General features: G+C 65.3%; 98 protein-coding genes, 1 tRNA gene, 1 other RNA gene and 1 pseudogene (2 of these 101 cut by a window edge). 44 read left to right on the forward strand and 57 right to left on the reverse strand.

Annotated elements, in window-relative coordinates:
• Positions 1-505: the 3' portion of an AraC family transcriptional regulator gene (locus GGR62_RS00535; protein ID WP_184405853.1), read on the forward strand. The gene continues 269 nt to the left of window position 1, outside the view; the window shows 505 of its 774 coding nt (coding positions 270-774); the start codon falls outside the window, past its left edge; the stop codon is at positions 503-505.
• Here the strand turns inward: GGR62_RS00535 and GGR62_RS00540 are convergent.
• From GGR62_RS00540 to GGR62_RS00550, 3 genes are all read right to left on the reverse strand, one after another.
• Positions 469-1071, reverse strand: a complete 603-nt coding sequence (locus GGR62_RS00540) for a LysE family translocator (protein ID WP_184405854.1) — start codon at positions 1069-1071, stop codon at positions 469-471. The two genes, GGR62_RS00535 and GGR62_RS00540, sit on opposite strands and share 37 nt — an antisense overlap.
• A 225-nt stretch (positions 1072-1296) precedes the next feature.
• Entirely contained in the window at positions 1297-2073 is a 777-nt protein-coding gene (locus tag GGR62_RS00545) for a queuosine precursor transporter (protein ID WP_184405856.1), read from the reverse strand.
• Between the two features lie 4 nt (positions 2074-2077).
• Positions 2078-2752: a DUF502 domain-containing protein gene (locus GGR62_RS00550; RefSeq protein WP_184405858.1), complete on the reverse strand. Its 675-nt coding sequence runs from the start codon at positions 2750-2752 to the stop codon at positions 2078-2080.
• Positions 2753-3041: 289 nt separating this feature from the next.
• Between GGR62_RS00550 and GGR62_RS00555 the strand changes: the two genes are divergently transcribed.
• Positions 3042-4415, forward strand: coding sequence for a hypothetical protein (locus tag GGR62_RS00555; RefSeq protein WP_184405860.1), 1374 nt, complete (start codon positions 3042-3044; stop codon positions 4413-4415).
• A 189-nt stretch (positions 4416-4604) separates the two neighbouring features.
• Here GGR62_RS00555 and GGR62_RS00560 read toward each other — a convergent pair whose 3' ends face one another.
• Positions 4605-6158 (reverse strand): alginate export family protein, encoded by a 1554-nt coding sequence (locus GGR62_RS00560; protein ID WP_184405862.1) that lies wholly within the window; start codon positions 6156-6158, stop codon positions 4605-4607.
• Between the two features lie 323 nt (positions 6159-6481).
• On the opposite strand from GGR62_RS00560, the gene GGR62_RS00565 reads away from it, so the two are divergent.
• Together GGR62_RS00565 and GGR62_RS00570 are read left to right on the forward strand one after the other, a co-directional pair.
• Positions 6482-6844 carry a PadR family transcriptional regulator gene (locus GGR62_RS00565; RefSeq protein ID WP_184405864.1) on the forward strand — a complete coding sequence of 121 codons (363 nt, stop codon included), beginning with the start codon at positions 6482-6484 and terminating at the stop codon, positions 6842-6844.
• Positions 6841-7752: a sensor domain-containing protein gene (locus GGR62_RS00570; protein WP_184405866.1), complete on the forward strand. Its 912-nt coding sequence runs from the start codon at positions 6841-6843 to the stop codon at positions 7750-7752. Before GGR62_RS00565 ends, GGR62_RS00570 begins: the two co-directional genes overlap by 4 nt.
• A 542-nt stretch (positions 7753-8294) precedes the next feature.
• Here the strand turns inward: GGR62_RS00570 and GGR62_RS00575 are convergent.
• From GGR62_RS00575 to GGR62_RS00585, 3 genes are all read right to left on the reverse strand, one after another.
• A complete protein-coding gene (locus GGR62_RS00575) occupies positions 8295-9602 on the reverse strand; it encodes a polyhydroxyalkanoate depolymerase (RefSeq protein ID WP_184405868.1) in 1308 nt (435 codons plus the stop codon).
• A 254-nt stretch (positions 9603-9856) separates the two neighbouring features.
• Positions 9857-10573 (reverse strand): hypothetical protein, encoded by a 717-nt coding sequence (locus GGR62_RS00580; protein WP_184405871.1) that lies wholly within the window; start codon positions 10571-10573, stop codon positions 9857-9859.
• Positions 10574-11006: 433 nt separating this feature from the next.
• On the reverse strand, positions 11007-11609 hold the full coding sequence (locus GGR62_RS00585) for a class I SAM-dependent methyltransferase (protein WP_184405874.1): 603 nt from the start codon (positions 11607-11609) through the stop codon (positions 11007-11009).
• 73 nt (positions 11610-11682) lie between these two features.
• Between GGR62_RS00585 and GGR62_RS00590 the strand changes: the two genes are divergently transcribed.
• Positions 11683-12129, forward strand: a complete 447-nt coding sequence (locus GGR62_RS00590) for a CopD family protein (protein ID WP_184405876.1) — start codon at positions 11683-11685, stop codon at positions 12127-12129.
• Positions 12130-12356: 227 nt separating this feature from the next.
• Here GGR62_RS00590 and GGR62_RS00595 read toward each other — a convergent pair.
• The 25 genes and pseudogenes from GGR62_RS00595 to GGR62_RS00715 all read right to left on the reverse strand — a co-directional run.
• Positions 12357-12809, reverse strand: a pseudogene (locus GGR62_RS00595) (hypothetical protein); the annotation flags it as partial.
• Positions 12810-12899: 90 nt separating this feature from the next.
• A complete protein-coding gene (locus GGR62_RS00600) occupies positions 12900-13655 on the reverse strand; it encodes a tetratricopeptide repeat protein (protein ID WP_184405882.1) in 756 nt (251 codons plus the stop codon).
• Positions 13656-13740: 85 nt separating this feature from the next.
• On the reverse strand, positions 13741-14700 hold the full coding sequence (locus GGR62_RS00605) for an acetyl-CoA carboxylase carboxyltransferase subunit alpha (protein ID WP_184405885.1): 960 nt from the start codon (positions 14698-14700) through the stop codon (positions 13741-13743).
• Between the two features lie 159 nt (positions 14701-14859).
• A complete protein-coding gene (dnaE, locus tag GGR62_RS00610; protein ID WP_184405888.1) occupies positions 14860-18453 on the reverse strand; it encodes a DNA polymerase III subunit alpha in 3594 nt (1197 codons plus the stop codon).
• A 286-nt stretch (positions 18454-18739) separates the two neighbouring features.
• Entirely contained in the window at positions 18740-19465 is a 726-nt protein-coding gene (locus tag GGR62_RS00615) for a ribonuclease HII (protein WP_184405891.1), read from the reverse strand.
• Positions 19462-20781, reverse strand: a complete 1320-nt coding sequence (gene lpxB / locus GGR62_RS00620) for a lipid-A-disaccharide synthase (protein ID WP_184405894.1) — start codon at positions 20779-20781, stop codon at positions 19462-19464. The genes GGR62_RS00615 and lpxB overlap by 4 nt, the downstream gene beginning before the upstream one ends.
• Positions 20778-21569, reverse strand: a complete 792-nt coding sequence (gene lpxA, locus GGR62_RS00625; RefSeq protein WP_184405896.1) for an acyl-ACP--UDP-N-acetylglucosamine O-acyltransferase — start codon at positions 21567-21569, stop codon at positions 20778-20780. Before lpxA ends, lpxB begins: the two co-directional genes overlap by 4 nt.
• Before the next feature lie 25 nt (positions 21570-21594).
• Positions 21595-22053 (reverse strand): 3-hydroxyacyl-ACP dehydratase FabZ, encoded by a 459-nt coding sequence (gene fabZ / locus GGR62_RS00630; RefSeq protein WP_184405899.1) that lies wholly within the window; start codon positions 22051-22053, stop codon positions 21595-21597.
• Positions 22050-23063 carry a UDP-3-O-(3-hydroxymyristoyl)glucosamine N-acyltransferase gene (gene lpxD, locus GGR62_RS00635; protein WP_184405902.1) on the reverse strand — a complete coding sequence of 338 codons (1014 nt, stop codon included), beginning with the start codon at positions 23061-23063 and terminating at the stop codon, positions 22050-22052. The genes fabZ and lpxD overlap by 4 nt, the downstream gene beginning before the upstream one ends.
• Before the next feature lie 397 nt (positions 23064-23460).
• On the reverse strand, positions 23461-25827 hold the full coding sequence (gene bamA / locus GGR62_RS00640) for an outer membrane protein assembly factor BamA (RefSeq protein WP_184405905.1): 2367 nt from the start codon (positions 25825-25827) through the stop codon (positions 23461-23463).
• Positions 25828-25910: 83 nt separating this feature from the next.
• Positions 25911-27257 carry an RIP metalloprotease RseP gene (rseP, locus tag GGR62_RS00645; protein WP_184405907.1) on the reverse strand — a complete coding sequence of 449 codons (1347 nt, stop codon included), beginning with the start codon at positions 27255-27257 and terminating at the stop codon, positions 25911-25913.
• Positions 27258-27283: 26 nt separating this feature from the next.
• Positions 27284-28474: a 1-deoxy-D-xylulose-5-phosphate reductoisomerase gene (locus GGR62_RS00650; RefSeq protein ID WP_184405910.1), complete on the reverse strand. Its 1191-nt coding sequence runs from the start codon at positions 28472-28474 to the stop codon at positions 27284-27286.
• Positions 28475-28476: 2 nt separating this feature from the next.
• Positions 28477-29304 carry a phosphatidate cytidylyltransferase gene (locus GGR62_RS00655; RefSeq protein ID WP_184405912.1) on the reverse strand — a complete coding sequence of 276 codons (828 nt, stop codon included), beginning with the start codon at positions 29302-29304 and terminating at the stop codon, positions 28477-28479.
• Positions 29301-30062 (reverse strand): polyprenyl diphosphate synthase, encoded by a 762-nt coding sequence (gene uppS / locus GGR62_RS00660; protein WP_184405914.1) that lies wholly within the window; start codon positions 30060-30062, stop codon positions 29301-29303. Before uppS ends, GGR62_RS00655 begins: the two co-directional genes overlap by 4 nt.
• Positions 30063-30079: 17 nt before the next feature.
• Positions 30080-30637: a ribosome recycling factor gene (gene frr / locus GGR62_RS00665; protein ID WP_184405915.1), complete on the reverse strand. Its 558-nt coding sequence runs from the start codon at positions 30635-30637 to the stop codon at positions 30080-30082.
• 193 nt (positions 30638-30830) lie between these two features.
• Positions 30831-31553, reverse strand: coding sequence for a UMP kinase (gene pyrH, locus GGR62_RS00670; RefSeq protein ID WP_184405917.1), 723 nt, complete (start codon positions 31551-31553; stop codon positions 30831-30833).
• A gap of 104 nt (positions 31554-31657) precedes the next feature.
• A complete protein-coding gene (locus GGR62_RS00675) occupies positions 31658-33181 on the reverse strand; it encodes a GGDEF domain-containing protein (RefSeq protein WP_184405919.1) in 1524 nt (507 codons plus the stop codon).
• Positions 33182-33343: 162 nt separating this feature from the next.
• Positions 33344-34222, reverse strand: a complete 879-nt coding sequence (gene tsf / locus GGR62_RS00680) for a translation elongation factor Ts (RefSeq protein ID WP_184405920.1) — start codon at positions 34220-34222, stop codon at positions 33344-33346.
• A gap of 164 nt (positions 34223-34386) precedes the next feature.
• Positions 34387-35202 carry a 30S ribosomal protein S2 gene (rpsB, locus tag GGR62_RS00685; protein ID WP_184405922.1) on the reverse strand — a complete coding sequence of 272 codons (816 nt, stop codon included), beginning with the start codon at positions 35200-35202 and terminating at the stop codon, positions 34387-34389.
• Between the two features lie 427 nt (positions 35203-35629).
• The gene (locus GGR62_RS00690) at positions 35630-36337 is read right to left on the reverse strand and encodes a fimbria/pilus periplasmic chaperone (RefSeq protein WP_184405924.1); all 708 of its coding nucleotides are present in this window, start codon (positions 36335-36337) and stop codon (positions 35630-35632) included.
• A gap of 2 nt (positions 36338-36339) precedes the next feature.
• Positions 36340-36660 (reverse strand): hypothetical protein, encoded by a 321-nt coding sequence (locus GGR62_RS00695; protein WP_184405926.1) that lies wholly within the window; start codon positions 36658-36660, stop codon positions 36340-36342.
• 48 nt (positions 36661-36708) lie between these two features.
• Positions 36709-37743 carry a spore coat U domain-containing protein gene (locus GGR62_RS00700; RefSeq protein WP_184405928.1) on the reverse strand — a complete coding sequence of 345 codons (1035 nt, stop codon included), beginning with the start codon at positions 37741-37743 and terminating at the stop codon, positions 36709-36711.
• Positions 37740-40091, reverse strand: coding sequence for a fimbria/pilus outer membrane usher protein (locus GGR62_RS00705; RefSeq protein ID WP_184405931.1), 2352 nt, complete (start codon positions 40089-40091; stop codon positions 37740-37742). Before GGR62_RS00705 ends, GGR62_RS00700 begins: the two co-directional genes overlap by 4 nt.
• A gap of 16 nt (positions 40092-40107) precedes the next feature.
• Positions 40108-40875 carry a molecular chaperone gene (locus GGR62_RS00710; RefSeq protein WP_184405933.1) on the reverse strand — a complete coding sequence of 256 codons (768 nt, stop codon included), beginning with the start codon at positions 40873-40875 and terminating at the stop codon, positions 40108-40110.
• Positions 40876-40883: 8 nt separating this feature from the next.
• Positions 40884-41435 (reverse strand): spore coat U domain-containing protein, encoded by a 552-nt coding sequence (locus tag GGR62_RS00715; RefSeq protein ID WP_184405935.1) that lies wholly within the window; start codon positions 41433-41435, stop codon positions 40884-40886.
• 268 nt (positions 41436-41703) lie between these two features.
• On the opposite strand from GGR62_RS00715, the gene map reads away from it, so the two are divergent.
• The 8 genes from map (at position 41704) to asnB (GGR62_RS00755) (ending at position 50992) form a co-directional block, all read left to right on the forward strand.
• Entirely contained in the window at positions 41704-42480 is a 777-nt protein-coding gene (gene map / locus GGR62_RS00720) for a type I methionyl aminopeptidase (RefSeq protein WP_184405937.1), read from the forward strand.
• Positions 42477-45086 (forward strand): [protein-PII] uridylyltransferase, encoded by a 2610-nt coding sequence (locus GGR62_RS00725; RefSeq protein WP_184405938.1) that lies wholly within the window; start codon positions 42477-42479, stop codon positions 45084-45086. The genes map and GGR62_RS00725 overlap by 4 nt, the downstream gene beginning before the upstream one ends.
• Positions 45087-45103: 17 nt before the next feature.
• Positions 45104-46255 carry a 2,3,4,5-tetrahydropyridine-2,6-dicarboxylate N-succinyltransferase gene (gene dapD / locus GGR62_RS00730; RefSeq protein ID WP_184405941.1) on the forward strand — a complete coding sequence of 384 codons (1152 nt, stop codon included), beginning with the start codon at positions 45104-45106 and terminating at the stop codon, positions 46253-46255.
• Complete coding sequence (locus tag GGR62_RS00735) at positions 46252-46722, forward strand: hypothetical protein (protein ID WP_184405943.1); 471 nt, start codon at positions 46252-46254, stop codon at positions 46720-46722. Before dapD ends, GGR62_RS00735 begins: the two co-directional genes overlap by 4 nt.
• A 1-nt stretch (position 46723) precedes the next feature.
• Positions 46724-47080, forward strand: coding sequence for an arsenate reductase (locus GGR62_RS00740; protein ID WP_184405946.1), 357 nt, complete (start codon positions 46724-46726; stop codon positions 47078-47080).
• Positions 47077-47535, forward strand: coding sequence for a GNAT family N-acetyltransferase (locus GGR62_RS00745; protein ID WP_184405948.1), 459 nt, complete (start codon positions 47077-47079; stop codon positions 47533-47535). Before GGR62_RS00740 ends, GGR62_RS00745 begins: the two co-directional genes overlap by 4 nt.
• Positions 47536-47581: 46 nt before the next feature.
• Positions 47582-48709, forward strand: a complete 1128-nt coding sequence (dapE, locus tag GGR62_RS00750; RefSeq protein ID WP_184405951.1) for a succinyl-diaminopimelate desuccinylase — start codon at positions 47582-47584, stop codon at positions 48707-48709.
• 588 nt (positions 48710-49297) lie between these two features.
• A complete protein-coding gene (gene asnB / locus GGR62_RS00755) occupies positions 49298-50992 on the forward strand; it encodes an asparagine synthase B (RefSeq protein WP_184405954.1) in 1695 nt (564 codons plus the stop codon).
• A gap of 66 nt (positions 50993-51058) precedes the next feature.
• On the opposite strand, the gene hpaM is transcribed toward asnB (GGR62_RS00755), so the two are convergent.
• The 3 genes from hpaM to GGR62_RS00770 all read right to left on the reverse strand — a co-directional run bounded on the left by hpaM (position 51059) and on the right by GGR62_RS00770 (position 57405).
• Complete coding sequence (hpaM, locus tag GGR62_RS00760) at positions 51059-52114, reverse strand: type III secretion-associated outer membrane-bound protein HpaM (protein ID WP_184405956.1); 1056 nt, start codon at positions 52112-52114, stop codon at positions 51059-51061.
• A gap of 344 nt (positions 52115-52458) precedes the next feature.
• Complete coding sequence (locus GGR62_RS00765) at positions 52459-54597, reverse strand: TonB-dependent siderophore receptor (protein WP_184405958.1); 2139 nt, start codon at positions 54595-54597, stop codon at positions 52459-52461.
• Positions 54598-55008: 411 nt separating this feature from the next.
• Positions 55009-57405, reverse strand: a complete 2397-nt coding sequence (locus tag GGR62_RS00770) for a penicillin acylase family protein (RefSeq protein ID WP_184405961.1) — start codon at positions 57403-57405, stop codon at positions 55009-55011.
• Positions 57406-57552: 147 nt separating this feature from the next.
• Here GGR62_RS00770 and bfr point away from each other — a divergent pair, with 147 nt between their 5' ends.
• Positions 57553-58038 carry a bacterioferritin gene (gene bfr / locus GGR62_RS00775; protein WP_221228970.1) on the forward strand — a complete coding sequence of 162 codons (486 nt, stop codon included), beginning with the start codon at positions 57553-57555 and terminating at the stop codon, positions 58036-58038.
• 227 nt (positions 58039-58265) lie between these two features.
• Here bfr and GGR62_RS00780 read toward each other — a convergent pair whose 3' ends face one another.
• The 4 genes from GGR62_RS00780 to GGR62_RS00795 form a co-directional block, all read right to left on the reverse strand.
• Positions 58266-58922, reverse strand: coding sequence for a thiopurine S-methyltransferase (locus GGR62_RS00780; RefSeq protein WP_184405966.1), 657 nt, complete (start codon positions 58920-58922; stop codon positions 58266-58268).
• A 258-nt stretch (positions 58923-59180) separates the two neighbouring features.
• Complete coding sequence (locus GGR62_RS00785) at positions 59181-59420, reverse strand: hypothetical protein (RefSeq protein ID WP_184405969.1); 240 nt, start codon at positions 59418-59420, stop codon at positions 59181-59183.
• A 349-nt stretch (positions 59421-59769) separates the two neighbouring features.
• Entirely contained in the window at positions 59770-62013 is a 2244-nt protein-coding gene (gene parC, locus GGR62_RS00790) for a DNA topoisomerase IV subunit A (RefSeq protein WP_184405971.1), read from the reverse strand.
• A gap of 60 nt (positions 62014-62073) precedes the next feature.
• Complete coding sequence (locus tag GGR62_RS00795; RefSeq protein ID WP_184405973.1) at positions 62074-62925, reverse strand: helix-turn-helix transcriptional regulator; 852 nt, start codon at positions 62923-62925, stop codon at positions 62074-62076.
• Between the two features lie 123 nt (positions 62926-63048).
• Between GGR62_RS00795 and GGR62_RS00800 the strand changes: the two genes are divergently transcribed.
• From GGR62_RS00800 to GGR62_RS00820, 5 genes are all read left to right on the forward strand, one after another.
• Positions 63049-63489 carry a MarR family transcriptional regulator gene (locus tag GGR62_RS00800; RefSeq protein ID WP_184405974.1) on the forward strand — a complete coding sequence of 147 codons (441 nt, stop codon included), beginning with the start codon at positions 63049-63051 and terminating at the stop codon, positions 63487-63489.
• Positions 63486-64991, forward strand: a complete 1506-nt coding sequence (locus tag GGR62_RS00805; protein ID WP_184405976.1) for an AdeC/AdeK/OprM family multidrug efflux complex outer membrane factor — start codon at positions 63486-63488, stop codon at positions 64989-64991. The genes GGR62_RS00800 and GGR62_RS00805 overlap by 4 nt, the downstream gene beginning before the upstream one ends.
• A 10-nt stretch (positions 64992-65001) precedes the next feature.
• Entirely contained in the window at positions 65002-66195 is a 1194-nt protein-coding gene (locus GGR62_RS00810) for an efflux RND transporter periplasmic adaptor subunit (protein ID WP_184405978.1), read from the forward strand.
• A 6-nt stretch (positions 66196-66201) separates the two neighbouring features.
• The gene (locus GGR62_RS00815) at positions 66202-67782 is read left to right on the forward strand and encodes a DHA2 family efflux MFS transporter permease subunit (protein ID WP_184405980.1); all 1581 of its coding nucleotides are present in this window, start codon (positions 66202-66204) and stop codon (positions 67780-67782) included.
• Positions 67783-68447: 665 nt separating this feature from the next.
• Entirely contained in the window at positions 68448-69812 is a 1365-nt protein-coding gene (locus GGR62_RS00820) for a serine hydrolase domain-containing protein (protein WP_260305269.1), read from the forward strand.
• 22 nt (positions 69813-69834) lie between these two features.
• Here the strand turns inward: GGR62_RS00820 and GGR62_RS00825 are convergent, their stop codons facing one another.
• The 4 genes from GGR62_RS00825 to GGR62_RS00840 form a co-directional block, all read right to left on the reverse strand.
• Positions 69835-70707, reverse strand: a complete 873-nt coding sequence (locus GGR62_RS00825) for a DUF2884 family protein (protein WP_184405984.1) — start codon at positions 70705-70707, stop codon at positions 69835-69837.
• 201 nt (positions 70708-70908) lie between these two features.
• A tRNA-Leu gene (locus GGR62_RS00830) sits at positions 70909-70995 on the reverse strand.
• 142 nt (positions 70996-71137) lie between these two features.
• Complete coding sequence (locus tag GGR62_RS00835; protein WP_184405987.1) at positions 71138-73375, reverse strand: glycoside hydrolase family 3 protein; 2238 nt, start codon at positions 73373-73375, stop codon at positions 71138-71140.
• Positions 73376-73498: 123 nt separating this feature from the next.
• Entirely contained in the window at positions 73499-75268 is a 1770-nt protein-coding gene (locus tag GGR62_RS00840; protein ID WP_184405989.1) for a M14 family metallopeptidase, read from the reverse strand.
• Between the two features lie 292 nt (positions 75269-75560).
• Between GGR62_RS00840 and GGR62_RS00845 the strand changes: the two genes are divergently transcribed.
• Together GGR62_RS00845 and GGR62_RS00850 are read left to right on the forward strand one after the other, a co-directional pair.
• Entirely contained in the window at positions 75561-77126 is a 1566-nt protein-coding gene (locus GGR62_RS00845) for an oligopeptide:H+ symporter (protein WP_184405992.1), read from the forward strand.
• Positions 77127-77133: 7 nt separating this feature from the next.
• Positions 77134-77742, forward strand: coding sequence for a rhomboid family intramembrane serine protease (locus tag GGR62_RS00850; RefSeq protein WP_184405995.1), 609 nt, complete (start codon positions 77134-77136; stop codon positions 77740-77742).
• 126 nt (positions 77743-77868) lie between these two features.
• Here the strand turns inward: GGR62_RS00850 and GGR62_RS00855 are convergent, their stop codons facing one another.
• A complete protein-coding gene (locus GGR62_RS00855; RefSeq protein ID WP_184405997.1) occupies positions 77869-78069 on the reverse strand; it encodes a hypothetical protein in 201 nt (66 codons plus the stop codon).
• A gap of 212 nt (positions 78070-78281) precedes the next feature.
• Here GGR62_RS00855 and GGR62_RS00860 point away from each other — a divergent pair, with 212 nt between their 5' ends.
• The 3 genes from GGR62_RS00860 (at position 78282) to GGR62_RS00870 (ending at position 80020) form a co-directional block, all read left to right on the forward strand.
• The gene (locus GGR62_RS00860) at positions 78282-78566 is read left to right on the forward strand and encodes a GNAT family N-acetyltransferase (protein ID WP_184405999.1); all 285 of its coding nucleotides are present in this window, start codon (positions 78282-78284) and stop codon (positions 78564-78566) included.
• Between the two features lie 38 nt (positions 78567-78604).
• Entirely contained in the window at positions 78605-79450 is an 846-nt protein-coding gene (locus GGR62_RS00865) for a DUF3298 and DUF4163 domain-containing protein (RefSeq protein WP_184406001.1), read from the forward strand.
• 66 nt (positions 79451-79516) lie between these two features.
• The gene (locus tag GGR62_RS00870; protein ID WP_184406003.1) at positions 79517-80020 is read left to right on the forward strand and encodes a MarR family transcriptional regulator; all 504 of its coding nucleotides are present in this window, start codon (positions 79517-79519) and stop codon (positions 80018-80020) included.
• A 93-nt stretch (positions 80021-80113) separates the two neighbouring features.
• Here the strand turns inward: GGR62_RS00870 and GGR62_RS00875 are convergent, their stop codons facing one another.
• Entirely contained in the window at positions 80114-80866 is a 753-nt protein-coding gene (locus GGR62_RS00875) for a hypothetical protein (protein ID WP_326520224.1), read from the reverse strand.
• A complete protein-coding gene (locus GGR62_RS00880; RefSeq protein ID WP_184406312.1) occupies positions 80863-81363 on the reverse strand; it encodes an RNA polymerase sigma factor in 501 nt (166 codons plus the stop codon). Before GGR62_RS00880 ends, GGR62_RS00875 begins: the two co-directional genes overlap by 4 nt.
• Before the next feature lie 119 nt (positions 81364-81482).
• On the opposite strand from GGR62_RS00880, the gene GGR62_RS00885 reads away from it, so the two are divergent.
• Positions 81483-82775 carry a S8 family serine peptidase gene (locus GGR62_RS00885; protein ID WP_221228971.1) on the forward strand — a complete coding sequence of 431 codons (1293 nt, stop codon included), beginning with the start codon at positions 81483-81485 and terminating at the stop codon, positions 82773-82775.
• Positions 82776-82878: 103 nt separating this feature from the next.
• Positions 82879-83592, forward strand: coding sequence for a hypothetical protein (locus GGR62_RS00890; protein WP_184406007.1), 714 nt, complete (start codon positions 82879-82881; stop codon positions 83590-83592).
• Positions 83593-83790: 198 nt separating this feature from the next.
• On the opposite strand, the gene GGR62_RS00895 is transcribed toward GGR62_RS00890, so the two are convergent.
• The gene (locus tag GGR62_RS00895; RefSeq protein ID WP_184406009.1) at positions 83791-85965 is read right to left on the reverse strand and encodes a M3 family metallopeptidase; all 2175 of its coding nucleotides are present in this window, start codon (positions 85963-85965) and stop codon (positions 83791-83793) included.
• 240 nt (positions 85966-86205) lie between these two features.
• Between GGR62_RS00895 and GGR62_RS00900 the strand changes: the two genes are divergently transcribed.
• Together GGR62_RS00900 and GGR62_RS00905 are read left to right on the forward strand one after the other, a co-directional pair.
• Positions 86206-86282, forward strand: a non-coding RNA gene (locus tag GGR62_RS00900) — sX9 sRNA.
• 277 nt (positions 86283-86559) lie between these two features.
• Positions 86560-87042 (forward strand): glutathione peroxidase, encoded by a 483-nt coding sequence (locus tag GGR62_RS00905; RefSeq protein ID WP_184406010.1) that lies wholly within the window; start codon positions 86560-86562, stop codon positions 87040-87042.
• Between the two features lie 140 nt (positions 87043-87182).
• Here the strand turns inward: GGR62_RS00905 and GGR62_RS00910 are convergent, their stop codons facing one another.
• Together GGR62_RS00910 and GGR62_RS00915 are read right to left on the reverse strand one after the other, a co-directional pair.
• The gene (locus GGR62_RS00910; RefSeq protein WP_184406012.1) at positions 87183-87962 is read right to left on the reverse strand and encodes a ferredoxin--NADP reductase; all 780 of its coding nucleotides are present in this window, start codon (positions 87960-87962) and stop codon (positions 87183-87185) included.
• A 214-nt stretch (positions 87963-88176) separates the two neighbouring features.
• Entirely contained in the window at positions 88177-90057 is a 1881-nt protein-coding gene (locus GGR62_RS00915; protein ID WP_184406014.1) for an ABC transporter ATP-binding protein, read from the reverse strand.
• 265 nt (positions 90058-90322) lie between these two features.
• On the opposite strand from GGR62_RS00915, the gene GGR62_RS00920 reads away from it, so the two are divergent.
• The 3 genes from GGR62_RS00920 to GGR62_RS00930 all read left to right on the forward strand — a co-directional run bounded on the left by GGR62_RS00920 (position 90323) and on the right by GGR62_RS00930 (position 93469).
• Positions 90323-91843, forward strand: coding sequence for a fumarate hydratase (locus GGR62_RS00920; protein WP_184406015.1), 1521 nt, complete (start codon positions 90323-90325; stop codon positions 91841-91843).
• 166 nt (positions 91844-92009) lie between these two features.
• Positions 92010-92645 carry a glutathione S-transferase family protein gene (locus GGR62_RS00925; protein ID WP_184406017.1) on the forward strand — a complete coding sequence of 212 codons (636 nt, stop codon included), beginning with the start codon at positions 92010-92012 and terminating at the stop codon, positions 92643-92645.
• 185 nt (positions 92646-92830) lie between these two features.
• Positions 92831-93469, forward strand: coding sequence for a carbonic anhydrase (locus GGR62_RS00930; protein WP_184406313.1), 639 nt, complete (start codon positions 92831-92833; stop codon positions 93467-93469).
• Between the two features lie 227 nt (positions 93470-93696).
• Here the strand turns inward: GGR62_RS00930 and GGR62_RS00935 are convergent, their stop codons facing one another.
• From GGR62_RS00935 to GGR62_RS00945, 3 genes are all read right to left on the reverse strand, one after another.
• The gene (locus GGR62_RS00935) at positions 93697-94806 is read right to left on the reverse strand and encodes a sterol desaturase family protein (RefSeq protein ID WP_184406018.1); all 1110 of its coding nucleotides are present in this window, start codon (positions 94804-94806) and stop codon (positions 93697-93699) included.
• Between the two features lie 380 nt (positions 94807-95186).
• A complete protein-coding gene (locus GGR62_RS00940; protein WP_184406020.1) occupies positions 95187-96320 on the reverse strand; it encodes a phospholipase A in 1134 nt (377 codons plus the stop codon).
• A 187-nt stretch (positions 96321-96507) separates the two neighbouring features.
• Complete coding sequence (locus tag GGR62_RS00945; RefSeq protein ID WP_184406022.1) at positions 96508-96993, reverse strand: DUF456 domain-containing protein; 486 nt, start codon at positions 96991-96993, stop codon at positions 96508-96510.
• Between the two features lie 227 nt (positions 96994-97220).
• Between GGR62_RS00945 and GGR62_RS00950 the strand changes: the two genes are divergently transcribed.
• The gene (locus tag GGR62_RS00950) at positions 97221-97436 is read left to right on the forward strand and encodes a cold-shock protein (RefSeq protein WP_003483561.1); all 216 of its coding nucleotides are present in this window, start codon (positions 97221-97223) and stop codon (positions 97434-97436) included.
• Positions 97437-97664: 228 nt separating this feature from the next.
• On the opposite strand, the gene GGR62_RS00955 is transcribed toward GGR62_RS00950, so the two are convergent.
• Both GGR62_RS00955 and GGR62_RS00960 read right to left on the reverse strand, forming a co-directional pair.
• Positions 97665-98147 carry a glycine zipper 2TM domain-containing protein gene (locus GGR62_RS00955; protein ID WP_184406024.1) on the reverse strand — a complete coding sequence of 161 codons (483 nt, stop codon included), beginning with the start codon at positions 98145-98147 and terminating at the stop codon, positions 97665-97667.
• Between the two features lie 165 nt (positions 98148-98312).
• A complete protein-coding gene (locus GGR62_RS00960) occupies positions 98313-98741 on the reverse strand; it encodes a hypothetical protein (RefSeq protein WP_184406026.1) in 429 nt (142 codons plus the stop codon).
• A 63-nt stretch (positions 98742-98804) separates the two neighbouring features.
• On the opposite strand from GGR62_RS00960, the gene GGR62_RS00965 reads away from it, so the two are divergent.
• Positions 98805-99635 (forward strand): tRNA threonylcarbamoyladenosine dehydratase, encoded by an 831-nt coding sequence (locus GGR62_RS00965; protein WP_184406028.1) that lies wholly within the window; start codon positions 98805-98807, stop codon positions 99633-99635.
• A gap of 42 nt (positions 99636-99677) precedes the next feature.
• Here the strand turns inward: GGR62_RS00965 and GGR62_RS00970 are convergent, their stop codons facing one another.
• Entirely contained in the window at positions 99678-100445 is a 768-nt protein-coding gene (locus GGR62_RS00970) for a TatD family hydrolase (RefSeq protein WP_184406030.1), read from the reverse strand.
• Entirely contained in the window at positions 100445-100660 is a 216-nt protein-coding gene (locus GGR62_RS00975) for a DUF6116 family protein (protein WP_184406032.1), read from the reverse strand. Before GGR62_RS00975 ends, GGR62_RS00970 begins: the two co-directional genes overlap by 1 nt.
• 145 nt (positions 100661-100805) lie before the next feature.
• On the opposite strand from GGR62_RS00975, the gene GGR62_RS00980 reads away from it, so the two are divergent.
• From GGR62_RS00980 to GGR62_RS01020, 9 genes are all read left to right on the forward strand, one after another.
• The gene (locus tag GGR62_RS00980) at positions 100806-101597 is read left to right on the forward strand and encodes a glycine zipper 2TM domain-containing protein (RefSeq protein ID WP_184406034.1); all 792 of its coding nucleotides are present in this window, start codon (positions 100806-100808) and stop codon (positions 101595-101597) included.
• 145 nt (positions 101598-101742) lie between these two features.
• Positions 101743-102918, forward strand: coding sequence for an acyl-CoA dehydrogenase family protein (locus tag GGR62_RS00985; RefSeq protein ID WP_184406036.1), 1176 nt, complete (start codon positions 101743-101745; stop codon positions 102916-102918).
• 85 nt (positions 102919-103003) lie between these two features.
• Entirely contained in the window at positions 103004-105547 is a 2544-nt protein-coding gene (locus tag GGR62_RS00990; protein WP_184406314.1) for a DUF3857 domain-containing transglutaminase family protein, read from the forward strand.
• Between the two features lie 145 nt (positions 105548-105692).
• The gene (locus GGR62_RS00995; RefSeq protein ID WP_184406038.1) at positions 105693-106337 is read left to right on the forward strand and encodes a glutathione S-transferase family protein; all 645 of its coding nucleotides are present in this window, start codon (positions 105693-105695) and stop codon (positions 106335-106337) included.
• A 31-nt stretch (positions 106338-106368) separates the two neighbouring features.
• Entirely contained in the window at positions 106369-108309 is a 1941-nt protein-coding gene (asnB, locus tag GGR62_RS01000; RefSeq protein ID WP_184406040.1) for an asparagine synthase (glutamine-hydrolyzing), read from the forward strand.
• A gap of 75 nt (positions 108310-108384) precedes the next feature.
• Complete coding sequence (locus GGR62_RS01005; RefSeq protein ID WP_184406041.1) at positions 108385-108939, forward strand: NADPH-dependent FMN reductase; 555 nt, start codon at positions 108385-108387, stop codon at positions 108937-108939.
• A gap of 222 nt (positions 108940-109161) precedes the next feature.
• Entirely contained in the window at positions 109162-110592 is a 1431-nt protein-coding gene (locus tag GGR62_RS01010; RefSeq protein WP_184406043.1) for a replicative DNA helicase, read from the forward strand.
• Positions 110593-110694: 102 nt separating this feature from the next.
• Positions 110695-112113: a deoxyribodipyrimidine photo-lyase gene (locus GGR62_RS01015; RefSeq protein ID WP_184406045.1), complete on the forward strand. Its 1419-nt coding sequence runs from the start codon at positions 110695-110697 to the stop codon at positions 112111-112113.
• A gap of 272 nt (positions 112114-112385) precedes the next feature.
• Positions 112386-113111, forward strand: a complete 726-nt coding sequence (locus tag GGR62_RS01020; RefSeq protein WP_184406047.1) for an OmpA family protein — start codon at positions 112386-112388, stop codon at positions 113109-113111.
• Between the two features lie 315 nt (positions 113112-113426).
• On the opposite strand, the gene GGR62_RS01025 is transcribed toward GGR62_RS01020, so the two are convergent.
• Positions 113427-114461, reverse strand: a complete 1035-nt coding sequence (locus GGR62_RS01025; RefSeq protein ID WP_184406049.1) for a LysR family transcriptional regulator — start codon at positions 114459-114461, stop codon at positions 113427-113429.
• 128 nt (positions 114462-114589) lie between these two features.
• Here GGR62_RS01025 and GGR62_RS01030 point away from each other — a divergent pair, with 128 nt between their 5' ends.
• Positions 114590-114817, forward strand: a complete 228-nt coding sequence (locus GGR62_RS01030; protein ID WP_184406051.1) for a hypothetical protein — start codon at positions 114590-114592, stop codon at positions 114815-114817.
• Positions 114814-115343, forward strand: the 5' portion of a protein-coding gene (locus tag GGR62_RS01035) for an SDR family oxidoreductase (RefSeq protein WP_184406053.1). 244 nt of this gene lie beyond the right edge of the window; only the first 530 of its 774 coding nucleotides appear in the window; the start codon lies at positions 114814-114816; its stop codon lies beyond the right edge, outside the window. The genes GGR62_RS01030 and GGR62_RS01035 overlap by 4 nt, the downstream gene beginning before the upstream one ends.

The following is a 115343-nucleotide window of genomic DNA, read 5'->3' on the forward strand; positions in this document are numbered from 1 at the left end:
CATGCTGGCAGCGCCGCTCTGCCGGTCACGGGACGCGTATGTCGCGTTCGACCGCATGCATGCGGTGCTGCTGGACGGTGATGCCGATGCACTCGCCCGCGAAAGCGCGCTGATCGCGTTCGTGGCCCGCCTGCATCTGCAGGTGGAGCCGGCGAGCCGTCCGGTTGCGATCGATACCGGGCCGATGCGGCAGCTGGCGGAGTATCTGCAGACCCATCACGCACGCGCGGTGTCGTTGCGCGAACTGTGCGAGGTGGCCGGCATGCCGGCGCCGCGTCTGATTCGCGGGTTCCGCCACGCGTATGGCCTGACCCCGCATGCCTACCTGCAGGATTGCCGTTTCCAGCGTGCGCGGGCGGCCCTGCGCCAGGGCGAGGGGATTGCCGAGGTCGCTTATGCGCACGGCTATGCCGACCAGGCGCATCTGCAACGCAGTTTCAAGCGGGCCTGGGCGGTGACACCGGGCCGCTATCGCAGTGCCGGCGGCCATTCCAGCAACAGATAGACCGCGCTGAGCACCAGCATGCCGGCCAGCAGCCTGTTCAATCGCCGCAGCTGGTGCGGCGTGTGGACGTGCCGCCGCAACACCGTGCCGGCCAGCAACCAGCACGCCAGCGAGGGGTAGCAGATGAGCGCATACACCGCGGCAAAGCCGGCCAGTTGCGTGGTCCCTTGTGTCGCGTACAGGGCCACGCCGGAGGTTGCCGCCAGCCAGGCCTTGGGGTTGAGCCACTGCATCGCCGCACCGGTCCAGAACGAGGTGCTCTGGCGCGGTTTGGCGGCGTCGATGACACCATCGTCGCGCACCAGGCGCCACGCCATGTAGAGCAGAAACGCCACCCCGGCCAGCTGCAATGCGCCCCCCAGCAGCGGCCAGCGCACCAGCACATGCTGCAGCCCGAGGCCGATCACCAGCAGCAGCGCAACGAAGCCGACGGTGGCCCCGATCACATGGGTATGCCCAGCACGCGCACCGGCTGTGGCACCGGTGCTCAGCGCGACCAGGTTGACCGGCCCGGGGGAAATCGAGCACACCAGGGCGAAGCTGGCCATTGCGACAACATGGTCCATTGCGCGGAGTCCGTAGCGGGGCGCAACAGCATGGCCAGCGGTCGCGCTGAGGGATTGAACAAAATTTCGATGGACGTCGGGGGCCGTCTCCGAGTGACCGGCCTAGCGAGTGAGCTGCGGTGGTGCATCGTGCGCAGGAGCGCAGCGGCCACGCTCGTGTGGCGAGATTGCCCGAGCGTCAGCCACCTCCGCCTGGCCATCGCAACGCCGGCCAGGCCACTGCGTTCAGTCGGCGGCCGCTTCCTCGCGCAACTGCTCGGCGCGTTCGGCCCCCAGGTAGGCGCTGATGGCGCGCCGGGCCAGATACAGCAGCGGGATCAAGGCGATCGCAAACCCCATCTTGTAGACGTAGTTGAGCGTGCTCACCGCCAGGAACTGGTCGGTGGACCAATGCTGCGGGCCAAGCACGAAGGCGATGTAGATCACCACGAAGCTGTCCACCAATTGCGACACCGCGGTAGAGCCGGTGGCGCGCAACCACACATGCTTTTCGCCGGTGACACGGCGGATGCGGTGGAACACCGACACGTCGATCAACTGGCCGAACAAAAACGCCACCAGCGAGCCGCCGATCGTCCACAGCCCCTGGCCGAACACTGCCGCAAACGCAGCCTGATAATCGGGCACGCCCTGGCTCTGCGCTGCGGTGACCCACCAGCCTGCGGGCGCCAATGCGATGGCGGCGAACGCGAACACGAAGCCATAGCCGATCAGCGCCACCGCCACCCACGAGATGAAACGCACCCCGCGGCTGCCGAAGAACTCGTTAATGGTGTCGGTCATGATGAACACCACCGGCCACAACAAGGTGCCGGCAGTGAAGCTGAGCGAGCCGGTCTGGCCGAACAGGTTCCAGTTCAGCGGCGCGATGCCGAGCGTGTCTTCCAGCGCAAAGATCTTGACGCCGATGAACTCGGCCAGCGCTGCGTTGACGCAAAAGAACGCGGCCAGCGCAATGAACAGGCGGACCGCACGATCGTCGAGGGTACGCACGTGTGTCATCGGCTCAGCGATCCGCAGTGCGGGTGAAGGGGACCGACTCCGGTGCCACTGCACCGCCGGAGATGATGAAGCTCATCGCCTGGTCCACGCTCCAGTCGGTGGGCGTGAGCAGTTCCACCGGCACGATCTCCAGATAGCCGGAGGTCGGGTTGGGCGTGGTCGGCACATACACTGCCGCCAGCTCGCGGCCGGTGCCCTGTTCCTTGATCACGCGCGTGACCAGGCCCACCGACTTCATGTCGCGGTGGGGGAAGTCGATCAGCACTACACGCTGGGTGCTGCCGGGCTGGGTCTGCAGGATGTCGAGCAACTTGCGCGCGCTGTCGTAGACCACGCTGGCCAGCGGGATGCGCCGCATGATCGCCTCGAACCAGCGCAGCAGGCGCTGGCCGATCACGCGCCGGCTCAGGATGCCGACGAACAGGATCGCACCGACGGTGGCGATCAGCGCGATGGTGTTCTGCACCCAGAGCGCCTTGATCCAGCCCAGATAATCGGGGAACGAGGCGGCGATGCGCTCGGACAACGGCACCACCCACGGGCTGCTGATACCCGAGAGTAGCGAGAACACGAACTTCACCACCACCCAGGTCAACCAGACCGGCAACAGGGTGAGCAAGCCGGTCAAGAAGACCCGTTGCAGGGAAGGGCGGGAATGCGGAGTGGGGGATTCGGACATGCGCGCATTGTAGGCACTCGGCCGCGTCCGGTGCAGGCCGCCGGCAAGCCATGTTCGCCTGAGGGATGGCAATTGCGTGTTGAGACGGCGCGGGCCTGCGTCGGTCGCGCTGAAAGTCGCTAACACCGGGCTGCACATCTGCCATGTGGGCGAGGCTGTCGCTCAAGATCGGCATCCGCCACTCGGCACCGCAGCGGCTGCATGCCGTCTCCGCCTACCTGGCAGCTGCTCGCTCCTTGGTGTTCGCCACCTTAAGATGAATCATCTCATCCATGGTAGGTCGTACGTGATGCTTGCCAAGTTCCTCAAAGCTGCGCTGCTGTGGGTAAGCGCCCTGATCGTGCTGCTGCTGATCGCATTCGCGATCTCGGCGCACTGGCCGATCCCGGCAGCGCAACGTCAGGCGCTGGCGCAATTACGGCAACCGCCGCCGCCATTGCGTGGCCCCAATCTGTTCGCTGCGCTATGGGCGCTGCCCTACGCGGTACCGCCTGCGCAGCAGCAGGTATTGCTGGCGCAGGACGTGCAGCGCGCCGGTCGCTCGCCGGCCGGGATGCCGTTGCCCGGCGCGGCTGCACGCTACCCGCGCCAACCGGCCTGGCCGGCGAAGGCGCCGGCGCTGTGCAATTGGTCCGATGCCAATTGCCTGGAGCAGGTGCGTGCGCAACCGCAGGCGTATGCCGACGCGCTGGCCACCCAGGCGGCGCTGTTGGCGCAGCTGCGCAGTTTGGGGGCATACGGCGATTACCGCAGTCCATTTCCACCCGGCGACGGCGCGGCACTCCCGGCGGTTGGGTTGTTGAAAGTCTCGATGACCGGTAATGCGCTGGACTTCGCGCAAGGGCGCAGCGACGCGGCCCTGTCGGGGGTTTGCACCGACGCGCAGGTCGCGCGCGTGCTCCTGCGCAGCGGCGACAACCTGATCATGCCCCTGATCGGTGTGGCGATGCTGCATGGCAGCGCGCAGGAGTTTGCCGCGATGCTGGCCGAACTGCCGGCCCAGCATCCGCTGCCAGCGCACTGCGCCGCTGCATTCGCACCGCTACCTGTGGACGATGTGCGTCTGTGCAACGCCATGCAAGGCGAGGCGCACATGGTGTTTGCGATGCTCCAGCAGAGCGTCGATGCGCAGCCTGCCGCCAGCCCGTCGTGGAGCGACGAGTTGTCTGTACGACTGTTTGACCTTGAACGCACCCAGGCGCTGATGGCGCCGGGATACGCGTGGGCCTGTGGCGAACCGTTACGCGCCTTGCTGGAGCGTGATCTGCCGGTACCGCAGACGCTGATTCCTGCGCCGGACACGGCATCGGTGGCATGCCTGGCCAATGCGGCGGGCTGCGTGCTTGCAAGCGTGGGGCCTGCCAGTGCTGCAACTGCCGCGATTCACCAGCGCAAGTTGCAGGATGTTGCGGCCGAACTGCGTGCAGTTTCGGCGGTGCTGTGGTTACGCGCCCATCCGTCCGCGCAACCGCTTGCGCAGCGCATTGCCGAGTTGCCGTCCGCGTTACGCGGTCAGTCGCGGCCGATCCAGCCCAGTGCCGATGGCCTGGGTCTGCAGTGGCAGCGCTACGCCAGAGGCGAGCAGATTGACGGAATGGCGCACCTGCCGCTGGCGGCCAGCCGCACTTCCGTCATGCCGGCAGCAGCATCGGTAGACCGCTAGCCAGTGCGTTGACGCTTACCGATCAGCGCATGCCGTTGCAAGAATGGCGTAGCTGATCGGACCGGCGGCCATCCATCTGCCGCCCACTGTGCGCAGGTGCGAGCGCTGGCGCGTTGCGCAAGGACTGCGATGATTGCGCCATGGCAATACGAGCATGTCGGTCAGGCCGACACGCTCGCATTGCGCTGATCAGAACCGGAAGTTCAACCACCCCATGACGAAGGTCGAATCACCGTAACCGACTTCCTTCAGTGCGGGGCCGGCCATCAGGTGCTCGGCGCGGAAGGTCACCGACCAGTTGGGGTCGATGTTCCACGTCGCGTTGATGCGCGGCATGGTGCCGATCCGGCGCTCGTCGGTGCTCTGGGTGCGTGCGTAGGCGCGTGCCTGGTTGTTGTAGATCGCATCGCTGGTGGTCTGCCGCCACAGGGTTTCCCATTCCAGGTTGACGGTGATTTTCGACGTCGGCGAGAAGGTGAGCGTGGGCGAGGCGGTGACCAGGTTGACCGGGCCGAAGAACGTCGCCCAGCTGAAGTAGATCGTGTTGCCGTAGAGGAAGTTGTTGTTGCGCAGCGTGCCGGTGCCGGACGTACCGCCGCCGCCGGAGGCGATTTCGCTGTGGAAGCCCACACGCGGTTTCCAGCCGCTGTCGCTCAGCGTCCAGGCGTTGGAGGTGCTGGCCATGTACGCGCGCAGATCGCGCCCGCCGTAGCTGCCGCGCTGTACGGTCACGAACGAATCGGTGCGCAGCTTGCCTACATTGCCCCACAAGCGCAGACCGTAGTAATTGCGGTTTTCTTCGGCGGTCTGGCGGCCCCACACCTGATTGTCGTTGCGGAACTGATAGAAGAACGGCTCCAGATACATCGGCTTGGCGGTTGGCAGGCGATACCCGCCAACCACGCCGCGGAAATGCCGCGAGCGGTCGATGCGATCGTCGCCCAGGCCTTCGGTGCCATCGAGATTGAAGTTGAAGTCGAACAGGTCCACGCGGGTCTTGTCGCCGATCGCCCAGGCGCGCACACCGTTGAAGGTTACGAAGATATCGGTGTTGTCGCGCAACGCCATCAGCGTGGTGGGTCCATCGACGAACACCTGACGGCCGACGCGCAGGCCAAGGTCGGCATCGGCAACGCGGCCTTTCACGTCGAAGAACACCTGCTGCAGGATCGCGTTGTTTTCCTGTGTGCCGGTTTTGTTGCCTTCGTTGCGACCATCCAGGCTGCCGTGCGCCAATTCCGTGTACAGCCGGAAGTGATCGCCAACATGGAAATCGGCGCCGAAGAACGCACGGAACAGATACTGCTGCTGCGAATGGCTGCCCGGAACCAGGCCCGGATTGGTGATGGTGTTGCTGCGCACGCGCAGCTCGTTGCTGAGCGAGACGTAGACATCGCCCTGCTCGTTGAACGGAATGTACTTGAGCGGATCGAACGGGCTTTTGCGCTTGGAGGGGTCTTTCAGATACGACCAGTCTTCGACCCAGCGCACCTGCCACATGTTGCCGCCCTGCTTGGCACCCCAGCCCTGCGCTTCGATCGGATAGCCCTTGGATGCTGCAGCGGCTGCCGGCGCGGCTGCTTTGGCCGGCGCTGGCTCGGTCTGTTCGGCATTGGCCGCCGCAGTCGGCGCCTGCGCAAATCCCAGTCCCGGCAGCGCCAACCCGATGGCAAGGCACAGGCGCCGGGTGGTGGCAAAGGAAATGTCAGTCATGGCCGGCTGTGCCAAGCGTGCAAATTGCATCGTGTCGCCCTATCGAAATTGAAGTCCGCTGAACCTGAGGTATCGGCTCAGCAGCCGATGACTGTAGTGGAGCGGTGCAGGAAAGGGAGTAACCCAATGGTTCTAAGCACATGAGCCGGGATTGGTGATTCGCAAGCAAAGGCTTGTCGATTGCGATGCCACTTCTTGCTTCTTCAGTTCGCTTAAGTCGATGCGCGGAACTTCCCGGACGGCGTGCCGTTGCCACTCTCCAATCCCGAATCGCCAATTCCGTCCATGACTACCGGCACATTCGCTATACCTAACTTCGCAATAGCATTGCCTTCGACCTAGCGGAGATGGCGATGACCGAGCCCGATGTCCACCTGCGGAAATTCCAGAAGGAGTTGAGTGCCGGGACGGTGTCGTTGGCATTGTTGGCGGTACTGGCGCAGGCCGATGCGCCGTTGTACGGCTACCTGATCGCCAAGCGGCTGGAGCGCCTGGATGGCGTGCTGAGCGGCAAGCAGAGCGCGCTGTATCCGGTGTTGCGCAATCTGGAGGCGGCGGGGCTGTTGCAGAGCCATGTCGAGCCGTCGGCGTCTGGTCCGCCACGGCGGTATTACCGCATCACGCAAACCGGGCGCGATTGCCTGCGCGAATGGACTGCCGCCTGGCGCGCCACCCGCGATTCCGTTGACTCAGTGCTGGAAGGGACCCACCTATGACGACCATTGCGCAAACGCATCCGCTGCCGACCACCATTCCCGATTACCTGGCCCAATTGCGACAGGCGCTGGCCGGCGCCGACCCGGCGATGATCCAGGACGCGCTTTACGACGCCGAGGAATATCTGCGCGCCGAACTGGCCGAACAGCGCGGCAAGAGCGAGGCCGAGGTCATCGCGGACGTGGCCGGCAGTTACGGTGCGCCGGATGAAGTGGCCGAGATCTACCGCGAAACCGAAGTGACGGTGACGCGCGCCTTGCGTCCGCCATTGCCCCCCAAGCGCAACTCGTGGCTGGGCAAGTTTTTTGGCGTTGCCGCCGATCCGCGGACTTACGGCGCGTTGTTCTACATGCTGCTGTCGCTGCTCACCGGCGTGTTCTATTTCACCTGGGTCGTCACCGGCGCCAGTTTGTCGGCCGGGTTGTTGATCCTGATCATCGGTGTGCCATTGCTGGTGCTGTTCTTCGGCTCGGTGCGGGTGTTGTCGCTGGTGGAAGGCCGTGTCGTGGAGGCACTGCTGGGAGTGCGCATGCCGCGTCGTCCTGCACATCCCGGGTTGCAGGAAGGCTGGCTGCAACGTATCGGCGCGATGTTCACCGATGCCCGCACCTGGAGCACGATGCTGTATTTCCTGCTGATGCTGCCACTGGGCATCCTCTATTTCTGTGTATTCACCACGTTGTTGTCGTTGTCGCTGGGCTTGGCTGCTTCTCCGCTGGCGCTGCTGTTCGACAACATGGCGGTGTTGACCTGGGACGGCGTGGACTTCACCAGCCCTTGGCTGACGCTGCCGTTGTTTGTCGTGGGCGTGCTGCTGCTGTTTGTCACGCTGCATCTGGCGCGCGCCTTCGGCAAACTGCACGGCATGTTCGCCAAGCATCTGCTGGTCAAGAGTGGCGAAGGTTGAGTGACAGGTGTCATTGCGGGATGTGCGGCACGCGGCTGCGATCGCTGCAGTGCCAGGTTGTTTGCAGTACAAACCTAAATGACGCTACGACGTGAAATCCAGGTTGTTTTGAAATGATTAGAGAGTGCGGATAGATCAGGTGTAGAGCGGCTGATCTGCTGCTTGGCTGCAGGGCCCTTGTCCGCCCACCGTCGCGGGACACGCCGCAAGTACGTCCTTGTAGGCGCTTACGCGGCATCCATGCCGCGTAAGGTCCCGCGACGGTGAGCGGACAAGGACCATCGAGATGGTTGGTGTGCATGTTTTCAAGAAAACAACCGATCAGCTCTCTGGTGCGGTGTCCTCGCCGCTTGCGGGACCGTGTGGCGGCATGGATGCCGCCACCGAGCCCCCAGGGACGGGTTCACGGCGTGTCCCGCGAGCGACGAGGGCAACGCGCCCTCGATCACGCGACCGCGCAGGGCTCTGTCCTGACTTGAGCCAAGAATCTGCCATAAAAAACCCCCCTTGATCGAGAGATCAAGGGGCGTTTTTTCGGCCGATCAAGCGCGTTTGCCGCGCTTGCGGATCGGGGTGACGGTGGCTGGATCGCGGCTGCCCACCGGGTCTGCATCGTAGCGGCCGATGAATTCGCGCACCTGCGGATACACCACCTCGCGCCAGCGACGGCCGCTGAAGATGCCGTAATGGCCTGCACCTTCCACCACCAGATGCCGACGATGCGCCGCATCGATACCGGTGCACAGATCGTGCACCGCTTCGGTCTGGCCGAGACCGGCGATGTCGTCCAGTTCGCCTTCGATACTGAGCAGCGCGGTATTGCGGATCGCCGATGGCTTGACCAGTTGCCCATCCACTTTCCACTTGCCCTGCGGCAGCAGGAAGTCCTGGAACACCACGCGAATGGTGTCCAGGTAATACTCGGCCGGCATGTCGAGCACGGCGTTGTATTCGTCGTAGAACTGCCGATGCGCCTGCGCATCCTGCAGGTCGCCCTTGACCAGATCGGTGTAGAAATCCCAGTGCGACATCACGTGCCGGTTGGGGTTCATCGACAGGAAACCGGCGTGCTGCAGGAAGCCCGGATACACCTGGCGGCCATGTCCTGGATACGGGAACGGCACGGTGTGGATCAGGTTGTTCTGGAACCACTCGATGCCGTTTTCGGTGGCCAGGTTGTTGACCTGGGTTGGGCTGCGGCGCGCATCGATCGGGCCACCCATCATCACCAGCGAGCGCGGCGTGGGCTCATCGTTGGACGCCATCAGCGACACCGCCGCCAACACCGGCACGGTGGGCTGGCACACGCTCACCACATGCAGGCGCTCGGCGCCGATATGGCGGATAAAGTCCTGGATATAGGTGATGTAGTCCTCGAGCCGGAACGCACCGGCTTCCAGCGGCACCATGCGCGCGTCCACCCAGTCGGTCACGTAGACCTTGTGGTTGCGCAGCAGGGTGCGCACGGTGTCGCGCAGCAGGGTGGCGTGGTGGCCGGACAACGGCGCCACCACCAGCACCGCCGGCTGCTGCTTCATCGTGCCGATCAGCTCGACATGGTCGCTGAAACGCTTGAAGCGCAGCAGGCGGCAGAACGGCTTGCTCAACACTTCGCGTTCGATGATCGGCAGCGAGTGGCCATCGACCTCGACATCGTCGAGCGCCCAGGCCGGCTTTTCGTATTCCTTGCCCAGACGGTGGAACAACTCGTTGCCAGCGGCCATGCGTTCAGCGCCCGGGAGCGAAGCCCACAGGCTGTCGGGGTCGGAGAACATCTTGGCGTTCGCCTGGGCCTGGTGCACCCAAGGGGCTAGCAGATTGCGGGTCAGCTCGTGCAATTGATAAAGCATTCCACCCATCCGTGCGGCTCATTGCTGCCACGCAGCATACCCCCTTTGGCGCATTTGCACCTTAATGGGGCTGCGCACGCTAGAGCCGGCATTGCTGTCAGAACGCGGCAGACGTTGAGGCGCGTGGGCTGGTCAGTCACGCTGTCTACGCCGCCCAGCGCCGTCGCCGGCACGATGCGGAGTCCGCAACCGCAACCGGTAATGGTCAACTGGGTCGGCTTGATGCGCAGGTCCGCTGCAAACTGCCGGTCGAATCAGCGCCCGGCCCGAATTCCATCAAGCACGTTGGACACCAGCATGTTGTGGCTGTCGACATCGTCGGCTTTCGATGTGATACGGATGAGCGCCAATGTCCTTCCCGAACCCGCCAACAGCATGGTCACGCGCATGGGGATATCGCTGAAGCTGGCGATTGCGTCCACTTGGCGCAAGCCCAATCCCTTGATGGTGATGGATTTTTCGCCTGCGCGTTGATAGTGCTGCCACGATGCTTGCTGCTGTTCGATGAAGCTTGCCATGACGCCGTCCAGGAACCTTGCATCGTTATCCTGAACGCGCACACCGTCGGGCATCGACGCCTCCTCGCTGGCGAGGACCATCTGTTGCCGCGCATTGGTGTAGGCGGTGCCGGTCACGCCCGCAGCCCCGTTCTCGGGTGGATCGGGCGGCAACGCCGTGCCGACGAAATCAGGCGGCAAGTCAAACCGGATTTTCCCATCCAGCAGCGAAGCATGTTCCTGCCGAGTCGATGTGCCCGGACTGTCGGCCACCGTTTGCACAGACGCACGCGCGCAAAGTTGCGATCCGGCAATGATGAGCGCCAGCGCCAGGGCGGCAGGCCTGAAGAAAGTGGAAGCCATGTCTGTGTGGGTCACTCGGGTCGGTTTAATCCATCGCGTCAGTCGTCGCGTCGATGCGTCAGCCGGATTCACATCGTCGTCGACGCCAGTGAACGAGGCGTCCGCCAGCATCAACGCGACGCGGCAGTTGCCGTATCGCCTGGCGTGCAGCCCCTATTTTGGACGCGTCATTGTAATCGGAGCATGCCATGTCGGTTATCCATCACGAGGTGTTGGCCTTGCTGCGAGCGGTGAGGCAAGTGGAGCGTGTTTCGTACGTGCGGGCTGGCGTCGACAAGCGTGTCGATGCGGTATACGCCTACCGTATGCGATCCATCTGCGCTTGGGAGCGGTCAGCGATGCACTGCGACATCGTCCCGACGCGCCGCAGGCCGCTTCGCACTCACGTCAAAGTAGATACACGCTGCAGACATCCCTGTCGATTGCGTATCGCCATCCCCCGCAAGTCGCAGTCATCGAGCAGGTGGATTCAGTCGCAGTGCCCCGAGTTCGGGTCGATGCGCCTGGTCAACCCCACCGCAGGCGACTGCGGGGAGCCGGCGTGCTAGCCGCGCTCCAATGCCGATGCATCTGCAGTCAACTGCGGCGATAGCCAGCAGTGCGATCCCAATGCGCCGAACCCCACACTGGCGAAGCGGCGGCGATACCAGCGTGCCGCCCGGGCCTGGAAACCGTCGTGATCGCCCTCGAAGGCGTCCTCTTCGGCAAACGTCTCCAGAAACGCCACGCCTGCGCACATGTCGGCCAATCCGGGCAGGCCCTGATTGAACTCGCGCGTGGGCACGTAATGCAGTACGTCCGAGCAGATCAGCAGATCCACCGGCGCGCACGGGCGCAACCAGGCGAAATCGCCGAAGCGGGCAGGGTGGATCTGCCGGCTGCGTCCGTAGCGCTGCACTGCATAGGCGCTGCTGTCGAAGCCCAGATAGCGCAGCTTGGGGCGCAGCGCCAGCAACGGGGCGCGCCACGCGGCCTCGCCGCAACCGATATCCAGCACGCTGTGGATCGGGCGTTCCAGGTAGTACTCGGCCTGGCTCACCGCCAGTGCGACCTTGCGTCGCAGGCGTGCAGGGTCGGCCAGCCCCGCCTGCCTGTACCAGCGGCTGAAATAGTGAGCGTCGTACTGTTTGTCGTCGGGTTGATGCATGGACGGATGTGCTTTCGCGCAAGCGGATGGGTGAAAATGCGGGTCATCCTACGCCAGCCAGCGAAGCCAGCACATGACCCTGTATCTGTGGATCAAGACTTTCCATCTGTTGTTCGTCATCGCCTGGATGGCGGCGGTGTTCTACCTGCCACGCATCCTGGTCAATATCGCCGAGGCCGGTAACGACAGCGCGGTGCGCGCACGCTTGGTGCTGATGGGGCGTCGCCTCTATAAGTTCGGCCACAGCATGCTGGGTCTGGCGCTGCTGTTGGGTGCGGTGCTGTGGCAGGGCTATCGGGTGATCCCCGATTTTCCGACGATGGTGGCCGGTGGCTGGCTGCACGCAAAACTCTTTGCGGTGGCGCTGATCCTGGCGCACTACATCGTGTCCGGGCGCTGGCTGAAGGGCGTGGATCAGGGGCGCGCCGTGCCCAGCGGCCGCGCGCTGCGACTGTTCAATGAAGTGCCGGTGGTGCTGCTGGTCGGTGTGATCTGGCTGGTGTTGGCCAAGCCGTTCTGAGGCAGTGCCTGGGCGGTGGATGCGCTTGCCGCAGGCGGCTGTGGTCGGTGCCGTGTTCGCGCAAGAGCGGCAGTGCTGTGGGGCGGACAGTCGTCCCGATTTCCTGCATTGGATCGCATGCGGCAACGCAGTGACGGCATGCATCGATGCGTCGCGTTCGACTTATGTGTCGAAGGATCAACAGCGAACGGTGACGCGATGGATCTTTGGAGAGGTCCTGCACGGCGTCATGCGTAGCTTGCCTTCTCATCGAGATGGAACTCGAGATACGTTTTCTGGTGTCCGACAAATCCCTTTTTCCCGTAGATCTCGTAAATCCTGCCGAAAACATACCAGGCGCGCTTTTTGTCTCCGAGCTGGAACATCGCTTCCCCCTCGGTCATCAACACAAGATGGTCCTCGTGATTCGGGTCCTCGTACATCGTTGCCATCACGTCGATCCATTTGGACGCGTTGTCCTTGTCGTTTAGATCGACATAGTCTTTTACAAAGCCAGCAGACAGGCTTTGCGGATAATAATCCCATGCGTTCTTGGGCTCGGGGATCAGCGCCCAGGCCTGCAATCCCAAGTCGAGCGATTCCGCCGCAGCGCCGCTGCGAAACGCCTGTGCGGACAAGTCCAGCAGGCGATCGATCTCGGCCTTCAGGCTTGTCTCGATCTCGGGCTTTCTGGGCATGCTGGTCCCCTTGGTTGCGTACCCGGTCCTGGCGACACAGGGTGTGCGCGCACGCTGTATGTTTCGCCGCTTGAGTATCGCCTCAGGCGGCGCTCATGCGCTGGCGTCCAACTCGCTCAGTCCTTTGCGTGCCATCTCGATCCAGGCGCGTTGCTCGCGCTGGTAATGCTTGGGCGAGGCGGCTGCGTGTCGCAGTACCTGTGCGAAGACGGTTTTGGCGTCCTGCGGGCGCGATGCGCGCAACAACAACTGCGCATAGCGCACGCGCGCTTCTTCGCCCGGATAGCCCTGTGCAAGCGTTTCGTATTCGTGCAACGCCTCGTCGATGCTGCCGCTGTCTTCGACTGCGCGCGCATACAGCAGGTGCCCGTCGTGCGAACGGAAATTCGGGTTCGCCGCGATCAGCGCGTCCAGGGTGTTGCGTGTGTCTGCTGCCTGACCCAGGCCGTATTGGGCCTTGGCCAGGCCCAGCATCAGGTCCGGGTCGTCCTGGTAGATGCCGCGCAGCGCACCCTGATATAGCTCGGCCGCACGCGCGTAATCGCCCTGTTCCAGCAGCGTCTGCGCGAGCCGGCGGCGGTTTTCCGGGGTGTCGGCCACATCCAGCTGACGCGAGGCATCGCGTTGTTCGCGCTGCGGGTCGATGCGTTGACGCACCTTGCGCAGCCCGCGGCGCGCCGTCGGGTCGTTGCGCAGGTCGGGGATCACTGCCACGCACACGTAGATCAGGACCGCCAGGAACGAAAACGCCAGCAGGATGAAGATCCAGTACAGCGGGCGGCCGCTGCGCACCACGTGCACACAGCAGGCGGCCTGCAATACCAGCGACAGGAGAAGTAGCGGGCTCATATCCGAAAAGATCCTTCCATGATGGCCAATCGTCTTGCTGGCTGGCGATGGTGCGCTGGGCACCATCGCCTCGGCACACCGCCGATCAGTTGCCTTCGTAGGCGCCGTAGCTGCGCAGGCGCTCGTAACGACGCTGCAGCAGGCCTTCGACCGGCAGCTTTTCGAGCGCTTCCAGCTCGTTGAGCAACACCGCCTTGAGGCGCTTGCCCATCTGCTCGGGATTGCGGTGCGCGCCGCCGGTGGGTTCGCGGATCACCTTGTCGACCAGGCCCAGGCCTTTCAGGCGCTTGGCGGTCAAGCCGAGCTGCTCGGCCGCGTCCTTGGCCTTGGCCGCGTCCTTCCACAGGATCGAGGCGCAACCTTCGGGCGAGATCACCGAATAGGTGCCATATTCCAGCATCAAGGTGCGGTCGCCCACGCCGATGGCCAATGCGCCACCGGAGCCACCTTCGCCGATCACGGTGCAGATCACCGGCACTTTCAACTCGGCCATTTCCAGCAGGTTGCGCGCGATGGCTTCGGACTGGCCGCGCTCCTCGGCGCCGATGCCCGGGTAGGCGCCCGGGGTATCGATAAAGGTCAGCAGCGGCAGCCGGAAACGCTCGGCCAGCTTCATCAGGCGCAGCGCCTTGCGGTAGCCCTCCGGGCGCGGCATGCCGAAGTTGCGCGCGACCTTGGTCTTGGTGTCCCGGCCCTTCTGGTGACCGATGATCACCACTGCGCGGCCATCGATGCGGCCCAGGCCGCCGACAATCGCCTTGTCGTCGGCATAGGCGCGGTCGCCGGCCAGTTCCTGGAATTCGTCACAGATGGTGCCGATGTAGTCCAGCGTGTACGGGCGCTGCGGGTGGCGCGCCAGCTGCGAGACCTGCCAGGCGGAGAGATCGCGGAAGATCTGCGCGGTGCGGACGCGCAACTTGTCGCGCAGCGCACGCACCTCGGTGTCCACGTTGACTGCAGGGCCGGTACTGGCCTTGCGCAGTTCCTGGATCTTGGCTTCCAGATCGGCGATGGGTTGCTCGAAGTCGAGGTAGTTAGGATTCATGCAATGGCGTCGTCAACGTAAGGCGGGGAGTGTAGCGGAATGCGTCCGATGAACCCGTACGGTGGGGTTGGGAGAGGAATCGGGAATGGAGAATCGGGAATCAGAGCAAGTTATCCGGCGGCCTCGCTTTTGCGATTCCCCATTCCCCATTCCCTATTCTCACGCCCACGGAGGGTTGTACTTGATCTTCACCGTCCGCACCGCCGGGTCGGCGCGGAGGCTGTCCATCAGATGCTGGTCGATGCGCACCGAGTGGCTGCCATTGAGGTCGAGCATACCGGCGACTCCGCCGGTCGGGGCGCGCAGCAGCAGGTCCAGGCGCAGGGGGGTCTTGCCGGGGCGGTGCTTGGCCAGCAGGGCGTCGATGCGCTTCCAGGCCTGCTTCTCGCGCAGGTCCAGGCGTAGCGACAGGCGTTGCGCGTGGTCTGCGCAGATCTGCTCGTAGTCCCAGCACTGGCGGATGCGCAGGCTGTAGCCGCCGTTGAATTCGTCCTCGCGCAGGCCGCCCTTGACGATGAGGATGCGGTCGCGGGTGAGCAGGTGGCCGAACTCGGCCATCGCATCGGAAAACGCGCTGCATTCGACCCGGCCACGGCCGTCTTCCAGTTGCACGAACACCTGGCTGTCGCCCTTGCGGCGCACGCCGATCACCTGGCCGGCCAGAATGGCGCTGACTTCCGGGCGCCAGGCGCGTTTTTCGCCATCGCCGCCGCCCCCACCGCCGCCGCCACGTTGTTGCGAGGCGAGGATTCTCTCCAGCGAGCTCAGGTCGCAGCCGACCAGCTCGCGCACTTCGTCGCGGTGCGGATCGAACGGGTGGCCGCTGAGGTAGAACCCCAGCGTTTCGCGCTCGCCGGTGAGCAATTGCCCCAGCGGCCATTCCTTGCTCTCGGGCAGGTCCAGGCGCAGCGCCGGCGCGCTGGTATCCGCACCGCCGAACAGCGAGTTCTGCCCGGAGGCGCGCTCGCGCGCCATCTGCTCGGTGGCCTTGACCACCTCCGGCAGCTGCAGCATCAGCGAGGCGCGGTTCTTGCCCAGCCCGTCCATCGCGCCGGCGTTGATCATCGCTTCCAGCGTGCGCCGATTGAGCTTCGCGGTGCCCACGCGCGTGCAGAAATCCAGCAGCGTGGTGTACGGGCCGCCGCGCTGTCGCTCTTCGACAATCGCTTCGCAGGCGCCCTGGCCGACGCCCTTGATCGCGCCCAGGCCGTACTGGATCGTGTCCGGGCTGGCGGCTTCGAACATGTAGGCCGATTCGTTGACGCGCGGCGGCTTGACGGTCAAGCCGAGGTTGCGCACCTCGTCGAGAAAGCCGACCACCTTCTCGGTGTTGTCCATGTCCGAGGACAGCGTGGCGGCCATGAACTCGGCCGGGTAATGCCGTTTCAGCCAGGCGGTCTGGTAGCTGACCAGCGCGTAGGCGGCCGCGTGCGACTTGTTGAAGCCGTAGCCTGCGAACTTCTCCATCAGGTCGAAGATTTCGTCGGCCTTGGCCGCACTCACCCCGCCCTTGGCCGCACCTTCGCGGAAGATTTCGCGGTGCTTGGCCATCTCGGCCGGCACCTTCTTGCCCATCGCACGACGCAACAGGTCGGCGCCGCCCAGCGAATAATCGCCGACGATCTGCGCCATCTGCATCACCTGCTCCTGATACACCATGATGCCGTAGGTGTCTTTCAGGATGACTTCGGTGCGCGGATCCGGGTAGACGATCTCCTGCTGGCCGTGCTTGCGCGCGTTGAAGTCCGGGATCAGGTCCATCGGGCCGGGGCGGTATAGCGACACCAGCGCGATCAGGTCTTCGAAACGGTCCGGGCGCGCGTCCTTGAGCAGGCGGCGCATGCCCGAGGATTCGAACTGGAACACCGCACCGGTATTGCCCGAGGCGAACACGCCCTTGTAGGTGGGCACGTCGTCGAGCGGCAGGGTGGTGATGTCGACCGGGTCGATGCCGGCGCGCGCATGGCGCACGTTGATCGCCTTGACCGCCCAATCGATGATGGTCAGCGTGCGCAGGCCGAGGAAGTCGAACTTCACCAGGCCCACCGCTTCGACGTCGTCCTTGTCGAACTGGGTGACCTGGTTCTTGCCGCGTCCGTCCTCGTCGTGTTCGGCGAACAGCGGGCAGAATTCGGAAAGCGGCTCGGGCGCGATCACCACGCCGCCGGCGTGCTTGCCGGCGTTGCGGGTGAGGTCTTCGAGCTGACGGGCCAGGTCCATCAGGTCGCGCACGTCGTCTTCGACCTGGTAGCGCTGGATCAGGTCCGGCGAGGCCATCTCCGAATCCTTGCCTTCGCCCATCGCATCCTTGAGCGTGATGCCCAGGATGTTGGGGATCAGCTTGGCCACGCTGTCGACCAGACCATAGGTGAAGCCGAGCACGCGCCCGGCGTCGCGCACCACCGCCTTGGCCGCCATGGTGCCGTAGGTGATGATCTGGCTGACCCGTTCGCGGCCGTACTTGCGCGCCACGTAGTCGATGACTTCGTCGCGGCGATCCATGCAGAAGTCGATGTCGAAGTCGGGCATCGACACGCGCTCTGGATTCAAGAAACGCTCGAACAGCAGGTTGTACGGCAGCGGGTCCAGATCGGTGATCTGCAGCGCCCAGGCCACCAGCGAACCGGCGCCGGAACCGCGGCCCGGACCGATCGGGATGCCCTGATTCTTGCCCCACTGGATGAAGTCGGCCACGATCAGGAAGTAGCCGGGGAAGCCCATCTTGATGATGGTGTCCAGCTCGAATTCGAGCCGGTCCACGTAGTCCTGGCGGGTCTTGCCGGGCGCGATCGGGCTCTTTTCCAGGCGCGCGGCCAGACCATCGCGCGCCTGGCTGCGGATCCAGCTGTCCAGCGTTTCGTCTTCCGGCACCGGGTAGGCGGGCAGGAAGTAGGTGCCCAGGCGCATCTCGACGTTGCAGCGCTGCGCCAGCGCCAGCGTGTTGTCGATCGCATCGGGCACGTCGGCGAACAATGCGGCCATTTCGTCGCCGGACTTCAGGTACTGCTGGTCGCTGTACTCGCGCGGGCGCTTGGGATCGTCCAGCACGCGGCCGGAGGAAATGCACACGCGTGCTTCGTGCGCATTGAAGTCGCTGGCGTACAGAAAGCGCACATCGTTGCTGGCCACTACCGGCAGGCCGCGCACACCGGCTGCATGCAGCGCGAACTGGTTGAAGCGTTCCTCGCCCTCACGGCCGGTGCGGGTGAGTTCCAGATGCAGGCCATCGCCGAACACGCGTTGCCAGTCGGCCAGTTGCTGCTCGGCCAGATCGGCACGGCCTTCGCCGAACAGGCGCCCGGCCAGGCTCTCGCGCCCGGCCAGGGCGAACAGGTTGGCGTGGCCGCTCTGCAGCCATTCGGGGTGGATCGCCACGCCGCCTTCGGGGCGGTGGCCTTCCATCCAGGCGCGGGTGAGCAGCCGAGACAAGCTCAGGTAGCCTTCGCGGTCGCGGCACAGCAGGGTCATGCGCCACGGCGTCATGTCCGGGGTGGCGATCATCACGTCGGCGCCGGCGATCGGCTTGATACCCACGCCTTCGGCGGCCTTGTAGAACTTGACCAGCGCGAACAGGTTGTTGAGGTCGGTGACCGCCAGCGCGGGCATGTCGAGCTCGACCGCCCGGCTCAGCAGGTTGGCCTGCTTGGCCTTTTTCGGGTCAGCCTGATCCGGTTTCTCGGGCACACGGATGGTGGAATCCGCCAGCGAGAACTCGGTGTGGACGTGCAGATGGACGAAGCGGGAAGTGGACATGCGAGACCGGAATAATGCGGGGTCAGGGTAGCGAGCGTGGCCGGGCCGAACAAGGCTTGACAGCTTCGGTGTGGCGCCGCGGCCAGCTGCCACGGGGGCTGGGCGGTGTGGCCGATTCAGGCGTTGGCTAGCTGCGTGGAGTGCAGCGGTGGCGATTGCGCGGATCGGGGCCGTGCGGGGCTTCGCGTGCGGGACTCGATGCTAGAAGCCATGGTCGCACTGGCCGCATGCGCGCGAATGGATGGATGACGCCACTACCAGGCCAGGTCGGCCTGGGGGCGGTCGGTCAGTCGGCCAGCAGCAGGCCATCGGCCGGGGCCACGCAGGGCGCGTCCCACCGCGACTGCGACCCGTCGATTCCCAACGCACGCCGCACCGGCGCAAAGCTGCGGCGATGCTGCGGGCAGGGCCCATGGGTGCGCAGCGCGGCCAGATGCACCGGTGTGGCGTAGCCCTTGTGCTGGTCGAAGCGGTATTCGGGATGCTGCGCGTGCAGCGCATGCATCAGGCGGTCGCGGGTGACCTTGGCCACGATCGAGGCGGCCATGATCGCGCGGTCGAGCGCATCGCCGCCGATCAGCGCCTCGGCCGGGCAGGGCAGCCCCTTGGGCACGCGGTTGCCGTCGATGCGCGCAAACCCGGCCACGTGCGCCACCCCTTCCACCGCACGCCGCATACCCAGCATGGTCGCCTGGTAGATATTGATGCGGTCGATTTCCTCGCTGTCGATCAACACCACCGACCAGGCCAATGCCCGCTCGACGATGCGCGCATACAACTGCTCGCGGCGCTCGGCAGTCAGTTGCTTGGAATCGTCCAGCCCGTTGATGCGCGGCTTGCTCGGGTCGAACACCACCGCAGCCACCGCCACCGGCCCGGCGAGCGGCCCGCGGCCGGCTTCGTCGACGCCGGCGATGAGACGGGAATCGGGAATGGGGATTGGGGAATCGTGGAAGAGCGCGTCCTGCGTCGTCGGCACGACAACGGCAGCAGGGGAGATGGAGCGCTTCATGGGCCAGCTCCTGCCGATTCCCCATTCCCCACTCCCAATTCCGGCTGCATCAGCAGCCCGGCCACCGCATCGGCCGCGCGCGCGGAGGCATCGCGGCGCAGCTCGGCGTGCAGGGCGAGATAACGCGGTTGCAGGGCGGCAACCTTGTCCGGGTGCGTGAACCAGTCCAGCAGCGCAGCGGACAGCCGTTCCGGGGTGCAGTCGTCCTGCATCAGCTCCGGGGCCAGGTCGTCGTTGGCCAGGATGTTGGGCAGCGCGTAGCGGTTGACCTTGAGCAGGCCCAGCGTCTTGACGATGCGGTAGGTCAGCGGCGCGACCTTGTAGCCGACCACCATCGGGCGCTTGACCAGCATCGCCTCCAGCGTGGCGGTGCCGGAGGCCAGCAGCACCACGTCGGCGGCCAGCATCGCGGTGCGCGCCTGGCCGTCGAGCAGGTGCGTGCGCGCCGCCGGGAGCGACGAGCGCGATAGCTGTTCGGTCAACACCGGTTTGCAACCCGGGTTGGCTGCCGGCACCAGCACCTGCAGGTCGGGCAATTGCTGGGACACCAGCCAGGCGGCCTGAAAAAATGTATCGCCCAGCCGGCTGATTTCGCCATGTCGGCTGCCGGGCAGCACCGCCAGTACGGTGCTGGCGGCAGGCAGGCCCAGCGCGGCGCGCGCAGCGTCGCGGTCGGCCTGGTAGGCGATGTCGTCGGCCATCGGGTGGCCGACGAAACGCGCGTCGATGCCATGCCTGGCGTAGATCGGCGGTTCCATCGGAAACAGGCACAGCACCAGATCGGCGCTGGCAGCGATCTTTTCCGCCCGTTTCTCGCGCCACGCCCACACCGAGGGGCTGACGTAATGCACGGTGCGCACGCCACGCTGCTTGAGCCAGCGCTCGACCGAAAGATTGAAATCGGGTGCGTCGATGCCGATGAACACGTCCGGCTTCCATGCCAGCACACGCTCCCGGAATGCACGGCGCAGCTTCAATAGCCGCGGCAGGTGCTGCAGCACTTCGGTCAGCCCCATCACCGCCAGCTCGCTGGCATCGAACCAGGTCTGGCAGCCCGCATCGCGCATCGCATCGCCGCCGATGCCGACGAACTCGGCAGCCGGGTAGCGACGACGCAATTCGTCGATCAACCCCGCGCCCAGGATGTCGCCGGAGGCTTCGCCGGCGATCAGGGCGATGCATGGAGCGCGCTCGCGCGTGCTGGGAATCGAGAGTCGGGAATCGGGAATGGGCAATGCTGCCGACGGGCCGGCGGCAGGCGCGCCATCGTGCCGGTCTGCAGCGATTCCCGATTCCCGATTCCCGATTCCCGTCATCGCAACAACGGCCTTTCCGCCGCGTCGATGAACGCGAGCAGCCCGCGCACGTCCTCGCTGCTCTTGGCCTGTTCGGCCAGCTGCGCCTTGGCGTCGGCCAGCGGCAGGCCGGCGACGTACAGCGTGCGGTAGGCGCGCTTGATCGCGGCGATGCGCTCGGCATCGAAGCCGCGACGCTTCAGACCTTCGCTGTTGATGCCACGCGGGCGGCCGAGCGATTCGCTGCCGACCATGGTGAATGGCGGCACGTCGCCGTTGGTCAGCGCGCCCATGCCCAGGAAGGCGTGCGCGCCGATCCGGCAGAACTGATGCGCGCCGGCGAAGCCGCTGATGATCACGTAGTCGCCCACGGTGACGTGGCCGGCCAGCGTGGTGTTGTTGGAGAACACGCAGTGGTTGCCGACATGGCAGTCGTGCGCCACGTGGGTGTAGGCCAGCATCCAGTTGTCGTCGCCGACCACGGTGATGCCGCCGCCGCCGCCGGTGCCGCGATTGATGGTGACGAATTCGCGGATCACGTTGCCGTCGCCGATCACCAGTTCGGTGCGCTCGCCGGCGTATTTCTTGTCCTGCGGTTCGCCGCCGATCGCGGCGTGGCCGATGAAGCGGTTGTTGCGGCCGATCCGGGTCGGGCCGTGGATCGAGCAATGCGGCCCGACCTCGGTGCCCGCCCCGATCTGCACATCGGGGCCGATCAGCGTAAACGCACCCACGCGCACATCCTCGGCCAGCGTGGCCGATGGATCGATGACGGCGGTGGGATGGATCAAAGGTGTCGAATCACGCATCGTGTCTCACTCCGGGAGCGGGTGGTTACCTGGCGCCAGCGCACATCACCTCGGCACTGGCCACCACTTCGCCATCCACCTTGGCCTCGCCATAGAAGCATCCCACGTTGCGGATCAGGCGCTTCATCTGCACCTCCATGATCAGCACATCGCCTGGGATCACCTGCTTGTTGAAGCGGGCATTGTCCACCTTGACCATGTAGAACAGCTGGGACAACGCATCGCGGCCCAGGCCGAGTTGGGTCATCACGCCACCGACCTGCGCCAGCGCTTCGATGATCAACACGCCCGGCATCACCGGACGGCTCGGGAAATGGCCCTGGAAGAACGGCTCGTTGATGCTGACGTTCTTCTGCGCCACGATCCACTTGGTTTCCAGATCGAGTTCCAGCACTCGGTCGACCAGCAAAAACGGGTAACGGTGCGGGAGCAGCGTCTGGATCTGGCTGACGTCGATCGGCAGCTCGTAAACGGGGTGACTCATGCGTTCTCCTTGCCCACAGCCAGGATGCGCCTTGCGAGCGCATCGAGTTGTTTGAAGCGCGCGGCATTCTTGCGCCACGTGCGATTGTCGGTGAGAGGGGTGCCGGACGAATACTCGCCTGGCTCATGGATGGAATTGCGCACCACCGACTTGCCGGTGATCACGACCTTGTCGCAGATCTCCAGGTGGCCGACCACGCCGACGTGGCCGCCGAGCAGACAGTAACGGCCGATCTTGGCGCTGCCGGCAATGCCGGTGCAGCCGGCGATCGCGCTATGCGCACCGATATGGCAGTTGTGCGCGATCTGCACCAGGTTATCCACGCGCACGTCTTCTTCCAGCACGGTGTCTTCCAGCGCGCCGCGGTCGATGCAGGTGTTTGCGCCAATCTCGCAATCGTCGCCGATCACCACACCGCCCAGCTGCGGCACCTTGATCCAGTGGCCGGCATCCATCGCCAGGCCGAAGCCGTCGGCGCCGATCACTGCGCCGGGATGAATCCGCACGCGCTTGCCCAGGCGCACGCGGGTGACCAGGGTGACGCGGGCAAGCAGTTCGCAGCCGTCATCCACCACGCAGTCTTCGCCGATGATGCTGCCGGTACCGATCACGCAGCCCTCGCCCACGCGGCTGCGCGCACCGATGCTGACAAACGGGCCGACATGCGCGGTTGGCGAGACCTGTGCGCTGGGGTCGATCACCGCAGAAGGGTGGATGCCCGGTGCGCGCACCGGCGCCACATCGAACAAGGCCGCGATCTTGGCGAACGCGGTGTAGGGATCCTTGGCGACCAGTGCAGTCCCGCGTGCGTCCGGCGCATCGTCTGCGCGCAAGACCACCACCGCTGCCTGGGTCTGGCTCAACTGTGCCCGATAACGCGGATTGGACAGAAAGCTGAGTTGTCCTGCGCCGGCATGCGCCAGGGTGGCGACGCCATCGACTTCGATGGCGCCATCGCCGACGACGGTCAACCCAAATTGTTCGGCAATCGCACTGGCGGTCAAGCGCATCAGGGTGAACCTCGTGTAAACAGTAAGTGGCTGGTTTTACAAGGAAACTTGGTCGAAAGGTGGCCCAGCAGGCAGGTGTATCTGTTGTCGGGCCGCAACCGTGCGGTCAACTGCAGGGACAAGCATATGAAACCTGGCCTCCCCCTGTTCGGTAACGGACTCCTGCGTGACGCGGTCGCCAGTGCATGGACCGGCGATGTCGCAGAACAGCGCGCCCGCGTTCAGGGCTTCTGGGACTAGCCGCTTCAGTGTGTGGACGCATCCGACTGCGGCGCCGTGGCCACCTGTCTGGGCGATGTCTGCAACACCTGCTTGCAAGTCCGGTCTCCAGACGCGGCGGTTTCAACAAACGATGGCGGCCCGAGTCATCGGGCCGCCATCGTCTTGCCTGCGTCTTTTAGAACTGGCCGCCGAAGGTGAACTGCAGACGCTCGATCTCGTCGTTGTCTTCCTTCTTCAGCGGGAACGCGTAGCTGATCGAAATGGGGCCGACCGGTGCGCGCCACAACAACGCCACGCCGGTGGAGGCGCGCAGTTCGTTGGTCTTGAAGTTGTCCACGCCGTTGAAGACGTTACCGAAGTCGACGAATGCCGACACGCGTGCCGACGGGCTGTCGAACAGCTTCGGGAAGTACATTTCCACCGAACCGACGGTCTTGAACGAGCCGCCCAATGGCTGGCCGCGCGAGTAATTTACCGTTCGCTCCGAGCGTGGACCCAGCGTGTTGTCTTCGAAGCCGCGCACCGAGTTGGTACCACCAGCGTAGAAGTTCTCGTAGAACGGCAGGCCGGTGGCGCTGATGGTACGGGTCGAGCCGTCCGGATTGGTCAACACACGCGTACTGTCATTGCCGTAACTGTCGCCGTAACCCAACTCGAAGCGTGTGTTCAACACGATCGCGGGGATGATCGGCCAGTAGTTGGAGATCTGGTAGTTGAGCTTGTAGTACTCGACCGTTGAGCCGGGCAGGGTAGCCTCCAGGCCGACGCGCTGGTACATGCCGCGGGTGGGCATGAAGAAGTCGTTGCGGGTGTCACGCGCCCAGCCCAGCTCGCTACGCCAGGCATGGAAGGTGCGCGTACCGACTGCATCGATGTAGTCGATGATCGCCTGCGGGGTCTGGTTCGGGAACGTATTGATCTGATTGCTGTCGATGCCGATCATCGCCGAAACAGTATCGTTTTCGGTGATCGGCACGCCAAACACCACCTGCGCCGAGCCGTTCTTGCTGTTGTACTGGGCGGTATTGAAGTCCGAGTAGTCCAAGGCACGCCAGGACAGGTTGTAACCCAGCGACACACCGTCGTCGGTAAAGAACGGGTTGGTGTAGGAGAACGCATAGCGCTGCTGATAGCTGCTGCGCGAGGCTTCCACCGCCACCCGGTTACCGCCGCCCAGGAAGTTGTTCTGCGACAGCTGCACCGAGGTGGTCACACCGAAGCTCTGCGAGTACCCCAGGCCGAACACGAAGCTGCCCGAGGTGGTCTCCTTGACGTTGTAGACCACGTCGACCTGGTCGTTGCTGCCGGGCACCTGCGGCGTTTCCACATCCACGCTCTCGAAGTAGCCCAGGCGCTGCAGACGGATCTTGGAACGGTCGATCGCGGCCTGCGAGTACCAGGTGTTCTCGAACTGGCGCATTTCGCGGCGCAGCACTTCGTCGGAGGTGCGGCTGTTGCCCTTGTACAGGATGCGGCGCACGGTCACGCGCGGGCCGGGCACCACCTGCAGATTGACCGCAACGGTGCGGTCCTCGCGGTTCGGGGTCGGGATCGGGTTGACCTTGGCGAACGCGTAGCCGACGTTGCTCAACGTATTGGTGATCGCATCGGAGGTGTATTCCAGCAGCGCACGCGAGAAGATGTCGCCGGCCTTGGGAATGACCAGGCGCTCGATGTCTGCCTGCGGCAGCACGGTGTCGCCGGTGACCTTGATCTCGGAAATCTTGTACTGCTCGCCTTCGGTGACGCCGGCGCTGACGAACATGTCGCGCTTGTCGGGGCTGATCGACACCTGGGTGGAGTCGATGCTGAAGTCCACGTAGCCGCGGTCCAGGTACCAGGAGTTGAGCTTCTCCAGGTCGCCGGACATCTTTTCCTTGGAGTACTGGTCGTCGCGGCGATACCACGAGGCCCAGTTGTGCTCCTTGGATTCCCAGTTCTCCAGGATGTCTTCGTTGGCGAACTTCTCGGTGCCGATCAGGTTGACGTGGCGGATCTTGGCCGCCTTGCCTTCCTTGATTGCGATGGCCACGTCCACGCGGTTGCGGTCCAGCGGGCTCACCGTCGGGGTGATCTCGACGTTGTACTTGCCGCGGTTGTTGTACTGACGGGTCAGCTCCTGGGTGACGCGGTCCAGGCTAAGGCGGTCGAAGGTGCCGCCCTCGGTCAGGCCGATGTCGCCCAGGCCCTTGAGCAGCTCTTCGGACTTGATGTCCTTGTTGCCGGTCACGGTGAGCTTGTTGATCGCCGGGCGCTCCTTGACCGTGATGACCAGGATGTTGCCCTGGCGGTCCAGCTGCACGTCCTCGAAGAAGCCAGTGCGGTATAGCGCACGGATCGAGTCGGCGACCTTGGCGTCGTCCACGGTGTCGCCGCGGTTCACCGGCAGATAGGTGAAGACGGTGCCGGAGGCAATGCGCTGCAGGCCGTCGACGCGGATGTCGCTGGCGACGAACGGCTCGGCGGCCAGGGCAACGGCTGGCAGGCTGAGGCCGGCAGCAAGAGCGAGGGCAAGCAGGCGGCGAGTGGGAAGACGCGTCATGTCACATCCGGTTGGAGTCGATTTCAGGTGTTGCTGGATGCCGACGTTTGACGACGACAACAGGCGGAAAGAGTGGAGCAGCTTCATCGTGGGACCAGGCCGAGGATGTCGTTGTAGAACGCCAGTCCCATCAGCCCGGCCAGGACCGCCAGACCGACATATTGACCGGCAATCATTGCCCGTTCGCTGATCGGGCTGCCCTTGACCAACTCGATAAGGTAATACAGCAGGTGCCCACCGTCCAAGATTGGAATGGGCATCAGGTTGATGATCGCCAGGCTGAGCGACACCAGGCCCAGAAAATACAGGAACCAGTCGAGCCCGCGTTCGGCCGAGGCGTTAGCGGCGCGGGCGATCGTGACCGGGCCGGAGATGTTCTTGACCGAGGCCTGGCCGGTCAGCATGCGTTTCATCATGCCCAGCGAGTCGGCGGTCATCCGGCCGGTTTCGCGGATCGCAGCGGGGACCGCCGCAAAGATGCCGTACTGCTGGCGGCTGTCATATTCCGGCGCTGGCGCGGCCGCCGGGCGCACGCCAAGCATCCATTGGCCCTGCGGCGACTTGCGTGGTGCGATTTCCAGCGCCAGCCGGTCTTCGCCGCGTGCCACCTCGATCATGCCCGGCCCGCCATGCGCGCCCAGCGCCTGCACCTGCGGAATGATGTCCTCGGCCGAGCGGATCGGCTGGCCATCGATGGCCACAATGCGGTCGCCGGGCTTGATCAGGCCATCGGCGACCGAGCCGGGCACCACCTTGTCGATCACCGGCGGCTGCAGCATGAACTGCCAGCCGATGCCGGCCAGCTTGGCCACGCGGCGCTCGTCGAAGCCAGCCGGCAGCTGCGACAGGCGCAGGGTGTGCTCGCTGTTGCCGGCGCCCTCGGATGCGGTCAGCACGCGGATGTCGCGCTTGTCCATGGCAGCGGCGGTGAGCTGCATGCTGGCATCGCTCCAGCTGACCACGCTGCGGTCGTCGATGCGCACGATGCGCTCGCCCGGCGTCAGCCCGGCGGCGGCGGCCAGGCCGTCGGCGCGGCCGATGGTGGCCGAATAATCCTGCTTGCCGACCACGAACATCGCCCACAGCATGGCCATGCACAGCAGCAGGTTGGCGATCGGGCCGGCAGCGACGATGGCGATGCGTTGCCACACCGTCTTGCGATTGAAGGCCTGGTCCTGCTCGGCCGGGTGGACATCGCCTTCGCGCTCGTCGAGCATCTTGACGTAGCCGCCGAGCGGAATCGCCGCGATCACGAACTCGGTGCCGTGGCGGTCGCGGCGCATCCACAACGGTTTGCCGAAGCCGATCGAGAAGCGCAGCACCTTGACGCCGCAGCGGCGCGCGACCCAGAAGTGCCCGAATTCGTGAAATGTCACCAACACGCCCAGGCTGACGATCATCCACCAGACCGAACCGATGAAATCACCCATGGATGCAACTCGGTTGCGTAAATCGATCAGGCATGAAGGCTGTGATGGGCGAGGGCGCGTTCGGTGATCTGCCGCGCTTGCGCGTCGGCAAAAAGCAGGGCGTCGAGGGTGTCGGCATTGTGCCGTGGAAGCGTTGTCAGTGTGTGTTCGACCAACGCGGAGATCGCTAGGAAACCCACTTGGCCCTGAAGAAACGCTGAAACAGCCACTTCGTTGGCCGCGTTCAGGATCGCCGGCGCAGTGCCGCCTGCGCGCAATGCCTCCCAGGCCAGGCGCAGACAGGGGAATGCGTCGGTGTCCGGCGCCTCGAAATCCAGCCGTCCCTGGGTCAGCAGGTCCAGCCCGGCGACGCCGGATTCGATCCGCTCCGGCCACGCCAGGCCAACCGCCAGCGTGGTGCGCATGTCCGGCAGGCCAAGCTGTGCCAGGGTGGAGCCGTCGACGAATTCGACCAGCGAGTGCACCAGGCTCTGCGGGTGCACCACGACATCGATCTGGGCGCCGGGCAGGCCGAACAGATGATGCGCTTCGATGACTTCCAGGCCCTTGTTCATCAAGGTTGCCGAATCCACCGAGATCTTCGGTCCCATCGACCACTTGGGATGGGCAACGGCTTGTGCGGGGGTCACTGCGCCGAGCGCAGCGCGATTCCAGCCACGAAACGGGCCGCCGGAGGCCGTCAGCACCACCCGCCGCACGCCGCGGCTGGCGTCGCAGGAGCGCAGGCACTGGAAGATGGCGCTGTGCTCGCTGTCGATCGGGATGATGTCCGCCCCGCCGGCTGCCGCGGTGCGGGTCAGCAGCTCGCCGGCCAGCACCAGCGATTCCTTGTTGGCCAGCAGCAGGCGCTTGCCGGCGCGGGCGGCGGCCAGGGTCGAGGGCAGGCCGGCTGCACCGACAATGGCGGCAACCACGGTGTCGCAGGCATCGCTGGCGGCCAGGGCGTCCAGCGCGGCGCTGCCGGCATGCGCCTGCGTGGCCAATCCTGCCGCGCGCAGGCCATCGCGCAGCGCCGGATACAGCGATTCGTCCGCGATCACCGCGTGCGCAGGGCGATGCGTGGCGCATAGCGCCAGCAGCTCGTCGACCTTGCTGCCAGCCGACAGCACGCTGGCGCGCAGCCGCTGCGGATGACGGGCGATCACATCCAGGGCCGATGCACCGATCGAGCCGGTGGCGCCGAACACGGCGACCTGACGGGGCGAGGAAGCAGCCATGCTCAGAATCCGAGAATTTCCTTGCCGAGTGCGAACACCGGCAGCGCGGCGAGCACGCCGTCGATCCGATCCAGGACGCCGCCGTGGCCGGGAATCACCGTGCCCGAGTCCTTGGCGCCGGCGTGGCGCTTGAGCAGGCTCTCGAACAGGTCGCCCAGCACCGAGGCCAGCACCGCCACCGCCGCGACCAGGATCAACTGCGGCACGTGCGCCAGCGTCAACCCGGCCAGCCAGCCGAACGCGCAGGCCACCGCGATACCGGCAACCATGCCGCCGAGCAGGCCTTCGATGGTCTTGTTGGGGCTGACCCGCGGCGCCAGCTTGTGCTTGCCGAACGCGCGGCCGGCGAAATAGGCACCCGAATCGGCCGCCCAGACCGTGGTCAGCGCGGTCAGTAGCCACAGGTTGCCCTTGTCCGGGCTGGCGTGCAGCAGCACCAGCGCGGCCCAGGCCGGCAGCACCGCCAGCGTGCCGGCGGCGAGCTTGAGTGCGCGTGCCTGGCCGTTGCCGTGATCGGCGCCGAAGGTGAAAAAGCGCAGCCACAGCAGCGCCAGCAACCACCACGCCACGCCCACCAATGCCGAAATCTGGAACAGCACCATGGAGCCGGCCGAGGCCCACACCATCAGCACCATCAGCAGCAGATTGAGCATCAGCAGCACGGTGCGCGGCAGGCTGTCGTCGATGCCGGAGAGCTTGAGCCACTCCCACAGGCCGGTCAGGAACAGGATCGCCGCCAGCGCCGCCAGCCATTGGGTCGGCAGCAGCACGATCGCGCAGATGGCGAGCGGCGCCATGATCAGCGCGGCAATCACGCGGGTCTTGGTCATGCGGAGGAGCTCTCCGTCGCCTTGTCGGCGATCTGGGCGCTGGTCAGGCCGAAGCGGCGTTCACGCCCGGCGTAGTCATCCAGCGCCTGCTGCAGCACGCCGGCATCGAACTCCGGCCACAGGGTTTCGGTGAACCATAGCTCGGTGTAGGCCAGCTGCCACAGCAGGAAATTGCTGATGCGGGTGTCGCCACCGGTGCGGATGAACAGGTCCGGCGCCGGCAGGTCGGCCAGGGCGACGCGGCTGGCCAGCAGCGCTTCGTCGATCTGCTGCGGTTGCAGGCGGCCGGCCGCCACTTCCTCGGCCAGCGCACGCGCGGCCAGCGCGATGTCCTGGCGGCCGCCGTAGCTGGCGGCAATGCTCAGCACCAGCCGCGAGTTGATGGCGGTGGCGCGTTCGGCAGCGGCCATGCGCTCGCGCAACGGCGCAGCAAAGCGGCTGCGATCGCCGATGAAGCGCACTTGCACGCCACGCCGCTGCAGCTCGCCGACCTCACGATCGAGCGCGTGCAGGAACAGCTTCATCAGCGCATCGACTTCCTCCTGCGGGCGCCCCCAGTTTTCACTGGAAAACGCAAACAGGGTCAGCGCCGACACGCCTTTTTCCAGGCAGAAATCGATGGTGCGATTGACCGCGCGCGCGCCGGCGCGATGGCCGATCATGCGCGGACGGCGCCGACGCTGCGCCCAACGCCCATTGCCATCCATGATGATGGCGATGTGGCGCGGGATCGCGTCGGTAGAAGGGACTGGATGCATGGCAGGGGATGCCACGATCAGACCGTCATCAGTTCCTGTTCCTTGCCCTTGACGACTTCATCCACGTCCTTGATCGCCTTGTCGGTGAGCTTCTGGATGTCGTCTTCGGCGCTGCGCGCTTCGTCCTCGGTGACCGCCTTGTCCTTGAGCAGATCCTTGACCTGCTGGTTGGCGTCGCGACGGATGTTGCGGATGGCCACCTTGCTGTCCTCGCCCTCGCCATGCACGGACTTGCTGAGCTCCTTGCGGCGCTCCTCGGTCAGCGGCGGCAGGTTCAGACGGATCACGGTGCCGACCACGGTCGGGGTCAGGCCCAGATCCGAGGCGTAGATCGCCTTCTCGACGTCCTTGATCATGCCCTTGTCGAACAGGCTGATGACCAGCGAGCGGCCTTCGGAGACGCTGATGCTGGCGACCTGGTTGAGGGGGGTGTCGGTGCCGTAGGCCTTGACCTTGATGCCGTCCAGCAGCGCCGGGGAGGCGCGCCCGGTGCGCACGGTGGTCAGGGAATGGCGCAGAGCATCGATGCTCTTGGTCATGCGCGTGAGCGCGTCTTGTTTGATCTGGTTGAGCATCGCCGGAATCCGTGTGGAGCTGAATCCGGGGATTATAGCCGGGACTGGGGTTTCGGGACTCGCCGGCCGGCAGGTGCCTGCGCAGCCGGTTCACCTGATGGCGCCGCGTCACGCCCGGCACCGCCATCGATCAGGCATCAGCGCAGTGCCTGGCACTGTGCTTTTGCGATTCCCGATTCCCGATTCCCGACGCTCAGCTCCGGCCCTGCACCAGGGTGCCGATCTGCTCGCCGTGCAGGATGCGCAACAGCACGCCCGGTTCGCTCATGCCGAAGATGCGCAGCGGCAGGTCGCTGTCGCGCGCCAGTGCGAACGCGGCCGTATCCATCACTTCCAGGCCCTGCATGATGACTTCGTCGTAGGTCAGGCTGTCGTAGCGCACCGCATCGGTGTGCTTCTTCGGGTCCTTGTCGTAGACGCCATCGACCTTGGTGGCCTTGAGCAACAGGTCGGCGCCGATCTCGATCGCGCGCAATGCCGCGCCCGAATCGGTGGTGAAGAACGGATTGCCGGTGCCGGCGGCGAAGATCGCGATGCGGCCTTTTTCCAGGTGACGGATCGCGCGACGGCGGATGAAGTCTTCGCACACGTCGTTGATCTTGATCGCGCTCATCACGCGCACCTTGGCGCCGAGCTTTTCCAGCGCGTCCTGCATCGCCAGCGCGTTGATCACCGTGGCCAGCATGCCCATATGGTCGCCGGTGACGCGGTCCATGCCGCTGGCGGCCAGACCGGCGCCGCGGAAGATGTTGCCGCCGCCGATGACCAGTGCAACCTGCGCGCCGGCCTGCTGCGCTTCGATCACTTCGTGGGCGAGACGATTGATGACCTTGGGATCGATGCCGTAATCCCCGTCTCCCATCAGCGCCTCCCCGGAAAGTTTGAGAAGAATGCGGCGATAGGAAAGTTCAGACATGGGAGACCTCGGGGGTGGGGGATCGGCAAACGCCGGCAATTCTAGCGGAAGCCTGTCACCGGGCGTGGTAAAAATTCCTTTGTGGCACCGTGGCGATGCCCTGCTCAGTGCGCGCGCGGGTTGGGCGGTGTCGGCACATCGGTCGCATCGTAGGCGGTGACGCGGTTGCGACCGCGATGCTTGGAACGATAGAGCGTGCTGTCGGCCGCCTGCAGCAGATGTTCGATGCTTTCGAACTGGCGGTCGCCACCGCCATGGGTGGCAAGCCCGGCCGAAAACGTGATGTGCAGTGGGCCGCCCTGCACCTGTGCCATCGGCGTGCGCACGGTCTCGGCCAGGATGCGTTCGATTACCATCAGCGCCGCGTCGGCGGTGGTGTTGGGCAGGATCACCAGAAACTCTTCGCCGCCGTAGCGTGCCACCAGGTCGCTGCTGCGCACCATGCGCTGCAGCGTCTGCGCGAAGTTGCGCAGCACCTCGTCGCCGATCAGGTGGCCATACGTATCGTTGACCTGCTTGAAGTCATCCAGGTCGATGAAGGCGATCGACAACGGCCAGCCCTGGCGCGATGCCAGCTCGAACTCGTGCTCGAGCGCAGTGCCGAGCTGATGCCGATTGAACACGCCGGTCAGCGCATCGCGGCTGGCCTGTTCGGCCAGATGGCGCATGCGGTTTTCCGATTCGTCGGCTTGCCGACGCGCTTCGGCAACCTCCTGTAGTTCGCGCAGGCTGCGCAGCATCGCCAGTTCGTGCGCCTGCTCGAAGATCATCTGGATGTGCTCGGGCTGCGGCACGCGGATGTCGAACAACGCTTCCAGTTCGGGCAACGATTCGGTGATGCGTTCGATCACCTTCTCGAAGCGTTCGGCATCCAGCTTCAGCACTTTCTGGGCCTGCTGCTGCGCCTGTTCGGTGGCGCTGACCGTACTGGCCGACAGCCAGATGTCGGCCAATTGCCCCGATAGCGCGACGCAGGCCATGAACGGCTCCAGGCTGGCCGGATCGTCTTCGCTCTGTGCAATGGCGTTTTGCAGATACGACGGCAACTGCCATTGATGCGCGAGCCAGGCGCCGACCTCGGCGTGGGTGGCGCCCAGATGCGTGCGCTCGGTGTCCAGCAGGGCAGCGTTGTCGAGCGCGCCTTCCAGCAGCGGTGCGTACACCTCGGGTGCGCCCTGCAGCAAGGCCAGCTTGCCGATGTCCTGCAGCAGCCCGGCCAGCATCAATTCTTCGGGCTTGCGAATGCCATAGGCCTGTCCCAGCACGCGGCTGGCCATGGCGCAAAGGCCGGCGCGGCGCCACACGCGCTCATGCAGCGGGTGCGCGGCGAAGGTGCTGCGCACGCCATGCACCATCGAAAATCCCAATGCCAGGCTCAAGGTCGCGTTGAGGCCGAGCATGCTCAACGCCTGGCCCAGGTTGTCGATGCAGCGGCGGCTGGCATAGAGCGGCGAGTTGGCCACCCGCAGCATGCGCGCGCTCAAGGCCATGTCCAGGGCGATGACCTTGGCCGTGGTGGTCATGTCCACGTCGACGTCTTGCGCCAGTTCGATGATGCGCAAGGCAACGCCGGGGGGAGACGGCAGGTTGCGGCAGTAGTGCAGGGCGGCCTGAAGGTCTGGTTGCATAAGTCGTCGCCGTCGGTTGTTGCAAGCATACAGCCGCGTTCGCCAAAGTGGCGCTGCGCGTGCGACCTGCGGTGTGCTTGCAGTGTGGGAAGCAAAACGCAAAAAAGCCGCGGCATGCCGCGGCTTTTTATCAGCGCTTGCGAAGTCCTCGCTTGCGACTGATCAGGCCAGACCGGCCTGCTTCATCACTTCGGCGGCGTAGTCTTCCACCACCTTTTCGATGCCTTCGCCAACGGCCAGACGCTGGAAGCCGATCACTTCGGCACCGGCAGCCTTGACGGCCTGCTCGACGGTCTGATCGGTGTTGAGCACGTACGGCTGGCCGTACAGCGTCACCTCGTTGATGATCTTGCTGATCTTGCCGCTGATGATCTTTTCCAGGATCTCGGCCGGCTTGGACTTGTCCTTTTCGGACATCTTGGCCAGTTCGATTTCCTTTTCCTTGGCAACGAACTCGGCCGGGACGTCGGATGCCTTGACGTGCGGCGGGTTCATCGCCGCGATGTGCATGGCGATGCCGCGCGCCAGCTCGATGTCGCCGCCCTTCAGCTCGACCAGCACGCCGATACGACCGCCGTGCACATAGGCCGCGACGTTGTTGGCGCTGTCGACACGCACCAGGCGACGCACCTGCAGGTTCTCGCCGACCTTGGCGATGACGGCTGCGCGGCGTTCTTCGATGGTCTCGCCGCTGTCGAGCTTGACGCTCTTGAGCGCTTCGGCGTCGGCGACGCCCGAGTTCAGCGCGGCGGTGGCCACGGTCTCGGTGAAGGCCAGGAAGTTCTCGTCCTTGGCGACGAAGTCGGTCTCGGAGTTGACTTCGACCAGCACGGCCTTGCCACCGGCCTGTGCGGTGGCGATGCGGCCTTCGGCGGCAACGCGGTCGGCTTTCTTGTCGGCCTTGGCCAGGCCCGACTTGCGCAGCCATTCGGCCGCGGCGTCGATGTCGCCTGCGTTTTCGACGAGTGCCTTCTTGCACTCCATCATGCCGGCGCCGGTGCGCTCGCGCAGTTCCTTGACCAGGGAAGCAGTGATTTCCATGGAATTACCTCATATGGACGAATGCGTGCGGCGGGGATGTTCCGCCAATGGGGAGACGGCGCAGCCGGCCGCCCCCGTAAATAGTCAGTGGCCTCGGCGACGGGGCGCGATGGACCCGTCGGGGCTGTGGCCGCACAGCATGGTGCGGCCACATTGCATGCCGATTACTCGGCAGCGGGGGTGGCAGCCGGAGCCTCAGCCTTCTTCTCGGCCTTCTTGGCCGGGGCGCGACGGCCCTTGCCTTCATCGGCGGACTCGGCCGAGAACTCTTCCTCACGCACCGATGCGGAGTTCGGCGCAGCAGCCTTGCCTTCCAGCACGGCGTCGGCAGCGGCACGTGCGTACAGCTGCACGGCGCGGATGGCGTCGTCGTTACCCGGGATGGCGTAGTCGACCAGGGCCGGATCGTAGTTGGTATCGACCACCGCGATCACCGGGATGCCGAGCTTCTTGGCTTCCTTGATGGCGATGTCTTCATGGCCGATATCGATCACGAAGATCGCGTCGGGCAGACGGTTCATTTCCTTGATGCCGCCCAGCGACGCATCCAGCTTTTCGCGCTCGCGACGCAGGCCCAGCACTTCGTGCTTGACCAGCTTTTCGAAGGTGCCATCGGTTTCGGCCGATTCCAGTTCCTTCAGGCGGGCGACCGACTGCTTGACGGTACGGAAGTTGGTCAGCGTGCCGCCCAGCCAGCGCTGGGTCATGAACGGCATGCCGCAACGTTCGGCTTCTTCCTTGATCGACTCGCGCGCGCTGCGCTTGGTGCCCAGGAAGAGGATGGTGCCGCGCTTCTGTGCGATCGAGGACAGGAAGTTCATCGCATCGTTGAAGAGCGGAACGGTCTTCTCGAGGTTGATGATGTGGATCTTGCCGCGCGCGCCGAAGATGTAAGGCGCCATCTTGGGGTGCCAGTAACGGCACTGGTGGCCGAAATGGACGCCGGCTTCCAGCATCTGACGCATGGTGACTTGGGGCATTGAAGTAACTCCGTAAGAGCGGAATCGCCGTGCGCGGCTTGTTGTCGAAAAGTCCGCACATGGATGTGCGGGCTGTTGCGAGGGACTCGCATCAAAACGCACAAGATTCCGGGGTTGGGCTTCCCTGTTGCCTCCGTGACGAACCCCTTGTGGGGGCACCCCGGCACGGATGGCGGCGACAGGTGTGAATTCGTCGATGACGTCCGACGTGGACGGCGCGATGCGCGAAAGACGCAAAACAGCCGACGGAGTATAGCCGGCGGGGCAGTCCGGTGCAATCGTTTCAATGCCGGCGTCCGCCAGGCCTTCAGGCCTGTGAATCGGGAATCGGGAGTCGGGAGTCGCAAGAGCTTGGCCGTCCTGACGCCCCGGACGCAGTCGGCGGCGCCGATGCGCCTGCCGATTTCCCACTCCCGATTCCCGATTCCTAGGGCTGCAGCGCCAGCGTGGTCTCGATATCGCTGTTGACGCGTGCCACGAAACGGCCCTGGCCGACGGTCAGGTTGGCCGGCAATGCCCACTGGCGGGTCTGGCCGGGCAGGACGTAGCCGGCCAGGTTGTCGCCAATGCTGCGGCGGGTGCCGCCGGCATCGATGTAGGCCAGGTCGGCCAGGCGTGCGTGGTGAGGTCCGGCGTTATGCACGTTCAAGACAAGACCGGCGCCATCGGCCGACAGGGTTGCCCGCAGGGCCGGGTGCGCATCGCCCGGCGCGCTGGGCAGGACGAACACCGGGGTGGAATACCGCAACAGTTCGGTGTCGCCTTCCGAGGCATGCTGGGTCACCACCAGCCGGTAGCTGTCTTCGGTCTGTTCCGGACTTGGGCCCAGACGGATCACTCGCAACAACTGCCGCCCTTGCGGCGGGATTTCGAAATGGGTGGGACTGACGGTGGCGCCTTTGGCGGGCTCAAGCAGTTCACGGTCGCCGTCCTGGCTCCAGCGGTAGAGCTTGGCTTCGGCGTGCCACGGCACTGTGGCCTGGTTGTACAGCCAGACGGCAGTCTGGTCGCTGTCGGCGGGAATATGCGCGGTGGTGGGGGCAATCGCGATTTCGGCAGCGGCGACGCTGCCATTCGGTGCCAGGCAGGCCATTGCGAGCGCGAGCCAGCAGCCAAGCAGGCGGGGCGTGGTCATGGTCAGAACGCAATGGTGGTCATGCGTGCCGCACTGGCGGGCGCTGGCCCGGCGAGTGCGCTGGCGTCCTGGCCGGTGCTGGTGGGGGCTTCGGTGGCGCGTGCGGGCTGGGCGATCGCCATCGGCGTGCCCCTGGAGCAGCTGGCGCGTGGCGGAGTGGTGCGCAGCTCGCACCCGCTGAGCAGGCGTAAGCCGATATGCAGGGTGGAATTCTCCGGGCCAAGGCTGGCAGCCGCGCTGGCCGCCGTCGCGGTGAGGACGAGCGCAACCAGGGTCAGACTTCTAAAGACGGTGACCAGTGTCATGGAGGCAATCGTTTGCATTGGAGACGTAACAAATAGCGACGTTCCCAAAGCGAACTTTATTAACTGTCAGTAAGTGATGGAGACGGTCACCGTGTCGTTGTAGGCCCCTGCGATGGGCAATTGCGCGCCTGCCGCGCGCCCGTAGACGGTGACCGTCTGGGTCGCGCCGTTGCCGGTGCCGGCGAGCGTGTCCACGCCGATCGTGGTGCCCCAGAGGTTGGCGCGACCGGCATCCCGGTAGAGTTGGTAGGCGACATAGTTGGCGCTGGAGGCGTGGCGCATGCGTCGGGTGCCGCCGCTGGCGTTGACGCCGTTGTCCAGGCCGATGTTCCAGGCGGTGCGGTTGGTGCAGGCCAGGCTGATGGTGGAGGTGCGGTCGATGGCGGTGTTGATGCTGCCGGCGATGCTGCCGAAATCCAGGTCGGTGGTGACATAGGTGTTGCAGCGTGCCGGCACGTTGGCCGAGGCGGTGAACGGGAACGCGTTGCTGGCGGTCTTGCTGCCGCTGCCACCGGCCGTACAACTGCCCGGCGCCGGTGGGACGCCGATGACGCTCTCGTTGTAGGAATAGCGCAGCACCGTGTCGGCCCCGCCGAACGTGCTGGTGTGGTTGCCGATCGACAGGATCTGATTGGTCGGAATGCGCCCGTACAGCGTGACGCTGGTGGTTTGCGAGCCGCCGGTGACCACCGGGACACCGTACGACAGCGTCAACAGAACCGGCGAGGGGGTGGTCGATGCGGTGGCGCCCCAGACCTGGGTGCGTGAGGCATCCCTGTAGATCTGGAAGTCCAGGCTGTCGCTGGTGGAGTTGCGCATGCGGCGCGGTGCATACAGGCCGCCGCTGGCGCTACCGGGCCCCAGGTCCAGGCACAGGCTCACCTGTGCGTAGCCCAGGACACTGAGCGCGGCGGTCGCACAGGAGACGCTGAGCGTTGCCACCGCATCGGTGGTGCCATTGGCGGCGACATTGCCGAACGCCAGCGCCGTGCCCAGGGTGGCCGTGCAGGTAGTGTCGGCCCGGGCCGCCTGGCTGGGTGCAAGCCACAGCGTGGCGATGGTCAGCGCCAGCAGCAGGCGCCAGGGTGCGTGCCTGGTCATGGCGTCTTCTGCTCACCCAGGCACGGCAGCGGACCGACGCGCGGAATCCCGCCGGGATTGGAGGGGTAGGCGAACTGCGCGGTGCAGCGCCCGTTCGGCGACTCGACCAGGATGCGGTTGTCGTGCTGCAGGTTGTCCAGATAGGTTTCGCCGTCGTAGCCGACCACCACGCGCTCGGCGTCGCCCTCGCGCTGCACCACGCTGCCGACCGGCAATGGCACGCCTTGCGCGTCGTGCAGCACGATGATCGCCGCGCGCACGCGGGTGATGCCGAAACGCACCGCCACCCCGGACTGCTGGCGCGGGGTGACGGCGGTATCGACGCGGTCCACGCGCAGATCTGCCGGCAGGTTCAAGGTGTCGATGGACAATTGATTGCGTTGCCACGATTGCAGCGGTGTCACCAGCAGCATGCCACGTGCGTCGGTGACGCCGATCAGGCGATTCTCCAGCCGTACCGGAATGCCGGCCTGGCCGTCGGTGGAGACCACCGCAAACGCATCCTGGATATCGCGCGCGGCAAAGCCGCGACCGTTCATCCACACCAGGCTGCCACTGGCGCTGGCATAGCCGAAGCTGTCGCCGTCCTGATTGGCCGCGCCGAGGTTGTAGCGGCCGATCCGATTCAACCAGCCCAGTTCGGCCAGCCCGCCGTTGGCATCGTCGCCGGCACGTCCCTGCACGCGCCAGCCGAGGCCGCCCAGGTCGCCGTCGCCGGGCAACGGCTGGCTGACGTCGGCGACGAATCCGGTGCGGTTGCCGTTGCGCTGCATCGATGCACTGGCCTGGCGCAACTCGCCGAAGGTGGTCGACAGCGACAGGTACAGGCTGCGATCGCTGCGGATGTCCAGATTTTGATTGCCGGACAGGTTGGCGGCCCAGTTGCGCCCGAAACTGCGCGACCAGAACAGGCTGGCGTAGCGCGAGGTGTCGCCCTGCGGATAACTCAGCCGCACGTAGCTGGTGCCCAGCGAGCCGATCGGATTGACGTTGACGCCGAATACCGCGCGGTCGCTGATGCGTGCCGGCAACGCGCCTTGCAGCGCACCCAGGTCGCGGTAGTCGCCGTGGGTGCGCTGGGTGCCTAGGTTGAAGTTGAAACGACGGTTGTTCCAGGCAAAGCCCAGCACATACTGGCCGCCGCGCAGCGCGTCCATCTGGCTATGCGCATAAGCGGCATTGACGACGCCGCCGCGCCCCAGCAGCCACACGCCGCCGGCGCCGGCATTGACCACGCCACCGCCGGCTTCGGCATGCGCTTCGATGGTGACGTCCTCGCGCAGTCCCTTGCGCAAGGTGGCGCTGGCCACGGTGCGCGATTCGTAAGAAAACGAACGCACGCCGTAGTCCTGGCGCAGATGGCCAATGCCGGCCGACCACTCGGAAATGCCGCGCGCCAGCAACTGCGGCGTGCCGTAGAACGCAAAATCCAGCCGACGCACCTGGCCGAAGGCATCGGTCACCACGATCTGCGCCTGGCCGGTGCCGCTGATGCCTGGTTGCGCGGCCAGTTGGAACGGGCCGGCCGGCACCTGGCCGCTGTACTGGCGCAATCCATCGACGTAGAGCTCCACGGTCGACGGCACCACCGCTTCGCCCAGGAAGCTAGGCGTTGGCGTCAACACGCGGTACGGCTGCAACGCGTAGTTGCGGCCGATTTGCACGCCGCCCAGGCGGATCGAGCGACTCCAGTCGACAAAGCCGCTATAGAAGTCGCCGACGGTGAGGCTGGTGGCGCTGTCGGGAAAATCCATCTGCCAGGCGCTGTCCAGGCGCACCGCTTCACTGCGCCAGCGCCCGTCCTGCGGGCGGTCGTAGGCCAGGAACACGGCGGTGGTGTCGACCATGCCGCGGCCGATGCCGAAGCCGCGCAATTCGGTGGCCAGCGATACGTTGCTGGAGCCGGTGTTGCGCGTTGCATAGAAGTCGTAATTGAGCAGCATGCCGGGCGAAGCGGTAGCGCTCGGCGGAGCGACCTGTTCGGCCTTCAGGACCGTGGTGGAGAGCGACAGTTGCGCCAACGGCACCTGCAGCGCCAGCCGCTGCAGCGCGGCGTCGTAACGCACTTCCACATCGGGCAGTCGGTCCAGGTCGAGCAGTTCGCCGGCAGTACGGTCGGCCAGCACGAAGCCCAGCTTGCGCAGCGTTTCGACCGAGCCACGCAGGTGACCGTCGATCAACTCGAACGGCGCCAGGCCGCGCTCGGCCTGATTCAGGGTGACGTCCAGATACAGCGTCTGCGGCAGGGCCGCAGCGCTTTGCTGCGCCTGATCCGGGAGCGTTGTCATGTCGGCCAGGTCGCCGGATGCGCCGTAGGCCAGGCTGGTGGCGGTCGCGAGCAGCGTCATCGCCAGCCGGCCCGCATCACGGCGCTGCTGGCGCTGCCAACAGGGTGCGTTCGTCCGCCTCACCATTGATCCTTGCGATGATGGTGCCGTGCCCGAACTGGGCCAGCGGTGCGCCGAGCGACCAGCGCATGGTCTGGCCGGCCAGCACATAGCCGACCAGGCCGCTCAATGCGGTTTTGGTCGCCCCATCGACCTGATGCCGCAGGTCGGCGACCTGGGCGTGCCCATCGCCGGTGTTGCTGATCTGGATCTGCGCATTGCCGTCGCTGCCGGCGATCACCTGGGTGCGCAAGATCGGCATGGGGTCGGTCTTGCCGGGCGGCAGCACGAAGATCGGCACCGAGTAGCGCAGCACGAACTGCATGCCCTTGCGGTCCGCATCGGCGCTGGGCAGTTCGTCGACGATGATGCGGTAACAGGCCTCCTGGCCGGTCGGCGCAGGCCCGGCGCGAATCACCCGGATGAGCTGGCGTTCGCCAGCGGCCAGGGTGCGCATCGGCGGGCTGATCAGCAGTTCCTGGGTCGGGTCGAGTTGGTCCTTGCCGTCGATCTGCGTCCAACGGTAGGCACGGGTCTGCACCTGCACCGGCGCACTGCCGCTGTTGCTCAGCCACAGCCCGTCGGCGGATTGCTGCGCGCTCAGCGTCAGCGAGGTCGGTGCCAGCTGCAGACTGGCGGCGTGCGCGGCCTGCAGCGACCACGCACTGGCCAGCGCCAGCAGCACGCTCAGTGCGGTCGGAGCCAGCCATGTCGGCAGGCGTGATGACAGCTGGTGCAGTGTCATGCGCGTGCTCAGTAGACGATCGTGGCGGTGATCGTGTCCTGGTAGGCACCGGTGGCGGGATTGTTGGCGGACGGGTTGGTCACACGGCCGTAGACCGGGTAGACCTGGTTGATGCCGGTCGCGGTGCGGCTCAGCGTATTGGTGCCGGTGGTGCTGCCCCAGACCGTGCTGCGTCCCAGGTCCTGGTACAGCTGGTAGGCAATGAAGTTGTTGGTGGTGACCAGCGCGTCGGTGTTCTTCATCCGGCGGGTGGTGACGTCGTTGGAGGTGCCGGCATTGCTGCCCGCGCTCAACGCGATGTTGTACGGGGTCAGCGCGGTGCACTGCGCGGTCACGCTGCCGTTGGCATCGGCATTGGCGGTCGAGGTCGAGAGCACCGAGCCGAAGTCGACGTCGGTGGCAGAGGCCGCGGTGATGGTGCAGGCCTTGGTGACGGCGATCTTGACATTGAATGTGGTGGTATCTGCCGCACTGGCAACGCCAATGGTCGACAGCAGGCCGAGGGACAGCAGGACAGGGCGGACAGTGCGCATGGACATTTCCTTGACCAGTCTGGTCATTTAAGTGCGACGGGACGTCGTGCTGAAGGCAATGCATCAGCCGTGCCATTAATTAACGCCGCTTTCACATGGCTCTAAAGGCTCCCGGCAAGGCTTTTTTTCAAAGTGCGACGTCCATTACTTGACGTCGTTCGCCATCGGATTGGCGGAATTTGCGCTGGTTCACAGAAATGTCTGGTTCCGTGTCAGATTGCTGTTCTCCTGTCCGCTTGCGCTGCGTCGCACCGCGGGCGTTCAGATTCAGCCCGAATCGGCGATAATTGCCGCCATGAGCGTCAATCTAAAAACCAAAGAAGAAATCGAACTGATGCGCGTCGCCGGCCGTCTGGCCGCCGAGGTGCTCGACATCGTGGCCCCGCACGTTCAACCGGGCGTGACCACAGCCGAGCTGGACCGCATCTGCCACGACCACATCGTCAACGTGCAGGGCACCATCCCGGCCAACGTCGGCTACCGCGGCTTTCCCAAGAGCGTGTGCACCTCGGTCAACAACGTGATCTGCCACGGCATTCCGAGCGCGGCCAAGGTGTTGAAGGAAGGCGATATCGTCAATATCGATGTCACCGTCATCAAGGACGGCTGGCACGGCGACACCAGCCGCATGTATTACGTCGGCACGCCGTCGGTGATGGCCAAGCGCCTGGTGGAAACCACCTATGAAGCGATGTGGCGCGGCATCCGTGCAGTCAAGCCGGGTGCGACGCTGGGCGATGTGGGCCATGCGATCCAAAAATTCGCCGAGGCCGAGCGCTTCAGCGTGGTGCGCGATTATTGTGGCCACGGCATCGGCAAGATCTACCACGACGAGCCGCAGGTGATGCATTACGGCCGTCCCGGTGAGGGCTTGGTGCTCAAGCCGGGCATGACCTTCACCATCGAGCCGATGATCAACGAAGGCACCTATCACCATAAGACACTGCCCGATGGGTGGACCGTGGTCACCAAGGACCGCAAGTTGTCCGCGCAGTGGGAACACATGGTCGCAGTGACCGAAGACGGCGTGGATGTGCTCACGTTGTCGGCCAACGCGCCCGCATCGGCATGACGGGCACGCCGGCGGACCGACCCGATCCGGGCGTCGCCGGCGACGCGGAGTGGGCTGCGCAAGCCCGTCCGCTGCTGGTGCATGCGGACATGCGGCTGTGCAAGCGCTTCGACCAGGGCGAGCCGATCGAGCGGCTGGTGGCGCTGCGCGCACGCGCGGTCGATCAATTGATGCGCAATGCGTGGACGCGCTGCATCCCGGCCGATGCGGCGTTGTCGTTGCATGCCGTGGGCGGCTATGGGCGCGGCGAATTGTTTCCGCGCTCGGATGTGGATGTGCTGGTGCTGGGCGAGAGCGCCGTGCAACAGCAGCATGAGCAGGCCCTGGCGCGGTTGTTCGCACTGCTGTGGGATGTCGGCCTGCCGATCAGCCACGCGGTGCGCTCGTCCGCCCAGTGCACGGTCGCCGCCATCGACCAGACGGTGCTGACCGCCTTGATCGAATCGCGCCCGCTGGTTGCCGCAAGTCGGGCGCGTGCCGCCCTGGCGGCGGCGATTTCGCCCCAACAGGTGTGGCCGCCGCGCGACTTCTTCCAGGCCAAGCGCGAAGAGTTGCTGGCGCGCCATCAGCGCTTCGGCGATACCGCCGACAACCTGGAGCCGGATATCAAGGACGGCCCCGGCGGCCTGCGCGACCTGCAGACATTGGGCTGGATGGCGCTGCGCGCGTTCGGCGTCAAGGATCTGGAGGCGCTGGTCGGGCTGGGCCATGTCGGTTTCGACGAGGCGGCGGCATTGCGGCGCGAGCGTGAGGAACTGGCGCGGCTGCGGTTTGGGTTGCATATCGTTGCCAATCGGCCGGAAGAGCGCCTGCGTTTCGATTACCAGAAGACCCTGGCCGAGCGACTGGGGTTTGCCGACGACCTGGAAAGCCTGGGCGTTGAAAAGATGATGCAGCGCTTCTACCGCAGCGCCGCGTTGATCCGCCGCATCAGCGATCGTCTGCTGCAACGCTTCGAAGAACAATTCGATGGCGAAGCGGTGCCCGAGCCATTGGGTGCCGGCTTCAGCCTGCGCCGTGGCTACCTGGCGGCCGATGCGGACGACTGGCCGGCCGGCGACGTCATGCGGGTGTTCGCCCTGTTCGCGCAATGGGCCGCGCACCGCGAGGTACGCGGACTGCATTCGTTGACCGCGCGCGCGCTGGCCGAGGTGCTGTGGGAATTGCCGGCCTACGACCGCGCCGATACGGTGGCACGCGAGCGGTTCATGGCGCTGCTGCGTGGCCCGCGTGCGGTGGAAACGCTCAACCGCATGGCGCGCCTGGGTGTGCTGGGACAGTGGATTCCTGCGTTCGCCAGCGTGTCCGGGCGCATGCAGTTCGACCTGTTTCATGTCTATACGGTGGATCAGCACACGCTGATGGTGCTGCGGAACATCGCGCTGTTTGCGGCCGGTCGTGCCGACGAACGTTTTTCGATCACCCACGAAGTCTGGCCGCGCTTGCGCAAGCCGGAATTGCTGCTGCTTGCGGGCCTGTTTCACGATATTGCGAAGGGGCGCGGCGGCGATCACTCGGAGCTGGGTGCGGTGGATGCGCGCGCGTTCTGCCAGGCGCATCGGCTCAGCGAAAACGATACCGCGCTGGTGGCCTGGCTGGTGGAACAGCATCTGCGCATGTCGGTGACCGCGCAGAAGCAGGACATTTCCGACCCGGAGGTGATTCATCGCTTCGCCACGCTGGTCGGTACGCGCGAACGGCTGGATTATCTGTATCTGCTGACCTGCGCCGACATTGCCGGCACCAGCCCCAAGTTGTGGAACGCATGGAAGGACCGGCTGCTGGCCGATCTGTACTTCGCTGCGCGCCGCGCGCTGCGCGAAGGCCTGGAGCATCCGGCGCCGCGCGAGGAACGCCTGCGCGAGGCGCGCGAATCGGCGCGCACGTTGATGCAGGAGCAGGGCTACGACGACGCCACCATCGATCGTCAGTTCGCCGGCATGCCGGACGAAAACTTCCTGCGCTTCCGTCCCGAGCAACTGGCGTGGCAGGCGGTGTCGCTGATCGAAGCGCGGATCGGCCAGACCATGGTCAAGGCGCGCCGTGCAGTGCCGGACAACGATGCGCTGGAGCTGTTCGTGTATTCGCCCGATCGCGATGGCCTGTTTGCGGCGATCGTGGCCACGCTGGATCGCAAGGGCTACGGCATCCATCGCGCACGCGTGCTGGATGCGCCGCACGATGCGATCTTCGACGTGTTCGAAGTGCTGCCGCAGGAAGACTATGCCGATGGCGATCCGCAGCGCCTGGCTGCAGCGCTGCGCCAGGTGCTGGCCGGCGACCTGCTGAAAGTGCGGCCGTCACGACGTGCCGTGCCGCGCCAGCTGCGACATTTCCGCTTTGCGCCGCGGGTGGAATTCAGCGAAAGCGCTGGCGGCCGCCGTACCCGCATCAGCCTGGTAGCGCCCGATCGGCCCGGTTTGCTGGCCGACGTGGCGTACGTACTGCGCATGCAGCACCTGCGCGTGCACGATGCGCGCATCGCCACCTTCGGCGAGCGAGCCGAAGATCAGTTCCAGATCACCGACGAGCATGATCGCCCGTTGCCCGAATCCGCCCGGCAGGCGCTGCGCGATGCGCTGTGCGCCTGCCTCGATCCCACCTAGTACGTTCGGAGACCCCCATGGCCACCAGCAAGAAGTCCACGCGCAAGCCCAGCGCGACCACCGTCAGCGCAGCGTCCAAGCGCGCGGCAGCGCCGGGCAGCAAGGCTGCCAAGGCACCTGTCGCCGCCAAGGCCAAGCCTGGCGCAACCGTTGGCAAGAAAATCGCCGCCAAGCAACCCGTTACCAAGCCCTCCGCTGCGCAGAAAGGCGCCGCTGCATCGCGCGTGGCCAAGCAGGCGACCCGCGTGGTCTCTGCGCCGGTCGCCAAGAAGGCCGCCGCTGCGAAGAAGCTGCCGCTTGCCGAACAGGCGGTGCGTAGCGCTGCCACGCAGGTGCGGAGCGACGAACTCAGGTTCGGGATCGAGAGCGCGTTCGAACGCCGCGCCACCTTGACCATCGACGAAATCGACGGCTCCACCCGCGCCATCGTCACCCGCGTCATCGACGGCCTGGAGAGCGGCGAATTCCGCGTTGCCGAGCCGGACGGACAGGGCGGCTGGACCGTCAACGAATGGTTGAAGAAGGCCGTGCTGCTGTACTTCCGTGTCAACGAGATGGCGGTGATCGACGCGCAGCCGGCGCCGTTCTGGGACAAGGTGGAGTCGCGTTTTGCCGGCTTCGGCGAGGCCGAGTTCCGCAAGGCCGGCGTGCGTGTGGTGCCGGGTGCGGTTGCGCGGCGTGGCAGCTATTTCGGCAAGGACGTGGTGCTGATGCCGAGCTTCACCAACATCGGTGCGTATGTGGGCGAAGGCAGCATGGTCGATACCTGGGCCACGGTCGGTTCGTGCGCGCAGATCGGCAAGCATTGCCATCTGTCCGGCGGCGCCGGCATCGGTGGCGTGCTCGAACCGCTGCAGGCCAGCCCGACCATCATCGAGGACCATTGCTTCATCGGTGCGCGTTCGGAAGTGGTCGAAGGCGTGGTGGTCGGCCACCACAGCGTGATCGGCATGGGCGTGTTCATCGGCCAGAGCACGCGTCTCTACAACCGTGCCACTGGCGAGATTTCCTACGGTTACGTGCCGCCGTACAGCGTGGTCGTCTCTGGCCAGCTGCCGTCCAAGGATGGCTCGCACTCGCTGTATTGCGCGGTGATCGTCAAGCAGGTGGATGCCAAGACGCGCAGCAAGACCAGCGTCAACGAGCTGCTGCGCGGTTTGGCCGATTGAGCACGCAGCCAGGCCCGCGCCACGGCATCCTGTCCAGGACTGCGTCGCGCTGGGTGCGGTGGGGCATCCCTGCATTTTGGCTGGGCTGGGGCGTGTTCTATACGGTCGGCATGCTGATCCGCGCCCCGGCTGTCACGGCCGGCGGGGCGTGGCATTGGATCGTACCGGCGCTGCTTGCGGCGATGGCCTTGCGCTGGCTGCGGCAACCGGCGCGTTGGGCGCAGGTGTACGACCTTGGCGATGCCTTGCTGATCGAACGTCAGGGACGGCAGCAGCGCATCGACCTGCGCGATCTGCGCGCGGTCGAGCCAGCCTGGCTGATTCCGCCGGTGCGTGTGGCACTGCGGATGCGGGTCGGCGCCGCGCCGGTGATTTTCCTGCCTGCCTGCGGGCAGTCGCCCGAACTGCTTGCCACCGACCTGATGGCGCGTGCCCAGGCGCGCCGCGCAACCACAGGAACTCCATGAGATGACCACGCTGTACGGACTCAAGAACTGCGATACCTGCAAGAAGGCGACCAAGTGGCTGGACCGCTTCGGCGTGGCCTACCGCTTCGTCGATTACCGCGAACACACACCCGAACCGCAGACGCTGCTGGCATGGGCGGAGCAGGCCGGCGGATTCGATGCGCTGATCAACAAGTCATCGACCACCTGGCGGCAGTTGCCGGACAACCGCAAGGCCGCAGCCAGCGCCGCCGAATGGAAGCTGCTGCTGCGCGAATATCCGCAGCTCATCCGTCGCCCGGTGGTGGTGACCGACGACGGTACGCTCAGCCAGGGCTTCTCCGACAACGGCTTCAAGCAGCGCTTCGGCGTGGAATGAAGATCCGCCCTTACCAGGCAAGCGACTGGGCGCGCATCTGCGCCATCCACGACGCTGCGCGGATGGAGGAACTGCAGGCGGCCGCGCTGCCGCATGCATTCCTGCCGCTGCAGGTCGCCGCGCAGCGCGAGGGATTGTTCGATTACCGTGTGCAGGTCGCCGAACGGGATGGGTATCTGGCCGGATTCGTTGCCGACGATGGCCAGGAACTGGCCTGGCTGTACGTGGACCCGGCATCGCGGCGGCGTGGCGTGGGCAAGGCGCTGGTGGCGGCAGTGCAAACCGCCAATCCCGGCGGCCTGTCGCTGGAGTTGCTGGAAGGCAACGCGGCGGCGCTGGCGTTCTACCTGACCTGCGGCTTCGTGGAAACCGGCATACAGGGCGGGCGGATGCCGGGCAACGAGTCCTTTGCGGTGCGCGTGCATGTGCTGCACTGGGCGGGAAACACCTGTTGAACCGAACATCGCCTGTTCCGTCCTTGCAATCGAAAGGTGCCATCGCATGTCCGACATTGTTGACCTCACCTGTGAACTGATCGCCCGTCCGTCAGTGACGCCGGACGATGCCGGTTGCCAGGAACTGATCGCGCAGCGGTTGGCGCGCGCCGGCTTTGCCATCGAGCGGCTGCGCTTTGGCCAGGTCGATAACCTGTGGGCCACGCATGGCAGCGGGGCGCCGGTGCTGGCGCTGCTCGGCCACACCGACGTGGTGCCGCCCGGGCCGCGCGAGGCCTGGGCCAGCGATCCGTTCGTGCCGCAGATCCGCGACGGCGTGCTGTACGGACGCGGCGCCGCCGACATGAAGAGCGGGGTGGCCGCCTTCGTGATCGCCGCCGAACAGTTCGTCGCCGCGTACCCGCAGCATCCCGGCACGCTGGCGGTGCTGCTGACGTCCGACGAGGAAGGCGATGCGCTGGATGGCGTGCGCAAGGTCGCCGAGACGTTTCGCGCGCGCGGCGAACGCATCGACTGGTGCATCACCGGCGAACCGTCCTCCAGCGAGCGGCTCGGCGATCTGCTGCGCGTGGGCCGTCGCGGCAGTCTGTCCGGCATGCTGACCGTGCAGGGTGTGCAGGGGCATGTGGCGTATCCGCACAAGGCGCGCAATCCGATCCATCTGGCTGCGCCTGCGCTGGCCGAGTTGGTGGCACGGCATTGGGACGACGGCTACGAGAGCTTCCCGCCCACCAGCCTGCAGATTTCAAATATCCATGCCGGTACCGGTGCCAACAACGTGATTCCCGGCGAGCTGCAGGTGGCCTTCAACCTGCGCTACAACCCGTGCTGGGACGCGCCGCAGCTGGAGGCGGAGATCGCCGCGCTGCTCGACCGCCACGGCCTGGGCTATTCGCTGCGCTGGCACCGCAGCGGCGAGCCGTTCTACACCCCGGAAGGGCGCTTGCGCAGCGTCGCGCGTGAGGTGCTGGCGCAGTTTGCCGGCGCGCCGCCGGAGGAAAGCACCGGCGGCGGCACCTCGGATGCGCGGTTCATCGCACCGCTGGGCGCGCAATGCATCGAAGTCGGCCCGGTCAACGCCAGCATCCATCAGGTCGATGAGCACGTGCGCGTGGCCGATCTGGACGCCTTGCCGGCGCTGTATCGCGCGCTGATCGAACGTCTGCTGGCCTGAGCTGCGAGATGGTCTGCGGCTATCAGCCCGCGGATCACGCAGGCTGATAGCCACGCGCATCGACGCGTGGCATGCCCGTCCTGTTCCAGGACGCGTGCGTTTCCACCGGGCGCTGCTGTCTTCCGATGGGGGGGGGCAGAGCGTCCGCGGCGCGCGGCCGCGCGCTACGCTTCAGTACGCAGATCCCGGCGCACTGCAGGGTCGGGCGCGCGATGCGTCCGCGACGTGGGTCAGCCCAGGACTCCCGAGCGTGGCTCGCGCAGCATCCATGCAATAGCCAGCGCACCGCGTGCCGGTTTGGATCGCTGGCTTGGTTGCCATCGCAACAGTTGCGTCGTCGCCGAAAGCGGGATACGGTCGAGCCATGTCATCGCTCCTGTCCAATGTCGTCAACAACAACCGCACTAATCTGCGCGCGAATAATCGTGCATGGCCGATGCGGGTCTGCGACTAGGCGAAGTCACCTCAACGCCCGGAAACCAGAAAACCCGCATCGGCCGATGCGGGTTTTTTTTATGGGTGTCATTCTCGTGTAGCACGCTATTCCACCGGCCTCCAACCCCCACTGCTTTATCCAGGAGTGTGTCCATGTGTTCCATCTTCGGTATTTTCGGCCTGCAACCCGGTGACGATCTGCAGGCATTACGCCGGCAGGCGCTGGAATGTTCGCAGCGGCAGCGTCATCGCGGTCCCGACTGGAGCGGTGTGTATGTCGATGCCGGAGCGATCCTGGTGCACGAGCGCCTGGCCATCGTCGACCCCGCCGGCGGCTCGCAACCGTTGCTGTCCGAAGATGGGCAACTCGCGCTCGCGGTCAATGGCGAAATCTACAACCACCGCGAACTCAAGCAGGAACTGGCGCAGCCATACGCCTTCCAGACCGGCTCCGATTGCGAGGTGATCAATGCGCTGTACCGCGAAGACGCACCGGAGGCGTACCTCAACCGCCTCAACGGCATCTTCGCTTTTGCGCTATGGGACAAGGCAGCCGGGCGGGTGATCATCGCGCGCGATCCGATCGGCGTGGTGCCGCTGTACTGGGGACATGATCGCGAAGGCCGCTTGCGCGTGGCATCGGAACTGAAATCGTTGGTCGACGATTGCGCCGATGCCGCGCAGTTCCCGCCCGGCCACTGGTACGACAGCGCCACCGGCGCGTTAAGCCGCTACTACAAGCGCGCGTGGCGCGACTACGCGGAAGTGGAAGGCGTGCAGGTGCAGCTGCAGGAGCTGCGCGAGGCATTCGAGCGTGCGGTGCATCGGCAGCTGATGACCGACGTGCCGTACGGCGTGTTGCTTTCGGGCGGCCTGGATTCGTCGCTGGTCGCCGCCGTGGCTGCGCGCTACGCACGCCATCGCATCGAGGAGAACGACACCACCGAAGCCTGGTGGCCGCGTCTGCATTCGTTCGCGATCGGTTTGCAAGGCTCGCCCGATCTAGCCGCCGCCGAGGTCGCCGCCGCAGCGTTGGGCACGGTGCACCACGGTTTCGAATACACCTTCGAAGAAGGGCTGGATGCGCTGCCCGAGGTCATTCGGCATATCGAGACCTATGACGTCACCACCATTCGCGCCTCCACGCCGATGTTTCTGCTGGCGCGGCGGATCAAGGCGATGGGCGTCAAAATGGTGCTGTCGGGCGAAGGCAGCGACGAGATCTTTGGTGGGTATCTGTACTTCCACAAGGCACCGAACGCACGCGAGTTCCATGAAGAGCTGGTGCGCAAACTCGACGCGCTCAACAACTACGATTGCCTGCGCGCCAACAAGTCGATGATGGCCTGGGGCGTGGAGCCGCGCGTGCCGTTCCTGGACCGCGAGTTCCTGGACGTGGCCATGCGCATGGATGCCAGCTTCAAGATGATCGACAAGACCAGCACCGGCGCCACGCGGATGGAAAAGGGCGTGTTGCGCGAAGCGTTCGCAGGGTATCTGCCCGAATCGATCCTGTGGCGGCAGAAGGAGCAGTTCAGCGATGGCGTGGGCTATGGCTGGATCGATGGACTCAAGGCGCATGCCGCCGCACATGTGAGCGACCGCGAGTTGGCTGCGGCCGACCGACGTTTTCCGGTCAATCCGCCGCAGACAAAGGAGGCGTATTTCTACCGCAGCCTGTTCGAGCAGTTTTTCCCGAGCCAGGCGGCGGCAGAAACCGTGCCCGGCGGTAAGTCGATTGCGTGCTCGTCGCCGACCGCGATTGCCTGGGATGCGAGTTTTGCCGCGATGGCCGATCCGTCGGGCCGTGCGATTGCCGGCGTGCACGAACAGGCACTGGCCTCGTAGCGCACGTTGCGGCGACAGCGGCCTGCATGCGTCCACGCGCTGCCGGCCGCTCTCTACATCCGTGGTTTATTGCTCGTGGCGAACGCAATAGCCGTAGCGCTGCGGCTCGATATCCACACCGGCCACATCGGACTGGTTGTTGCGCCACAGGTTCGGCTTGAAGTCGGCTGCGGTGCAGTTGGCCGCACGGTCCACACCGATCGTGTAGGTGAACGGCGTATTGGAGAAACGGTTGTTCTCGAACACGTTGTCCTGACTCATGCTGTTGTCCCAGCACAGGATTTCCGGCGTGCGATAGCGGATGGCACAGGCCAGGAACACGCCGGCCACCTTGTTGCCATCGAACTGGTTGTTGCTGAAGCGGTTGCGCCGCGCATCGGACAGATAGATGCCCTGGCTGCCGTTGCGCTCGAAGCGGTTGTTGCGGATTTCGCTGTCTTCCAGATGCTCGGTGGTCAAGCCTGCGGCCACATTGTCGTGGATGTAGTTGTTGACCATCGTGACCTTGGCGGTGCGGTTGAACGACACCCCGTCCCAGATCGCACCGGATACATCGTTGTTTTCGATGGTGATCTCGCGCGTGTCGTATTCGCTCAGCAGGCAGGCACTGCGGCACTTGTTGACCTGCAGGCCGGCCAGACGGATGCCCTGGCCGGAACGCACGACCACGGCGCTATTGCTCAGGTACGGGCGCTCTGGCATGAATTCCTTGTCGCCGGTGCTGGCGACGATCTGCATGTCTTCGATGCTGACATTGCGAATCACGCCGGTCGGCTGCTGGTTTTCGTAGTCGCCGACCACCAGCGCCGGCTGCTGCACGCCATCGGCCATGCGCAACACGGTGCTCGGACCCTTGCCGCGCAGCGTGAGGTTGCCGCGATGGATCGAGACCAGGCCGTTGAGCGGAAATTCGCCTTTTTCCAGGCACAACACCGCAGGCGTGTCGCTTTGCGGGAGCTTGTCGATGGCTTTTTGCAGATCCTGGCCGGGGCGCAGCTTTGCGGTACAGCTGGCAACGGGTGCGTCGGGCGGGCCGGATTTGGTCGGCGGCGCGGCCGAGCAGGCGGTCGCAGCAAAGAGCAGTGGCAATACGGCGGAAACGGAGCGGGCAAGCTGAGGCATGCGGATTCCGGTCAGTGAGGGGAGGAGGGCGATCGTGCGGAGAGACTCTCCAGATCGCGACGGCCTCTAGTGTGTCCCACCGGACGTTAAGTTCTAGCTGATTTCAGCCCATCCGGTTCGGCGCAGGTTCATTACGCCGCCATGGATGACGCTGCAAACGTGCGCCGTCGAGTAGTCGGCGTGGCGCCGCGCGGACAACAAATCAGAACGCGCTGCGCACTCCACTAGCGCTCTTGCGGTAGATGCCACAGCGCGTACCGACGTCGGCCGTACGGTGGTGCGCGCCGCAGGAGTGCGTGCAGTCCAGGCAGCGGCATGTCTGCGTGCGCCGAGGCTGTCCGCAGTCAGAAGCTATAGGCCAACTGCGCGTAGATACGCCGCGGTTCGCCCGGAAAATGCCCGGCGCGTGTGTTGAAACCGCTCACTGCATAGACCTTGTCGAACAGGTTCTTGACGTTGACCTGCAGCTTCCACGCATCCCATTGCGTTTGCCAGCTGATGTCGTAGATCGCATACGGCTTGACGCGTTGCCCCTCCAGGCTGACGCGCTCGCCCACATAATCGGCACCGAAGGCGATGGCCGACCGCCAGGCCGGCAGGTCGTAGCGTGTCCACAGGCCGAAGGTGTTGCGCGGTGCATTGGCGAAGCGGTCACCCGACGCATTGGTGATGCCGTCGGTACCTGCATCGAGCACGCGCGCGTCGTTGTAGGCGTAAGTCAGATTGAGCACCCACCGTTCGGTGAGGTCGGCCAGCAGGTCCACTTCCAGGCCTTCGCTGCGCACCAGGCCGAGTGCGGCGAGTTGATTGACGCCATCGACGATGCTGCCGTTGGCCTGCACGATATTGCTGCGTTCGATGCGGTACAGCGCGGTGTTGAGCGTCAGCCCGCCATCGTTGAGCGCCGTTTTCAGGCCCAGTTCCCACTGCGTGCTGCGTTCCGGGTCGAACGGTCCACCGACGCTACCGTCCTGCTTGGCCGCATCCTGCGGCAGGAAGCCGCTGGCGTAGCTTGCGTAGGCATTGATGCCATCGCGCAGCACGAAGGTGCTGCCCACACGCCAGCTGAGATCGTTGCCGGTGACGCGCGAGCCATCCAGCAGGTTGTCGTCCTTGAAGCCGTCCCAACGCATCCCGGCCATCGCGTACCAGCGCGGGGTCAGCGTGAGTTCGTCCTGCAGATAGGCGCCATAGCGCTGACTGCGTGTGCTGGTGGCCCGCCAGGGCAGGCTGTCCAGACCGTAGTCGTAAAAACCGCTGCGCCCGTACACCGGGTTGAACAGATCGATGCCCGGCACCGGGCCGCGCGTGCGTCCGGTATCGGCGGTATTGGCGGTCTGCGCACGGAAATCGGCATCCAGGCGGTAGTAGTCCGCGCCCATCAAGAGCTTGTGTTCGATCGCGCCGATGCTGGTGCGGAACACTGCGTTGACGTTGCTGGAGATCGCATCGTTGTCGCGGTATTGATTGCGCAGCTGCCGGGTCATCCACTCGGCGGTGCCGTCGCGATCGCGATCGATCAGGCCCATCGGCTCGTGATAGATCTGATGCTCGTCGTTCTTGAACCAGCGCAGCGCCATGTCCACGTCCCACGCGCTGGACGGTGCGAACCGGTACTGCGCAAACGCCACCTTGGCGCGCATGTCGAGGAAGTCGGTCGGCTCGTTGTGATTCCAGCGCCGGTCGGTGAGGAAGTTGCCGTCATCGTCCACCGGCACGCCGCGCAGGCGATTGCCGCCCAGGTTCTGGGTGATGTCGGTGTATTGCAGGGTGAGTTCGCCGGTCTGACCGATATCGAAGGCCACCGAGGCATCGCCGATCTGGCTCTGGCTATCGGTGTTCCAGCGGAAACCATCCTCACCATCGGCATAGGCACCGATGCGATAGCGAATGCGCCCATCGGCACGCGCCGGGCCGGTTGCTTCGAACGAGGCCGCGCCGAAGGATTGATTGCCCGCCTGCAGCTCCACCCGGCGCGCGGCCTGATGGCCGGGTTTGCGGGTGACGTAGTTGATGAGGCCACCCGGTTCGCCGCCACCGTACAACGCACCGGCCGGACCCTTGAGCACTTCCACGCGTTCGATATTGAACAGCTGCGGCACCGAGAAACCGGCATACGGATCGCCGCGCAGACCGTCGTACAGCACGTTTTCCTGGCGGAATCCGCGCAGGGTGACACCGGCGTAACTGAAGAAGCTGATGCCGCTGATGCTGCGATACAGATCGGTGATCTGGCGCGCGGCCTGGTCGTCGATCAACTCGCGCGGCAGCACCTGCACCGACTGCGGCACCAGCGCTAGCGGCGTGTCGGTGCGCGTGGCGACCGCTGCATCGTCGGATTTGTACAAGGTCTGCGCACGACCGACCACGTTGACGCCATCGAGCTCGGTGACTTCGGCATGGTCGTGGTGTTGCGCAAAGGCAGGATATGCGGGCAGCGCGAGTGCAGCGGCGAGGGCGGTGATGCGAAGCGTGGGATGCATTGTTGATAATGGGAATGGTTACCAATTGCATCTTAGCATGCTGTGCTCGCTTCATCGCATGGATGGCCAGGTGTGCGCGGTCTGGGTGCTTCTGTGCGCATGTGCGCAGTGGGAGAGGCATGTGCAGAAGGGCACAGCATCGCTTGTGCCTTCTCTCTCAGGGAGAAAGGTGCCCGAAGAGCGGATGCGGGTGCGGCAAGCCGCATTGCGTGGCGTGCCGCGCGCCGTTTGACGCGAACGACGCAACCGCGTTGCATGCATTCAGTGCATTGCGTCGCGTTGCTCCGTGCCCTCACCCCAACGTGCCCTCACCCCAACCCCTCTCCCGCATGCGGGAGAGGGGCTTATGGCGGTCGGCGGTTTCTTCTGGTCCAGATCTCTCTGCTGTAGCAGCGCGGGGAACGGCGCTGCCTACTTCGGCTGCAAATGCAGCGTATAGCGCGTGGCGGTCGGCAGGAACGGTGTCGGGCGGCCATGCACCCAATCGTCATGCCCGGCGCCCCAGAACGGCGACAACGGATGTCCGCTCTGGCCGCCCGGCATATGCACGATGCCGTCCTGTTCGTGGCCTGGCGACACCACCATGCGCTCGGAGGCGCCGAAGTCCGCGCCTTGCACCCGTGGCATGTCGCGATCGCCCGGTAGTTCGTCGGCAGGCATGCAGAGCCAGCGCTTGCCCAACACCGGCAATGCACGCGCAAGTGGATGGCAGATGGCGGCGGTGTTGCGTTCGCCCCAGGTACGCTCGCTCAGCGGGCCCTCTTTCGCCGTTAGATCGGTCTGCACGGTGCGTGCGGCCTCGATCAGCAGCTGATCCCAGCTTGGGTACGTCGGTGGCAGCAGATTGGCTGGACGTTGCTGCAGCAATGGCCAGACGATGCCTTCCAGCGGCGTGCGACGTGGTATCAGGAAACTGTCCCCCAGCGCGGCCTGGGCCGGCGCGCGCAAGCCTGCTGCCACGGCATCGATGGTCGCCCCACGAAAACTGCGCACGATCCGGTAGCTGGCAGAGCCAGTAGAGGCGTGCCCGTCCCATTGCCGCGTGGCGACTTCGATCTGCTGCAGCTTCGGGTCCTTGCTGTGTTCGACCACGCTGCGCAGCAACTGCCACCAGCGCGTGAGCAGCAGGGCGCGATCGTCGAGCTGGATGGCAAGCAGATCCAGCTCGTTGAAACGCTGCTTGGCGAACAGGTCGTCGCGGATCTGCTGCGCACGCGCGCCGAGGTCGTAGCCGGCGTTGCCGAGCGTGGCCAACTGCTGCGCATCGACGATGCGGCTATTGGCGGTCCACAGCCGGTGCGAGGGTGGGTCGATCAACGCAGGCGCGTCGTCGCTGCGCACCGACCACGGCACGCATCCGGTCGGCGCCGCTGCCGCCTCCGCAGGCGTGTGCGATGGCGCGTTCGGGCCCATTGACGACGATGCGAGTTCGGCGATGCCGCTCGGGCCGCACCCGGCATTGCGTGCCGGCCGCGCACCGATCAGACGCCAGGCGATGCGCCCGCTGCGATCGGCCAGCACCAGGTTCTGCACGGGAATGCCCGAGCGATCGGCCACTGCAAATGCTCCTTCCAGATCGGCTGCCGTGCTCATTTGCGCGAAATCCAGGCGGATCGCACCGGGAAGCTGCGCAGCCCAGCGCAGCGCCAGCAGGCTGCCATCGGCGTTTTCATGCACGATCGGCCCCCATGCGGCCTCGCGCACCTTCAACTGCACCGAGGGGGCACCGGACACGCGGATGGTTTCGACATGTGTGGTGAGCGCCTGCGGATGCCCCGGTGTGGCCGGCGGAATCCGCGCAAAGTCCGCTGTGTCGATATAGCTGTTGGTGAAGGCCCAGGCCACATGCCCGTTGCTGCCGACCACCACCGCCGGCAGGCCGGGCAGGGTGAAGCCGGTGACATCCACCTTGCCGCCAGGCGCGCTCGCGTCCGGGTAGCGCAAGCGCGCACGGAACCAGATGTTGGGCGCGCGCAAGCCCAGATGCATATCGTCGGCGACGATGGCGCGGCCGTCGCGGGTGAGACTGCCGTCCACGGCGAAGTTGTTGCTGCCGGGTGTCGGTTGCTCGGCTTGCGGTGCGACGGCCGGATGCGGCAAGCGGCGCAAATCCACTGCGGCAGCATCCGGCAGCGCGGCATCGCCCAGCGCCGGTCCGAACAACGGCGCGTCCCAGCTGGAGCCCTGGTGGTCGAGCAACGCCGCCAGCGCCGGCGGCACCACTGCGCGGATGCGTGCGCTGGCCAGTTCGGTCTGGTTGTCGTTGTCCTGCAGGTCGGTATACATCGCCATGCCGGTCAGGATGGAATCGTCCAGCGTCCAGGCGCGTGGTGTCTTCAACAGCAGAAGGTAGGGCCACGGACGCACCCGCAAGTCCGCCAGGCCGGCGTTCACGCCGTCGGTATAGGCCTGCAATGCGGCGCGCTGGCTGCCGGCGGCGATGTCGAGGCTGGCACGTACACGCGCCCTCAGCCGGTGCACGCGATTGCGTTTGTCCAGGTCCAGCGCGATGCGCCCGAACAGTTCGGACAACTCGCCGGCCGGCGCGCGGCGCATCAGGTCCATCTCGAAATAGCGCTCCTGCGCGTGCACGTAGCCGAGCGCGCGCATGGCATCGATCTGATTGCTCGCAGCGATGGTGACCACGCCACGCTGGTCGCGCTGCACGCTGACCGGTGCCGCGAGGCCTGACAGGGGGCTGTCGCCCTCCAGCTGCGGCAGGCTGCCGCGTATCAGCAGATACAGGGTCAACATGACCAGCAGGGTCACCACGATCACCGGCATCAGCCGTCCAAGCCATTTGCGCATTGTCGATTCCTTGAGTCCGCTCAAAAGTGTGGCCTGCGGTTATGACCGTGGCGGGTCCGGCCGCAAGCGCAACTGAAAGTGATTCCGATTAGATCATTGCCTTGCCGGTTAGGGCACCATGCGCGCATTGCGTCACTGGAGCACACCATGAAAGGCCACCCCGAAGTCGTCGATTACCTCAAGCAGCTGCTGCGCGGCGAATTGGCGGCGCGCGACCAGTATTTCCTGCACTCGCGCCGTTACGAGGATCAGGGACTGATGGCGCTGTACGAGCGCATCAACCACGAGATGGAAGAGGAGACCGAGCACGCAGACGCGTTGTTGCGGCGCATCCTGTTCCTGGAAGGCGACCCGGACATGCGTCCGACAGAGTTTGCGCCAGGCAAGACCGTGGTGGAGATGCTCGAACGCGATCTGGTCGTGGAATACGAAGTGCGCGCCAATCTCGCTGCCGGCATGAAACTGTGCGAAGAGCACGGCGACTACGTCAGCCGCGACATCCTGCTCAAGCAGCTGCAGGACACCGAAGAAGACCATGCCTGGTGGCTGGAGCAGCAATTGGGCCTGATCAAGCGGATCGGTCTGGAGCTGTACCAGACATCGAAGATCGACAAGGGCCCCGTGGCCGGTTGATTGGGGGATTGCTGGACCGGCGTGCGGTGCAAGGCCGCACGCTAGTGGTTGAGGCTGCAACGGGATGTGAGGCGTGGCCAGCGGGTTGCACTGGCTTGCTGAGATGTGCCGACCTTCGTGGTGACGCCATTCGCCCAATTGCTGTAGATCGCCGGCTCTATGCCGGCGTTTTTCATTGCGGCCTTGCCGACTCCGGAATTGGCGCTGCAGACCTTGTCTCGACGCTGTCAGCGGCGTTGCAGCCGATACACCGCGGTGGATAGTGCGGTGACGCCGTCGGCACGGAAGCGCGGTTCCTGATCCAGGATGTCGCGCTGTTCCAGCTGCTGCACCTGCCATTGCGCCTGAAACAGCGCCTGCACCTGGGCAGCATCCACCGCGAAAGGCGGGCCGGCCTTTTCGACTTGCGGATAGTCCAGCGTGATCAGCAACCCGCGACACATTGCAGGCAAGCGCGCGTAGGTGGTTTGCAGATACTGCTGGCGCAGGTCCGCCGGCAAGGCCACCAGCGCGGCGCGGTCGTAGACCGCCATGCACTCGGCCAGCACCTGCGCGTCCAGCGCGAAGGCGTCGCCGCAGATGATCTCGATCGGGCCGGCGATGAAATGTTCGCCCGCGCTGCTGGTGTGGCGCTGCGGTTGCAGGTTGGCGTCATCGAAGAACTGCGTCACCGCCAGCGGCGAGACCTCTACGCCTAGCACGCGATGGCCTTGCGCAGCCAGCCAATGCATATCCAGCGTCTTGCCGCAGAGCGGCACCAACACGCGTGCAGCGTGTGGCAACTGCAACGCGGGCCAGTGCTTCTGCAGCAGCGGCATCACCTCGTCCTGATGGAAGCCGGTCTGTCCGTCCTGCCAGCGTTGCAGCCAGAAATCTGTGTTCATGGTCTCGTCGTGTTGGTGCAACGCAGTGCGGCATCGCGCTTATGAAAAAATCGTGCCTGTGTGCGTAGCGCGGCGCGGCTGCTCAGTGCTGCAGGTGATGAAGTTCGTTTTTTCAGCCAAGCGCATCGATCAAATCGCCGGCTGGGTGGTTGCATGCCGGGAGGAGGGCGCACCGAACTCTGTCCGGCGCTTCCGCCGCGACGCTACAGCAATTGCTTCAATCAAGTCGCGCGCCACCGATGGATCTGACTGCGTGATTCAACTGGCTGGCAGACGCGCAATGAGCAGCAGTCCCTCTGCATCGGCAGAGGCCTGGTCGTAATGAACCAGGCCACAAAAATCCGTGTCGACCATGATGCCGTGGCCAAGATAGCTCCAGCTCTCGTGGCCCGGAAGATAATCGGCCGTGTCCATGCAGGCAACGACATTCCCGCGGTATTGCGCGTCGATCTCGATGAGATCACCGGCTTTTGATGCTTGGCCATCCGCGTACAGCATTGAACCTCCCAGCCAATGCGCCGCAACGCGGTGCGTTGGTGATTCATTGCAATGGAAGATCCCGTCCTCCTGCCTTCTGCCGCGCCTCGGTGAAACGCGGCGGCGACACTGGCGAACGCGCCGCCGCGCGCCGATTGGATGACAGACCGTTACTGCACTTCCAGTCCATCCACTTTCTGCCGCGCCTCGGTGAAACGCGGCGGCGACACTTGCAATCGCGCCGCCGCGCGGCGCTTGGATGACAGCCCGTTACTGCACTTCCAGTCCATCCACTTTCTGCCGCGCCTCGGTGAAACGCGGCGCCGACACTGGCGAACGCGCCGCCGCGCGCCGATTGGATGACAGATCGTTACTGCACTTCCAGTCCATCCACCTTCTGCCACCCTCTCGGCAACAACGCCCCGCGACTCGCACGCGTGCCCACATACGGGTCCAGATCCTTGAACGACAGGCTCATGGTGCGCGCGCCGCTGTGCACTAGCAGCGTGTTGCCGGGCGCCACCGCGACCACCGCCACCACGCGCTCGGTGCCGAGCTTGGCCTTGGGGATTTCGATGATCTTGTTGCCTTTGCCCTTGTCCAGCTCGGGCACGTCGGTGGCCGGCACCGCCAGCAGGTTGCCGGCGCTGGTGACGGCGACGATGCGGTCGGTCTGCGGGTTGCTCACCTGCGCGGGTGTGAGTACGTGCGAGCCGGCGGTCAGGTTGAGCATTGCCTTGCCGGCCTTGTTGCGGCCGGTGAGGTTTTCGAAGCGGGTGACGAAGCCATAGCCGTGCGAGGACGCCAGCACGAAGCGGGTGGCGTTGTCGGCGCTGGCCATGACCTGGAACGCGGCGCCCGAGCCCGGCGAGAAACGCCCGGTCAATGGTTCGCCATTGCCACGCGCCGAGGGCAGGGTATGCACGGCGGTCGAATAGGCGCGGCCTTCCGAATCCAGGAAGGCCACCTGATGCGTGCTGCGGCTACGCACCGCCGCCAGCAGGCTGTCACCATCGCGGTAGGCCATGCCGGCCGGATCGACCTCATGGCCCTTGGCCGCACGCACCCAGCCCTTTTCCGACATCACCACGGTCATCGGTTCGCTGGCGACCATCTCGGTCTCGTCGATCGCCTGCGCGGCGCCACGCTGCACCAGCGGCGAGCGACGCGCGTCGCCGAACTTCTTGGCGTCGGCGGTGAGCTCGTCCTTGATCAGCTTCTTCAGCTTGGTCTTGCTTTCCAGGATCGCCATCAACTGCGCGCGTTCCTTGGCCAGCGCTTCCTGCTCGCCGCGGATCTTCATTTCTTCCAGGCGCGCCAGCTGACGCAGCTTGGTTTCCAGGATGTATTCGGCCTGTTCCTCGCTGAGCGCGAAACGGGCGATCAACACCGGCTTGGGTTCGTCCTCGCTGCGGACGATGCGAATCACTTCGTCCAGATTGAGGAAGGCGATCAACAGGCCTTCCAACAGGTGCAGGCGACGCTCGACCTTCTGCAGGCGATGGTTGAGGCGGCGGGTGACGGTGTCGCTGCGGAAGGTCAGCCATTCGCTCAGCAACTGGCGCAGGTTCTTGACCTGCGGGCGGCCATCCAGGCCGATCACGTTGAGGTTGACGCGGTAGCTGCGCTCAAGATCGGTAGTGACGAACAAGTGGCCCATCAGCTGTTCGGCATCGACGCGGTTGGAGCGCGGCACCAGCACCACCCGCACCGGGCTGGTGTGGTCGGACTCGTCGCGGATGTCTTCCAGCCACGGCAGCTTCTTGGCGCGCATCTGCTGGGCGATCTGCTCGATCACCTTGGACGGCGACACCTGATAGGGCAGCGCGTCGATGACGATGTTGGCGTGTTCTTTCTTGTAGGTGGCACGCGCACGCACGCTGCCGTGGCCGGTCTCGTAGATGGCGCGCAGGTCGGCCACCGGGGTGATGATCTCGGCGGTGGTGGGGTAGTCCGGGCCCAGCACGTGCTCGCACAGTTCGGCGACCGTGGCATCGGGGTTGTCGAGCAGTCGCAGCAGCGCGCTGACGATCTCGTTGAGGTTGTGCGGCGGCACGTCGGTGGCCATGCCCACCGCGATGCCGGTGGTGCCGTTGAGCAGCAGGTGCGGCAGGCGCGCGGGCAACCAGGTCGGCTCTTCCAGGGTGCCGTCGAAGTTGGCGGCCCAGTCGGTGGTGCCCTGGCTGATCTCGCCCAGCAGCACTTCGGCGATCGGGGTCAGCTTGGATTCGGTGTAGCGCATCGCCGCGAACGACTTGGGGTCGTCGGTGGAGCCGAAGTTGCCCTGGCCCTCGATCAGCGGGTAACGGTACGAAAACGGCTGCGCCATCAGCACCAGCGCTTCGTAGCAGGCGCTGTCGCCGTGCGGATGGTACTTACCGATCACATCGCCCACGGTGCGCGCGGATTTCTTCGGCTTGGCGGCGGCGTTCAGGCCCAGCTCGCTCATCGCGAAGATGATGCGCCGCTGCACCGGCTTCAGGCCGTCACCCAGGAACGGCAGGGCGCGGTCGAGCACCACGTACATCGAATAGTCGAGATAGGCGCGTTCGGCGTACTCGCGCAGCGGCAGCTGTTCGAAGCCGTGGAAGGTGGGGCGGGTCAGATCGGTCATGTAAAGCCAGGTCCTACGAAAGAAGAGCCTGCGCCGTAGCGCGAGCTCGAAGAGCGCCGATTATCCTGATGCGGCGGGGGATGCCAAGCCGCGCGCGTGCGTGCCGGCCAGATACCGCGTCGGTGGAGCGCCGAAATGGCGGTGGAACACGCTGACGAAGGCGCTGGGGCTGCTGTATCCGAGCTGGTCGGCCACCTGTGCGACCGGCGTGCCCTGACTGAGGCGCCGCAGGCCTTCGGCCAGCCGCGCCTGTTGCCGCCACTGCGCGAAACTCAGCCCGGTTTCGTGGCGGAAATGCCGGCTCAGGCTGCGTGCCGACAACCCGCCCCAGTCGGCCCAGGCGTCCAGCGGGCGCGGGTCGGCAGGGGTGTCGAGCAGCTGCCGGGCGATGCGCAACAGCCGGCGGTCGGCCGGCATCGGCAGATGCAGGTGGTCGATCTGCGCCTGGCACAGTTCGTCCAGCAGCACTGCCGCCAGCCGTTGCCGGGCGGCATCCAGCGGCTGGTGCAGCGGCCAGCCGGCCGCGCGCATGATGACTTCGCGCGCCAACCCGGTCAGACGGATCACCCCGCCTTGCGTCGGCAGCGTGGTGCAGGCATCCGGCCTGACCACCACGCCCCAGCCGCGCATCGGCCCGGCCAACTCGACCGTGTGCTTCTGGCCGGGCGGCATCCAGCCGGCACACCCCGGCGGTAGCGACAGGGTGCCCTGTTCGGTATGCACGGTCAGTACGCCTTGCTCCACATACATCAGCTGGCCGCGCACGTGCGCATGCCAGTCGGTCTCCGGTGCCCATACCGCGCGCAGATCGGCCAGGAACGCGATCACTTCCGGGCCATCGGCCCATTCAAAGCTGGCGCGCACGCCTGGTGGCAGCGCGTCGATGGTGGTTGGCGGGTTTTCGATAGTCATTGGCGCAATTGTATTACCGGGCCAGCGCAACAGGCGCGTAAGGTGACGATCCTTGCTGGCGGTTTAATCCCTTCCGGGATATTTGCGTTGACAAATATATTTTTCGGAACAAAATGTGCCGCTATGGATGATCTCTCCGCCACCTCGCCGTCGTTTGGCCTGCTGTTGCGCCAGGTGCGCGATGCACTGATGCGCCAGCTCGATGCCGAGATGAAGGGCGAGCTGCCCGATTTCGGTTTCAGCCACTACGTCGGGCTGAAGATCCTGGCGGTGCGCTCGCCGTGCACGGCCAACGAACTGGCGCTGGCGCTGGACCAGACCCCGAGCGCGGTCACCCGCCTGCTCGACAAGCTAGAAGCGCTCGGCGCGGTGCGCCGCGAGCCGCATGCGCAGGATCGGCGCGCGCTGCAGATCGTGATGACCGAACAGGGCGTGGCGCTGTGGGAGCGGCTGAAGCTGCGCGGCGAGCGTGCGATCGAGCACGGTCTGCGCGATCTGGCCGTGCCCGAACGCGAGCAACTCACTTCTCTTCTTATCCGTGTCCGCGATGCACTCAACTCATGAACGCTGCTAGTTCCCCGATCCAGACGTCGCGCCCGCGCTTGCTGCGGCCGCTGGTCCTCACCGCGCTGACGTTGGCGCTGGCGGCCTGCGCCAGCAGCCATGGCCTGGCCCCGCAAGGCAGCGTGCTCGAACCTGGCGCACTACACGCCGAACGCACCCTGGCGCACGCCACCCTGAGCCCGGCCGCATGGCCGGCCAGCGATTGGTGGCGCGCCCTGGGCGACCCGCAACTGGACGCCCTGATTGCCGAAGGCCTGCAGCACAGCCCCAGCCTGGCGGCCGCCGACGCGCGCCTGCGCCAGGCCCAGGCGCGCACCGGCACCGCGCAGGCCGATCGTGGCCCGAGCCTGTCGGTGTCTGGCGGCTACACCGGTCTGCAACTGCCCGAATCGATGGTCGGCGACGAACTCGGCGGCAGCTACGGTGGCAGCGCGCAGGCGGCGCTGGATTTCCGTTACGGCATCGATCTGTGGGGCGGCAAGCGTACTGCGTGGGAAGCGGCTGTCGACCAGGCGCATGCGTCCGAAGTGGACGCGCAGGCGGCGCGCCTCAACCTGTCGGCCGCAATCGCCGAAGGCTACGCGCAGCTCGCCTACGCATGGAACCTGCACGATGTGGCCAACGATGAGTTGGCCCGCGCGCAGAAGACCCTGGAGCTGACCCGGCAGCGTCGCAGTGCCGGCATCGATAGCGAATTGCAGGTGCGCCAATCACAGGCGCGCGTGCCCGCCGCGCAGCAACAGGTGCAGTCCGCGCAACAGCAGATCGACCAAGCCCGTACCGCGCTGGCCGCCTTGGTCGGGCAGGGCCCGGATCGCGGGCTGGACATCGCCCGCCCGACATTGGCTGCAACGATCGCGCTGCAGTTGCCGAGCAACCTGCCGGCCGATCTGCTCGGCCGTCGCCCGGACGTGGTCGCCGCGCGCTGGCGTGTGGAGGCGGCCGACAAGGGCATCGCGGTCGCCAAGACCCGCTTCTATCCCAGTCTCAACCTCACCGCCCTGGGCGGGGTAATCAACCCGGACGTCGGCAAGCTGCTGGAAAGCGGTTCGGTGTTCGGGCTGGTGGCGCCAGCCTTGAGCCTGCCGATCTTCGATGGCGGCAAGCTGCGCGCCGGCCTGGCCGGCAGCGATGCGCAGTACGACCTGGCGGTGGCCGATTACAACCAGAAGGTGCTCGACGCGCTGCGTGAGGTGGCCGACCAGGTCACTGCGGTGCGTTCGCTGGAGCAGCGTGCGCGTGCGCAGAACGACGCCGTGCAGACCGTGACTGCGGCCTTCGATCTCGCGCAGCAACGCTACCGCGCCGGCATCGGCAGTTACCTGGAAGTGCTCAGCGTGCAGGAGCAATTGCTGGTCGCACGCGAGCGCATGGCCGGCCTGCAATCGCAACAACTTTTGGCCTCGGTGAGGTTGCAGCGTGCGCTGGGCGGCGGATTCACGCCCGAACCCGCACGCGATACCGCACGCACCGCGCCCACTTCCGCACAACCGCATTCCTGAGACAGCGACGATGAGCCAGACCACTGCAACTTCTCCCCAACCCGCGCCCGCTGCCCCGAGCAAGCGCCGCATGCTGCTGCGTCTCGTGGCCATTGTGGTGATCCTGGCGATCATCGGCATCGTGGCGTGGTACTTCCTGGTCGGCCGCTGGCACGAAGACACCGACGACGCTTACGTGCAGGGCAACCAGGTGCAGATCACCCCGATGGTGGGCGGCACGGTGGTCAGCATCGGCGCCGAAGACGGCATGCGCGTGGAGCGCGGCCAGTTGCTGGTGCAGCTGGACCCGGCCGATAGCGAGGTCGCGTTGCAGCAGGCACAAGCCAACCTCGCCAAGACCGTGCGTCAGGTGCGTGGTCTGTATCGCAGCGTCGAAGGCGCACAGGCCGAACTGTCGTCGCGCGAGGTGTCCTTGCGCAGCGCACGTGCCGATTTCGCACGGCGCAAGAATCTGGCTGCCAGCGGTGCGATTTCCAACGAAGAACTGGCGCATGCGCGCGAAGAGCTCGCCGCCGCCGAGGTCGCTGTGAGCGGTTCGCGCGAGAGCTTCGAGCGTAACCGTGCACTGGTCGACGACAGCGCGCTGGCCAATCAGCCGGACGTGCAGACTGCCGCGGCGCAGCTGCGCCAGGCCTATTTGAATCATGCGCGCACCGGCGTGGTTGCGCCGGTGTCGGGCTATGTCGCGCGGCGTTCGGCGCAGGTCGGCCAGCGCGTGCAGCCGGGTAGCGTGCTGATGGCGGTGGTACCGCTGGAGCAGGTGTGGGTGGAAGCCAACTTCAAGGAAACCCAGCTCAAGCACATGCGCCTGGGCCAGGAAGTGGAGCTGCATTCGGACCTGTACGGCAGTGGCGTCAGCTACACCGGTCGCATCCAAAGCCTTGGTCTGGGCACCGGCAGCGCCTTCTCGCTGTTGCCGGCGCAAAACGCCAGTGGCAACTGGATCAAGATCGTGCAGCGCGTGCCGGTACGGATTGCAGTGGATCCCAAACAGCTGGCCGGCAATCCGCTGCGCATCGGTTTGTCGATGAAGGTCGAGGTCAATCTGCATGACCAGCGGGGCACGGTGTTGCCGACCAAGTTCGCCAATGGCGCGGTGTTCTCCACCGATGTCTACGCGCAGCAGCTGAAGGCGGCCGACGCGGATATCCATCGCATCATCCAGGACAACCTGCCGTCGCAGCCTGCCGGCAAGGCGGGCTAAGCCACCATGTCTTCGCAAGCTCCCACCACCCCCGGCGGCCCCGCGGCACCGGCGCCCGCCGCCGGCTTCCGCCCGGCGAGCGTTGCGTTGTGCACGGCGGGCCTGGCGATGGCCTCGTTCATGCAGGTGCTGGACACCACCATCGCCAATGTCTCCCTGCCCACCATCGCCGGCAATCTTGGCGCCAGTTCGCAGCAGGCCACCTGGGTCATCACCTCGTTCGCAGTGAGCACGGCGATCGCCTTGCCGTTGACCGGTTGGCTGAGCCGTCGCTTCGGCGAAACCAAGTTGTTCGTGTGGTCGACGCTGGCCTTCACCATCGCCTCGCTGCTGTGCGGCCTGGCGCAGAGCATGGGCATGCTGGTGGTCTCGCGTGCGCTGCAGGGCTTCGTGGCCGGACCGATGTATCCGATCACCCAGAGTCTGCTGGTGTCGATCTACCCGCGCGAAAAACGCGGACAGGCGCTGGCCCTGCTGGCGATGATCACCGTGGTCGCGCCGATCGCCGGGCCGATCCTGGGTGGCTGGATCACCGACAACTACAGCTGGGAATGGATCTTTTTGATCAACGTGCCGCTGGGCATCATCGCCAGCAGCATCGTCGGTTCGCAATTGCGCCATCGCCCCGAGCAGATGGAAAAACCGCGCATGGACTACATCGGTCTGATCCTGCTGGTGGTCGGTGTGGGCGCGTTGCAGCTGGTGCTGGATCTGGGCAACGACGAGGACTGGTTCTCATCCGACAAGATCGTGGTGCTGGCCTGCGTCGCTGCGGTGGCGCTGGTGGTGTTCGTGATCTGGGAACTCACCGACAAGGACCCCATCGTCGATCTCAAGCTGTTCCGGCACCGCAATTTCCGCGCGGGCACGCTGGCGATGGTGGTGGCGTACGCGGCGTTTTTCAGCGTGAGTCTGCTGATCCCGCAATGGCTGCAACGCGATCTGGGCTATACCGCGATCTGGGCCGGTCTGGCCACCGCGCCGATCGGGATCCTGCCGGTGTTGATGACGCCGTTCGTCGGCAAGTACGCGCTGCGGTTCGACCTGCGCATGCTCGCCACCGTGGCCTTCATCTTCCTGTCGTTCACCAGCTTCCTGCGCTCCAACTTCAACCTGCAGGTGGACTTCAATCACGTGGCCACCGTGCAATTGGTGATGGGCGTGGGCGTGGCGCTGTTCTTCATGCCGGTGTTGCAGATCCTGCTGTCCGACCTGGATGGGCGCGAGATCGCGGCAGGCTCCGGCCTGGCCACGTTCCTGCGGACCCTGGGCGGCAGCTTTGCCGCATCGTTGACCACCTATCTGTGGGCCCGCCGCACCCAGGTGCACCACGCGCACATCACCGAGCACATCTCGGTGTACACGCCGGGCATGCAGGAGCAGGTCACCGCGATGGGGCAGGGCGACCTGCAGCGCGGCGCGGCATCGCTCAACAACATGATCAATCACCAGGCCTCGCAGATGGGCTTCAACGACATTTTCTACCTGCTCGGCTGGACCTTCCTGGCGATCATCTTCTTCCTGTGGCTGGCCAAGCCGCCGTTCGGCGCGGGTGCCGGTGGTGCAGCGGCGGGTGGTGGGCATTAGGCGCGGCTGACAAGGCGCTACGAGCGGCCAAGAAAACGACTTCGCGCCGGTCTACTGCAGAGCGGATGATCTGCGACTTGGCTGCGGGGCCCTTGCCCGCCCACCATCGCGGGACACGTCGCAAGTGCGTCCATCTAGGCTCTTACGCGGCATCCATGCCGCGTAAGGTCACGCGACGGTGGGCGGGCAAGGACCAGTCGAGATGGTCTGCGTGCGTAGCGCTTCTCAAAACAACCAGCAAACCGTTTGGAGCGGTGAGGGCACCGCGGCCTCGACCGACGCAGTATTTGACTTGGGGTTCTGACTGCATCCAACAAGAGGCAGCTGACAAGACCACTGCGCTCACCACCAGTCGGGTGCTCGCTACGGTTTGTGAGCCGATCTGACAATCGTGCTGCGCTTGTCAACACGCTCTAGACTGACGCTCTCCAAGTGGGAGCAGTTCAATGGCAATGATGCCTTCTACGCCCGAGTCGTCTCCGTCTTGCTGCCTCATGCCTGGGACACCGCAGGGAGACCGGTTTGCGCTGCATCGATGTGATGGACATTTGCACGATGTCCAGCGCCATCGTCCGTTGCGAGCGCCGGCTGCGGCAACGTGGTGTCTGCTGCAGGCCGCGCTTTTCCTTTCGCTGTGGTTGCCGTTGTTCGCATCGGCTGATGGATTGGCTGACGACGTGACGCAGCAGATGCAGCGCAATCGGCAGCGCTACGGCATCGTGGGGCAGGCGGTGTACGTTGCCCACAACGGCAAGCTGGTGTTTCGCGGCGCCGATGGGCTGGCCGATCTCGACAGCCGGCAGCCGGTGACGCCTGAGCGGATATTCCCTGCGTTTTCACTGAGCAAGCTGCTGGTGAGCACGTTGATCATGCAGTTGGTCGAGACCGGTCAGATCGATCTGGACCGACCCGCACGGGCTTACCTGCACGATCTGCCGCGGCGCTGGAGCAAGATCACGGTGCGGCAGCTCCTCAACCACAGCGCGGGGCTGCCCGAGTATTTCACCGAGGAACAGATGCGCGGCTCGCCGCAGGCGAACGCTTCGTTTCCGGAAAATCTGCATGCGGTTTTCGCCACGCTGGGCAATCAGCCACTGCTGTTTGCGCCGGGTAGCAGCACCCGCTACGTCAATACCAACTATCTGGTGCTTTCATACCTGCTGCAGGCCCATTACCGCAAGCCGTATCCGCAGGTCGTGGCCGAGCGAATCATCGATCCGTTGAAGTTATCTCATACCTTCCTCGGACGTTCCCGGCTGCCGGTCGATGGGAGCGTCAGCGCCTACCTCGGCAAGGACGGAAAGCTGCAAAAAGAGCCGGAGATCGCCTGGCCCGACTACGCCCTCGGGCATGCCGAGCTGTACACCAGCATCGATGATCTGGCGACGTTCGTGGAAGCGATGCGAAACGGCAAGTTAGTCGGCAAGGCAACGCTGCAACAGCTCTGGCAACCGCAGGTGCTGTCCAACGGGCAGCGCGGTTGGTTCGCCAGCGGTTGGGAGGTTGGCGCAAGTGACGCCTATCGGTACGTGGGCCATGATGGCGGCGCGCGGGTGAGGGTGCGGCTGCTGTTCGCCGACGCGCTGGATGGCGATAGCTACACCATCGTTTACCTGACCAATGGCAGCACGCGCGGTGTGTGGTCCAGGGTGCTGGTCGACAGCCTCATGGCGAGCATCGCGCCACGGAGGTTCCCCGCTGAAGCCGTGTCGGAGAAACTCATCGCCTTCGCGCTGCAGTCGCCTGTCGATAACGACACGCAGGCGATGGCCGATGCACTGCGCGCCGACAAGAGCGTGCCCATCGACCAACTCGAGGGGATAGTCAACACGACCGGCTATACCGTTCTGTCCAATCTCGGTGCAGATGCGGCCATTCGTGTGTTCGCACTGAATGTGCTGCTGTTTCCTGCGTCCAGGAATGCGTTGGACAGTCTTGCCGAGGCGTACGAGGCAAGCGGAGATCTCACCCGTTCGAGCGCCATCAGGCAGACCATCAAGACCATGCCCGCCACGCCCGGCAAACGCTGATCTGACCCGATTGCGCGCGACCTCATCTGTTTGATGCTGGTTGCACCTCGATTGCATCGCCCGGCGGTGCGTCGCCGTTGCCGGGCTTCGGTTCGGCATGCGCGCGGTCATTGTGGGGCGTGTCTTGCTCCAGCGGTGCGAGCAGTTGCAGCCGCTTGCCTTGGTAGCGGAACGCAAGCGCGTCCTGCAGCTGGCGCAGTGCTTCTACCTGGGGGCAAAGCTTGTTGGCGTTGGCCTCGATGGTGGATGCTTGGGCGTCGAGCCTTGCATCCAGTTGGCCGTCCATCTGTTGGGCGCGTTTGTCGATTCCCTCCGAGCGCCCGGTGACGATCTGCCAGAGCATGTGGCGCGCGATGCTGCCTTTGAAGTCTTCGGCGTGGCGTTCGACGTAGCGTTCGAAGTTGCCGTCGAACGCCTGTTGATCCCAGCGCCCATTGCCCAGGGTGCCATCGACATAGGCGCTTGCGCCTCTGCGCATCCGTTCGATCTTGCGGGCGTTGAACGCACTGCCTGTCAGCACCTCGATGACACCGCCGAGTGCGTCGTAGCTGAGGTCGATCACGTCATGCGCAATGCCGGCGACCTGCGGCATCAGGGCGCGGGTCCGCGTTTCCATCTCTCTCAGCCGTTGCGCATCGGCATCACTGATCTGCTGCAGCTTGTGGTCGATGCTCAGTTCGCCGCCGTGGAAGAACACTTCGCGCGGCCAGTCGCTGTCGCGGTAAAGCCAGATGCCGCCGCTGTCGGCGAGCACATTGAACGGCGTGCCGAGCGCGCATTGCTGCGACGACACGTGCGCGCGATGGTGAGCTGCATCGCGCGTGTCGGTCTGGTCTGCCCACGCATGCGGACTCAAAACGGCAAGCAGCAGGACAAGCCGGGGGAGGGGAGGCATTGGCTGGGGTTCCCGTCTCGGAGGCGTGGAGCATGGCCGCCACCGCCGCGACGGGTCGCGTGTCGAAAGTCACCGCATGCGCGCTGCTGCGGCGCTGTCCATCGGCAGCGTCACCCATGCCGACGCGCCGACATTCAGGTGCGCTGCCCAAACGCAAAAAACCCCGCCTGAGCGGGGTTTTTTGCGATCTACTGTGAGTCGTGGTGCCCAGGAGAGGACTCGAACCTCCACGAAGTTGCCCCCGCTAGCACCTGAAGCTAGTGCGTCTACCAATTCCGCCACCTGGGCGACTCAGGGGGCGAATTGTGCAAGTTGCGCACGACGCTGTCAACGCATCCCGCATACATTCTTCGTGGTGGCTGGTGCCTGCCGGCGACTTGAGAAGACGGCGTGGCGGACGCGTGCGATGCACGCCTGCCGCGACACCGGCTTACGGCAGCTGCACCGCCTGCAAGGTGACCTCCGCACTTTCCACCGGTTCGCTCGCCGAACGCGCCAGCTGCACGCGGTAGCTGCCGGCAGCAATCGTCCAGTGACGCGCCTTGGCATCGAAGTCGGCCAGCGTCTTCGGTTCGGCCACGACCTGCACGCTGCGCTTTTCGCCGGGCTTGAGCATGAGCTTCTGCCAGCCGATCAGGCGCAGCGGGGTGGCATGACCGTCGGGCAGGGTGACGTAGAGCTGCGGCACGGCGGCGCCTTCGCGCGGGCCGATATTTTCCACTTCGAAGTGCGCGGTGAGCTGGCTACCCTTGGCCTCCACGCGCAGCCCGCCCATGCGGAACTGCGTGTACGACAGGCCGTGGCCGAACGGATAACGCGGGGTCAACTTGCGTGCGGCGAACCATTTATAGCCAACGTTGGCACCTTCGATGGCGTAGTCGATGCTGTCTTCGCCCGGCTTGGCCGGCTTGAAGCCCAGGCCCGGAATCGAGGGGCGCGGCAGCTGCGATTCGTCCACCGGCCAGGTCACCGGCAGATGGCCGGAGGGATTCACTGCGCCGGTCAGCAGGTTGGCGATCGCCTGGCCGCCGCCGATGCCCGGATACCACGCCTGCAATACCGCCGGCACACGCTCGGCCCACGGCATGCGCACCGGGCCGTTGGTTTCCAGCACCACGGTGGTCCTGGGGTTGGCTTTTGCCACCGCCTCGATCAGTGCGTCCTGCTTGTCGGGCAATTGCATGTCCGGCAGATCCACCGATTCGGCCGCCCACTGGGTGGCGAACACGATCGCCACATCGGCAGCCTTGGCCGCGCGTGCGGCTGCATTGCGGTCCTTGCCGTCGACGTAATCGATCTGCACATTCGGCAATGCGGCGCGCAGTGCCTGCAGCGGCGAGGATGGATGGATGATCACCGGGCCAGGCCAGGTGGTCGGGGTGAGGCCGGGCACCGCGTTGCCGCCGTTGATGGTGTAGTCCACACGCGAGGAACCGCCGCCGGACATCACGCCCTTGTCGGCGTACCCACCGATCACCGCGATGCGGCGCACGTCCTTGGACAGCGGCAAGGTGGCCTGTTCGTTACGCAGCAGCACGCTGCCTTCTTCGGCGACATGTTGCGCGGCCAGCAGCCCGGCCTTCCCGTCGATCGGCTGGCGCTGGGTCGGATGATCGAACGCGCCATGCGCGAACAGGCTGCGCAGGATGCGCTTGGCCATATCGTCGAAGCGCGCACGTGGCACCACGCCGGCCGACACCGCCATGCGCAACGGCGCGTCGAAGTACACCGCTGCATCGAACACTTCGCCGGCCGATTGTTGATCCAGTCCGGCCAGCGCCGCCTTGGAGCCGCTGTGCACGCCGCCCCAATCGGACATCACGTAGCCGGGGTAGTTCCATTCCTGCTTGAGCACCCGGTTGAGCAGGTAATCGTGCTCGCAGCCGTAGATGCCGTTGATCTTGTTGTAGGAGCACATCACCGAGGCGGGGTCGCCGATCTTCAGCGCGATCTCGAATGCCAGCAGGTCCGATTCGTGCATCGCCTGCTCGCCGATCTGCGCGCTATGGAAGTTGCGCCGCGTTTCCATGTCGTTGAGCGCGAAGTGTTTCATCGTCGACAGCACATGCTCGCTCTGCACGCCACGAATCGATTCGCCGACCATGGTGCCGGCCAGCAGCGGGTCTTCGCCGGCATATTCGAAATTGCGCCCGTTGCGCGGGTCGCGCTGCAGGTTGACGCTGCCGGCCAGCAGCACGTTGAAGCCTTGCTGCCAGGATTCGCGGCCCATGGTCTTGCCGCCGTTGTAGGCCAGCTGCGGATTCCAGCTCGATGCGGTGGACGGGCCGGACGGCATCGCGGTGGCGTAGTCGCCCTTGCGGATGCCGCCGGGATTGGTCACGCCCACGCCAGCGTCGGCCAGCTGCTGCGCCGGGATGCCGAGCCGTGGAATGCCGGGGACATAACCGGCCGAGCCCAGCGCGCCTTCGGGCTTGGGAATCTTGTCGGTGCCCAGGCCGAAGTAGCTGCGCAGCATCTGGAATTTTTCGTCTTCGCTCATCTGCGCGAGCAGGCGGTCGGCACGCTGGTCCGCAGTCAAGGCGGTGTCCATCCACGGCTGCGCTGCAGCGGCGGGCTGTGCGCTGAGCGGGACCGTAAACGCGACGCTGACGCCGAGGACAATGGCGAGCGCGAGACGGCGTGGCCTGGGGGGTGTAAACGTTTTCATATCAAAGTGTGGCACGGGTGGTCCTTGTGGCGCGGTTGCAATCAGGGGAGGGCATCGCAGTGCCCGAGTAGGAAGGGCGCGCGTACGCGCCGAATCAGGAGGTTGCCGGAATCGGATGCGGCGTCAGAACTGCGTCTGCGCGGTGCGCAACACCGGATACAACCGATAGCGCTCATCCCAGGAAGAATGCTGGCGATAGAAGAATTCCAGCCGCGCCTTCGGGTCGGCCGCGAAAGCCGCATCGCTGGCCAGGCGCTGCTCGAACTGTGCCTTCACTGCCGGATCGCGTTCGAGCATGTCGCGCGCCACCTCCTCGGCCACGTAATCCTCCATGTATTCCTTGCGCTCGAATGCGGTGTTGAACAGGCCCCACTGCAGCAGCGAATCCGGCGCCTGCGGTTCCAGCATCGCCATCACCAGGCGCGATTTGGCCTGGGCGATCGGGACGAACAACGAGCCGGCCGGCACGTTGCGGATTTCGTCGCGCCATTGCCCGGTGATCTCCAGGTTTTGATGGCCTTCATTCGAGCGCGGTGCAAACGTTGCGGTGTCGGCGCGGAAACTCTGTACCGGGTGCTCGCCGCCAGTGGCGATGGTGTCGAAGGCGATGCCATGCAGCCGCAGTTTTTCCGCCACCAGGGCCGCTTGCGCGGCAGGTACCAGATAGCCGCCGCGTGGTGCCTGGACCACCACGTCGGGGGTGATCTGATCGCGTAACGGCACCTTCCAGATCTGCGGCCTGGTCTCGTCGTAGCGGGTCATCAACGCGCCGGAAATCGGCGAGGGCGTGCGCGTGTAGGCGTAACCACGGAAGGCGACGGTGCGTGCGGCTGGACCGGCGGCGAAGCTCAATGGCTCCATCTCGCCAGCCAACCGGGTCGCGCGTTGATCGGCCGCCAGCGCATCGGCGCGCCACGTGGCGCCGTTGCGCGCGGTCTGCTGCAGCACCGAGACGATCGCGTTGCGGGTGACGCGTACGCGCACCGGATAGGTCTTCCACGAATGGGTTTCCACCAGCATGCCGAAGCGGTTGCGCAGCAGGAAATAGCCATGCGAAAAACGCGGCGGCGACACGTCGTCGGCAAAGCCGGAGGTCGGGTCGTCTTCGTGCACGAACGATGGGTAATACGGCAGCGGCAGCGAGCCCTGTTTGGCGAGATCGGCAATCACCGCATCGCGCCAGCGCGTGCCGTCGCGTTGCAACGTGGCATCGCCGGCATGCACCGGCTCCACCTGCACCGACACGTCGTGTTCGAACTTGGCGCCGTCGGTGACGTGCAGGTCCACATACATCAGCGGATCCCACTGCTGCACCAGCCGCAGCATCGCCTGCATTTCGGGTGCGTCGGCCTTGAGGTAGTCGCGATTGAGATTGAGGTTCTGCGCGGTGGCGCGCCAGCCCATCTGTTCGGGGCCGCGTTGATTGGGACGGTTCCAGGCGCCGAAGCGCTCGTGGCCATCGACGTTGAACACCGGCACGAATACCCACACCAGTTTGTCGAGTACGCCCTTGCCGGCCTTGCCGTCCAGCAACTCGCGCAAGGCCAGGAAGCCCGCGTCCTTGCCGTCGATCTCGCCGGCATGGATGCCGCCTTGCACCAGCACCACCGGCAACTTGCGCTGCGCGGCACTGGCCGCATCCAGCGCGCCGCTGGTGGACACGACCAACGCCTTCATCGGCCGGCCTTCCGGGGTGGTGCCGAAGTCGATGCAGCGCACCGCCTGCGGGTAGCGCTGCGCGAAGGCATCGCACAGTGCGATGACTTCATCGTAGCGTCCGGTTTGCGCAAAGCCGCTGCGCTCGGCCTGGGTGGTCAGCGGTTCGGTGGCCAATGCGGCGGGGGCGGTGGTCAGCAGCAACAGGCCCAAGGCCAGGCGGGTGAAGCGGGGCATCCAGCGGTCCAGTGTTCCAGGAAAACGTTTGCAATGTAGCCGAGCCGGCGCAGCAGGCCAATCTGCACTGCGTCATCGCGTTCGAGCCAGCGCGCCGATGGAGCTGGCTCGAACGCGCTTCCAGCACAGGCAGGTCCAACGACGATGCAAACGACTATGCAAAGCGGACGGCTCCTGCGCTAGCGAGCGCAACAGCGTTGACGCACGCAACGGCGTGTCCAATGGTCGCGATGGCGGCCGGACGCTACCCCCCGGTACGATAGCGCGTGTTTTCTGCTCGACCGGACTGCCTTTGACCACCTCCACCTTGCCGGCTCCCGATGCCGGTGCGCGGTTGCCGCGCCAGATTCCTTTCATCATCGGCAATGAAGCCTGTGAGCGTTTCAGCTTCTACGGGATGCGCAACATCCTGGTGCAGTTCCTGATCACCTCGCTGCTGTTGAACGAGGTCAGCGGGCCCGGTCGTGAAACCGAAGCCAAGCACATCCTGCACAGCTTTATGATCGGGGTGTTCTTCTTCCCGCTGCTCGGCGGCTGGTTGGCCGATCGCGTCTTCGGTAAATACAACACCATTCTGTGGTTCAGCCTGGTGTACTGCGCCGGTCACGCATGCCTGGCGCTGTTCGAAGGCAGCCGTACTGGATTCTTCGTCGGGCTGGGATTGATCGCACTGGGGGCGGGCGGCATCAAGCCGCTGGTGGCCTCGTTCATGGGCGACCAGTTCGACCAGTCCAACAAGCACAGGGCCAAGGTGGTGTTCGACGCCTTCTACTGGATCATCAACTTCGGCTCCCTGTTCGCCTCGTTGCTGATTCCGCTGGCGCTGAAAAACTTCGGCCCGGCGTGGGCGTTCGGCATTCCCGGCATCCTGATGCTCGTGGCCACGCTGGTGTTCTGGCTGGGTCGCAAGCGCTATGTGCTGGTGCCGTTGCCGCCCAAGGATCCGCATGCCTTCGGCGCGGTGGTGCGCACGGCATTGCTGGCGCGTGCGCCGGGACAAGGCCGGCCCGGCCTGCTGCTGGCGGCGCTGTCGATGGTGCTGGCGCTGGGCTGTTTTGTGCTGGTCGAACAATTGGGCATCGTGGTCTGTCTGTGCCTGGCGTTGGTGCTGGTGCTGGGAGGCATCGGCGGCGGCACCTGGTGGCAGCTGGAACGCGCACGCGGTGCACATCCGGATGCTGCGGTCGAAGGCGTGCGTGCGTTGCTGCGGGTGCTGGTGATCTTCGCGCTGGTGACGCCGTTCTTTTCGCTGTTCGATCAGAAGGCCTCGACCTGGGTGCTGCAGGGACGCGAAATGACCATGCCGGCCTGGTTCACCGCCTCGCAGATGCAGGCGCTCAATCCGCTGCTGGTGATGCTGCTGATCCCGTTCAACAATCTGGTGCTGTACCCCTTGCTGCGGCGTGGCGGTTGGGAGCCGACCGCGCTGCGTCGCATGACCTGCGGCATCGCCTTCAGCGGCCTGGCCTGGATCGCGGTCGGTGCCATCCAGATCAGCATGGACGGCGGCGAGCCGATGCACATCGCCTGGCAGATCCTGCCCTATGCGCTGCTGACCTTCGGCGAGGTGCTGGTGTCGGCCACCGGGATCGAGTTCGCCTACAGCCAGGCGCCGCCCTCGATGAAGGGCGTGGTGATGAGCTTCTGGTATCTGACCACCACGGTGGGCAATCTGTGGGTGCTGCTGTCGAATGTGGCGGTGCGCAACGCGACGGTGACCTCCCACATCGCCGATACTGGACTCAGCGAAGCGGCATTCCTGATGTTCTTCTTCGCGGCCTTCGCGTTTCTGGCGGCATTAGCCTTCGGGCTATACGCACGCCGGTATCGCATGGTCGACAATTACCGTTCTGCCTGAGGTCCGCATGATTACCCTGATCCTGATCGCCATCACCGGCATCGTCTCGTGGATGGCCTTCAATAATCGCCAGCTGCACGACCGCCTGATCCTGTGGCCGCCTGCCCTGGACAAGCACAAGCAATACGACCGCCTGGTGACCTACGGCTTCATCCATGCCGATCTGGGTCATCTGGTCTTCAACATGATCACGCTGTTCTTCTTCGGGCGGTATATCGAACAGGTGATGGCGCGGCTGACCGGCAGCGTGCTGACCTATCCGCTGTTCTATCTGTTTGCGCTGGTGGTGTCGATCCTGCCCAGCTACCTGAAGAACCAGAAGAATCCCAATTACCTGAGCCTTGGCGCGTCCGGTGCGGTGTCGGCGGTGTTGTTCGCCTTCATCCTGCTGCAACCGTGGACCATCATCCTGGTGCTGTTCATTCCGGCACCGGCGATCATCTATGCGGTGTTCTACGTCGGTTACAGCATCTGGATGGACCGCCGTGGCGGCGACAACGTCAACCACAGCGCACATCTGGCCGGCGCTGCGTTCGGTGTGATGTTCATGCTGATCATGGAGCCACGCGTGTGGCAGGTGTTTCTGGAGCAGCTATCCAATCCGCGCTTCGGCTGAGCGTGACATGCGGGACAACGGCTCGGCCGCAGTCCGGGCCGGTCATTGGTGCTGGCAGGTTGTCTGCGGCAACCTGGTCAGGACCGCCAACGGGGTGACGGATCCTGGTGGACAAGGTGGGCTGGCTCAGGCCGCGCTGCGTTCCTGGTCGGCGTTGGCGGGACCGCCAGATGCGGCGCCATAGGCCTGCTGCAGGCGCCGGTAGACCGTGTCGTTGAGCTGCGCGAAGTCCTGGCTGTGGGTGTCGCCGTTGATGGCGAGCTGGAACAGGCCTTCCAGCAACGAACTGTCGCTGTCTGCGCTGTGCCCTGCCGAATCGTTGTGCATGCGATGACTCCTCGTAGGTAAGGCGAAGGCCTCGACGGCTACCGGAGACCGGTGCAGCAAGCGCCTTCGGGTCAGCTATCGGCGCTACGCAGGTGAACTTAAGGGCGTTCGACGCAGGCTGCGTTTCAGGTCACAGCATCGATTCACTTTCACGCAGGCGCGGCATGGCGCTGGTCACACTTGCTGTAATTCGCTGCCGTGTGCAGACGCCAATGGAGTCAGTGACAGTGCACGCAGAGCACGATTCGACGCAGCAGCGTTTCGCTGTCGAGAGCGATGGACACCATGCCGAACTGGCGTACCGTCTTGAAGGCCAGACCATGACCATCACCCATACGCAGGTGCCGGATGCGATCGGTGGACGCGGCATTGCCGGCGTGCTGGTGCAGGCCGCGTTGAACCATGCACGCGAGGCCGGCCTGAAGGTCGTGCCCGCTTGCAGTTACGCCGATGCGTATCTCCGTCGGCATCAAGAGTTTCAGGATCTGCTGGCCTGATCGCCAGCAGTGCTTATTCGATCAGGGGAGCAGTGGGAATGGGGCGGTTGTTTGGAGTAAACGCAGCGTGGGGCCTGTTGATGCTGGCCTTGCTGGCAGGGTGTAAGCAGCGCGAGCCCGCCACGGTGGAGCCGGCCGAGCCTGCAGCCGATGCAGCGGCCGCAACCGCGCCGCCCGCCGAACCGGTTCTCGTGCAGAGCGGTCCGCTGGAAGACGTCATCGAGCATGCGCCTGCCTACATGGTCGGCATCAGCTATCCGCGCGGGCTGGATGCGTATCCGGAACTAGCCGCCGCGATCCGCAGCTATGCGCAGGACGCGCGTACCGAATTGATGGAGGCGGTCTCCGGCCTCGGCAACGACAAGCCGGCCGCGCCGTACGAATTGTCGCTGGCATTCGAGACGGTATTGCAGACCGCTGACCTGATCGTGGTCGCCGCCGATGGCAGCCGCTATACCGGCGGTGCACACGGCGAGCCGCTGGTGGCGCGCTTCGTGTGGCTGGTCAAGCAGCGCAAGCAACTCACTGCGCAGGCGTTGATTCCCGACCCGGCCGGCTGGGAGAAGATCGGTCGCGCGGTGGCCGCACAACTGCACGACGCCGCCGCCCAACGGGTGGAGGCCGATCGCGTGCCGGTCGAACAGCAGGCCGAACAGGTTGCATCGGCCGATCGCATGATCGCCGAAGGCACAGCGGCGCAGAGCGACAACTTCTCGCAGTTCATTCCGTTATTGAACGCGGCCGGGCAGATCACGGCGTTGCGCTTCGTGTTTCCGCCGTATCAGGTCGGGCCGTACTCGGATGGCACGCAAACAGCCGATGTTGCCGCCGCCACGTTACTCCCGTGGGTCGCGCCGGAATATGTACATCTCTTCGCACGTTGAGATGTCGCCCCGCAGGCGATGTGATTGAATGGCCTGGGCATTCAATAGTGCAACCAAACGGGTGATATGAGCAGCTTCGATCCAACCGCAAATCGCGTGGACCATACCTGTGTGCGGTACCCGGCATTCCCACGGGAGCCGGCCGTGCTGGTGAGGTTGATCAAACATCTCTACAAGCGACTGCACACACACGGCTGCGCACGACTCAAGCCTTACGGGATAACCCCGCCGGAATACGAAATCCTGATGATGCTCTACGGCACGCCGGAGCAGGCGATCACGCCGACCGAGGTGGCGGAGGCTGCAAGCGAAAAGCCGGCCAATATCACCCGGCTTACCGATCAGCTGTGCGAGAAGGGACTGATCGCGCGCGGCAGCAGTCCCGATGATCGTCGCAAGATCGCATTGACCCTGCTGCCGGCGGGCCTGGCCCTGATCGAAAGCCTGTTGCCCGATGCCTGCACCTTGTTGAATGCAGAGACCGCCGCGCTAAGCGAGGTCGAACAGGTGCGTCTGGAAAAGCTGCTCAAGAAGCTGCTGGAGAGCGTGGACGCCGTCGCCGAAGGATGACCACGTCCGCCGCGAATGCGGATGCCGGGAGTCCGGTTCGCGGTTGCATCCGGGTTCGCTAGCGGGCAGCGCCGTCGCCGACAACGGGAGGTGTCAGCGCCAGTGCTGCGCGCGTGCGCCGCGTTCGTCGTCCGCGTCCAGGGCCTGGCCGTCGATGCGAGCGTCGATGGCAGTCAATACCGCTGCGGGCATCGCGCTGGAGGCCATGCGCAATTCGCCCTCGTCGCCTTGCTGCGGTAGCGGCGACACCAGTTCGACGCGCCAGCGCTCGCCCTGGCGGCAGGCCAGTCCAGCGCTGCTGCGTTTCAGCGAAAAGCTGCGGCAATAGCGGCCATCGCGCGCGCGAAAACTCAAGCCGATGCGGACGTCGCCTTGCCGGTCGCTGGAGAGCTGGCGGTCCAACGCCAGGGCGAGCGCGCCGCTGGCGTCGTGTCCTTGCTCGGCCAGCGCGGCCGATGGTGCGGGCTGCGGCGGCTGGCGTTGCCAGATCCAGATGCCGACCAGCAGCGCGGCGGCGATGGATGCCGGCACGGCCCAGCGCCGGATCGGCTGCCGCGATGCGGTCCGCGCAGGTGCGCGGATGGGCGCAACGGTGGCAGTGTCGGAGGATGTCTGCGGTGTGATCGGCGGGCGCCGCCGCGCCGCTTCCAGCAGGCGCACCGGTATGGGTTCGTCGAGCACCGGTGCGAAGCCGGCACGCAGTTGCGCATTCACGCGTTGCAGCGTGCGCACTGCGGCGGCTAGCTGCGGATCGGTTGCGAGCGCGGCCTCGATCCGCTCGACCTGCTCGGGCGTCAACGCGCCGTCCGCGTAGGCCTGCAGGGTGGCTTGGTCGATCTCGTTCACGTCTGTTCCTCCAATAACGCCTGCAGCGCCTCCCTGCCGCGCGCCAGGCGGCTGGTCAGCGTGCCGATCGGGATGTCCAGGACCGCTGCGGCGTCCCGGTACGACAATCCCTCGATCAACACCAATGCGATCGGCCAACGCTGCTCGTCGGGCAACCTGGCCATGGCCGCCTGTACCGCCATCCATTGCTGCTGGCGCTCCATTGGGCTGTCGCCGACCTGCTCGCCTTCTGCGGCACCGACGAACAGCTGCCGTCTGCGCCGCTGCGCGCGGACCTCATCGAGCCACGCGTGGCGGATGATGCCGAACAGCCAATACTGCAGTGGCGTCTCCGGTCGCCACTGCTCGGCATGACGCAAGGCGCGTTCGATCGCCATCTGCAGCAGGTCGTCGGCATCGGCCGGATGGCCGGCAATGGCCCGCGCGAAGCGCCGCAATCGCGGCAGCAGCGCGCAGATGCCATCGCCGACGGTTGCCACGGGATCGCGCTCTTTCATCAGCACTACGTTCGGCAAGGTGGTTTTCTTCCGTCCACGCGGCGAGGCGTTCACGGTGCGTCGTCGATACGCGATTAGTGTGGCATGGCGTGCGGCAAGCAACCACGGCAGGGTGGGCGATGGCGAAAGTAGCGTGGACGCGTTGGCTGTGGCTGGCGGCGTTGGTGGTCGGCCCGCCGGCGTCGGCGCAGCTGGCGTTGCCCTCTGCCGGTGGGCTGGTACAAGACGTGACGCAAGCCGTACCGGCGTTGCCGGCCACGCTGGATCGCTCCTTTCAGCAGGCGCAGGGCGATCTGCAGCGTTTGCGCAGGCAACGTCTGGACGCGCTGCTGCGCGCCCGTCCGCGCGAGTTGGATCGCGATGCCGACGGCGCCATCGTGGTGCGCGGCCAGATCGTGGCGCTGGCGCCGGGTCCGGCTGCCTTGCAGGCAGCGCAGACGGCCGGTTTCGTGGTCGGCGAGCAACGCGGCTTCGATGCGCTCGGCTTGCGCGTGGTGGTGTTGCACGCCCCGCCGGGTATGTCCACGCAACGGGCGATGCAGCGGCTGCGCCAGCTCGATCCGCAGGGCGAGTATGTCTACAACCATCTCTATAGCGAGTCAGCCACTCGCCTTCCGGCCGCTACGCCTGCGTCTCCAGCCCCGGCAGCGACCGATGCGGCGGCGGGGTTTCGCGTGGGGCTGATCGACAGCGGGGTCGATGCCGCGCATCCAGCGCTGGCCGGCGTGGACGTGCAGCGCTGGGGATGCGACGGACGCGCGCTTGCTCAGACCCACGGCACCGCGGTCGCATCCCTGTTGGCCGGACGCGCGGTGGCGCACGGCCCCATCGCGCGCACCTTGTATGCGGCCGATCTCTATTGCGGCACTCCCACCGATGGCGCAGCGGTCGAGCTGGTTGCTGCGTTGGCCTGGATGGCGCAGCAAGACGTTGCGGTGATCAATATCAGCCTGATCGGTGCACCCAACCGGCTGCTGGAACGCGCGGTGGCGGCGCTGGTCGCGCGCGGCCATCTGCTGGTGGCGGCCGTCGGTAACGATGGACCGGCGGCGCCGCCGCTGTATCCGGCGGCCTATCCAGGCGTGATCGGCGTGACGGCGCTCGACACGCGGCGACGCGTACTGCCCGAAGCCGGTCGCGGCACGCAGGTGGCCTTCGCCGCGATCGGCGAGGTCATTGCCGCCGCGCCGCAGGGGCAGTGGAAGCAGCAGCGTGGGACTTCGTTCGCCGCGCCGTTGGTGGCGCGAATCGCCGCGCAATCCCTGTCCAAGCCCGACCCGCAGGCCGCCGCAATGCTGCGTGCGCAGTTGCAGCGCCGCGCGCGCGACCTCGGCGCCAGCGGTGTGGACCCGGTGTACGGCAACGGCGTGCTGGGAGAGGATCTCCCGCTGCAACGCGCGCCGGGCGGGTGAATGTTGCCTGTCTGCGCACCCGGTGGTCGGGATGTGCGCTCGCGTCCGGTTCGTATAGGTGGGTGAGAGCCGCAGATTGCCTGTGGCAGAGCAGGAGAACGCGATGAACAGCAAGACCTTGATCCCCGGTGCAGTGGTTGCCGCGATGCTGGCACTGAGCCCTGGCTTGGCTGGCGCGCAGGTACTCGGCGGTGCGGGTGGCCTGGGTGGCACGGTGGGCGGCACGGTCGGTGGAGTCGGTGGTGCGACGCTAGGCGGCAACGCCGCCGGTGCCGGGACGCTGGATGCCGGCTCTGCGGTGGGCGGCGCGAAGAACGCAATCGATGCGCAGTCGCGGCATGTGCGTAGCGCAACGCAGCGCACGGCGGCACGCGGTGCCGCCGCTGCATCGGCGACGCAGGATGCCGCCGGTCATGCGGCCATGGGCGCGCAGACCCTTGCCGATACGACCGCTGCCAACGGTGTGTCGACCGCGCGCAATACCGCGCGTACGGCGCGTAACAGCGTCAACGGCGCTGCCGGTAGCGCTCAGACTGCGGCCCGTGCGACAGGCACGGCAGGCATGCAGACGGTCGGCGGGGCAGGTGCTGCCGGCAATGCCAGCACGCTGGAGACGCCTGCACTGAGTGGCGGCGGCACGGCTGACGGCAGTGCATCGCACCGTGTCGATGCCAACGTGAACCCGTCGTCGGCGCGGGTATCGGGTGGTGGCAGCGCCTCCGGGTCTGGCGCCGTGCAGGCGGGAAATGTGCAGGGCGGTACCAGCGGTTCGGCGGCGGCCGACGCCAATGCCAGTGCGTCGGGCCAGGTCCAGTAATCCAACCTGTGTCGGTGCGACGGATGTCGCGCCATTCATGGTGAGCGCAAGTCCAACGGCGCCCGGCGTGACCGGGCGCCGTTGCGTTGCAGGACGCCGCGACAATTCCTTCTCCCGCCTGCGGGAGAAGGGAGGCAACGCGGGCGGCCTTTCTTTGGCAAAAAGGTCGCGGCGCCGCCTACACCGGCAGCTTCACACTCAGCGGCGCGGGGTTTCCGCTGGTTCGCTCAGTCCGCGTTTTTCCAGCAGCGGTTCGATCTGCGGTGCATGACCAGCGAAGTTCTGGAACAGCTCCATCGCGTCCACGCTGCCGCCGCGCGAGAGCAGGGTCTTGCGGAAGCGGTCGCCGTTGGCGCGACTCAACCCGCCATGCTGCTTGAACCACTGCTGGGTGTTGGCGTCGAGCACCTCGGACCAGATGTAGGCGTAATAGCCAGCCGCGTAACCGCCCATGATGTGGCTGAAATACGGGGTCTTGTAGCGCGGCGGCACCGGCGCGTAGGCAATGCCGTCCTGCTGCAAGGCCTTGGCCTCGAAGGCCATCACCCCGGCTGCGTCGGGCACCTGGTTGGCGCTGAGCTGGTGCCAGTTCTGGTCGAGCATGGCCGCACCCAGATACTCGGTGGTGGCAAAGCCCTGGTTGAACTTGGACGCCGCAATCACCTTGTCCAGCAATGCCTGCGGCATCGGCGTGCCATTCTGATAATGCTTGGCGTAGTTCTTCAGGATGGACGGCTCGTCGGCCCACATTTCGTTGACCTGCGAGGGGAACTCGACGAAGTCGCGCGGCACGCTGGTGCCGGAGAAATACGGGTATTTGACGTCCGAGAACATGCCGTGCAGCGCATGGCCGAACTCATGGAACATGGTGGTCACTTCGTCCCAGGTCAGCAACGTGGGCTGGCCGGCCGGCGGCTTGGGAATATTGAGGTGATTGGCGACCACCGGCTTGAACCCGGTCAGCGCCGACTGCGACACGTAGGAGTTCATCCATGCGCCACCGCGCTTGGATTCGCGCGCGTACATGTCGGCGATGAAGATCGCCAGCTGCTTGCCGTCTGCATCGAACACGTCGTAGACGGTGATGTCGTCGCGGTAGGTGGGCAGGTCGGTGCGCTGCTTGAAGGTCAGGCCGTATTCCTGATTGGCCGCATGGAACACGCCGTTTTCCAGCACGTTCTTCAGTTCGAAGTACGGCTTGAGCTGCGACTCGTCGAAGTTGTACTTGGCCTGGCGCACCTTCTCGCTGTAGTAGGCCCAATCCCAGGCTTCGAGCTTGAAGGTGGGCTTGCGTGCGGCTTTTTGTTCCTTGTCGATCATCGCCTGCAGATCGGCGGCCTCGCGCTTGGCGTTGGCCACTGCGGCCGGGGCCAGTTTGCCCAGCATCGCGTTGACCGCTTCCGGGGTCTTGGCGGTCTGGTTTTCCAGCGAATACGCGGCGTAGGTCGGGAAGCCGAGCAGTTTGGCCTTGTCGGCGCGCAGCTTCATGATGCGCGCCACCAATGCGGTGTTGTCGTACTGGCCGCCGTGGCTGCCACGCGACACCGAGGCGTCGTAGATCTTCTTGCGCAGGTCGCGATTCTTCAGCTGGGTCAGCGGCGGCTGGCCGGTGGTGTTGAGCAGCGCGATCACGTATTTGCCGTCGAGCTTGCGCGCCTTGGCCGCTTCGGCGGCAGCGGCGATCTGCTCGTCTGACAGGCCATCCAGCTGCTTGACGTCATCGACGACAACGGCCGCAGCATTGACCTCCGCCAGCACGTTCTGGCTGAAGGTGGTGCCCAGGTTGGCCAGCTCGGCATTCATCGCCTTGAGCGTGGTCTTGTCGGCATCGGAGAGTTTGGCGCCGTCGCGGACGAAGTCGCTGTAGTACTTCTCGACCAGGCGCACACCTTGTGCGTCCAGCCCCAGCGTGCTGCGTTGGTCGTACAAGGTCTGGATGCGTGCAAACAGCTTGCCATTGAGCGAGATCGCATCGCGGTGCGCGGCAAACTTGGCCGAATAATCGGCCTGCAGTTTCTTGCGCGCGTCGTTGGTATCGGCACCGACCAGGTTGAAGAACACCGTGGTGGCGCGATCCAGCGTGGCGCCGCTCTTCTCCAGCGCGATGAGGGTGTTGTCGAAGCTCGGCTTGGCCTTCTGGTTGGCGATCTTTTCCACTTCCTTCAATTGCTCGGTCATGCCGGCGTCGAAGGCAGGTGCGAAATCGCTGTCGGTGATCTTGTCGAACTGTGGGTAATGCAGCGGCAGCGTGCTGTCGGCGAAGAACGGGTTGGCGTGTGCGGCAGCCTGCGTGGTGGCGGGTGCGGCGATGCTGTAGGACGGCATGGCAAGTCCCAGGGAAGCGGCCAGGGCAAAGGCGAGACGGGTGGTCAAGAGAGTTGCTCCAAAGTGCGAACCGCCGAGGCTAACCCAGCCGGCCGGGACAGGCGTGTGACAAAAGGCATGGCTGCGAGGTCATTGCGGCGCCATCAGGCGGACGCGACAAGTGCGGCTCGGTGGGTGAGGGCGACTCACAAGACAATCGCGTTGCCGTTGGCAGGCGCAGCCGTCGCTTGGAGCGGCTAAAAAAGCTGCACAGGTGACAGGCGGACGCTTCCGGTGCTCGCAATCGGCGTGTGCCACACGTCCATGCCGGTTTCGAGCGCGCCGTCCACGCGCACCTGAGGACTGCTCGCAACGTTGTGTTGGTCGCTCTTGGTGCGGCGCGTTCCAGGTCGTGCATTCGGCTTGCGCCGCGCTGTCCCATGCAGCTGACGACCGCGCACGACGTTGCGGGTGCCGTCCTGGTTTCCACGCGGCCATTTTCAGTCGAGTTCGTCGTTTTGTCTGCCCGACGCTGGCGGCCAGGCACGATGTCGGATCTGGCGACAGCCTGCCTTGCGTTCTTGCCGAAGGCGCTTTGCGATGGCGATACAGCAACGCGGTCGGCTGCGCTACGCTGCGGTCTTTGCACACGTCGAGGCTGCCATGGGGGATGTTTCCAGTTTTGAATTCACCGACCTGGAAGGTCGCACGCAGTCGATGCGCGATTACGCCGGCAAGGTGGTGCTGGTGGTCAATGTCGCGTCGAAATGCGGTTTTACGCCGCAGTACGCAGGCCTGCAGGCGCTGTGGCAACGCTATCGCGAGCGCGGGTTGGTGGTGATCGGTTTCCCGTGCGATCAGTTCGGTCATCAGGAGCCGGGCGATGCTGCGCAGATCCGCCAGTTCTGCTCGCTCGATTATTCGGTGGATTTTCCGCTGTCGGCAAAGATCGAGGTCAATGGCAGCGGCGCGCATCCCCTGTGGCAATGGCTCAAGCACGAACAGCGTGGCGTGCTGGGATTGCAGGCGATCAAGTGGAACTTCACCAAGTTCCTGATCGGCCGCGACGGCACGGTGCTGGAACGGTACGCGCCGACCACCAAGCCGGACGCCCTGGCTGCGGATATCGAGCGTGCGCTCGGCTGAGTGGCAGGCGTGCATGTCTCGCTAGCGGCATGCCCTCAACGCACAAGTAAGAGCACGGGTATGCCAGACGAGGCTCCAGGAATGAAGCCTCATGGCGCGCAAGCACACGCTACGACACCGAAGGTGTCGTGCGTACCGCATCACTTCTCGACGAACGCGCGCTCGAAGACGTAATGGCCCGGCGTGCCGATGCGCGGCGAGGTCTGGAAGCCGCGCGCATCCAGCAGGGTGCGCAGGTCGGCCAGCATCTGCGGGCTGCCGCAGATCATGAAACGGTCGTTGGCCGGATCCAGGGTCGGCAGGCCCAGCGTCTGCTGCATGCTGCCATCGGCCATCAGCTCGGTCAGGCGGCCCTGGTTGGCGAAGGCTTCGCGCGTGACCGCCGGGTAGTACAGCAACTTGTCGCGCAGGAGGTCGCCGAGGAATTCGTGCTGCGGCAGCTCGCGCTCGAAGTAGTCGCGGTAGGCCAGATCCTGCACGAAGCGCACGCCCTGGGTGAGGATCACCTTGTCGAAGCGCTCGTAGGTTTCCGGGTCCTTGATGATCGACAGCCACGGCGCCAGGCCGGTGCCGGTGCCCAGCAGGTACAGGTTGCGGCCCGGGTGCAGGTCGCTGATCAACAGCGTGCCGGTGGGCTTCTTGCCGACCAGCACCTTGTCGCCCGGTTTGATGTGCTGCAGCCGCGAGGTCAGCGGGCCGTCCGGCACCTTGATGCTGAAGAACTCCAGATGCTCTTCCCAGTTGGCGCTGGCGATCGAATACGCGCGCAGCAACGGCCGGGTTTCGGTTTCCAGCCCGATCATCACGAACTGGCCGTTTTCGAAGCGGAAACCGGCATCGCGGGTCGTGGTGAAGCTGAAGTAGGCATCGGTCCAATGACGGACCTCAAGCACCGTTTCGGCGCCGAAAGCGGAAGACATACCGGTAAGTGTCGTGGGAAAGAGTCCCCGCCAATTCTACCTCAAGCCGGTCAAATGAGATGAACTCTCATTTGGCTGCCGGGAATGGGGAATCGGGAATGGGTGCAGTTGCCGAATGATCCCGTACGCGCTCGGATCAGGGCGCTCAGTACCTATCAGACGTCGGGAACGCCGCTTCTAACGATTCCCGACTCCCCATTCCCGATTCCCCGCCTCATCGATACCCTGCCGCCTGCAGCTCGAACAGCTCCGCATAGCGCCCGCCCTGCGCCATCAATTCTGCATGGGTACCGTTGGCTTCGATGCGCCCATCGGCCAGCACCAGGATGCGGTCGGCCATGCGCACGCTGGAGAAACGATGCGAGATCAGCACGGCGGTGCGGTTGTCGGAGAGCTCCTTGAAGCGCTGGAATACCTCGAACTCGCTGCGCGCATCCAGTGCGGCGGTGGGTTCGTCCAGGATCATCAGCTGCGCATCGCGCATGTAGGCGCGTGCGATGGCGATCTTCTGCCATTGCCCGCCGGACAGGTCCACGCTGTTCTTGAAGCGGCGGCCGATCAGCTGGTCGTAGCCATCGGGCAGGCTGTCGATGAGCTCGCCGGCCATCGCGCGCTGCGCAGCGGCCTGGATGCGTGGCGCATCATCCATCGCATCGACCTGGCCGACGCCGATGTTCTCGCCCACGCTCAGGTGATAGCGCACGAAGTCCTGAAAGATCACCCCCAGGTTGGCGCGCAGGTCGTCCAGATCGTAATCGCGCAGGTCGTGGCCATCGAGCAGGATGCGGCCCTCGTCCGGGTCGTACAGCCGTGCCAGCAGCTTGACCAGGGTGGTCTTGCCGGCGCCGTTTTCGCCGACCAGCGCCAGCACTTCGCCGGCGCGCAGTTCGAAATCCAGATGCCGCACCGTCCACTGCTCGGCATCCGGGTAGCGGAAGCCCACGTCCTCGAACACGAAGCCCTGGCGGATCGGTCGCGGTACCGGTAGCGCATTCGGGCGCGAGCGGATTTCCGGCACGATGTTGAAGAACGAATACAGATCGTCCAGATACAGTGCCTGCCCGGCGACCTGCGAAAACCCGATCAACAGGCCTTCCAGCAGCTGGCGCAAGCGCAGGAAGCTACCGGCCAGAAAGGTCAGATCGCCGATGCTGAAATCGCCGCGCACGGTGCGCCAGGCGATATAGCCATAGGCCATGTAGTAGCCCAGGGTGCCCAGCGCAGCCAGCAGTGCGCCCCACAACGCACGCTTGCGCGCCAGTGCGCGATTGGCCTGGAAGAACTTGTCGGCCAGGCGGCGATAGCGCGCGATCAGGAAGCGGTGCAGGTTGAGGATCTTGACTTCTTTTGCGGTCTCGACGCTGGCGCCGACCTGGCGCAGGTAGTCGAGCTGGCGCCGCTCCGGCGTCCACTGGAAGTTGAGCGAATAGCCCAGCGCATTGAAATGCGCCTCGCCGATGAAGGCCGGGATCAGGGCGATCGCCAGCAGCAGGATCAACCACGGCGCATACACCACCAGGCCCACCGCCAGACTGACCACGGTGATGGCGTCCTGCACCTGGCCGAACAACTGGCTCATCAGGTTCATGCGGTTCATGGTCTGGCGCCGCGCGCGATCCAGCTTGTCCTGCCGGTCGGGATCCTCGAAATCCTCCAGATCCAGCTGCGCGGCGTGCTCCATCAGGCGCACGCTGGCGGCGTTGTTGAACAGTTCCGACAGCAGCGCATCGGCATAGCCGACCAGCCGGCCAAGCAGGTCCGAGCCGATTGCCAGCGCCAGTTCCAGTGCCAGCAATTCCAGCAACCGGTTCAAGCGGCCGCTGCCCAGTGCCTGCGCCAGCGAGTCGAAGGCCGGCGGTTGGCCGACCAGGTGGATGGCCTCGTCGATGATCAGCTTGCCGATGTACAGCGTCGCCACCGGCATCAACGCGCGCAGCACGCGCAGGCCGATGCTGCTGGCGCTCAACCAGCGGCTGGTCTGCCAGATCTGGCGCAGGAACGGCGGCAGGTTGCGCAAGGCATTCAGGCGCTCGCGCAGGGTGGGGCCGGTACGCGCGGCGGCGGGCGCAGTGGCGCCTGATCGGGAAGCTGACATGGGGTTAGTGTGCAGCGCCACGCGTGGGCATGGGGTGTTTGGAGGTGCATCGGTGCGCCCTGCGACATTTGCGCGCGGTCGCCGTGGCGCCGCTGACTGCACGCTTGCCAGGCAACGCGGTCGATGGCCTGCAGCGCGCCCGTGCCTCGTGCCGGCCCCGCGCGATCGGTTGCCCGATCAATCGCTTCGATTGACGCAACGCCCGGACACGCCTGAAGTTTCGACTAAAATGTCGGGATTGCCCCCGCCAGCCGTAGAGCCAGCCGTGACCTCGATCAAGCAGGAAGACCTCATCCAGTCCGTCGCCGATGCGCTGCAGTACATCAGCTACTACCACCCGGTCGACTACATCAAGAATCTGTCGGCCGCCTACGAGCGCGAAGAGTCGCCGGCCGCCAAGGACGCGATTGCACAGATCCTGATCAACTCGCGCATGTGCGCCGAGGGCCACCGCCCGATCTGCCAGGACACCGGCATCGTCACCGTGTTCCTCGAAATCGGCATGAACGTGCGTTGGGACGACGCGACCATGGGCGTGGAAGACATGGTCAACGAAGGCGTGCGTCGTGCCTACAACCATCCGAACAACAAGCTGCGCGCCAGCGTGCTGGCCGACCCGGCCGGCAAGCGCCATAACACCAAGGACAACACGCCGGCGGTGGTCAACACCAAGATCGTGCCGGGCGACCATCTTGACGTGATCGTCGCGGCCAAGGGTGGCGGTTCGGAAGCCAAGAGCAAGTTCGCGATGCTCAACCCGTCCGACTCCATCGTCGATTGGGTGCTCAAGACCGTGCCGACCATGGGCGCGGGCTGGTGCCCGCCGGGCATGCTCGGCATCGGCATCGGCGGCACTGCCGAAAAAGCCATGCTGCTGGCCAAGGAAGCGCTGATGGAGCCGATCGACATCGTCGACCTGCAGGCGCGCGGCGCCTCCAACCGGGCCGAGGAACTGCGCCTGGAGCTGTACGAAAAGGTCAACGCGCTAGGCATCGGCGCGCAGGGCCTGGGCGGCCTGACCACGGTGCTGGACATCAAGGTCAAGGACTATCCGACCCATGCCGCCAACCTGCCGGTGGCGCTGATTCCCAACTGCGCCGCCACCCGCCACGCGCATTTCACCCTGGACGGCAGCGGCCCGGTGATGCTGGACCCGCCGTCGCTGGAAGACTGGCCCAAGCTCACCTACAACCCGACCAACGCGCGCCGGGTGAATCTGGACACCATCACCCGCGAAGAAGTCGCCAGCTTCAAGCCGGGCGAAGTGGTGCTGCTCAACGGCAAGCTGCTGACCGGCCGCGATGCCGCGCACAAGCGCATGATCGACATGCTCAACAAGGGCGAAACCTTGCCGGTCGATTTCACCAACCGCTTCATCTACTACGTCGGACCGGTCGATCCGGTGCGCGACGAAGTGGTCGGCCCGGCCGGCCCGACCACTGCCACCCGCATGGACAAGTTCACCCGCCAGATGCTGGAACAGACCGGCCTGCTCGGCATGGTCGGCAAGTCCGAGCGCGGCGATGCGGCGATCGATGCGATCCGCGACAATAAGGCCGTCTATCTGATGGCCGTCGGCGGCTCGGCGTACCTGGTGTCCAAGGCGATCAAGGCCGCGCGCGTGCTGGCGTTCGAAGATCTGGGCATGGAGGCGATCTACGAATTCGAGGTCAAGGACATGCCGGTGACCGTGGCGGTGGATTCCACTGGCGAGTCGGTGCACAAGACCGGCCCGCGCGAATGGCAGTCGCGCATCGGCAAGATTCCGGTGGTGGTGGAAGCCTGATCCAACGCCATGTCGTCGCGAGAAAGCCGGTGCATCCTCCGGCTTTCTTTTTGTCGATGTGGCGTGCATTCCCGCCAGCCGTCTACGTGCCGAACATGGATGCAACGCTGCTGTTATCGCGCTGGAAGACCGCTGCCCCCCGGCACTCATTCGCACAGGACGTCTCATGTCGAACACGCTCTACCACACCCCCAGCACCGCAGCATTTGTCGTGCACTGGCTGCTGATCGAACTCGATATGCCGCACGTCCTGCACGCATTGGACTTCGAGCGCGCCGAGCAGAAATCGGCCGACTATCTGGCCCTCAATCCGGCCGGCGTGGTGCCGACGCTGGTGCTCGACGGACAGGTGCTGACCGAGGCGGCCGCGATCGTGTTGCACCTGGCTGACCTGCATCCGCAGGCCGGGCTGGCACCACCGCTCGGCGCGCCCGAGCGCGCCGCGTACTACAAGTGGATGTTCTTCTGCGCCAACACGCTGCAGCCGGCCTATCGCGCCTGGTTCTACCCGGGCGAGCCGGCGGGTGCCGAGCATGCCGATGCCGCGCAGGCGCAGGCACGCCACAAACTCGAAGCGGCCTGGAGCCAGGTCGATGCCCACCTGCAGGCCACTGGCCCGTACCTGCTGGGCCAGACCCTGTCGGCGGCCGACTTCATGCTCACCATGCTGATGCGCTGGTCGCGCAACATGCCGCGTCCGACCGATACCTGGCCGGCGCTGCAGGCGCATGCGCAGCGCATGAAGGCCCGGCCGGCGTTCCAGGAAACCTACCGCCGCGAAGGGCTGACGGACTGGACCTGAATTGTCCAGTGAGCGTGCGAGCAATGTTGAATCACTGCGCCGTGTAGCGATTTTCCGCGCCCGCTGCGGTGTACGATCGGCACACACTCAGAGCTCAGGGGGGCTCGTCCATGTCGCATTCCGCATCTCGTCGAAAACTGCTGCAATGCGCCTGCTGCGCGCCGATCGCGGCCGCTGCCGCGTCCCTGCCGTTGGCGGTACGCGCGGCACCGTCGAAGAAAACCGATTTGAATGCCGGCCAGGCATTGCAGGTTCTACGTGACGGCAATGCCGCGTTCGTCGAAAACCGCCCGAAGAAGGTGATTTCCGACAGCAGGCGCCGGTTGGAACTGGCGCTGGGTCAGACCCCGTTCGTGATCCTGGTGTCGTGCTCGGATTCGCGCGTGCCGCCGGAACTGCTGTTCGGTCGCGGCCTGGGTGAAATGTTCATCGTTCGCAATGCCGGCAACACCGTCGATACCACTGCGCTGGGGTCGATCGAATATGCGGTGAGTCAGCTCGGTGTTCCGCTGGTGGTGGTGATGGGCCACGAGAGTTGCGGCGCGGTGGCTGCAGCGGTATCGGTGGTGGAAAAGAACGCGTTTTACCCTGGCGCGATCGGCGCGATGATCGAGCCCATCGTGCCGGCGGTGCTGACCGCCAAGAGCCAGGGGGGCGAGGATCTGCTGGCCGCCTCGGTCAAGGCCAACGTCAAGCGCACCGTCGATCGTCTGCGTGCTGCCTCCGAACCTGCGCTGCTCGAACCGCTGCGCGCCGGCAATGTGCGCGTGGTCGGCGCGTATTACACGCTGAAAGACGGCAAAGTGGATTTCTTCGACGTCTGATTGGCGGATCGTTCGCCTCGGCGATGGCGCCGGCCAGTGCCTGCGCCATCGGCAAGATGCACATCGACGCCTTTGCCATGCGTCCATCTGCTGCGACGTGTTTCTAAACGCCGGTTAGTCCGTGGTTACTGCATGGTTGGTGCGCGTACGGATAAGGTGGCGCGCTCACTGTGCGCCAGTCGGCAGATCATGCTGCGTGCAATCGCTTCATCGCCACTGCGACGGAGTCAATCGACATAATCGTCGAAGGTCTTGCGCCGACGGAATGGCATCAGATGCTGGCGCATCAACCCCTTGGGCACCGTTTCCAGTTTCATCACGCCGTACTCCTGCGGCCAGGCGTCGCGATCCGGCGGCAGCTTGAACGTACCCATCAGCATGTCCACCAACGGAAGATGGATGGCGTAATTGACGTCGATATAGTCCTGCTGGCGCGCATGGTGCCAATGGTGATAACGCGGCAACACCAGGACATATTCCAGCCAGCCGAAACGCAGGCCGAGATTGGAATGCGCAAGCACTGCCTGCAGGCCGACCAGAATCACGTAGGCGTTGACTGCCGGTGTCGAGAAGCCAAGGATCAGCAGCGGCAACAACACCGCGCTACGGGTCAACACGATTTCCACGAAATGGATGCGCGACCCCGCCAGCCAATCCATTTCGCGGCTGGAATGGTGCACCGCGTGGAAGCGCCAGAGCCAGGGAATGTTGTGGTATGCCCGGTGCAGCGATGCCTGCGCCATGTCGGCGACGAACACGGCGATCAGGAACTGTGCCCACACCGGCATGGATTGGATTGCCGCTTTCAGCGATGGAAATGCGGCCAGTCCGGCGATGCTTCCGGTGGAGGCGGTGACCAGGATGAGGATGAACTGCACCAGCACATGGCTCATGAAAAAATAGCCGATATCGGTGCGCCAGCCCGGGCGCAACGGCGAAATGCGGCGCTTGCCCAGATAGCGTTCCAGCGGCACGAAGACCAGTGCCGAGAAAAACAGCGAGATGACAAACCAGTCCAGGCCGAGCGAGTAGGGCGTGCGGCCGATCGTATCCAACTGCACGTTGGTGCCGCCAAACAGGACCGCCAGCGTTGCGCTGCCCACGCCGACCAGGGCGATGCGCTTGTTGCGGTCGCGCAGGATGGCAAAGGTGCCCAGCAAAAACGCAGCGACCAATCCCACCAGAAGTAGATGACGGGCGAATTGCTCGTTGTAGGCTGCGCGGAATTCGCGGCTGGTCAACAGGTCGGGGAAGTGGAAGCACACCACGCCCAGGAGACTGAGCACGCCGAGCAGCGCGGAAGCGTAGGCGAAGAAGGAGCGATGCGGGCGGGCCATTGGACGTCCTGTCGGCGGGGATGGCCTGTTCGGCCGTGTACGGGAGGTGATGCCGTCATGCTCCCAGTCCGCGTGCCCGGCCGCAAGCGTTTTGCAACGAAACCGCCTGCGCCGGCTAACGTGGCCAGCAGGCCACCGGCCAACGCGACGACGCCACCCGCGCGACTGCCAGGCGTGTCATCGACGGCCTGGCGGGTGGCGACTTGCATGGCGAGTACGAGTCAGGCCGATGTCGCCGCTGCGTTGCATCGCGATTGGCGTGGTGCATGCCACAGCGGATTTCGGTCGCGCATGCAGGCGGGCAGCGCAATAGCCGGCGCAGCCCTTTCAGAGGCGGCGGCAACTGGCCGGCAAGCCGTCGGCCAGTGCACGACGAGCGCTTAGAACCACTCCAGCAACGAGACGCCCAGGCCGATATAGGTGGCCCTGTGGTTGTAGTCGATCAGGCTTTCGCCGTAGCCGTCGAACACCTGCACATGGCCGCGCAGCAGGTTGGTGATCGGGAAGCCGTAATCCAGCTGCAGCGAGCCGTGCGAGCGGTCGCCGCCGCGCAGCGAATGCCGCGCGATCAACGCCCACTCGTGGCCGTCCTTGTTGTAGACCAGGGTGGCGTCGCCGCGGCCCATGTAATCCTCGATATCGGGATTATTGTCGTCGACGCGGTCTTCCTTGATGCGGAACCACGGACGCAGCGTCAACGCCCAGTTCTCGCGATCCAGCCCGACATTGAGGATGACCCGGTTCCAGGACCGCGACAACGGATCTTCGCGGCCGTTGGACATGTGATTGATGCTGATGCCGCTCATGCGGCCCTTCCAGCCGAACAGGCTGTAGTTGTTGCGGAACACCAGCATCGCTTCCGGCTCGTAATTGGTCTCGCGGAACGGGCGCGAGGCATCGGCGTTGTAGGCCTGCCAGCGCGAACTCTGGGTGTAGCCCATCCAGATGTCGCCGTTGTCGCCGAACACATCCTCGACCACCTTGGTCTTGAAGCTGAGCTGGAACTTGAGCTCGGTGCTGTCCAGTTGTTGCGGCGTGGACACCGAGTTGGCCGGGTTCGGCGACTGCGGGGTGCGGTTGGAGTTGCTGGTCCAGAACGCCGGCAACAGATACACCGGCTTATAGCCGCGCAGCTGGAACGTGCCCAGCTTGGAATCCTTGGCCAGCTCCCAGCGGCGATCCAGCAGCGAGCCACGGCCGGCGTTGGCGACCGCCTCGGCCTTGGGTTGGTCCTGGCCATCGGCGCGGAAGAAATCGCCGACGCGGCTGCTCGTGCGCTTGTCCTGCGGCTGGGCGTCCTTCTGCTTGGCCATCTGCGCGGCGGCGTCGGCCTCGGCAGTCAGTTGCGGCGTATGGCCCAGTGCCTGGTCGTAGCAGGCAAGGCGCGCGGCATCGGAGGTGACCGAGGTGCAGGCTTGCGGCGATGCCGGGGTCGGTGCGATTTCCTGCGCATGCGCCAGCGGTGCGGCCGCCAGTGCAATCAACATCAAGGGGCGGGTACGGTGTCTGGACATGGGCAGTGTGGTCGATGGTGAAAGCGCCAGGCCGGCGCAGAGATGCGAAGCTTAACGGCCGCGTCTGCATGCGCAATGTGTACACGCCGGCATAACATCCGATCGGGGGATGGCCCCCAGCTGGACTGGTTGGCGAGCGTGTGCCGCCGCACCGATAGCGCGGCGCGATCCGGCCGCGGTCAGGGCGCTAGAAAAACCAGGCGATCGCAAACACGCCGAGCATGCACAGGCCCAGCGCCAGCTTGGTCGCGGTGCCGAGCATGATGCCCAGCCAGGTACCGATGCCGACCTTGGTCGCCTGGCCGGTTTTACGGGTCTGGTGGTACTCGCCGATCCATGCGCCGGCAAACGGGCCGACAAACAGGCCGATGGGCATAAAGAAGATGCCGACGATGGCGCCGATCACCGACCCCCACAACGCCAGCTTGCTGGCACCCACGCGCTGCGCCCCGTACAGGGTTGCCAGAAAATCGACCACGAACGACAGCGCGGTGATCACGCCCAGGACCACCAGCGGAATCCAGCCGACATGGTTGAAGCCATCGGCCCACGCGGCCACCAGCAAGCCCGCCAATACCAAGGGCAAGCCGGGCAAGGCCGGCAGCACGACGCCGGCCAGGCCAACCAGCACCAGCGCACCAGCCAGGACGTAATAGACAACGGTTGTATCCATGATGGTTCAGAAGTGTCCTGTTTCGGCCTTGACAAAATTCGAAAAGGCTGCTTGAAAATTGGTTTTTTGCGGGTTAAGTTGCTGCCGCTGCTGTTTGCAAAGGTCACCGCGAATCGTGGCCTGATGCGGTAGATCGCTCGATCCGCTACATCCTTGTACCTCGCTTCCTCCTTGCAATCACAGCGACCACCGCCAGTCCATCACAGTGTCGTAGGGAGTCAGTCGAGATGTCCAACATCGAGCGCGAGAATGGTGTCGTGAAGTGGTTCAACGATGCCAAGGGGTTTGGATTCATCAGTCGCGAAAACGGGGAGGACGTGTTCGTCCATTTCCGCGCGATCCAGATCCAGGGATTCAAAAGTCTCAAGGAAGGTCAGAAGGTCAGCTTCACCGTCGTGCAAGGCCAGAAAGGCCTGCAGGCCGATGCAGTCCAGGTGGTCTGAGCCGCGCAAACGCGGTATTGCGCCAGGCAGGCAGCAGAAAGGCCCGTTTCCGGGCCTTTCTGCTGTTTCACGCGACGAGCCGCATTGCCGACGGCATGTGGCCGGAGACTGCGGGCAGGTCAGACAGCACGGAAAACCGCACTGCACGACATGTGCATGCCAATCCCGGCACCGACAGCGCCTGCCTGGTGGCGAGCGATGTCGGTGCTGCTGCCTTGCGTGATTGGATCAGCGCAGCACGACCTTGCCATTGACCACGCGCACGTAGGCGTTTTCGCGCACGCCGGCCAGGTCGCGCTGGTTCACCACGATGACGCGGCCATCATCCATGCGCACCTGCACATCGAAGCTGTCGCTGGTGACGTTGTTCTGGATCGCGTTGCCTGCCAGCGCGCCGGCGGCCGCACCGGCCACCGCCGAGACGTTCTTGTTGCCCTTACTGCCGCCGGTTTCCTTGGAAATCTGGCGGCCGGCGACTGCGCCAACGATGCCGCCGAGCACCGCGCCGGTGCCGGTGGGCGCGCTACGGGTCGGGCCCACTTCATCGATGCGGGTGACGATGCCGCAATCCACGCAGCGTGGTGCCTGTTGCGGGCTGCCCTGGTCGTATCCACGGTCGCCGCGATAGCTGCCGTATTGGGGCTGCGAGGTGGCGCAGCCGACCAGGGTGACGGTGGCAGCCAGGCCGATGACGAGCAGTCGGGTTTTCATGGAGTCTCTCCGGGTGTTCAAAAAAGCGGTCGGGGCCGCGGCGACGTCATCCTGTAACGCGCTGGGTGAACGGCCTGCCAACTGGATCACTCCAGGCTTAACGAAAACCGCACGACATATTTACCGAGGCCATCTGCTGCCTTTCGCGCGCAGTGGGGCGAGCGGTCAACGAAATTCGCGATGACAGGCCTCACAGGCCTCGGAAATGCGGTTTTTTTCGCCTGCGGTCGCTGCGCAATCCGTCAGCGGCGTCTGCTGGGCCTGTTCCAGCACTGCGCGCAGCGCCTGGGCATGGGCGATGAAGCGGCGGTCCTCACCAATATTAGGAAAGGCCGGTTCCAATTCGTCGGCCAACAGGCGCAGCGACTGCAGTCGCGCCCGCTGCGTGGGCGGTTTGCAGGCGCTGCTGGTTGCCGGCTGCAGCGCGCGCAGCTGGTAGGCCATCACCTGCATCAGGCTATCGGGCACCGGGTCGCGTCTGGCCTGCAGCACGCGCGCCACCATGACGGTGGTCACCAGCCCGATCAACAGACCCAGCACCAGCATGAAGGCGTAGCGGGTCGCACGTGATTGCCTGGGAGGCGTGGCTGGCATAGATGCTGGTTCCGGAATGATGCGTCTTGGTGAACGCGCGGGTGGCGCGCGTAAAATAGGCCGATGAAAGCACAATGGCGTGAACGTTTTGCCGGGATCGACCGGCTGTATGGAGTCGGCACGGTGGAGCGGCTGTCGGTCTGCCGCGTGGCGGTGGTCGGGATGGGCGGTGTGGGCTCGTGGGTGGTCGAGGCGCTGGCGCGGACCGGCGTCGGGCATCTCCGCCTGATCGATGCCGACGACCTGTGCGTGTCCAACACCAATCGGCAATTGCCGGCGCTGGCGGGGCAGTACGGACGCAACAAGGCGCGCGCGATGGCCGAGCGCTGTGTGGCGATCAATCCGGAAATCGACGCCGACGCGGTGGAGTCGTTTCTCACTGCCGGCAATATCGAAAGCCTGCTCGGCGACGACTTCGACCTGGTCATCGATGCATGCGACAGTTTCCGGGTGAAAGTGGAAACCATCGCATGGTGCCGTCGGCGCAAGTTGCCGTTGTTGACCGTCGGCGCTGCCGGTGGCCGGACCGATCCCACCCTGGTGCGGGTGCGCGATGTTTCGCGCACCGAGCATGATGCGATGCTGGCGCTGATCCGCAAGAAGCTGCGCAGCGAGTTCAACTTCCCCAAGAATCCGCAGCGCTACTTCGGCGTGCCGGCGGTGTATTCGCTGGAGAACGTCAAATATCCGCAGGCCGACGGCAGTGTCTGCGGCATTCGCCCGCAACTGGATGCCGATGCCACGCTCAAGCTGGACTGCGGGGCAGGGCTGGGCGCTGCCACGCACATCACCGGCACGTTTGCGTTTGTCGCGGTGGGCAAGGCGCTGGAGATGCTGCTCAAGCCCAAGGCCGCCGTCGCCGGGCCGGCGGCCGAGGTTGCTGCGGCGTCGTAAGTCCTGTGCGTGACGTTGCCTGGTGCGACGCCGCGTAGTGAATCAGGCCGCCAGGCCAAATAACCGCTCCGCGTTGGCGCTGGTCTGCGCGGCGATGTCGGCAGCGGCCTGGTTGCGGAGGTGCGCGATGCAGTCCAGCACGGTGGTCAGGCGCACCGGCTCGTTGCGTTGCCCGCGAATGGCCGCGTCGGGTTGATCGGGCGCATCCGTTTCCAGCAACAGGTGTTGCAGCGGCATCGTCGCCACCAGTCCGCGCAGACGATTGGCGCGCGGGTAGGTCACCGGGCCGCCGAGGCCGATCAGAAAGTCCAGTTTCCACAATTGCTGCGCCTGTTCGGGACTGCCGGCAAAGCTGTGCACCACTCCGCGCAGGCCGCCGACTGCCTTGATGCGGGCGATCACTTCTTCGGTGGCGCGGCGCGCGTGCACGATCAGCGGCAGGTCGAAATGCTTGGCCAACTGCAACTGGCCATCGAAATAGTCGCGCTGCGCGCGCGCATCCAGCCCGTCCAGATAGAAGTCCAGTCCGCATTCGCCGATGGCGCAGGGGCGCTCGCGCTCGATCCACTCGGCCAGCAGGTCCAGGTGCGCGGGGCGGTGTTGATCGAGAAAGATCGGGTGCAGCCCGTAGGCCGGATGCAGGCCCGGCGCCTGCCTGCACACCTCGCGCAGGCCAGGCCAGCTCGCGGCAGTGATCGCCGGAACCACCTGCCGGGTAATGCCGGCCGCCTGCGCGCGTGCGATCACCGCAGCGCGGTCGTGGTCGAACTCGCCGGCATCCAGATGGCAGTGGCTGTCGATCAGTTGCATCAATCGCGGCGAACCGGTGCGGGCAGCGGCGCCTTGCGCGTCTTCCAATTGGCCAGCAACAGCGTGGTCAGGCCGAACAGCAATTCGTCCAGGAACGGAATCGGGTCCGGGATCACCAGATCCACCAGAAACAGCGCTGCGGCCAGCTTGAAAAGCGTCGGATAGCGCAGCTTGCCGGCCCACTCCAGGGCGCGCGAGGTAAGAGGATTTCGCATGCGAATGCTCCGGCTGTTAGAGATCCATGAAGTAACCGCTAGCTGAACTTAACCGCCGCGTTCATGAGCGAGGGCGTTTTTGTTCAGGGTTCCCGTGCTGGAATCAGCGCCGTCAACAACGCGGCGCGTCCGCAGGGAGCTGGTCATGAAGAGCAACACGACAACTATACTGGTCGCCGCCGGTGCCTTGCTGGTCGGAGGCGTGGCCACTGCCGCTTTCATGAACAACCGTCCATCGTCCGGTGATTTCGTGGCCAATGGCGAGCCCGCACCGCGGGGTCTGGAATACGCCGATGTGGTCAAGGTGGCGCCGATCAGCCAGCGCGAACCGCAGTACGCGCAGGTCGTCAACAGCGCTGCCATTCGCGAAACCACCACCAGCTCCTCGCCGCGCGAGGTCTGCCGCGACGTGGTGGTGCAGGAGCGCCTTCCCGAGCGCGACGGCAATGTCGGCGGCACCGTGGCCGGCGCTGTGATTGGCGGCCTGATCGGTAACCAGGTCGGCGGCGGCAATGGCCGCAAGCTGGCGACCGCGGCCGGCGCCGTGGGTGGCGGCCTGATCGGTAACCGTGTGGACCGCAACCATGTCGGCGGTCGCGTGGTCGATCGCACCGAGCGCCAGTGCCATACCGAAAACGCCAACTCGCAGTCCTCGCGTGTGGTCGGCTACGACGTGACCTACCGCAATGCCGATGGCACCACCGGCACCATGCGCATGGACAGCAAGCCGGGCGAGCGCATCTCGCTGGGCGATGCCGATAACGTGGTGGCTTACGACGTGACCTATCGCTACGACGGCTTCGAGAAGACCGTGCGCATGAATGACAAGCCGGCCAGCGATCGCCTGCCGGTGGTCGATGGTCAGCTGGTGACGCAGACCGCTTCCACCGCCGGTGACCGGGGTGTACGCGTGGAGACGGGCAGCACGCGGCAGTAAAACGCTGGCGGCCGTCCGTCACAGGATCGCTGCGATAGCAGAAAAGAGCCGGCATTGCCGGCTCTTTTCGTTGGTGGGTCCGGCGCGCGGCGATGCGGCGCCATGGTGGGCCGGCAACTGACGGATAATCGCCGCTTCTCCTGGAGTGGAAGCCGACATGCCGCTGCGTCCCGATGATCTGTTCGATGTCCGCGCGCTGCTCACCGACGAGGAACGGGCGGTGCAGGACGCCGTGGCGCGCTTCACCGACACGCGGGTGCTGCCGGCGATCGGGGATGCCTTCGATGCGGGGCGCTTCCCGCGCGAGTGGGTGCCGGAACTGGCGGAGCTGGGGCTGCTGGGCGCCAGCCTGCCGGTCTGCGATGGCGGTGCGGGATTGGGAGCGGTCGCCTACGGGCTGATCTGCCAGGAGCTGGAGCGCGGCGACAGTGGCCTGCGCAGTTTCGTCAGCGTGCAGTCCTCGTTGTGCATGTATCCCATCCATGCCTACGGCAGCGACGAACAGCGTCAGCGCTGGTTGCCGGAGATGGCCGCCGGCCGGTTGATCGGCTGCTTCGGCCTGAGCGAGGCGCAAGGCGGCTCGGATCCGGCGGCGATGACCACGCGCGCCGTGCGCGAGGGCGATGGCTGGCGCTTGAATGGCGCCAAGATGTGGATCACCAACGGCAGCATTGCCGGCATTGCGATCATCTGGGCGCATACCGACGACGGGGTGTGCGGTTTTCTGGTGGACACGGGTAGCGCCGGTTTCAGTGCGCAGGACATTGCGCACAAGATGAGCCTGCGCGCCTCGGTGACGTCCGGCCTGTTCCTGGACAACGTGTACGTGCCGGAGCAGATGCGGCTGCCGAACGCGGCCGGCTTGAAGGCGCCGCTGGGCTGCCTCAACCAGGCGCGCTACGGCATCGCCTGGGGCGCGATCGGTGCGGCGGTGGCCTGCCTGCGTGAAGCGCTGGCCTATAGCGGGCAGCGCATGCTGTTCGGCCGGCCGCTGGCGGCCACGCAAAGCGCCCAGATCAAACTGGCCGATATGGCGCGGCGGATTTCCACCGCGCAACTGCTCGCGCTGCAACTCGGGCGCTTGAAGGATGCCGGCACGCTGCGGCCGGAACAGATTTCGCTGGCAAAGTGGAATAATTGCCGCATGGCGCTGGACGTGGCGCGCGAGTGCCGCGATCTGCTGGGCGCAGCCGGCATCACCACCGAGCATGTGGCGATCCGGCACGCGCTGAACCTGGAGTCGGTGATCACCTACGAGGGCACCGAGACCGTGCACCAGTTGGTCGTGGGACGTGCACTGACCGGACTCAATGCATTCTAACGAGGAGTGGGTGTTGATCAGCAAGGATGTGACGCGACGCCTGCGGGGCGTCTTCCGGGCGATATGCGTGCTGGTTGGCACCGCCCTGGTGATTGCGCCGGCGCAGGCCGACGAAGCGCCGAGCATGGCGCCGGCGCCGGCCTGGGTGATCGCCGATGCGGTGCCGGGCAACGTGCCGGGCGCCAGCGGACTGCGCTATGAGCTGGTGTCCGATCAGGTCGATCTGACCGGCCACGCGCCGCAGGCGTATCGCCGCCTCAGCTACACCGTGCAGCGCGCAAAAAGCCTGGACGAAGCCGGGCAGATTTCCATCGATTACCAGCCGCAGTACCAGCGCCTCGAACTCAACAGCCTGGACGTCTGGCGCGATGGCAAGCGCATCGACATGCGCAAACAGGCGCACTACGCCAAGTTGCGCCGCGAAAGCGGGCTGGAAGATGGCCTGATCGATGGCGCGCTGACGCTGTCGATCACCTTGCCGGATCTGCGCGTGGGCGACCGGGTCGACTATGGCGTGACCATCACCGGCAGCAATCCGGTGTTCGGCAAGGGCTATTACGACGTGTTCGATGCGCGCTATGGCGTACCGCTGGGCGAGCGCCGGGTGCGCGTGCGTCATCCAGCCGCCATGGGGCTGCAGTGGCGGGTGAGCGCGCCGGGCTTCAGCCGCAACGTCAGCCGTGTCGGTGATGTGGCGACGTTGGACATCGCAGCGCACAACCTCGCCGCCGTGCAGGAAGAAAAGGGCGCGCCGCCCGATGTCGATCCGTATGGCTTGATCGAAGTCTCCACTGCCGGCAACTGGGAAACGGTGGCGGCGTGGGCAGCGCAACTGTATCCACGCGGGTTCAAGGACGCGCGCATTGCCGAGCGCATGGTGCAGAGCCTGCAACTGCGCAGCGACGACCGGCAGGGCGCCCTGCTGCGTGCTGTGGCATTCGTGCAGGGCGAGATCCGCTACGTCGGTCTGGACATGGGCGAGAACTCGCATGCGCCGCATACGCCGGAAGTGACGCTGCGCAACCGCTACGGCGACTGCAAGGACAAGGCGACGCTGTTGATCGCGCTGCTGCAGCTGGCCGGCATCCGTGCCGAGCCGGTGTTGGTCAGCAGCGACAGTGGGCACGGGCTGGAGAATCGCTTGCCCAGCCCGTACGCGTTCGATCATGTGGTGGTGCGCGCGCATCTGCCGCAGGGCGAGGTGTGGGTGGATGCCACCCGCGACCGCGAAGACGGCCCGCTTGCGCAACGCCGGCCGCTGCCATTCGTGCGCGGACTGCCGGTGCTGGCCGGGCAGACCGAGCTGGTGGCAGTGCCATCGCCGATGCCGACGCTGCCGCAGATCGAAGTGAACGAGGACGTGGTGATCGCGTTGCGTCAACCGCAGCGCCTGGCCACCTTCAGCGTGGACACGGCCTATCGCCAGGGACGTGGCGAACGCGTGGCGGCCAGTTTCGAGAACGATGGTGCGCAGGCGGTAGGCGAGCGCTATCTGGAGTTCATGCAGCAGTACTACTCCGCGCTGACCCAGGTCGCCGTGCCCACCATCGACGATGCCAATGCGCTGGATGTGCGGACGCACGAGGCCTACCGGTTGGAGTGGCCGGCGCGGGAGGGCGACGAGATCGGCTTCCCGCTGTTCCAGCTCGGCGACTGGATGGACGCCTTGCCCAAGGAAGCGCGCAAGGGGCCATTGGCATTGCGCGGCCCGCAGCTGGCGCGTCAGACCGTGCGGGTGCAGACCGATCCGGTGATCCGGGTGGACGCGGACACGCAAACGGTGGTCAATCCGTGGTTCCGGCTCTCGCGCACGGTCTCCATGCAGGACGGGCGCATCGTCATCGTGGGCGAGTGGCAACGGTTCGCCGACCGCATTCCGGCCAGCGACGTGAAGCGTGCGGCGGCCGACATGGAGCGCGCACGCGACCTGCTGTACTTCACGCACGACTTCAAGCCGCAGCGCCGCAACGCGCCAGCCAACTGGCGTGCGCTGGGCTATCCGGTTGCCGGGCTGGCTGCGTTGATCGTCTTGGTGCTGGCGTGTCTGCTCTGGTGGCGCGGCGGTGGGTTGGGCGGGATGCTGTTCGATCCGCACGGCGTGGCGCAGCGCATGCACCAGCAGGCCGGTCTACGCTGGAGCGCGTGGGCAGTGTTCGGCCTGATCGTGGTGCTGTCGTCGTGGATGGGCGTGCATCCGGGGCCGCTGTGGCTGCTATCCATTGCGGCGGTGGTGATGCTGGCGATCGCGCTGTGCGGTTGCGCGCTGCTTCAGCAGCTGTTGCGCTGGATGGGCAGCGCGACGCGGTTCGGCCAGCTGTTGCCGGCGCTGCTGGGCAGCGCCTTGCCGTGGCTGGTCTGCCTGCTGGCGGGGCTGGTTGCAGTGGGCGGCGATCTGGCCGTACTGCAGACCGGCGTGCGCGATCCTGTACGCGTGGCAAAGCTGGTCATGTATGTACTGCTGATGCTGCTGGGTGGGCTGTGGTGGTCGGTGTGTGCGGTGCAGGCGGTGGCTGGCGTGGCCGCTTGCAGGCGAGCCTATGCGTTTGGCGCGCTGGCATTGACGGTGTCGGGGCTGTGCGTGTTGATCGTCGTGCTGGGCGTGCCGGTGGGCGTGCTGGTGACACGCTGACGCAACGCGCTGCATGGCCCGGGCTCGCAGGGCAGTGCAGCGCACACGACCGCATCGCCTTGCAACCGAATCGGCGCAGGGCTTTGCAAAGACACGCCGTGCTGTGACACTGCCAGCCCCTGTGTATTGCCGTGGAGCCAGCTTGATGTCGACCGTGCGTCCCCCGTTGACCGTCCATGGCATGTCCAGTTCCGGCAATTGCTACAAGGTGCGTCTGCTGCTGGAGCAACTGGGTAGCCGCTATCACTGGGTGGAGGTCGACAGCGCGGCGGGGCAGACCCGCACGCCCGAGTATCTGATGAAAAATCCCAACGGCAAGGTGCCGATGGTGGAGCGCGACGACGGCCGCGTGCTGACCGAATCCAACGCGATCCTGTTCTGGCTGGCCGAAGGCACGCCGTATCTGCCCACCGATGCGTGGCAGCGCGCGCAGGCATTGAGCTGGATGTTCTTCGAGCAATACAGCCATGAGCCGTATGTGGCGGTGGCGCGTTTCATCAGCCTGTGGACACCGCGCGATGCAGCGCGCCGCTCCGAACTGCCGCAATTGCGCGTCCGTGGCGAGCAGGCGCTGGCGGTGATGGAGCAGCATCTGCAGCAACATGCCTGGTTCACCGGCAACGACTACGGCATTGCCGACATCGCGCTGTTTGCGTACACGCATTGCGCCGAAGACGGCGGCTTCGATCTGGAACGCTGGCCGGCGATCGGTGCATGGTTGCAACGCGTGCAGAGCTTGCCCGGTTTCATCGCGATGCCGGCGCCTGCGTCCACCTCGGTGAGCGCGTGAGCGGCATGCGCAGTCTGCAGGGGTACTGACGATGTGCGGATTGGCAGGACTGTTGCTGGCCACGCCACGCCTGCATGGCGAACAACTCGATGCCTTGGTGCGGCCGATGGGCGCAGCCCTGCGCCACCGCGGTCCAGACGATGCCGGCACCTGGTGCGATGCGCAGGCCGGGGTGGCGCTGGCGCACCAGCGCTTGAGCATTCTGGACCTGTCGCCGCTCGGCCATCAGCCGATGCGCTCGGCCGACGGACGCTACGTGCTGGCCTACAACGGCGAGATCTACAACTTCGCGCAGCTGCGTGCGGCCTTGTCCGCGCTCGGGCACCGCTTCCGTGGTCACTCCGATACCGAAGTGCTGTTGGCGGCGGTGGTGGAGTGGGGGCTGGACGACACCCTGACCCGCTGCAACGGCATGTTCGCGCTTGCGCTGTGGGACGAGCGCGACAACTGCCTGTTCCTGGCCCGCGACCGCGTCGGCAAGAAGCCGCTGTACTACGGTTGGGCCGGCGACACGCTGGTGTTCGGTTCCGAACTCAAGGCGTTGTGGCAGCACCCGGATTTCGACAACGGCGTCGATCGCAATGCGTTGACCTTGCTGCTGCGGCTGGGCTACATCCCGGCGCCGGCCTGCATCCATGAGCACACCTTCAAGCTGATGCCCGGGCGCGTGTTGCGGATGGATGCGCAAACCGTGGCGGCAGGTGCGGCAGCGCACCGTCCCGACCAGGCGCAACAGCCGTTCTGGAACGCACGCGAAGCGATGCAGCGCGCCCTGGCAGCGCCGTTTACCGGCAGTGACGCGCAGGCCGAAGAACAGCTCGATGGCGTGCTGCGCGATGCGGTGGCGCTGCGCATGGTGGCCGACGTGCCGGTGGGCGTGTTCCTGTCCGGCGGCACCGACTCGTCCATCGTCACCGCGATGATGCAGGCGCAGAGCAGCCAGCCGGTGCACACTTTCAGCATCGGATTCGAGGGCTCGCACCACGACGAAGCGCCGCTGGCGCGCGAAGTGGCCACCCATCTGCACACCGATCACACCGAGCTGTATGTCAGCGGTGCCGATGCGCTGGCGGTGGTGCCGAGCCTGCCGGACATGTTCGACGAACCCTTCGCCGATGCCTCGCAAGTGCCGACCGCATTGGTCGCGCGGCTGGCGCGTGGCGGAGTGACGGTGGCGCTGTCCGGCGACGGTGGCGACGAGTTGTTCTTCGGCTACGGCCGTTACCAGCGTGCGCTGCGCAACTGGCGCATGCACGGGTTGGTACCGGGGCCGCTACGCAAGCTGATGGCGGTGGCAGCGCGCCGTAATGGCGAGTCCTCGCGCACCGGCGGCCTTGCGGCCCTGGTGGCCGAAGCCGGCGCACGTGGCATCGGCGATATCTACCGCAACCGTATTTCGCGCTGGCGCGATCCGGCCGCGGTGGTGCTGGGCGCGACCGAACCGGACAGTTTCTACAGCCTGGCCGACCCGCTGCATGGCTCCGGTACGCCGGCCGACGCGATGATGCTGGCCGACTTCGCGGCGTATCTGCCCGACGATCTGCTGTGCAAGGTGGATCGCACCACCATGGCGGTGGGGCTGGAAGCGCGCGCGCCGTTGCTGGACTGGCGGGTAGCCGAGTTCGCCTGGTCGCTGCCGTTGTCGCTGAAGTACCGCGACGGGGTCAGCAAGTACCTGCTCAAGCGCGTGCTGTGCCGCTATCTGCCCGAGCCGATGGTCTACCGTGGCAAGCGCGGCTTCGGTGCGCCGGTCAGCGCGTGGTTGCGCGGCGATCTGCACGGCTGGGCCGACGATTTGCTGGCGCATGCCACGCTGGAGCGCGACGGCGTGTTCGCCGCCGACACCGTGGCCGGACTATGGCGGGACTTCAACGGCGGCGAACGCAAATGGCATACGCATCTGTGGACGGTGCTGATGTTCCAGGCCTGGCAGGCGCACTGGCGCACGCAACGCGCCGCGATCGGCCGCTGAGGCGGCCGCGCTTCACCGGGTGTGAGCGCCAGGCTGACTAGAGTCGGGCGCTGATTTCCCCAATGGAGCGTTCCCATGAGCAAGATCACCATCGCCGTGCTGGTCGGCAGCCTGCGTGCAGCGTCGTATAACCGTCAGCTGGCGCGCGCGCTGGAACATCTGGCCGGCGACAAGGCCGTGTTCGACTACGTGGAGATCGGCGACATCCCGCTGTACAACCAGGACCGCGACGGCGACTACCCGGCAGAAGGCACGCGGCTGAAGCAGCAGATCCGGGCGGCGGACGCGGTGCTGTTCGTGACCCCCGAATACAACCGCTCGATCCCCGGCGTGCTCAAGAACGCTCTCGATACCGGCTCGCGCCCCTACGGCGACAGCGCCTTTGCCGGCAAGCCGGCGGCGGTGGTCGGTATCTCGGTCGGGGCGATCGGCACCGCCACCGCGCAGCAGCATCTGCGCAACGTGCTGGCGTATCTGGACATGCAGGTGCTCGGTCAGCCGGAAGTCTTCCTGCAGTACAAGGACGGCCTGTTCGGCGCCGACGATCAGGTCGCCAACGCCGACAGCCGGAAGTTCCTGCAGGGCTTTGTCGACAAGTTCCTGGGTTTGATCGCGCACAGCAAGCGCTGAGTTGATCACAGCGGCGGTCCACCCGGTAGCCTATGCCGGGTGGGCCTGGCCATGTCGCGCAAAACTAGACAGGTCAAGGGTCTCGGTCGCTGCGACGGCCGCCGGGTAGAACGGTGATACACCGGCTGTCCACCAGTTATCCACAGAGTTGTGCATGGTCGTCGGCGGCGCCGATGACTATGCTTCCTGCCTTCGTCTCCCTCGCGTCAGGTCTGTTTGTCCATGTCCGCTCGTCCTGGTTTCCGTTCCAAGCGCAATCGTGATCGCGACGACGACGATTACGATCGTCCCGAGCCGCGTCTTGATCAGCTGCGGGTGCCGCCGCATTCGGTCGAGGCCGAGCAGGCCGTGCTCGGTGGATTGATGTTGGCGCCGGATGCGTTCGATCGGGTCAACGACCAGCTGACCGACAACGATTTCTATCGCCGCGATCACCGGTTGATCTACCGTGCGATTCGCGAACTGAACGAGAAAGACCGTCCCTTCGATGCGGTGACCCTGGGCGAGTGGTTCGAGTCGCAGGGCAAGCTGGAACAGGTCGGCGATGGCGCGTACCTGATCGAACTGGCCAGCACCACGCCCTCGGCCGCCAATATCGCCGCCTACGCGGAGATCGTGCGCGACAAGGCGGTGTTGCGGCAGCTGATCGAAGTGGGCACCACCATCGTCAACGATGGCTTCCAGCCGGAAGGCCGCGAGAGCGTGGAGTTGCTGGCATCTGCGGAAAAAGCAGTGTTCAAGATCGCCGAAGCCGGCGCGCGCGGGCGCACCGATTTCGTGGCGATGCCGGGCGCGTTGAAGGACGCGTTCGAAGAGCTGCGCAACCGTTTCGAAAACGGCGGCAACATCACCGGCCTGCCCACCGGCTATACCGACTTCGATGCGATGACCGCCGGCCTGCAGCCGACCGACCTGATCATCCTGGCCGCGCGTCCGGCGATGGGCAAGACCACGCTGGCGCTCAACATCGCCGAATACGCCGCGATCAAGTCCAAGAAGGGCGTGGCGGTGTTTTCGATGGAAATGTCGGCATCGCAGCTGGCGATGCGTCTGATCTCCTCCAACGGTCGCATCAACGCGCAGCGTCTGCGTACCGGTGCGCTGGAAGATGAGGATTGGGCGCGTGTGACCGGCGCGATCAAGATGCTGAAAGAAACCAAGATCTTCATCGACGATACGCCGGGCGTGTCGCCGGAAGTGCTGCGTTCCAAGTGCCGCCGGCTCAAGCGCGAACACGACCTGGGCCTGATCGTCATCGACTACCTGCAGCTGATGTCGGTGCCGGGTAACAGCGAAAACCGCGCGACCGAAATTTCGGAAATCTCGCGTGGTCTCAAGGGTCTGGCCAAGGAACTCAACGTGCCGGTGATTGCGCTGTCGCAGCTCAACCGCTCGCTGGAAACCCGTACCGACAAGCGCCCGGTGATGGCCGACCTGCGCGAATCCGGCGCGATCGAGCAGGACGCGGACATGATCGTCTTCATCTACCGCGACGACTACTACAACAAGGAAAATTCGCCGGACAAGGGCCTGGCCGAGATCATCATCGGCAAGCACCGCGGCGGACCGACCGGTTCGTGCAAGCTCAAATTCTTCGGCGAATACACCCGTTTCGATAATCTTGCGCACGACTCGGTGGGCAGTTTCGAGTAAGCATCGTCCACGCTGCCGGGCGACACATGCTCGCTCCGGCATCGCGCCATCGTTGCAGCGGCTGGCTTATCCTGCGCGCCTCACTGCCGCTGCCGAGCTTGTATGTCATACGCCATCGTCTGGTTCCGTCGCGATCTGCGCCTGGAAGACAACCCGGCCTTGCGTGCTGCGCTGGATGCCGGGCACGACCCGATTCCGTTGTACATCGATGCGCCGCACGAAGAAGGCGAGTGGACCCCGGGCGCCGCATCGCGCAGCTGGCGGCATCGCTCGCTCGCCGCGCTCGATGCGGCGTTGCGTGCGCTCGGCAGTGGCCTTGTCATTCGCGCCGGCAACAGTGCGCAGGTGCTGGACGCGGTAATCGCCCAGACCAACGCGGTAGCGGTGTACTGGAACCGCAAGTACGAGCCAGCCACGCAGCCGCGCGATGCGCAGATCAAACGCACATTGCGCGAGCGCGGTATCGAGGTGCAGAGCTGCAACTCCGCACTGATGTTCGAGCCCTGGCAGTTGTCGACGCAGCAGGGCGGTCCGTACAAGGTGTTCACCCCGTTCTGGCGTAATGCGCTCACCCAGCTGCACCTGCCTGCTGCCGTGCCGGCACCGCGCAGCCTGCCGCCGTTGCCTGCGCAATTGAACACCGCTGCGCTGGACACGCTCGGATTGCTGCCGACGCTGGACTGGGATCGTGGCTTCTGGGAGCACTGGCAGCCCGGCGAGGCCGGCGCGCACGAGATGCTGGAGATCTTCATCGATGGTGCGCTGTCCGGTTATCGCGAAAACCGCGATCGGCCCGACCGGGTCGGCACCTCGCAGTTATCGCCGCATCTGCACTTCGGCGAGATCGCCCCGTGGCGGATCGCCAGCACGCTGGAAGCCAATCGCAACGCACGCAACGCTGCGGAGATCGACGGTTATATCCGCCAACTGGGCTGGCGCGATTTTGCCTATCACCTGTTGCATCACTTTCCCGACACCACCAACCGGAATCTCAACCCGCGCTTCGAAGGTTTCGACTGGGCCAAGGTGGACCCGGTCGCATTCCAGGCCTGGCAGCGCGGCCACACCGGCATTCCGATCGTCGATGCCGGCATGCGCCAGCTCTGGCAGACCGGCTGGATGCACAACCGCGTGCGCATGATCGTGGCCAGCCTGTTGTGCAAGCATTTGCGCGTGCACTGGGTCGAGGGTGCACGCTGGTTCTGGGACACGCTGGTGGATGCGGATCTGGCCAACAACACGATGGGGTGGCAGTGGGTCGCTGGTACCGGTGCAGATGCCGCGCCGTATTTTCGCGTGTTCAATCCGGTCACCCAGGCAGAGAAGTTCGATCCGCAGGCGAGCTACATCACGCGCTGGGTGCCGGAACTCGGCAAGCTCGCGGTGAAGGAACGGTTTGCCCCGTGGTTGCATCCGCTGTCGCTGGCACGCTTGGCGCCGGAGTACCCGCGCATGCCGATCATCGGCCTGGCCGAAGGCCGCGATGCGGCGTTGGCGGCGTATGCGAAAACGCGTGGATAGCCGCGTGGCGCAAGCACATGCGCGTTCCAACGCGCTGTGCGTTCGGCGTTCGACCTGCAGACCTCGGTGTTGGTAGCAGGTGTGCGTGCTGTCTCGCTGCATCCGGAAATCGCAGGCAAGGTTTCAAGTCACGCTCGACCGAAAGCGTTTTCCTGAATGCAGCACTAGCCGCATGGGCGCTGCGGTGAGTTTCATCATGCGCCAGTCGCGTTGGCCTGTTTATCCTCGCCGTCACGATTGAATGCCGGATCGTCCGGCCATAGGAGAACACCATGTCCCCAGCAGCCACCAAGAGCCTTGCCGTTGCCCTGGCCAGCGCCATCGCGTTGTCCGCCTGCGCCACCGGCGGCTCGTATGTGCAGCGCGACCAGTACGGCGACCAGACGCAACAGCAGAACCGCACTGGCCGCAATGCGCTGATCGGCACTGCCATCGGTGTGGCTGCAGGCTTGCTGACCGGCGACAGCGCCACCGAGCGTCGCCAGCATGCGATGGTGGGTGCAGGCATCGGCGCGCTGAGCGGCGCGGCGGTCGGCCAGTACCAGGATCGTCAGGAACGCGCGTTGCGCGAGCGCACCGCCAATACCGGTATCGACGTGCAGCGCCAGGGCGACAACATCACCTTGAACCTGCCGGACGGCATCACCTTCGACTTCGGTAAGTCTGCATTGAAGCCGCAGTTCTATGGTGCGCTCAACGGCGTGGCCTCCACCTTGCGCGAGTACAACCAGACCATGGTGGAAGTGGTCGGGCATACCGACAGTGTCGGCAGCGACGAGGTCAATCAGCGCCTGTCCGAGGAGCGTGCGGGCGCAGTTGCGCAGTATCTGACCGCACAGGGCGTGCAGCGCGAGCGTATGGAAACCATGGGCGCCGGCAAGCGTTACCCGATTGCCGACAACAGCACAGACGCCGGCCGTGCACAGAACCGCCGCGTGGAAATTCGTTTGATTCCATTGCGTGCCGAGGGTGCGGCCAATAGCACCGGTATGCGCTGAGTCGTGTCGCGCGATGCAATGCGCTGAGAGTGTGTGGCTAGCGCACTGATGGTGCAGCAATAGAAAAAAGGCCGCAAAAGCGGCCTTTTTTCTGTGTGAAACGCGCCCTCATCCGCCCTTCGGGCACCTTCTCCCGGGGCGGGAGAAGGGAGGGTATCTGAGCGGGATAAGGTTGCGTGTGCGTTCCAGCATGAAAGCCTGGTCTTTAGCGTGGTCAATCATCGCAAGTGACACTTAGCCTTATCCGCACTCCGGCACCTTCTCCCCGCAGCAGAAAGATGGCATCGCCGACCATCGCCGGGACGCCCTGCAGCGCTACGCAGTGACATTTTCCAGGATGCGCTTGCCTTCGGCGCGCAATGTCGCCTCCGCTCCGACCTCGACCTTTGCATCGTTGACCGCCTTCTGCTCGGCCAGGCGCGCTGGGCATTGCGCCATCATGTAGTCGGCGTCGAAATTCATCCGCGTCACCAGGAAGTCCACGAAGGCGCGCACCTTCGGCGAGACCAGGCGGCCGCCGGCGAACACCGCATTGAAATCCACTTCCGGTCCCGTCCAACCGGCCAGTACGCGACGCACCAGGCCCGATTGCACGAAGGGTTTGGCCATCACATCGCCGGTCAGCAGCAACCCTTCGCCGCACAGCACTGCGCCGTTGAACGCGGCCGGGTCGTTGGCCACCATCAGCGGGTTGACCGGGAAATCGCGCACGTCGCTGCCGTCGCTGAGCGACCAGAAGAAACGGTTGTTGTGCACGTTGCGGTTCTTGCGCAGTGCCAGGGTGCGGTGGAATTGCAGCTCGTCCGGATGCAGCGGTTCGCCATAGCGTTCGATATAGGACGGGCTGGCGAACACCTGGGTGCGCAGGCTGCCGAGCTTGCGCGCCACCAGGTTGGAATCGGGTAGGGCACCGACGCGCAGCGCCAGATCCGCTTCGCCGCCGATCAGGTCCAGCTTCTCGTTGCCCAGATGCATATCCAGCTGGATTTCCGGGTATTGCGCGTGGAATTCGCCCAGCAACGGTGCGATCCAGGTGATGCCCAGCGAATACGGCACGGTGAAGCGCAACCAGCCGCGTGGGCCGGACTGCAACTGTCCGACCGCGCTTTCGGCTTCTTCGAGTTCGCGCGCGATGCGTTGGCAATGCTCGTGATACACCGAGCCGGCTTCGGTCAGGCCGATGCGACGGGTGGTTCGGTGCAGCAGACGCGCGCCCAACCGGGTTTCCAGTTCCTGCACCTTGCGGCTGACGGTGGTCTTGGGCAGGCCGAGCGCATTGGCGGCAGCGATGAAACTGCCTTGTTCGACCACCTTGACGAAGATCAGGGTGTCGTTGAGATCGTGAGTCATTGGGTGGCTTCCGCAGGTCAGGAGGGATTAGACCGCTTACGGGACGATTATTCCCCTAAATCAGGACTAATCAAGTGCTGCTTTGAGGCCTAGCTTATGCGGCATCCCCTCCATGCAGGAGCACGGCCATGTGGTTGTGCAATGTGTTCGGCGTGTCTTCCAGTGCGCGTAGCGCCATCGAAAGTGCTTTCGACCCAGTGATTCCCACGGGCAGAAGCCCGCGTGCCAACGTGCCGCGGGCGTTTGCCACCTCGCCGAAGCGGCAGGCCGGCGGTGCGCCAACGCAGCGGACTGGACTGCAACGGCGCTGGATGCAGCGCGGAATTGTCCCGATGTCGGGAGTGAAAGTCCCATGATTGGGATGGTCCAATCCGAGACAGTCGTCCTTGGCGGCGCGGGCAACGTGGGCGCCGGCATCGTCGCTGCGCTGCTCGATGCCGGCCTGCCGGTGCTGGTGATTGGACGCGATGCCGCCAAGCTCGGCGCGTTGCGCGCCCGGCATGGCGATTGCCCGCTGTTGGAAACCTTGCAAGGCTCGGTGGCCGACGATGCCGCAGCCCGGGCACTGGCTGCCGAACTGGCGCAGCGCCCACGGCCGCTGGGAGCGGTGATCGCCAGTCTGGGCAGCCCGCTCAAGGCCGGACGCCTGCTGGACCGCCCGATCAGCGCGCTGCGCCGACGCCTGGAACGCGACGTGCTGCCGCATCTGGCGGCCGCGCGTCATCTGATGCCGTTGCTGGCCGAAGCCGATGGCGGCGGTCGCTATCTATTGCTCGGCAGCCCGTGCGCGCTGCGTGCCTGGTCGGCGCATGGCGACATGTCGGTTGCGGCGGCGGCCACCCGCATGCTCGCCCAGGTACTGCACGAAGAAGCCAAGCCACT

Source organism: Xanthomonas sp. 3075, from assembly GCF_014197275.1.
Classification (GTDB): domain Bacteria; phylum Pseudomonadota; class Gammaproteobacteria; order Xanthomonadales; family Xanthomonadaceae; genus Xanthomonas; species Xanthomonas campestris_B.

What these genes read in the sequence shown, in the direction of transcription:
- hpaM (WP_184405956.1), bottom strand. Translation starts at nt 52,114, where the DNA reads ATGCCTCAGCTTGCCCGCTCCGTTTCCGCCGTATTGCCACTGCTCTTT.
- GGR62_RS00550 (WP_184405858.1), bottom strand. Translation starts at nt 2,752, where the DNA reads ATGTCCGAATCCCCCACTCCGCATTCCCGCCCTTCCCTGCAACGGGTC.
- asnB (WP_184405954.1), top strand. Translation starts at nt 49,298, where the DNA reads ATGTGTTCCATCTTCGGTATTTTCGGCCTGCAACCCGGTGACGATCTG.
- GGR62_RS00705 (WP_184405931.1), bottom strand. Translation starts at nt 40,091, where the DNA reads ATGACGCTGCTCGCGACCGCCACCAGCCTGGCCTACGGCGCATCCGGC.
- GGR62_RS00690 (WP_184405924.1), bottom strand. Translation starts at nt 36,337, where the DNA reads ATGACCACGCCCCGCCTGCTTGGCTGCTGGCTCGCGCTCGCAATGGCC.
- rseP (WP_184405907.1), bottom strand. Translation starts at nt 27,257, where the DNA reads ATGGGTGATTTCATCGGTTCGGTCTGGTGGATGATCGTCAGCCTGGGC.
- GGR62_RS00815 (WP_184405980.1), top strand. Translation starts at nt 66,202, where the DNA reads ATGTCTTCGCAAGCTCCCACCACCCCCGGCGGCCCCGCGGCACCGGCG.
- GGR62_RS00970 (WP_184406030.1), bottom strand. Translation starts at nt 100,445, where the DNA reads ATGCAACTGATCGACAGCCACTGCCATCTGGATGCCGGCGAGTTCGAC.
- asnB (WP_184406040.1), top strand. Translation starts at nt 106,369, where the DNA reads ATGTGCGGATTGGCAGGACTGTTGCTGGCCACGCCACGCCTGCATGGC.
- lpxD (WP_184405902.1), bottom strand. Translation starts at nt 23,063, where the DNA reads ATGCGCTTGACCGCCAGTGCGATTGCCGAACAATTTGGGTTGACCGTC.
- fabZ (WP_184405899.1), bottom strand. Translation starts at nt 22,053, where the DNA reads ATGAGTCACCCCGTTTACGAGCTGCCGATCGACGTCAGCCAGATCCAG.
- GGR62_RS00880 (WP_184406312.1), bottom strand. Translation starts at nt 81,363, where the DNA reads ATGAAAGAGCGCGATCCCGTGGCAACCGTCGGCGATGGCATCTGCGCG.
- GGR62_RS00555 (WP_184405860.1), top strand. Translation starts at nt 3,042, where the DNA reads ATGCTTGCCAAGTTCCTCAAAGCTGCGCTGCTGTGGGTAAGCGCCCTG.
- bamA (WP_184405905.1), bottom strand. Translation starts at nt 25,827, where the DNA reads ATGACGCGTCTTCCCACTCGCCGCCTGCTTGCCCTCGCTCTTGCTGCC.
- GGR62_RS00810 (WP_184405978.1), top strand. Translation starts at nt 65,002, where the DNA reads ATGAGCCAGACCACTGCAACTTCTCCCCAACCCGCGCCCGCTGCCCCG.
- GGR62_RS01030 (WP_184406051.1), top strand. Translation starts at nt 114,590, where the DNA reads ATGTGGTTGTGCAATGTGTTCGGCGTGTCTTCCAGTGCGCGTAGCGCC.
- GGR62_RS00850 (WP_184405995.1), top strand. Translation starts at nt 77,134, where the DNA reads ATGATTACCCTGATCCTGATCGCCATCACCGGCATCGTCTCGTGGATG.
- uppS (WP_184405914.1), bottom strand. Translation starts at nt 30,062, where the DNA reads ATGCATCCAGTCCCTTCTACCGACGCGATCCCGCGCCACATCGCCATC.
- GGR62_RS00765 (WP_184405958.1), bottom strand. Translation starts at nt 54,597, where the DNA reads ATGCATCCCACGCTTCGCATCACCGCCCTCGCCGCTGCACTCGCGCTG.
- GGR62_RS00950 (WP_003483561.1), top strand. Translation starts at nt 97,221, where the DNA reads ATGTCCAACATCGAGCGCGAGAATGGTGTCGTGAAGTGGTTCAACGAT.
- GGR62_RS00825 (WP_184405984.1), bottom strand. Translation starts at nt 70,707, where the DNA reads ATGCCTCCCCTCCCCCGGCTTGTCCTGCTGCTTGCCGTTTTGAGTCCG.
- GGR62_RS00890 (WP_184406007.1), top strand. Translation starts at nt 82,879, where the DNA reads ATGAACAGCAAGACCTTGATCCCCGGTGCAGTGGTTGCCGCGATGCTG.
- GGR62_RS00700 (WP_184405928.1), bottom strand. Translation starts at nt 37,743, where the DNA reads ATGACCAGGCACGCACCCTGGCGCCTGCTGCTGGCGCTGACCATCGCC.
- GGR62_RS00935 (WP_184406018.1), bottom strand. Translation starts at nt 94,806, where the DNA reads ATGGCCCGCCCGCATCGCTCCTTCTTCGCCTACGCTTCCGCGCTGCTC.
- GGR62_RS00800 (WP_184405974.1), top strand. Translation starts at nt 63,049, where the DNA reads ATGGATGATCTCTCCGCCACCTCGCCGTCGTTTGGCCTGCTGTTGCGC.
- GGR62_RS00865 (WP_184406001.1), top strand. Translation starts at nt 78,605, where the DNA reads ATGGGGCGGTTGTTTGGAGTAAACGCAGCGTGGGGCCTGTTGATGCTG.
- GGR62_RS01005 (WP_184406041.1), top strand. Translation starts at nt 108,385, where the DNA reads ATGAGCAAGATCACCATCGCCGTGCTGGTCGGCAGCCTGCGTGCAGCG.
- tsf (WP_184405920.1), bottom strand. Translation starts at nt 34,222, where the DNA reads ATGGAAATCACTGCTTCCCTGGTCAAGGAACTGCGCGAGCGCACCGGC.
- GGR62_RS00805 (WP_184405976.1), top strand. Translation starts at nt 63,486, where the DNA reads ATGAACGCTGCTAGTTCCCCGATCCAGACGTCGCGCCCGCGCTTGCTG.
- GGR62_RS00910 (WP_184406012.1), bottom strand. Translation starts at nt 87,962, where the DNA reads ATGTCTTCCGCTTTCGGCGCCGAAACGGTGCTTGAGGTCCGTCATTGG.
- lpxB (WP_184405894.1), bottom strand. Translation starts at nt 20,781, where the DNA reads ATGACGGGAATCGGGAATCGGGAATCGGGAATCGCTGCAGACCGGCAC.
- map (WP_184405937.1), top strand. Translation starts at nt 41,704, where the DNA reads ATGAGCGTCAATCTAAAAACCAAAGAAGAAATCGAACTGATGCGCGTC.
- GGR62_RS00545 (WP_184405856.1), bottom strand. Translation starts at nt 2,073, where the DNA reads ATGACACACGTGCGTACCCTCGACGATCGTGCGGTCCGCCTGTTCATT.
- rpsB (WP_184405922.1), bottom strand. Translation starts at nt 35,202, where the DNA reads ATGCCCCAAGTCACCATGCGTCAGATGCTGGAAGCCGGCGTCCATTTC.
- GGR62_RS00965 (WP_184406028.1), top strand. Translation starts at nt 98,805, where the DNA reads ATGAAAGCACAATGGCGTGAACGTTTTGCCGGGATCGACCGGCTGTAT.
- lpxA (WP_184405896.1), bottom strand. Translation starts at nt 21,569, where the DNA reads ATGCGTGATTCGACACCTTTGATCCATCCCACCGCCGTCATCGATCCA.
- GGR62_RS01025 (WP_184406049.1), bottom strand. Translation starts at nt 114,461, where the DNA reads ATGACTCACGATCTCAACGACACCCTGATCTTCGTCAAGGTGGTCGAA.
- GGR62_RS00540 (WP_184405854.1), bottom strand. Translation starts at nt 1,071, where the DNA reads ATGGACCATGTTGTCGCAATGGCCAGCTTCGCCCTGGTGTGCTCGATT.
- GGR62_RS00740 (WP_184405946.1), top strand. Translation starts at nt 46,724, where the DNA reads ATGACCACGCTGTACGGACTCAAGAACTGCGATACCTGCAAGAAGGCG.
- GGR62_RS00780 (WP_184405966.1), bottom strand. Translation starts at nt 58,922, where the DNA reads ATGAACACAGATTTCTGGCTGCAACGCTGGCAGGACGGACAGACCGGC.
- GGR62_RS01010 (WP_184406043.1), top strand. Translation starts at nt 109,162, where the DNA reads ATGTCCGCTCGTCCTGGTTTCCGTTCCAAGCGCAATCGTGATCGCGAC.
- GGR62_RS00715 (WP_184405935.1), bottom strand. Translation starts at nt 41,435, where the DNA reads ATGACCAGACTGGTCAAGGAAATGTCCATGCGCACTGTCCGCCCTGTC.
- GGR62_RS00565 (WP_184405864.1), top strand. Translation starts at nt 6,482, where the DNA reads ATGACCGAGCCCGATGTCCACCTGCGGAAATTCCAGAAGGAGTTGAGT.
- GGR62_RS00600 (WP_184405882.1), bottom strand. Translation starts at nt 13,655, where the DNA reads ATGAGCCCGCTACTTCTCCTGTCGCTGGTATTGCAGGCCGCCTGCTGT.
- GGR62_RS00975 (WP_184406032.1), bottom strand. Translation starts at nt 100,660, where the DNA reads ATGCGAAATCCTCTTACCTCGCGCGCCCTGGAGTGGGCCGGCAAGCTG.
- GGR62_RS00855 (WP_184405997.1), bottom strand. Translation starts at nt 78,069, where the DNA reads ATGCACAACGATTCGGCAGGGCACAGCGCAGACAGCGACAGTTCGTTG.
- pyrH (WP_184405917.1), bottom strand. Translation starts at nt 31,553, where the DNA reads ATGTCTGAACTTTCCTATCGCCGCATTCTTCTCAAACTTTCCGGGGAG.
- GGR62_RS00695 (WP_184405926.1), bottom strand. Translation starts at nt 36,660, where the DNA reads ATGCAAACGATTGCCTCCATGACACTGGTCACCGTCTTTAGAAGTCTG.
- dapD (WP_184405941.1), top strand. Translation starts at nt 45,104, where the DNA reads ATGGCCACCAGCAAGAAGTCCACGCGCAAGCCCAGCGCGACCACCGTC.
- GGR62_RS00860 (WP_184405999.1), top strand. Translation starts at nt 78,282, where the DNA reads ATGGAGTCAGTGACAGTGCACGCAGAGCACGATTCGACGCAGCAGCGT.
- GGR62_RS00925 (WP_184406017.1), top strand. Translation starts at nt 92,010, where the DNA reads ATGTCGAACACGCTCTACCACACCCCCAGCACCGCAGCATTTGTCGTG.
- GGR62_RS00770 (WP_184405961.1), bottom strand. Translation starts at nt 57,405, where the DNA reads ATGCGCAAATGGCTTGGACGGCTGATGCCGGTGATCGTGGTGACCCTG.
- GGR62_RS00940 (WP_184406020.1), bottom strand. Translation starts at nt 96,320, where the DNA reads ATGTCCAGACACCGTACCCGCCCCTTGATGTTGATTGCACTGGCGGCC.
- parC (WP_184405971.1), bottom strand. Translation starts at nt 62,013, where the DNA reads ATGACCGATCTGACCCGCCCCACCTTCCACGGCTTCGAACAGCTGCCG.
- GGR62_RS00870 (WP_184406003.1), top strand. Translation starts at nt 79,517, where the DNA reads ATGAGCAGCTTCGATCCAACCGCAAATCGCGTGGACCATACCTGTGTG.
- GGR62_RS00650 (WP_184405910.1), bottom strand. Translation starts at nt 28,474, where the DNA reads ATGGCTGCTTCCTCGCCCCGTCAGGTCGCCGTGTTCGGCGCCACCGGC.
- GGR62_RS00905 (WP_184406010.1), top strand. Translation starts at nt 86,560, where the DNA reads ATGGGGGATGTTTCCAGTTTTGAATTCACCGACCTGGAAGGTCGCACG.
- GGR62_RS00580 (WP_184405871.1), bottom strand. Translation starts at nt 10,573, where the DNA reads ATGCTGGCGGACGCCTCGTTCACTGGCGTCGACGACGATGTGAATCCG.
- GGR62_RS00980 (WP_184406034.1), top strand. Translation starts at nt 100,806, where the DNA reads ATGAAGAGCAACACGACAACTATACTGGTCGCCGCCGGTGCCTTGCTG.
- GGR62_RS00885 (WP_221228971.1), top strand. Translation starts at nt 81,483, where the DNA reads ATGGCGAAAGTAGCGTGGACGCGTTGGCTGTGGCTGGCGGCGTTGGTG.
- GGR62_RS00710 (WP_184405933.1), bottom strand. Translation starts at nt 40,875, where the DNA reads ATGACACTGCACCAGCTGTCATCACGCCTGCCGACATGGCTGGCTCCG.
- GGR62_RS00575 (WP_184405868.1), bottom strand. Translation starts at nt 9,602, where the DNA reads ATGCTTTATCAATTGCACGAGCTGACCCGCAATCTGCTAGCCCCTTGG.
- GGR62_RS00785 (WP_184405969.1), bottom strand. Translation starts at nt 59,420, where the DNA reads ATGCTGTACGCGGATGGCCAAGCATCAAAAGCCGGTGATCTCATCGAG.
- GGR62_RS00560 (WP_184405862.1), bottom strand. Translation starts at nt 6,158, where the DNA reads ATGCAATTTGCACGCTTGGCACAGCCGGCCATGACTGACATTTCCTTT.
- GGR62_RS00840 (WP_184405989.1), bottom strand. Translation starts at nt 75,268, where the DNA reads ATGCCCCGCTTCACCCGCCTGGCCTTGGGCCTGTTGCTGCTGACCACC.
- GGR62_RS00795 (WP_184405973.1), bottom strand. Translation starts at nt 62,925, where the DNA reads ATGACTATCGAAAACCCGCCAACCACCATCGACGCGCTGCCACCAGGC.
- GGR62_RS00590 (WP_184405876.1), top strand. Translation starts at nt 11,683, where the DNA reads ATGACCCTGTATCTGTGGATCAAGACTTTCCATCTGTTGTTCGTCATC.
- GGR62_RS00615 (WP_184405891.1), bottom strand. Translation starts at nt 19,465, where the DNA reads ATGAAGCGCTCCATCTCCCCTGCTGCCGTTGTCGTGCCGACGACGCAG.
- GGR62_RS00655 (WP_184405912.1), bottom strand. Translation starts at nt 29,304, where the DNA reads ATGACCAAGACCCGCGTGATTGCCGCGCTGATCATGGCGCCGCTCGCC.
- GGR62_RS00570 (WP_184405866.1), top strand. Translation starts at nt 6,841, where the DNA reads ATGACGACCATTGCGCAAACGCATCCGCTGCCGACCACCATTCCCGAT.
- GGR62_RS00745 (WP_184405948.1), top strand. Translation starts at nt 47,077, where the DNA reads ATGAAGATCCGCCCTTACCAGGCAAGCGACTGGGCGCGCATCTGCGCC.
- GGR62_RS01020 (WP_184406047.1), top strand. Translation starts at nt 112,386, where the DNA reads ATGTCCCCAGCAGCCACCAAGAGCCTTGCCGTTGCCCTGGCCAGCGCC.
- dapE (WP_184405951.1), top strand. Translation starts at nt 47,582, where the DNA reads ATGTCCGACATTGTTGACCTCACCTGTGAACTGATCGCCCGTCCGTCA.
- GGR62_RS00955 (WP_184406024.1), bottom strand. Translation starts at nt 98,147, where the DNA reads ATGAAAACCCGACTGCTCGTCATCGGCCTGGCTGCCACCGTCACCCTG.
- dnaE (WP_184405888.1), bottom strand. Translation starts at nt 18,453, where the DNA reads ATGTCCACTTCCCGCTTCGTCCATCTGCACGTCCACACCGAGTTCTCG.
- bfr (WP_221228970.1), top strand. Translation starts at nt 57,553, where the DNA reads ATGAAAGGCCACCCCGAAGTCGTCGATTACCTCAAGCAGCTGCTGCGC.
- GGR62_RS00675 (WP_184405919.1), bottom strand. Translation starts at nt 33,181, where the DNA reads ATGCAACCAGACCTTCAGGCCGCCCTGCACTACTGCCGCAACCTGCCG.
- GGR62_RS01015 (WP_184406045.1), top strand. Translation starts at nt 110,695, where the DNA reads ATGTCATACGCCATCGTCTGGTTCCGTCGCGATCTGCGCCTGGAAGAC.
- frr (WP_184405915.1), bottom strand. Translation starts at nt 30,637, where the DNA reads ATGCTCAACCAGATCAAACAAGACGCGCTCACGCGCATGACCAAGAGC.
- GGR62_RS00915 (WP_184406014.1), bottom strand. Translation starts at nt 90,057, where the DNA reads ATGTCAGCTTCCCGATCAGGCGCCACTGCGCCCGCCGCCGCGCGTACC.
- GGR62_RS00725 (WP_184405938.1), top strand. Translation starts at nt 42,477, where the DNA reads ATGACGGGCACGCCGGCGGACCGACCCGATCCGGGCGTCGCCGGCGAC.
- GGR62_RS00995 (WP_184406038.1), top strand. Translation starts at nt 105,693, where the DNA reads ATGTCGACCGTGCGTCCCCCGTTGACCGTCCATGGCATGTCCAGTTCC.
- GGR62_RS00605 (WP_184405885.1), bottom strand. Translation starts at nt 14,700, where the DNA reads ATGAATCCTAACTACCTCGACTTCGAGCAACCCATCGCCGATCTGGAA.
- GGR62_RS00960 (WP_184406026.1), bottom strand. Translation starts at nt 98,741, where the DNA reads ATGCCAGCCACGCCTCCCAGGCAATCACGTGCGACCCGCTACGCCTTC.
- GGR62_RS00835 (WP_184405987.1), bottom strand. Translation starts at nt 73,375, where the DNA reads ATGAAAACGTTTACACCCCCCAGGCCACGCCGTCTCGCGCTCGCCATT.
- GGR62_RS00585 (WP_184405874.1), bottom strand. Translation starts at nt 11,609, where the DNA reads ATGCATCAACCCGACGACAAACAGTACGACGCTCACTATTTCAGCCGC.
- GGR62_RS00945 (WP_184406022.1), bottom strand. Translation starts at nt 96,993, where the DNA reads ATGGATACAACCGTTGTCTATTACGTCCTGGCTGGTGCGCTGGTGCTG.